This is a genomic window from Symmachiella macrocystis, assembly GCF_007860075.1.
Lineage (GTDB): Bacteria > Planctomycetota > Planctomycetia > Planctomycetales > Planctomycetaceae > Symmachiella > Symmachiella macrocystis.
The window spans coordinates 576,717-692,059 of sequence record NZ_SJPP01000001.1 but is presented as its reverse complement, the minus strand read 5'-3'; the positions used below and the strand labels follow the sequence as shown (position 1 = coordinate 692,059).

Here is a 115,343-nt window from a genome sequence, read left to right as displayed (position 1 = left end):
CGATATTCGGATGCGCCAACTTTCCCACCGCTTGCATTTCCCGCGAAAACCGATCGACGGCGGCGGGGTCCCCCAATCGGTGGTCGGCCAGCACTTTGAGTGCCACTATCCTCTTCAACCGCGAGTGCAGGGCCTTATAAACGGTTCCCATACCCCCTTGGCCGATTTTTTCCAACAAATCATATTCGCGCACAGTGCCTAACACCGTGCAGGAGGCGGGTGACTCGGATTCGGGCAACGACAACCGCATCGCGGCAACCGCTCGTTGTAATTCCGGTTCCTGCTCAAATATTTCCTCACCCAGCGGCTGCCGTAGAGCAAACATCAGGGAATCGGAATCGTCATCCAATCCGTTAACCGTGGTGTCGCAATCGACGCAAGTCTCGATGTGCGAAGAAATTTCATCAATTTCCTGAGCGGAAAGCTTACCGCTGAGGTAGTGCGAGAGTTGTTCGCGGGACGGGCAAGTGGTGAGCTGCATGTCGTCTCCCATCAGTAGGTTACGTCGCCAACCCTTTCCCGGGGGCGAGCGCCTCCCGGGTTCAGGGTCCGTTGAGCCCGCAATTATGATATGACAGGCTCGTTTATAAGTAGTAACGCAGGGGTGTGACAGTTGAGACGGATTTTCTGAGGAATTCTGGTGACCAAGCCCCTTTTCAACGACAATTCGCCTGCCCGTGCTACAATTTTTAAAGCGCCCCGTACGCTGCGCAAGGCGGTTGATGGATCAACTTGTTGATCATTGGAAAAAAAACCGCTCGGGCATCGCGTTGTTTCGATTTTGCAGTAACATGACATCCGGAGCCAGGGGTGGCACAAGCCGGAATTCAGAAACTGACTCAGGATGGACTATGCGGAATTCCTTAAAAAGTCTTGCCGGTGAAGAGTTTGCCAACTTTCTCACCCATGGCGGCGGGCTGTTGTTTGCCCTGGTCGGGGCAGCGGTCTTGGTGCGTGCTGTTGCCGAGAGCCCGAATGAGGCTTTGAAGCTGGGGTGTTACATTTATGCGGCCGCACTGATCGCCGTCTACGCAGCTTCGACGTTGTCGCACACCTTCATCGATCCAGCGCGACGCAGTTTTTTTCGCAGCTTAGACCAAGGTGTGATTTTTCTGTTTATCGCCGGGAACTTCACTCCCTTTGCCATCGCCTATTTGCACGGGTCGATGCTGTGGATTCTGCTGTCGCTGATGTGGATTGGGGCTTCGATCGGGTTTGCCTCCAAAGTATTTTGGACGCACCGCGTGGAATCGACAGCGGTCACGCATTATTTGGCGCTCGGTTGGCTACCGGTGATCGCCATCGACCCGATAATGCGAGCTTTGCCCGCCAGCGGAATCTTCTGGTGTATCGCTGGGGGAGTTTGCTACACGGTCGGAACGGTCGTTTTGTCGTACGACACGAAAGTCCCCTATTTCCACGCATTGTGGCATTTACTGGTGATCGCAGGCAGTTTTTGCCATTTCTTGGTTGTCATGGGCTGCCTAAACCCCACCCCAGCCTGATCACCGCTGTCGTAGTGAGCCATCATTCGCCAATTGATCACAACCTGCGAAGCCCAGAGCCAACGCACTGACAGAAACCGCCGTAAACTGCGTTCACGTTTCTTGCAGCAAAGCCGGCAATGTGCCATAATGCGACCCGCCGGAGTCAACCGGCAAAAATGCACCCCTAGCTCAATTGGATAGAGCATCGGTCTACGAAACCGAAGGTTAGTGGTTCGAATCCACTGGGGTGTACTTCTTCTTTCTTCGCCACGCTGGCGAGGCAATCCGCTGCCGATGCATGCGGCGGCATTGCGCCAACATCGGCCTGCTGCGGATTGACGCGGGGGCAGGGTTCGACGCCGATAGACCTGACGAGCCTCACCGTGGGATTTCACCTAGTGACGGTCATTGGATTGACGGTGGACGATGCGGAAAACGGGTTGGTTTCCAAGGAGTTTATCGCTGCGGTTGTGGATACGGCCGAGCGATTCTATGGATGCTTTGTGGCGATCGATGGGAACGGGAATGTGGAGACGTTTCCGGTGGATGGGCAGCGGTCGGTGGTGAAGGTTTACGCGGATTGAGGCGGGGCGCAAAATCGGTCGATAGATTGCGTGAGTCTGCTTTGGCGAGTTTTGAGGCTGACAGTCAATGAATCCAGGCTCTGGGGCTGCACAAATCCCTCCGGACGCGCCCACCTGAGCATTTTGGATGCGTCGGACGATGAATCCGATGCACTTTCGGGTAGATTGTATTACCGGGCGTGTCACCTCGCAGCACGAAAATGCGGCGGCGACACCATTGTTGGCTTTCGTTGCAACAAGTACTTTTGACTGACTTGGTGGTCTGATGGCGTTTGTTGTCTGCTACTCAAAATCGTTGTCTGACCATGTCAAGAATGGGGCAATCTACCTTGACCAACGATTCTACGAGTTGATATTTCGCTATTGCCGTAGCGAAGGGTCGGGCTTCACTGTTTTGAGGCAGGTTGCTTTGCTGCGGTACAAGAGCCCGACAATACTGCTGTCAACGAAGCAAATCCCATGTTTAGTCGACGAGCTAGAACGTTTGGAACAGGCCAATCACACGCACCCTCAAATACTCGGACTTAAAGATGTCTCTAAGACGGCGATGCAAACTGGCTACGCTCTGTCCGTTAGTGGCGACATGTACCCTGAGCTTGACGGTAGTCTCGTGTAAACTAAAGCTCATTCGATAGGTGACTTTGCGACTCGCCTCATCAGCGTAAGAATCGTGGTGATGGAAGTGTCGCTAGGTTCCGAGGACGCATCAATCGCCCGCAGAAGACCGTCGGCTCCAACTGCGTCGGAGTGAAACAGCGAAGCCACTTCGGACGATGAAGCCGAGGCGTGTTAGCTAGGTCCGTTTTCTCGGTCGTTTTGTTACAGTTAAGTCACGTTAGCGGCCTTCGGTTCATCGCAAGGTCATCCACTCGGCCGGAGCTAGTTTTCTTCGCAAGCACTCTAATAGCAACTTTGTTGTAGAGTCACGCAATTCGTGTGATGTCTACGTCAGACTTGTGTGACTTGGGCGATAGGACGCGATACAATGGCTTTCAGGTGGACTTGTTTTGGGGAGTATTCACTTCTGCGCTTGGAGTATTCAATTATGCGGACTGAAGCGTCAAGAGTCACGCTGATTTGTGTTGGCATCCTCGCCTTCCTGCTGAATCCGGTTCATGCGCAAGAGTCTACTCCCGCGAGCGATTTCAGAAAAACGCGAGAACGCGCTAAAGCAGTCATTGACTCTGTAAGTCCAGCCATCGTGAGATTCGCTTATGGCAATAAGCCAAAGCTGCAATTTGGCTGCGGAGTGATTGTATCAGCAAGCGGCCATGTGGCGGTTAGTGGACCCGTCAAATATGTTATCGATGACGCCTTGCTTGATCTAGAACTGGCCGATGGGCGAAGTGTGAGCGGAAAGGCGTTGGGTTGGTCAGACGAGTTTGGGATCGGGATGCTAAAAATTACCGATCCAGGTGAATGGCCACACGTCAAGCTAAGCAAGCGGGCCGAGGCCGGTGAAGTCTGTGTGGCGTTGGGTTACCCCCGCAATTCCACAGGAACAGAAACGTCTCCAGGCATTGGGTTAGGCATCGTCACGCAGGTACTCGCCGGACAGTGGCTTACCACGTCGGATCGTTCTAAGCTCAATGCTCACCCCATATTCAACCTGAATGGCGAACTTTTGGGATTGCAGAGGAGATCCTCCACGAGTCTCGATTCGGTACATGCTGCAGCAGGGTTGATTAAAGCACACTGGGATGAACTGGCGGCGGGTAGTAACCTTGATCGCGTGCGGCTGTTTTCAAAAGAGCCGGACTCCACAAGATTTCTTCCACGATCCGAGAAAGTAGCTTCAAATGTAATTTCGAAGGCGACGATGGCGTCGGTTCAAATCAGCGACATTGGCCTTGAGAAAAACCGTGTGAGCGGTGTCATCGTGTCACGCGACGGATATGTCATCACTTGCGGGCATCACAGGCGCGTGCCAGGAACGAAAATGACGGTGTCCCTTCAAGATGGCCGTTCAGCGAACGCAATTATTCTTGGCACGAATCTTGTCTCCGATATTGGCGTGCTGAAGATCACGGACGAAGGAACCTGGCCCTATGCAGAAATGGGCCGTTCCGCCGAATTGGGTGAGGGCGAACATTGCGTTGTTATCGGTTACCCGAGGAGTAAACCAGAAGGAGAGCCCTGGGTCTTCGCGACGACAATAGCGAAATCAAATTGGACGCTTCCTAGTCAAGACGAAAGGAATTGTACGTTCTGGACCAAAGGTTCTTCTTTAGGCAAGGGAGGGGTGTCTGGATGTGGAGTATTCGATGCTCAAGGTCGCGTCATAGGAGCGCTGCTTGGAGGATCGGATGGCCGCAGTGCCAGCGGGGCCGACTTATCGCAGTTGCGTCACTCGCGCGTTGAACTATTCCATAAGAACTGGGAAGCCCTTACGTCGAGCATACCAGTTCAAGTTGCGGACCCCAATCGGCTCGCCAAGGTTACCACCACCCTCAAACGTATTGCGGATGAGCTATCTGCCGAAGGTCATCGCTGAGACCCACCCCCGCTCCCTAGCTCTGAATAGTGCACTTTTCCCTCATGGCTCCTGCAGGTAGCGTGCTCACTGCAACTAATCCAGAACCACCAGGGCGTCGGACAATTCGTTAACGTCGTTGTCGTCTCGGGGCAGGACAGTGGAGAGTTTTTCGCCGGTGGTGGCGATGGCGTTGCTGAGGGCGTTGGTGATTGTGCCGGAGCCCAGGTCGGTGGTGAGTTGCTGGCAGATTTCGTCTAGGGCGGATTGGCCTAGTTTGTTGAGGACCGATTCGTCAGCGATGATGGCGGCGCGGTGTTCGAAGAGGGAGACATAGATCAACACGCCGGTGCCGCCGGCTGTGTGGTGTACTCGGCGGTCGTAGAAGACGGACCGGGCTCGTAAAAGTACGTCCTCGGCCATTTGTGCTTTGGGGGTGAAGAGCGCCCGCAGCCAGGGCACGCGCATGGCCAGCACCACGCCGACGAAGAAGCCCGCTACTAGCGAAACAATGTAGACGAAGAGTTGAAATGCGGCGGACGGGCCGCCCCAGCTGTTGGCATCGGTTGAGGGGCTGGGCATGAGCCACCAAGCGGCGCAAAAGGCGAGGACGCCGCACCACAGGCCGACGATATCCTCGGGGCGATCGTAGCGGCCCGAAGACTTGGCAACGACAGGCATGATTTCGGCCGAAGTTTTTGCCTCGGCGGCAACGACCGACTGGGTGATTTGTTGGTGATCTTGTTCGGTGAACTGTGCGTTGGTTTTGGTCATGGCTGGAATCCGTCGCCTCTGGTTTTGTATTCGGTCAAACTGTTGGGGCATCAACAAAAATCGGCTGAGAAATCTACCAAGAGCCGCTGGCGCCACCCCCGCCGGAAAAACCTCCGCCTCCGAACGAGCCTCCGGAGTAACCGCCTCCGCTGCCGGAATTCGAGAGCACGTTGTACAAAATGGCCCCGATTGCTGCGAAGACAAGGCCCCACAATAACCAAGCCCAGCCGCTCGATCCGCGTCGGATCAACGACACGACGGTAAATATGCCCAGGCCGATCACCCCAATGAGAACCGGATAAAACCAAGCGGGTTTGGGAGCGGTCGGCAACTTGAGATCGCGGGCCATTTTTTCCAGCGACTGCACACCGGCGAGGATTCCCGCACTGAAGTTTCCTTGTTTGAAACGGGGGATGATCTGCTCGTCCATGATCTGAAGACACAGGTCATCCTTCTCGCGGCCCCACCCGGCTCCCAATTCAATACGCGCCTTGCGATCGTCTTTCGAGACCAACAAGAGGATGCCCTTGTTCCATTGGTTTTCTCCCAACTTGGCGGGGCCGATTTGCCATTGATCAAACAACAACCGGGCAAAGGTTTCAATCCGCATCCCCCGACCGCCATGGTCGGCCATGGAATTGATTGTGACCACGACAAGCGGAGCCGCCTTGTCGGTCAGAAGTTTGTCCGCCAATTCGCGAATTTGTGCGGCATCGGCCTCGTCGATCAATCCCGCTTTGTCCAGAATGAATTCCCGCTGTCCGGGCGGATCCAGTTGGATCAGATTCTCGTTTTGCTGGTAGGCCAAAAGCACGGAAGTGTTCAGCAGCAGGCAAGCGGCCATGAGACTGCCGATTCGGAAAGGAATATTTCGCGGACGTAGCACGGACTGAGGCTCCTACAAGTCGTTTCAAAACCCTCTGACGCATCTCGCTGGCACTAAAATATAAGTTTCCGGAACAAGCGCAACCGGGTTTTAAAACAGGTTCTAGCTATCAATGTAGATCCCAACGCATTCTCAGGAGATTGTAGTCAGGTCCACTCGATTAGTGAAATGCGTGACGTCCAAGTTTGTTTCCGCTGCATCGACCCACACTTGGCGACGGCATTCTTCCACAACACCCGCCAAGCGGAGCCACATCTTTGCTCGTGCTGGATTTTCAAATTCGACAACATTCGTTGTCAAATCGCGGGCAGATGGAGGGGTGCGTTATCCTGTTTTTTTATATTGCGGAGTGACGTAACACTCTTGACCAATGGTGTTTAGGGTGCTCGGCCCCCGCGTGGGCATAGCAATGGGTTGTAGGCTTGCTAGAAATTGATAGACGGACGGTTTCGCTTGTCTCCAGGATTTGCGCGCCCTAAGATTTTAATGGTCGCAAGCATTTTTGAGAATTCAACCGAGGCATGCCGGTGTCTGCCCGGCTCGTCTTGACCCGATTCTTACGAATTGCGATGATCGTCTCTTGATGAGGTCGTTTCACTGGGAAAATTCTGTGTTGCAACATTTCGCCACAATATTGACGTTGCTCGTTTCGGTTTTGCATGCCGGACTGGGGTGCTGCTGGCACCACGTGCATGCCTGTGAAGCCGGCGCAGTTTCTCACTGCTCGAAATCTCAGGGCGACAAAACCTGCACGTCAAAACGGAGCGACGCTCATTGCTGTCATCACCAGCATGGCGAGGAAGCGGTCGCCCATTTGTCCTCAGAACTTGCTGAACCCGCCCCGCCTGCTGAAGAAGATGGGCATCACCATCAATGCGAGAATGAGGGGTGCGTGTTTGTCGTCGGCTCGCGAACGACGTTTGTCCCCGACTCACAGTCGCGCTGCTCTTTGGATCTCCCGGTCATAATTGCCGAGACGTCGCTCAGTTTAGCGCCCCTCGCATTCCGTGGAACGACCGAGGCTTTTCGGGGCGTGCTGTGGGATTGTGCGCATGCTCCGCAATGGACTCAGACTTGGTTGCTATGAGACTGCGTCTCAAGGCCTAAGTTTGACGTCGTAAGCTGCACGGTCTTTATCGGCAGCCATTCTTCTGATCCGCTCTTTGGTGATTGTTTGCGGATCGCCTTGCGCCGGCACGTCTTGTCGTATCGTTCCTCATGGAGACAGTCATGAAATATCGTCTACCAAAAATCGCGGTCCAATCCGCTGCCGTCGTGGGCGGTCTGGTCGTCATGGGGGTTGCGTGGTATTTCCAATCCACGTGGATTCCTGCTGTGAAACAGTGGGCGGCCTACACCGTGGCTGCGGGAAAGAAGCAAACCGCAGTCAAAACGGATGATGATGCTGATGCGTCTGTCGAAGACGATCATGCGGGGCACGATCACGCGGGACATGACGAGTCCTCGTCGTTGGAACTGTCCAAACAGGCCCAACGCAATGTCGGTTTGACAGCGGACAAGATTCGCAAGGTTCAACTGACCACGTTCACCCGCAAGATCAGTGTACCGGCAATCGTGACCGAACGTCCCGGCCGCACAGAGGTCAAGGTCGTAGCGCCTATGACCGGTGTGATCACCGGCGTCTATGTGGTCGAAGGAGAAGCAATCCCGCAAGGCAAACAGTTGTTCAAGATCCGACTAACACACGAAGATCTGGTGCAAGCGCAAACGTCGTTCTTGCAAGCACTGGGTGAGTTGGATGTCGAAAACCGCGAGATCAAACGGCTCAAACAGATCACCGAAGGCGTGGTCGCCGGCAAGGTGGTGCTGGAACGCGAGTATGCCCGACAAAAATTAGAAGCCGTGTTGAATGCCAACCGTGAAGCATTGATATTGCACGGACTGTCTGAAGCACAGATTGATCAGATTGAAAAAGATCGGCACTTGGTGAGTGAAATCGCCGTCTATGCGCCGCAGGCGAACTTCGATTCCAATGAAGTCCGCACACCCCAACCTCTAGTGCAGCCGGTGTCTTTGATCTCGCTCAAGGACGAGGCGAACACGGTTGATCAAGGTCAATCGCCATTGATTGTTCAGGAATTGAATGTGAGCAAAGGGGGATTTGTGCAGGCGGGGGACACGTTGTGCGTGCTGGTCGACTATCGCGAGCTGTTTATCGAGGGCCGTGCCTTTGAACATGACGCCATCGAATTGGCCGCAGCTGCCGCGAAAGACAAAAAGCTGACGGCAGTCGTCGAAGGCAACGGAAAAAAAATAGAGACGATCGACAATTTGAAAATCTCCTATTTGGACAATCGCGTCGAACCCGATTCGCGGGCGTTTCACTTCTATGTCGGACTGCCTAACCGCGTTGTTCAAGATACAAAATCCAACGATGGCCGCCGTTTTCTTTCCTGGAAATTCAAACCGGGCCAACGGATGCAATTGCAAGTCCCTGTGGAGGAATGGACCGACCGCATTGTCTTGCCGGTGGATGCCGTTGCGCAAGATGGGGCGGAGTATTTTGTCTTCCAGCAAAATGGCGACCATTTCGACCGCCGTCCGGTGCATGTCGAGTATCAGGATCAATACTCGGTGGTCATCGCCAACGACGGCTCGCTGTTTCCCGGTGACGTCGTCGCCTTTGCCGGGGCGCATCAACTGCAGATGGCGCTCAAAAATAAAGCCGGCGGCGGTGTCGACCCGCATGCCGGGCACAATCATTGACCGTGCATGTGATTGCGCCAGTGCGCGAGCCAAGTTATGCCGAACGTGGCCGGATCGTTTTCATTTCTGTTTGAGTACTCTTCATGTTAAATGCCGTCATTCGCTTTGCCCTGCATCAGCGCCTACTGGTGGTTGCGTTTTCGATGTTTTTAATCGGCTACGGCACCTGGCAGGCGCTGAATATCGACATCGACGTCTTCCCGAATCTGAACCGCCCCCGAGTGGTGGTGATGACCGAAGCGCCTGGGATGGCGCCTGAAGAAGTCGAAGCGCTAATCACGATTCCCTTGGAGACCACACTCAATGGAGCCAATGGCGTACAAGCGGTGCGGAGTTCTTCCGGCGTGGGGATCTCGGTGATCTATGTCGAATTCGATTGGGGAACCAACATCTACAACGACCGGCAGATCGTGACGGAGCGACTGCAACTGGTCGCCGACCGTATGCCGGCGGGCGTTCAGCCGCAATTGGCGCCGATCTCCTCAATCATGGGGCAGATCATCATGGTGGGCATGTGGAGCGAAGGGGGCAAGACATCGCCGCTGGAGGTCCGCACACTGGCCGATTGGGTTGTGCGGCAACGACTGCTGACGATTCCCGGCGTCTCGCAGGTATTCACCATGGGAGGCGGACGCAAACAGTTTCAAGTGCTGATCGACCCCAATGCGTTACTGAAATACGGCCTCACGCTGCAGGAGGTTCGCAAAGCGGTCGAGGAAAGTAATGAGAACGCGACCGGCGGTTATCTGGATGAACAAGGCCCCAACGAATTGCTCGTGCGCGCGCTGGGGCGTGTGCAAAAGGTCGAGGATTTGGAGCAACTGGTGGTCACCATGCGCGAGGGCCGCCCCGTGTTGCTGTCCCAAGTCGCGCGGGTGGTTGAAGGCGCTCAGGTGAAACGCGGCGACAGTTCCGCTTTTGTCCGCGAGGAGGACGGATCGTTCTCCGGCGGGCCGGCGGTTATCCTGACCATCAACAAACAACCCAATGCGGACACCCGCCAAGTGACTGATGCCATCATGCAGGCCTTGGCGGAACTAGGAGATACACTCCCCAAGGATATTCGCATTCAACCAGAATTGTATTCGCAAAAATCGTTTATAGATCGATCCATCGACAACGTCGTTGAAGCACTCCGTGATGGCGGGATTCTGGTTGTGATCATCCTGTTTTTGTTTTTGATGAACTTTCGCACAACGTTCATCACATTGACGGCGATTCCGCTATCGGTCGCCATCACGATTCTGGTGTTCGCCGCGTTCGGGCTGTCGATCAATACGATGACGCTCGGCGGTTTAGCGGTCGCCATCGGCGAACTGGTCGACGATGCCATTGTCGATGTCGAGAATATCTTCCGACGGCTCCGTGAAAACCGCCATGCCCAGGAACCCAAGCCTCCGCTACTTATCGTCTTTCAAGCCAGCGTCGAGATCCGCAACTCAATCGTGTTCGGTACGATGATTGTTGTGTTGGTCTTCATTCCGCTCTTTGCGCTGTCGGGAATGGAAGGCCGTTTGTTCGCGCCGCTGGGAGTCGCTTATATTGTTTCGATCCTCTCATCGCTGGCTGTCTCATTAACGTTAACACCGGTGCTTTCGTATTGGTTGCTCTCCAATGCCAAGTTTATGGACCACGAGAAAGATGGGCCGTTGTTGCGCGTCCTCAAGTGGGCCGCCGGCGGCGCTATCAGTATGAGTCTGCGGTTTTCCAAGTTGATGTTGTTGTTGGCCGCTGCGGGTGTGGCCATTGCCGCGCTGCTCCTTTCACAACTGGAACGCGATTTTCTTCCGCCTTTTAACGAAGGGGTTGTGCAACTCAACGTGGTCCTACCACCGGGGACATCGTTGCGAAAATCCAATGACATTGCTGAAACGGTGATGCAACGTTTGACCAAAATCGACGGCGTGGCTGCCTTCTCGCGACGAACCGGTCGTGCTGAACTCGACGAGCATGCCGAAGGGGTCAACATCACTGAGATGATTATCGGTTTCGACGAGGACCTAGAACAGAGTCGCGAGGAGGTCCTCGAAGAAATTCGCGAAGCAATGGCCGATATCCCCGGGATTGTCACAACCGTCGAGCAACCGCTGGCGCACTTAATCTCCCACATGATTTCCGGAGTGAAGGCACAAGTCGGGATCAAGATTTACGGCGACGATTTGAGTGTCCTGCGTACGAAGGCACAAGAATTGGCGGCGGTGATGAAGGGGGTTGACGGCGTCACCGATGCGATGGTCGAACCGCAAGTTGAGATCCCGCAATTGCGGATCGAATTGGATCGCGACAAACTGGAACTCTATGGATTAACTCCCACCTACGTGAATGACTACATCGAAACGGCGATGAATGGCGAAGTCGTTTCGCAAGTTCTGCTTGGGCAACGCACTTTTGACCTGTTGGTCCGCATGGAAGAAGATTACCGCGAAAACCTGCAAGCCCTAAGCCGCCTCACGATCGAACTGCCCAGCGGCGGCACGACTCCGTTGTCCTCCGTAGCAAAAATCTATCGCTCCAGCGGGCCGAACACGATCAACCGCGAACAAGTTCTGCGGCGGATTATTGTGCAGTGCAATGTCAGCGGTCGCGGATTGGTCGACGTGGTCGAGGAAATCAAACAACGCCAGAAAAAAATTGTGGAGTCCTTGCCGCCCGGGTATTTCATCGAATACGGCGGACAATTTGAAAGCCAACAAGCAGCCAGTCGCACCATTGGCATTCTGTTTGGCATCTCGCTGTTGGGCGTGTTCCTGGTGCTCTACACAATGTTCCGCTCGGCGAATTTCTCCATCCAAGTTATGGCCGCACTGCCGATGGCCTTTATCGGCTCGGTCACGGCGTTGGTCGTCACCGGACAAACCTTGACCGTGGCTGCAATGGTCGGCTTCATCTCGTTGGGCGGCATTGCCTCGCGGAACGGCATTTTACTACTCAATCACTATTTGCACTTGGTGCGTTACGAAGGTGAAACTTGGTCCCAAGAGATGATCATTCGCGCCGGAAAAGAACGGCTTGCACCCGTGCTAATGACTGCACTGACATCGGGTATCGGTTTAGTACCGTTGGCGATGTCCGCCGGTGAACCGGGCAAAGAAATTCTCTATCCCGTCGCCACGGTGATCATCGGCGGCTTACTCAGCAGTACGATCTTAGAATTCTTCGTCCGCCCCGCACTCTTCTGGACATTCGGTGTAAAGTCCGGCCAACGGTTGATTGAAGAATCCTCAGCGGAGGCGAGCATCGAACTGGTCGAAGAATCGCAATTTTTTGAGGCTGGCACAACGGGGCCGCCTGAGGCTAATGCGACGGCTCCTTCCCGGCAGCATGGCACTGTCGAGTAGCGACGTTTTCGGGTGCCACTGGCAGAGCCAGTACTGAAATAGGTCGTCCCTAAGGATGAGGACCTAATCTCCTGAGCGTCCTGCGAATACATATTGATGCGGTTTTCCTTCAGAGTAGATCGGAAAGCATACCGCCTCCCAGCACTCGCGAAATGACATAAGTATTTCGTTGTTCTCGGCGAGCTTGACCATTTCGAGTGACGGCTCGATGGTGCCAAACAACGTCATCAATTCCTCATTGCTGAGTGGAATGGCAATGCCAAAGCCCGGTGTATCGGTGACGTGATCGATGTCGAGTATTGAATGCGTGCCAGATTCGGCGGCAATTTCACGGGCTATGTCAATTGATGTGGGAAGCTGCTTCTTGGGAGATGGAATTACGCGCCGGACCGCTGACTCGGCACCGTCTTTTTCAATATTCTCGATGAATTCTTTCATCTCTTTCGTTTCTTTTCCAATGTACCGATCCTGATTTCATCGGTGCCAACGTCCATATGACTTTATCCACAGCCAGTGTGCCATACAACAACTTTTTTTCGATCCAGATTAGAAACAGGCTCCCCAGGTCGAATAATACAAGCTTAATGAAATCAACTTCGAGGAGTTGCCAAATCTCAACAGCAGGTGGCAGGAGACCACAGATCGTTGCGTCGCTTCATTTGGTTCTGGTACGCTGGAATATTGTCTTATTCACATATTCCAGCTGATTCCCTTTTGAAGACGATCGTATTGCCCGACCCAAACCCAATAGGGGGGAGTTGCAATAAGGTCGGAGGTCCAACGCCATGCGCATGTCGCTTCGCATTTTTGCCATTGTTCTAGGAATCTTCGCGATCTCCGCAGATTCACTGTGCGATGCCGCTGACCCTCGAAAGCCGGGACCCTACTCCGTTGGGGTGCGGACAGAAGTTTTTGTGGATGACCAGCGCGAATGCGCTATTACGGGCAAGCCGCGCACCTTGGTGACAGAGATTTGGTACCCGGCGGCCCAGGGATCAGAGAAACAACCGCTCAACAAGTTCAGCGATTTTTGGGGAACACCGGCTGGCGTGGCTGCGGGCAAATTGGTCATTGGACGGTTCGGTGGCCAGTTTGACAAAGTCGAAGAGACATTCAAAAACATCGCACATCGCAACGCAAAAATCGACGCCGGTTCTTTTCCACTGCTCGTTTTTTCGCACGGCAACGGTGGCTTTCGCCATCAAAATACCTATCAGGCAGAGTATCTCGCCTCGCACGGTTATATTGTGGCTGCGGCGGACCACACGGGAAATGCAGCGACAACCATTTTGCCGGACCAGATCGTACCCTATAGCTTGGAGACGCGCAAACCGGAGCGGCGTGACGATCGTCCCCATGATGTCTCATTTCTCATCACCCATTTGAGTGAGCTAAGCACCTCGGGGGATCACTGGTTGCGAGGTCGCATTACCGACGGTCAAATCGGAGCCTTCGGCCATTCGTTTGGCGGCTTTACCGTTTGCCGCGCTGCGGAATTGGATGCACGCATCAAAGCCATTGTTCCCATGACGCTGACAGACGCCTTGCGCGAGATGCCGGAAAATAATGACTGCAAAATTCCGTTGCTCTTAATCTTAGGGAATACCGACCGCACAGTGGGAGAAGGAGGAAACAACCGCAGCATTGCCTATTTCGAAAAAGCGGCTGAGCCGAAATATCTGCTCAACTTTAAGGATGCCGGCCATTATACTTTTACGGAGATGACGCAAATCAATACGAACTGGGGCGATGGCATTGGCATCGAAAAGGGGAAGGATGGCAAACCTGACCTTACGTTTTCCGACGCGCTGGAAGACCAGCGAATTACCAACGAGTATTCCGTCGCATTCTTCGACACGTTTCTCAAAGACTCTGCAGCGGCTAGGAAATTTCTTGACCAGAACCACTACCCCCAAGAGGTGGACTACCGGCGCGAGTAGTCGAGAGTGTCAACGTCGGGCACAAAATTATGGTAGTTGACATACCTAGTCGACCAGTTGCGGGTCGCCCGGTTTCCACGTCTTGTCGTAAAACGGCTCGAGTGGACCGTAGAGGCGGAGAATCGTGTTCCAACCCTTGCCGGGGATGGTTTGAATCCAGTTGTTCTCCTGGCCTTTGGGTGCTTTGGGGCTAAAGTAGATGTCGTAGGAACCGTCGTCGTTTTGCTTCAACCCCTTTTTATTGTTGTCGAGTCCCGGGAACTGCTGATCGGTCTGGAGCATGGCGCGAGTCTGGTTGTCGTAAAGCGTGAAGGACCAAAAGTCCTTGGCCGGGACGTTCTTTGGTAGATTGATTTTGTATGTCTTGCCACCATCGAGACCGTTCCCTTTCTCGTCGAGGTAGGCAATTGCATACTGTGATCCCTTTCCCACATTTTTAATTGCCATGGCTGGAGTGATCCCAGTGGCATAGAAATGCATATAAATGCGTGAATCAAGTAGGCGTTCCCCATCCAAGAGGAAATCATAACGGCCCTGGATGAATGGGTTCGTCCAGACGCGCTCACCCGGGTAAAGGTAGTGGCGTGGGTCAGATGGGCGAGCCGTTAGGGCACGTGCTGTAACGGAGCCAATCTTAGCCGCATCGGTGAGGATTCGCTTCATACGCGCATCGGGCTTGAACTCTTGGCCCTTCTTGATGCCAATGGCAGCTAGAAGTCCACGCGTTTCCGGGTCAAGCCCTTCGAGTGGTTCTGCCTGGATCGTCGCATTGAGTTCTTCCCAGTATCCGTAATCCATGCGGTGGATGGTGTTATCGAACTTGCCGGAGATGTCCACGAAAGTCATCTTCGGCGGATTGTCCTTTTCAGAGAGTGGGTAGATTCGGAAGAGTTTTTTTGTCTGCTCCACTGCAGTGACCTGCCCCCTTTAACCGAAACCAGAGCTTGATATAGGATTTGGGCTTCTGGTTCCAGAAGAAGGAGGCAATCATGCCGAGGAAGCGTCATACGTCAGAACAGATTATTACCAAGCTCCGGGAAGCCCCGGTGCCGGAGACGAAACTGTTCTGTTCGCCGGCTTCCGCTACGCTCCAGCAGGCGAACAGAACAACCCGTGATACAATTGAACACTAAGTCATGTGACTGGTGTCATCCATGGGGGCAGGTCACTGGTGCATGGCAGTAAACCCCAAATTATCTTACTAGTTGCCTACATTGCATCTCAAACTAAAGCGAAAACAGAACCCAGTGCACGCTAAGCACCTTCCTGTCCACATTAAGCGATTGATCATCAAAATGGCCTTTGTCGAACGTTACTTCAGAATCATGGGAATTTGACATTTCCCACAGAGCCTAGTTCTCCGCAACAAACAATTTTGCGGAACTATCAAGTTCGCTGCACAAAGCAGACGCGAATTCTGATTGAATCGGAATCAGACGCGTATTCAAATCGCAGACCGGCGTGCGGGACTTCTAGAACCCATAACCACGATGGCAGCCACTGTTTTTAGGATCTCAAGAAATTTCGAGCGGCCTATCCAGCAAGAGCGACGCAACGAAGCCGTGGGTTTGAAATACCCCCTTGTTGCCCTTGGCGATTCTGCCCATTTAAAAAAATGAAGAGATGATGAGAGACAAACTACGTAATCCATACTGCCAGTGAGCCCTGTTGTCTACGGCCCGAATGCATCGCTCGAATCCAATGGCGTTTACATGCTCAGCCACTGATGTGACTGGGCCTCTCTCTCAATTGTTGAGGGAATCGGTGCTGCGCTGAACTGTTGCCAACCGTCCTCGCCGCAACCCTGTCCAACCGAAATACCACAACGCGCCTTGGCCGGCCGCCATCCATGCAGCTAAAACAGTGGCACTGATCGCCGCGCCCCTGGTCCACCGTAGCGCGTGGACTTGTAGCTCAATGGTCCTTTGTTTTAATTTGGTCAAGCGGTCTTCCAGGCGGCCGAGTCGAGAATCTACCGAGGTGATTGTCGCAATCACACGCAGGGACAGATCGCGGATTTGATGAAGTTGTTCCTCGCCAAGTCCTTCTCCTCCCACATGCTCCTTAATACGCTGCAGCGGCTCGATCGCCTCGGCGACCTCTTTGCGTAGCGACGCCAACTCCTCGAGCGAATCCTCAGCCAAATCGTTTGGGAGCGGAGCCCCGAATGCGATTACCATCTCTAGAAATATCTGCACGAGCTGAACTGACGACTCTGTTAGTTCCAGCCACTGGTCGGCCTGGTGCAGCCCCGCTTCGATCCGCTGGGCCTTCTCGGCCACTCCGAGCTGTGACGCGAGCCGCTCTTGCGCTGCAGATTTTGTCCAACTTGCTAAGGACTTTGTGATTTCCTCGGTCGATATCTTTAAGCCGTTTATCCGCTTTTGTGTTTTTCCAATTCGGGCTTGAGTGACAGTCAGAGAGTCATCGATGCGCACAAGGATCTTGTCAGTAGCGCGCTCGACGCGTGTTTCCAGAATCCAGATGCTAATGACGGCAACCGAGCAAGAAGTAACGCCGAGTAAGCCAAGTATCAGCGCAACCAGAGAGAGGGCACGTTTGCATGTAGTCATGTTTGTTACGTTTCACCTGCGTTTGATAGCCGCTACCACGAGGATTCACTAATTGACACCAGCGGACGACTGCATTGGACGCTGCTCCATCCTCAAACCAGCCTGATTCCTTACGGTCCATTGGCCGACGACGACTGCAATCCGTAAAACCAGTACAACTCGACATGGCTTCGCCGATGGCAATAATGAATCAGGCTAAACTTGATCTAGTAAAAAAGAAAGTAAGAGTGCTTGCCGGTGCCGATCCTATACGGATGTTCGCCACCTCAAGTCGCTGATCGGCAAAGTCACGAAAAAAGTCGAGCTTTGCCCTCTTGGATGAGACTATAATTAAATTCACGACCGAATCTGTTTAAGGATTCTCTTTTTCCGAATAGTGCGTTCGTTTGGGAATATGGGAGGTTTCGCAACTTTCAACTGCAAAGACGCTTTCATGCCACGACTAGGACTGGCCCTCTCGGGCGGCGGATTTCGCGCCACTCTCTACCACTTGGGCGTCATTCGGTACTTGAAGGACACGGGGCAACTCGAACACGTGACCGATATTGCGTCTGTTTCGGGCGGCAGCATTCTGGCTGCGCATCTCACTCTGAATTGGGATCGTTACACCGGCGACGACGAACGTTTCGATGAAGCTGCTGCGGAGATCATCAAATTTGTCCAGTTTGACGTGAGAAATCACGTCGTCCGCCGTCTTCCACTGCAGCACCTGATGCGCTGGCTTGCCAGGATCACGCTATTTGATCGCGATCGGTTCACCCCGAACGCAAGCCTAGAGCGATGCTACCGCAAGCTTCTATACGGCGACCGCTGTCTCTACGAACTTCCCGAGCACCCAAAGCTGCACATCTTGGCGACGAATATCAGCAGCGGTGGCATGTCCGTATTTAACCGGCAGGGACTGTTCATCCAGCGCCGCGGTGCATCGGATACCTCCACCTTTGAGTACGTGCCGGGAGAAATGACCTCGGTTCCGCGTGCCGTCGGCGCTTCGTCGGCGTTCCCCGGCTTATTCCCACCTGTAAAAATGACCTCTACAGATCTGGGCGTTCGCGAAGGCGAATTTACAACAGAGTGGTTCACAGACGGGGGGGTTTACGACAATCTTGGGATTCGCGCATTCTCGTGGCTAAAGCAGCAGGAAGCAGTTTTTGACGAGATCTTAGTAAGCGACGCAGGAAAACCGTTTCAAATCCTAGGCGATGCGACCCTCGGATTTGTTGGACAGTCGGTCCGCGCGACCGACATTCTATGGGACCGCGTCTGGCAACTGGAAAAGCAGAATTTTGGCGAACAACCGGGATTTTTCTTTCTTCCGATCACGAAGTCCGTCACCCCTGCAGAAGATCCCACAGCACTGCCGACCGTCGTCCAGGCAGAGGTGCAGTCGATTCGGACTGATCTGGATCATTTTTCGGACAAAGAGATTAATGTCCTGGTGCAGCATGGCTACGAAGTGGCTCGTCAAGTCTGTCGCGAGAACAACATGGGCGATGCCGAACTTTCACAGGGGGCTCCTTGGGCTCCGATTCCCTCTGCGAACGTGATTACGCAAGTGTCGACAACCGCCCATTCCGATGAACCCTCTGCTGCCACGCAGTTGTCTCGAGATTTACGAAAATCAGGTGCGCGTCGTGTCTGGAGCACGCTCTTCAGTCCTGGCGATTGGACCAGCTATCTCTATGTAATACTCGCCCTGATGTTGCTGGTCTATTTTCCGTGGCAGGCGTATAAAGTCTATCGCCGTTCGCAGATACAGGCGACGGTCATCAAGGCCATCGCGGACGGTGACCCTGACATCCGGCAGATACTCGACTTGGTCGATAAGAACCCGGCGTTGGACTGGCAGGCCGAGACAATTCGAGAAACCGTCGAACCGACGACAACGGATTACACAGGATTGGAAGTGCTGACATACAGTCGGATAGTTGACTTGCGGCATTGGCGCCCGCATGAACCCAAAGCAAACCGCGGACATGTCTATGTCCGCGATCGGTACACACTGAAATTGCTCGATTCCTACGTCGGCGATCGCCATTTAAGGATGGTCCGCCCGCTTCCAACCGATGACATCGAGTTTCGCCAATCAGGATCGCAGATTCCGGCCATCATTACCCGAGTGCAAAAACCGGCTGAAGAATACGGCGCAGAGCGGACATTGTTTGAATTCGAATATGATCTGTCGCGGATTCCGCTGGGGGAACCGGTCACGCTCGAACTCGAAGCATTACTACAAACTCGCGACTTCTCTGCGCGGGCGCCATTCGTATCACGAGCTAAAATAGATTTAATCTCCGTTTGGATGCTCTTTCCAGCCGATCGGCCCTACCGCACTTATAGTCTTGTGCGGTATCCACTCGACCGAAGTAAACCTCCAGAGGTGATGAACTCAAGATATGCGATCGACCATCCTTACGGTTCGTTGATCGGTTGGTCGGTCGTCAATGCCGAACGCAACATGGTCTATGAATGTCGGTGGACTAGCGAGTGACCATGCGGGATTGCTTGACACGACGCCCCAAGTGGCTCGGTCCATCGCGCTATCAATAGGTTCCGAATGTCTTGAATCTTAAGTGACTTCGCGACACCCGTTGGACGATTGGTGCTTCGTGATCCGATCGCATCTTGATTCAGAAATGATCAGAATCGTACACCAACTCCAACATTGGAGAAGAAATTAGCGGCGTCTTGGTTAAGGCCCCAGCCGGTTCGGACGCCAATTTCGAACTCCGGTGATATCAAGTAGTGAATGCCGGGGCTAAAGTATTGTGGGTTTCCCTCATTGGCTCGGTTGTCCGAAAAGATTCCGAAGTACTCGGCATGTACGTCCCAGCGCTCGCAAACCGGCACCTTGAGGACCACCGAGGGAGCCCACTGATTAAAGTGATCACCCTCGTCGTTCGCGGCGACATACCGTAAAGCAGAGTCTAGTGTCCATTGATTCGGCAAGATCCAGCCGAAGACGTAGCCAGCTACAAATTGTGTCGCAGTATTGGGACCGGAAGTGGGGGTGTCGGCATGAATGATCACTGCGGACTCCGGCCACCATTCCTCCTGCTCAGACACCGCCACCTTGAAACCGTAGATCACATTCGTTTCCCTCTCAAATGAACCGATCTCCTCCTCAGCGCCAAGCTCGACGCCGCTGATTTCGCCACCGCCGCCGGCTTCAAAATTCCAACCGAGACGAATTTCGAACCAGTCGCTCAGACCGTAGCGGGTGAGCAGTTCGGGGAAGCTATTCGTATCAGCGGTGGCTCGGTTATCAATAAAAGAGTAGGAGGACTCGATCATGAACCGGTTACGTCCCACTAGCGTCGTCGCGGGAGTGAACGAATCTCGGTCCGTTTCGAGAAGCTCTTCTCCCTCACCGTCACCTTCTGACTGAAATTCTTGTAGATTCTCACGAAACGAGTCTTGAAATGGGTTGGCGAAGTCTTGTGCGAATGCGCACGTGTTACCCAGAAGAACGATTAGCAAGATGAAACACGGAATCAAGACAATCCTATGTCGCACATCCTGTGAGAGGATTTGCATCTGTGGCATAAGGTGATCCGTCCACAAGATCGAAAAATGGTGCGTATCCGTTCTCTTCGGGAATTGTCGGTAAATTCATTAACCGACTTCTCAGCCAAACTTCGACCTTTTCTCCATTCACGTTCCTTCGCTATGCACGGGAAAACCCCGCAACGATCTTTGCTGACTCCCGTTACTTCCTACCGATACCGGAGCGGCAAGTGGCGAGAGCAGTTGGATTGGCCAGCCTCTATGTTATCGCAGATGAGCTGAAACGCAGTTGCATCTCCTTTGAATTGTGGGCACCATGCACGAATGACGAGCTATCCCAGACTTGCATTGGAGTTCCAATTCGATGAATGAAAACCAGGAAAAACCCAATCCGCAAGTGTTGCCCAGCAAACCCCGTTTCCAACGTCTAAAGTCGATTCGTCAGTGGTATGTTAGATGGCGAATCTACTTTGTAGTTGTCATGCACATCCTCGGGGCCTTGAGTTCCATTCAGGCGATCATGTCGACGCGCACGCCGCAGGGCGCGACCGCGTGGGCGATTTCACTCAACACGTGCCCCTACTTGGCAGTGCCCGCGTATTGGGTCTTTGGACGTTCGCAATTCGATGGCTACGACCATTTACGGCACAGTAAAATTGCAGCAGACAGCAAAACGGCACAGAACGCAATTCGTGAATTGAGCGAGAAGGGGATGTTGTTCACCCCAATGACTGAACTGGAACGAAGCCAGCAGCGGCTGTTGGAAAGCATCGCCGAGATGCCCACCACCCGCTACAACGATGCCGACTTGCTGATCAATGGTGAGGCCACATTTGCGGCAATATTTGACCGTATCGCATCCGCTGAGGACTATATCCTGATTGAGTTTTACATCATGCGCTCAGACGAATTGGGCAACAAGCTCAAAGATGCCTTGATTGCGAAGGCAAAGGAGGGGGTCCGTGTGTATGTGCTCTATGACGGACTCGGCAGCAAGGACTTACCAAACAAGTATTTACAGTCACTCAATGATGCGGGAGTCAAAACGGCTGGATTTAAAACGACGAAAGGCTGGGGTAATTTCACCCGGGTCAACTTTCGCAATCATCGGAAGATTGTGCTCGTCGATGGAAAAGAGGCCTTTGTCGGTGGTCACAACGTGGGGGATGAATATGTGGGGAAGCACCCCACACTGACGCCTTGGCGGGATACACACGTCGCTATCCGCGGCCCAGTGGTTCTCGAAGCACAGGTGACATTTGTAGAGGATTGGCGGTACGCCACTGGGGAGACGTTGCAATTGACATGGGTCCCAGAAAGAGCCCCCAAGGGGGATGTCCGTGCTCTCTGCCTGCCGACGGGTCCTGCCGATCCATTCGAGACAGGTACACTGCTCCTGCTCGACTTAATCAACACTGCCCGAGATCGGATTTGGATCGCCAGCCCTTATTTCGTCCCCGACACACAGTTTGTTTCCGCCCTCCAACTCGCTGCGCTGCGTGGAGTCGACGTGCGAGTGCTTTTTCCCGAGAACAACGATGACTGGCTCGTCGATTTGACTAGTTATTCGTACTTGGATGAATTGGGAAAAGTTGGCGTAAAATTCTATCGCTACGAACCGGGATTCATGCACCAGAAGGTCTTGCTTATTGATGAGGGACTTTCCGCCATCGGGACGGCCAATTTTGATAATCGTTCAATGCGATTGAACTTCGAAGTTACGATCCTACTTCACGATACTGATGTTGCTTCAAAAGTTCAGGCGATGCTCGAGGCTGACTTGAAGAAGAGCCGCCAGGTTGCTGCCAAAGAGTTCACACAGAGTTCGGCGCCGTTTCGCTTTTTGGTGAAAACCGCACGATTACTGGCTCCCGTACAATAACTGAATTGCCTGCAAAGGCAGGCTGGTGAAGATTGGAAGAGAATCACTTTCTGCAGTTTCAGCGTTCGGATGGCTGGACCAGATAAGCAAAAGCAACCGATTGCATCCGGAGTGATAACGGCTCAGAGTTCACCGCCGAGCAAGTCCGCAGGTGGTTCAAGCAGGCGAAGGGAATACAACACGATCAGGCCTCACAGTTCTCTTGGCTATCGAGCCCCGGTGCCGGTGCCGAAGCTGTTCTGTTCGATGGCTTCCGCTACGCTCCAGGATTTGAACAGAGCAGTCATTGATACAATTGAACACTCAGTCAAGTGACTGGCGTCATCTATGGGGGAGGTGCAACGAACGTACGGCACGACAGCTATTTCATATAAAGCGGTGCATGAAAAACCGCCGGTCGCAGGCCTCGTTGGGAAGGATTAATGCCCTCCCCAACTTCGCCGCCACCAGCGGTTTCCCCCAAATACTTCCACTCTCTAGCGGTGGTACTCGTTCTTTACCGTGTCGTACCATGACGCATCCCTGATACTCTCCTCAGCTTGCCAAAACTTGATGCCGAAAATCCCAGGTTTCAGATTGTGGTGTTGTACGATGTGGTCGTAGCCCCCACCGCTGTACAACGTGTCTGTGGTATCGTCGTTGCCGCCGTCGATCCAATCATTTCCGGCACCACCGGACAAGTAGTCCGTGCCGCTTTGACCGTAGAGCTTGTCGTGGTCGTTGTTGCCGAACAGGTGATCGTCGCCGCTCCCTCCATACAAGGCATCGTTACCACGTCCCCCCCCCAGGCGGTCGTTGTCCCTACCGCCGTTCATCACGTCATGGTCGTCGCCGCCAGACAGATAGTCGCGGCCGGCCTGCCCGGTCATGATATCGTTGCCGTCTAGCCCGTAGAGCCGGTCATTTCCGCTGCCGCCATCGATCCGGTCGTGGCCATCGCGGCCCACCAACCTGTCACGTCCATCCATGCCCCACAGCGAATCGTTGCCGCCCCCGCCATACAGCGTGTCGTTTCCAGTCTCGCCATATGCTGCCATGACGATGTCTGTGCGATTGACGACGTAGTCATTGCCGGCCCCAGCGAATACTTTGATTTCGTCGACCTTATCCAAATCGTAATCCTTGCGTTTTTTCAACTTCCATTTGCCATCCTTTTGCTGGTAGATCTTGACTTCAACTTCGTCGTGATCGTGGTACTGGATGTAGATCTTCTCGGATTTTTCCGAGCCTTCGACTTCCAGCACGCCGTCGTCTAAGTCGATGTCGACACCGGCGGTCATTACGCGGCGATCTTCCAGGTTCTCGAATTGCATCGTTCGTGTCTTGTGATTGTTCATCGGTCTGCTCCTTGTGTTTTCTTGTTTCAGTGTTTTGGTTGTTTGAATCTTCCGTTCCTGCCTTCAGATCACTTTTCCCCAGGGGCCGCGGCCAAATGCGGGGGAATTCTTCCGAAAAAGGCTCAAAATATTGAGTTGTCGCAGTAAGTCCTTGCGGTGCTGTAACTTGTTGCTGATAATCGGGTGGCATGGCCCGGTACTTCGCCCGATGTGAGAGCAATCCCGTGGATAATGGACAGACTCCTCATTCCGATTTGGTCGAGAATCTGGTATTTCGCTTCGAAACGGCTTGGCAGGGGGGCGAGCCACCGGGGATCAACGATTTTCTGCCGGAAACGGCTGACGACCGGTGGGGCGTCCTGGTGGAATTGGTCCATGTCGACTTGGAGTTCCGACTCAAGTCGGACAATGACATACGAGTCGAGCGCTATTTCGATCAATTCCCCGAATGGGCCGATCATGCGGACGACGCTGTCGATCTGATTGCGGCCGAATACGATCTCCGCGCCCGCAACGATTCGCCGCCCAGTCTTGACGAATACCGCGGGCGGTTTCCCAGGCTTTGGGACCGGCTGTTGGATCGGCTCACGGCGACATATTGCGCAGCTGGTGAGACGTTACGGGGCTCACATTCGCAGTCAGGCAACGACGGGGACCAAACACAAATTTACGGTGCTGCCGGTAACCCAGAAGATGCCCCGTCAGGGAATCGCGGTGGATTTCGATATCGCATTATTAGCAACCATGCTAGCGGTGGACTGGGAGATGTGTTTCTCGCGCACGACGGAGAGGTCTCGCGCGAGGTGGCGCTGAAGCAACTCAAGTCGCAATTCGCGGACGACCCCGATAGTCAGGCGCGGTTTCTCCGCGAGGCGGAGATTACCGGCGGGTTGGAACATCCGGGCATCGTGCCGGTTTACGGGATGGGGGCGTATGGGGACGGGCGGCCATATTATGCGATGCGGTTCGTACGGGGCGGCAGTTTCAAAGCGGCGATCGAGCAGTACCAAGAGATCGCCGGCGTGCGAGAATTGGACAGTCTACGCACGTTGAAGCTTCGAAAGTTGCTGGCGCGATTCATCGAAGTGTGTCACGCCATCGACTATGCCCACAGCCGAGGCGTCGTGCATCGCGATATCAAGCCGGCGAACATCATGCTTGGTAAATACGGCGAGACGTTGGTGGTGGATTGGGGATTGGCGAAACCGATCGGCCGTGTGGAGACCAGTAGTTCAACTGATGAGGTCACGCTGCGCCCGCAATCGGGCAGCGGTTCGTCGGCGACACAAATGGGCAGCGCCGTGGGAACACCGGCGTACATGAGTCCCGAACAAGCGGCCGGGCAGGTCGACAGTCTGGGGCCGGCGACGGACATATTTAGTTTGGGCGCCACACTTTATCATCTGCTGACTGGCCAATCGCCACAGACATCTCTGGATTTACCTGTCGTGTTAAGCCGTGCCACCCGCGGCGAATTCCGGGTACCGCATGAAGTTTGCGATGACGTTCCCGCGGGGTTGGAGGCGATCTGTCTTAAAGCGATGGCGTTGCGACCTGAAGACCGCTACCGAACGGCCGGTGCAATCGCGGCCGATATCGAAAATTGGCTGGCTGACGAGCCGGTCGCCGCACATCGAGAACCGTGGAAGGACCGCGCGCGGCGGTGGATGCGGCGGCATCGCACGATTGTTTCGTCGGGGGTAGTCGCCGGCGTGCTATTGATCACCACTACAATTGCGGGGCTATTCGCATGGGACCAGGCTCGTCAAGAGGCTCGTTTCCGGAGCGACCGGGTACAATCTGCCGTCCTCACAGCCGACGAATCGGCCATCGCCGAATTGCGCGGCGATCGTTTTTCGGCGGCCGTCGCGATTTTGGACACCGCACTTGATCAACTCAAGTCCCAGCCACAACTGACGGATCTTCGCTCGCGCATTGAGCACCGCCGAGAACACGTTCAACGACTCGTGGATTTTTATAGGCTCGCCGCACAAGCTGAAGAACTGGCCGTTTTCGAAAACGATGCCACGGCCACCATCGCATCGCAAAGCGCATTGGACGCGTTGAAGATCTTCGACCATGCCGATTGGTGGGCGCACCTGCCCGACGAGGAACTTTCGGCTCAGCAGGCCGATCGCTTGTGCCAGACAATCTATGACCAGCTGTTATTGCTGGCGCTGCTTAAGGGCAAGTCGATCCTTTTGAATATTCTGTCACCGGCCTCGGTTGAGGAGAGCCGCCAGTTGTTGGATATCGCAGAGTTGGCGGAACGTTTTCGACGTGCAGAGTCGATTACCGCGTTGCAGGCCTGTGCGAATTTGCGGTTGGGGAGGGGGTTGGTTTTTCCCGACGTAATGAGTCTGAGACCGGAATCTGCTGCTGATAACAATGCGGTCGGGATCATGACATGGAGTATGTCGCAAAATCCCGTCATGCGCAACTTGGTCCTTGCCGGGCGGAGTTTCGATGGGGACTTGATGGAGGTTGCGCGAGGATTTCTTGTTCGGGCGGCCGCATTGGATCCCGACCGTTTTTTGACGATGTTCACGCTGGGATTTGTATGTCGGCAACTTGGGGATTACGCTGCCGCTCAGCAGGCCTTCAATCAATGCATCGTGTTGCGTCCCGATGACTGTCTCGCGTATTGCATCCGTGCCGAAACGTACTTGGCCGAAGCCGCAGATACCGGGGACCAACAGCACAAAACCACATTGTGGCATGCGGCACTGGTCGATGCTGAGAAAGCCCGCGATCTCGCCCCAATGACCCATTATGTGCATTGGTACCGTGGACTCGTTCTTCGTGATATGGAACAGACGCCCGAGGCCGTTGCCGCATTCATCGAGGCGGTACGACTCGGCAAACCGGCCGTTCGAGACCTCAGCCGCGTGCTCAACAAGAATCGTGAATCAGTCCAAGAAGCGCGGGCCTATGCTAACCAGTTGTTGGATGTAGAGCCGGATAATGCCGACTATCGGATGTTGCTGGCGACGGCCGAGTGGTCATTGGGAAATGATTCTGCCGCGGCGGATGCGGCCGAAAGCGTGCTGACGAAGCAACCCAATCGTGCAGCGGCGCTGGCGATCCGGGGGGCTGCCGCAATGCACTCGGGTAATCGAAAAGCTGCGATTTCGGATTTTCGTGCTGCACTGGACATTGATCCTACGAATTATGAAGCGGCGATGGGACTGGGCCGCAGCCTCGCATCCTCTAAAGAATACTCGGCCGCGCTCGCGGCATTTGACCGCGGGAATTCGATCGCAAAAACGGACTGGCAACTCGCCGAAGCCGAACTGGGCCGATGTGAAGTGTTCACGCGAATGACGCGGTTCTCTGATGCGGCGCACGCTCTGCGAGCTGCCCTGGCCAGTGACGCGAGTTGCGATCTCGAGAAAGTCGCTCAACTCGCTGCCGAATACAAGGCGACTGCCGTCACGGAAATCATCGACAGTCGACGCGCTTCGAAATTCGGCGAAAAAACAACTCGGCGGCGTTTTCCGGTGCTGCCTTTTTTAAACGGTGGATTTGAGCTGGGACTGTCTGCATATTGGGGACAAGCCGAAGCAGGGAAACCGATTTGGTGGAATCGAGGCGGATGTCGATCCGTCGCTGAAGTTTCACGTGACGACCGGCACAGCGGTGAATTGTCGTTGCGCATTCACCACACATCACCGGCCGCCGAAGGTGTGATTGCTGAGACAAGTCAAATTGTGCCCGCCACGCCGGATGCCCGTTACCGAATCTCATTGTGGGCAAAGGCTGATGGTTTGGCAGTCAATGGGGCATACGTGGTCGTCGGTTCGGCAATCAACGTCCCGCACGTCGCTCTCCCTGCGGGTACATACGGCTGGCAACAAGTCACCGGCGAATTCACTGCCAATGGTGACCAGGTTCGGTTGCGGATTGTCTCCCGCGATGTGGGCGACGTGTGGTTGGATGACATTCGCGTTGAATTGGCGGAAGAATAGACGCGGCCGGCGAATGGTTTGTGGGCGTTCCCGAAAGGCGCGAGTTGTGCTCAGACATACGACTTCGAAAAGTGCATTTCGACGCATCCTATCACAGTCGTCGAAGCGCTATGCGTCTGTTCGGGTCGCTTCGGTCAGGCGTTCTTGGATTTGTTTGAGAATACGCCGGATGCTACGTTCGGCGCGACCGGTTTGTTCGGCGATTTCGATGCTGTTGTAGCCCTGCAGCCGCAACTCAACAATCGGGCGGTCTTGCGGCTTGAGCGTTTTCAGGAAGGCTTCCGTTTCGTCTACGAGAATCGCAGCCTCCTCGGGTCCCGGTTCGCCGCTGCCGGGGATGTGGTCCAACGGATCGGCATCTGCACGGACCGATTGGTCTTTGGACATGTCCCGTTTGCCTGCGCCGTGGAATTTGGCGCTACGGCGGACTTTGTTGAGCGTCATTGTGACTAACAGCTGCCACAAATCCCGCCCGGCACCGAGGTCAAACTCGCCTTGTTGCACGCGGACGAACAGGCTGCGGTAGACCGACTGCAGGATGTCCTCGGGATCAACTCGCCGCGCCAGACCGCTTCCCATTTGCTTGCGGGCGACTGCTACCAAACCGGCCGTATGATCTTGGACAATTTTCACTGCCGCTGCTTCGTCACCGGTCCGTAATTGATCCAACAGAATGCGAAATGTTTGTTCTTGGGGCATCGGATCTCCCGGATTGATTGGTGTGATGTGAAAACTACTGATGTATATCGTGTAGCGCCCTCACGTCCCAAAATTACGTATCGTGCTGACCCTTGGTGGCAATATCTGCGGTGAGTCCAAAATCGCCGAGAATCGTGTAAAGACAGGGGATCACCAACAAGACCAATACCGTGGATGCCAACAAGCCAAAAGCGATGCTGGCTGCCAGTGGGATCAACACCTGCGCCTGCAGGCTGCGCTCGAATAGCAGCGGAAGCAAGCCGGCGATCGTTGTCAGAGACGTGATCACAATTGCCCGAAAGCGTTGCCGGCTCGCCTGTCCCGCCGCCATGACGATGTCGGCGCCTTCTTCGCGGCGCATTTTCAAAAACAGTACCAGCAGAATCGAATCGTTGACGACGATCCCCGCTAAGGAAATGAATCCTACGCCGCTGGGCATACTCAGATCGATGCCCATTAGCCAATGTCCCCAGATCACTCCGATCAACGCAAACGGGATCGCCGTCATCACGATCAGCGGTTCGGTGTAACTACGAAACTGAAAACTCAACAATACAAACACGCCAATCACACCGATGACCATGGCCCCCATCATCGATTCCTGAGTCGTGGCCGATTGTTCGACCTCGCCGGCAAATGAAACGTCGATTTCCGGAAATTCTGCGTGGAATTCCGGCAAATAGTCTCGCTCGATTTCATTGAATAATTGTGCCGTGTTGATCCGACGTTGATCGACGTCCCCCAGCAGGGTCACTGTGCGGCGACCGTCGACCCGAGCAATGCGCGACCAACCGCGGGTGCGGTCAGCAATTGCAATTGAGCCGAGCGGCACCAGTTTGCCGCCGGGGACGGCGAAATGGAAATACTCCAGGTCGGCGACGCTGTCTTGGTCGTCGGGCCGCAGCCGCACATCGACTTCGTAGGCCTCACGACCGATTTGGATTTCATCGGCCGTCATTCCATAAAACCCAGCCCGCACCTGCCGGGCCACAGTGGCGGCGTCGAGGCCCAATCCGGCCGTTCCCTCGCGGAGGTGAATGCGGATTTCCGGTTTGCCGCGGCGGAGATCGTCGGTGAGGTTCAATACACCGTCAAAACGCGCTAGCCAAGCGCGAAAGTGCGTCGCCGCCACTTCCAGTTGTTCAAGGTCGTCCCCTTGTAAACGAATTTCAATGGCGCGGCCTTGGGGGCCGATGACCGGTTCCGTAAAGTTCATCATATCAACGTCGGTTGGCGGCACGATTTTGTCCCGCCAGGAATCGACAATCTCATCGATGCGCCCGTCACGAATCTCAGCATCGAGAAGATTGACCGAAACTGTGGCGACGTGCGGGCCGGTCTCGAAGGCGTCGGTATTCTTGTTGAATTGTACGTTGACCGACTTGATCAGGTTTTGTTCGTCCGGTTGCCGTGATTTAAATTCGCGGTTAACTTCGACCAGTGCGTCGGTAAATTGTTGAACAACCTCTTCGGTCCGTTTAAGCGGGGTGCCTTGGGACATCATCAGCCGCGCGTCGATGACGTCCCCGTCAAGGTCCGGAAACGCTTGGAATTTGACGTTCCCTCCAGCAAACATTGCCAGCGTGCCGATCAACATGGCAATCACACAACCGACCCATAGATATCGCCACCGCAACAGGATGTCGACGGCGCGGCCGAGAATGTGTTCGCGGCAGTAGTCAATCATGCCATCGATGAATCGGCGTACCGCGTTCGCTTTTTTGTCATGCTCGTCCGTCAGCGAATGCGCTAAGTGCGATGGTAAGATCAGGAAAGCTTCCACCAAACTGACCGCCAATACGAGAATCAAAATGATCGGCATCACTCGCAGAACTTTGCCGATATTACCGCCAATCGTCGCCAACGGTCCTAGGACGCAAACCGTGGTGATAAAAGAGGAAAACACGCCTGCCTTGACTTCATTCACGCCGTCGATTGCAGCCTGGATTGCCGGTTTCCCGCGGGCGGCATGTGTGGCAATATTCTCGGCGATCACGATGCCGTCGTCCATCAGCAATCCCAAAGCCATGAGGATGCCGATCATCGTGATCATGTTGATCGTCAATCCAATTTGCTCGGCGAACCACAGCGCGCCCAGAAACGAAACGGGCAAGCTCATGACTACCCAAAACGATAGCCGCACATTAAAAAATAGCCACATGGCCAGAAAAACCAGCAGTCCTCCTTGCCAGGCATTTTTAAGAATCAAATTCAGTCGGCTGTTGACGAGCGTCGACATGTCCTGAGTGATATCGATCGTTATCTGTGGATGCCGGGCTCGCTCATCCTCGACAATTGACTTAACAACATTGGCCGCACGGATCGTGTCCTCAGTTTTTGTCTTCTCGACGACTAAAATCCCCGCGCGTCGGCCGTCGGCGATCACCTTGTCCTCTTCGAGCTCAAAGGTGTCGGTGACAGTGCCCAGATCCCCCAACCGGATTTCGCCGCCGCCGTGGCCGCCGACAATCACCAGCGTTTCCAAGTCTTCGGGTGAGCGGCGCTCCTCGACGAAACGGACCAGAATCTCATGTTCACCGGTTTCAATAGCGCCGGCTGGCAAGTCGACATTTTGCCGGCTCACGAAATCGGCCACGTCGGCAACACTGAGGTCGTATTGCATGAGGGCGCTGGCAGAAAGTTCGATCCGCAGTTGGTTGTCCGAAAACCCGCGGATATTGACGGTAGACACCTGAGGATCTCGCTGTAGCCGCTCCTTAAGGTCCTCACAGTACGCTTTCAGATCGCGCGGTGACATGGGGCCGCTGACGATCAGCGACAAAACCAATTCCGTCGTCCCGAGCTGTTTAATCACCGGGTCTTCGACGTCGTCGGGAAAATCATCGATGGCGGCGATTTCGGTTTCGATGTCGTCTTTAAACACGACAAAGTCGCCGGAATCATCCATCTCGATTGTAATGATGGCGATATTCTCTCGCGCATCGGAACGGATTTCCTTGACGTATTTGATGCCGTCCAGCGCGTCTTCCACTCGGCGACTGACAACGTCCTCGACTTCCTGGGCCGTCGCGCCAGGGTAGGGGACTCGAATCTCCACTTCCGGGACTGTGAAATCGGGGAATGTTTCTCGGCGCAAAGTCCCCGCGGTCATGATGCCGATCACCACGAAAACCAGCATCAATAAATTGGCCGCGGTGGGGTGCGTGGCGAAGAAGCGTATCATTTAAGGCTCCCTTCGCCGGTCGCCTGCGCCTTGATTACGTTCAGCAAAGCGTCGTCTTCGACCGGATCGACCAACATCCCCAAAATGGCGGGGGTCGGATCGGAGACGACGACAACTTCCCCGGCGTGCAACCCGGTACTAACGCAAACGAAATCGCTCTGAAGAAAATCGACGACGACGGCCCTTTTCTCCAAGCGGCGCTCATCATTGACGATATACACCGCACCATCATGCATGGCGCTGCGCGGAATCACGATTTTTCCGGCGCGAGGTTTCGCCCACAACTCAATTTCACAAAACATGCCTTTGACCAACGGTGGGCGTTTGCCGGGAATCACATTCTTATACGGATCGTCGACTGCCACCACGACGGCAATGCTGCGCGTGGTGGGATCGAGTTGTTCGCGGATGCCGGTGACGCGAGCGTCCCAGTGCACAGTCAGGTCTCCGGCACGTATGCGCACAGTCGCCTGGATGCCCAGCAAATTGGCGAGTTCATCCAAGTCGATGCTCAAGGGCGCGATGGGCGCCGCGTCAGCGCCCATCAACTTGCGGGCTTGATCCATGGGAACCTGCGCATCGACTTCCGTGATCGCCGTGCTATAAGCCTCGAAGAGGACTTCGCCGCGAGCGAGAAACTGCCCCGCTTGAATGTCAACGTCCGCCAAGCGGCAGCTGAAGGGTGCTTTGATAACGCATTTTGTGACGTCAATCTCGGCCTGCTTCAGACTCGACTGTTTAACGGTCAACTCCGCATTGAGGGCCTGCAACTTAGAGGGGAGTACGTTCAGAAGATTGCGCTGTGACTGCACGTTTTGCCGTTGCGCTAAAACCTCGCGTTCCTTGGCATCTACGTCGGCAGGGGATATGGCGTTTGTTTGCGAAAGTTGGCGAAGCCGGCGCAACTCCTGCTCTGCCAGCGCCAATGCGGCATCCTCGATTGTCAGCGATGCTCGGTAATTGGCTTCGTTAGTCTCCAATTCCGACTGTTGCGCCTTGACGCGGTCGATGTCCGCTTTGAGTTGGGCTGCTACCAACTCCAGTTCGTATGGGTCAATCTTAAGCAGCGTTAGCCCCTTGGCAATAATGCTCCCTGCTTTCAGGTGGGGATCTGTTTCGATGACACGTCCCTGCACCTCGGCGACGGCCTTCCAGGTGCGGCCCGGTTCGGCCGTGCCATAGCCCCACACACGGGGTACCACGTCGACTTGCGGGGCCGGAATCACCCGCAGCGTCCGCGAGACCTCGGTGACCGGATTGTGCTTGAGCTGCGTCCGTCCTGCAACCATATAGATTGCGACGCCCACACCAAGGATTAGAGGCGGAAGGATGAGCCATTGGCGGAGCGGTCGTGCAGATGCAGGTTGATCAGTCATGGTCAGTTCCTTGTCGTCCGGCGCCTTGGAGATTTGATTGTTCACTCATCTGCTTGTCGTGGCGCAGGCCCGATTACGGTCGATTGTAAACAGAGGAACCACGCGAAATCAGCAAGTTTTCCGAAAACCTTCGGGATTGTACGATCAATGCTTACGTCTAGGGATTACGTTCGACTGCCGACGTCCTATCATAAAAGAACGGCCGGCGGATCCCCAATGCGGTTCGCCCGGCCGTGTTTCGTATGCCCTACCTCATATCACAGATCTCGATTTTAGGCTCTCGGTGATCGAGAAACCTCCGACTCGTATCATTTGGCATTCCTCCAATAGGTGATCTTGCCGTTGGGTGGGCTTTGAGACGGGGATTTGGGGTATCCCCAATGATTCCCACCACCCCGGTGATGTCCGCCACCCCAGTGATGCCCGCCGCCGCGGTGATGCCCACCGCCCCAGTGATGCCCACCGCCCCGGTGATGCCCGCCGCCCCGGTGATGCCCGCCGCCCCGGTGATGCCCGCCGCCCCGGTGATGCCCGCCACCCCAGTGATGTCCGCCACCCCGGTGATGTCCGCCACCCCGGTGATGTCCGCCACCCCGGTGATGCCCACCGCCGCGATGATTCCCACCGCCTCGGTGATTTCCGCCGCCGCGGTGATTTCCGCCGTTGCGGTGTCCGCCGCCGCGGTGATTCCCTCTCTGGCCCGCCTCTACCATTGCCGGACCGGCTGCCAAAGCAAGCACTGCAGTAACCATTACGATTTTTGAAATCTTAGTAAACGTCGCCATCGCTAATTCTCCATTCGATTTGTTGTTTTGGTGATTGTTTTACATTCCTTGGTTATTGAGAGATCACCTTTGTCGATGGTCGGCGGCCAATAAACTTAAAAAAATGGAAAAGAGCGACCACGCCGCAACGTAACAGCGGCAGATATGCGTTCAACGCAACTTCTATCAGTACCTCAAGCTGATTCCAGCTCATCCAGATCGTGTAGGCCTCTTTGAGGCAAACCCGCTTCATAACCATGCTCCTTGTGCCAATTTTATGAACTGCTGAATCGGCAATGTGTTACGAGTTCGGTGTACTTTTCGGTCGGTTGAAAAGGGAAGCAATGGTTTGCTGAATTTCTGTGGAGCAGCGGTGATTCAGGCATTGACTTGTCGCCCGATAAAAATGTGATCGCACTCGATCAGATTGTTCGCCGCGAAAGACTCGGCGGCTCGAACGATACGTACTTCGAACTTCTCAAAAAGACAACAAAGAGACCTGCAAAAAGCATTTTGTCTTTTGGGGCGGCGAAGCGCTGCGACACCGATTTCAGCGAGGTGCAAAAACAAAGCTATCTCTCGATCCGACGACAGGTTATCCCCCGCGCTCGCAGAAACATGATGTCTCGACTGTTTCACCCGCTCTTGTTGCTCATTACCAATTCCACAGAACACCGGCTGGCACAGCACGTCCAATATCTCTCCGTGGAACTGACCCATCCTCCGTGCCCGGCTTCCCAATGAGATTCACACCACCAAGGAGGAACGCGCTGCGTGAGTTTTAGATAACCCGCATTCGCGTCAACGACGATATCGGTGCGACTCGCCGCTGAAAAGTGGTCGAATTGTATTGCGACTTGATCATTCATTGGACCATGCCCTTTTCTATCGCAAACTCGAACCGATAGTTGAGATCACTAGCCAGTAATCCGCCGTGCCAATAGAAGTCAAGAATCAGAAGAATGGGCAGACTTCCCCACGAGATGTTTGATTCGTCAACGATTTCATTCTCCGGCTGGTTTAAGCTGACGGGCGTGTACGCAACGTTCAGGCGGCTTCCGGTATGCCATATAATGGACGATCAGCAGCCGGACTTCGGTCGACTGGGGGGCCTTGAGGGAAATACCGGTCTGGCGGCATTCGACACAACCAGCGGCAATCTAAAGAAAATGACCAGTTCGTACGTGATATTGATCCAGCAATGTCGCCAAGACAGATAGGGGTTTAGCATCATCTCTTGCCGTGGGGAAAACCAATATGGTCAAAGACTCTTCAGAAACCCCCAGGAACATTTCCCGATTTAAGGCGTTTTTCGCTGGGATTGGCGATTGTTTGCCAGGAGTGCTCGTCCCCGTTCCAATCATGTATATTTCTCTCTTCGTCATGGAAACGCTTGGTGTCAATACCGGTCAAATGACGGGAGTGTTCTCCATTCTTCCATTGCTATTCGCTTGGTGGATTGTGCCACTATGCGGCATTGGATATGCCGTGTTTCGCATCAACCACCAACGCCGAGTGGCCTGGGGCACGTTCTTGTTCGGTTTCTTGTATGGCGGTTTGATTCCGTGCTGGATTCTTCTGAACCAAGTGTTTGCTTGGTCCTTTTGAACTGGGCTGAAACAATCCACATCGTGCTTTCGAAAATGCCATGCTCAGGTGAAACGGTAAAGATCGGAAAATGTCGCAATTGAAACATCGTCACTGGGCTGTGAAAGGATTCCGCTGGATTGTAACCGGCTTAGATCTTGTGTGCGGGATATGCCTCACTTCGCTCGGCGTCGCTGTGATGTTCGGAACATCACTTTTTGTCTTGATCGGTATTAACACGGGGGGAGACGCCTTCCGCTCGATTCCAGACGGAGCAGTTGGAGTTCTCGTTATCGGCTACGGCCTATGGTTGTGTTTTTCAGGTATTCGGTTGGTGACAGAGCACCCTCCTATCCGCTGGGAAGCAGGAAAGCGAAGGCATTGGATCGCTGCCATAGCAACCGGTCTGATGATCGCTTTGATGTGGTTGGCACTGATGGCCGATTTAGCAATGTATGATATCGATGGATTTGGTCATTCAGTGCACGTTATCGTCTACACGGGCTTTCTCGCCTGTGCGATTCCGTTCTTGCTTGTCGCATCAGCCGTCATGTCACGGCTTGATCGAAATTGCCAATCAGACAATCCGCACAAATCGTGAAATCCGGAAGGAGTTGCTATTCACATCATCAATTGGAGGCGAGCAGGCATCGCTGTGTTTAAGGGGCATGTGTCTGGGCGGTCTTATTCGGCTTTTCTCTAGCTCAGATCTGGCAGTTGAATGCTAGGTGACTCGCATTGAATTCGGAAAGAAAATTGCCATTGGAACGCATGATGGGTAGCAGTTCTCCTCAAATCTTCAAAATCCGATCAAAGGAATCATTGTCAAAGAGGGTGAACCGAACGTCATTCAATAAATTATCGCCACCACAACGCAATAAATGTGGATGCAATGACACCTACGCATGAGCACAATCCAAGTCGCTGGCCGGATGTGTTGTTGAAGACTCTCGGCCTGCTCGTCGTGGGGATCGTTGGCGGTGTCGTAAATGTGTTTCTGGTCATTGGATCGATACTGCTCTTTATCAGTGTTTTTGACCCGACAGGAGGAGGTGGCGGTGGTCCAATGACGGGAATCACGGCAACACTTCACATGTTGGGATGGAGCTTCTCAATCGGTGCGGTGTTAGCCATTGCCGCAGTTGTTGTCATACGCCGAAGAAGGAGACGGCGGAAGATAGACATTAATGAGTCATGAGGGCGTAGGTTTTAGTCGACGACAGATTGGCTGAGGAGCTGAAGCCATCGAGCAAACAGGCAGAAGGTTAGGGGCAGGTTGTTCATCGCATCCTTCACTCACGACTAAGGAATTCGCAAATGCCACTGTGTCGAACCTGCGGAACAGAAATTGAAAACAATACGAAGAAGTGCCCGCATTGCGGGGCATCGCCATTTGCCTCTCCTGAGAAAGGGCTTTCACTCATCAAACGGCTGGTGCTGGTCTTGCCTATTGCTTGTTGGTTGGGAGGCAGCGTGGCCGATAGTCTTAGATTCATTGACCACACTAATATCGGAAGGCAGTTGCGGCAAACATTCCCAATAGACCCCGGAGTACTTTTCTACGGATTACCGTGGATTGGCAGCACGATTGGATTGTCTTTCGTGTTGGCTTATGTTTTGAAAACATCATCGAAAGATGGCGAAGTGCCGTTTGGCTGGAAACTTATCCTAGGGGCCTCTTTTGTGATATTTGCGGGCGTTGTCTTTCTTTATGCACGGGTGTTTCTTGTGTGGGCGAATATGCGGTAAAGGATACTCGACCTAGCAGGCGAGGTTAATCACGAACAAGCCGCCAAGAGCGACCAACAGGACCGTGGAATCCGATATTCTCCAAACTTGGACTTTGAATTGTTCAAAACGCATTGCTCGCCTGACAAACACCAAAAAAACACAGAGGGGAACGCCATGTCCACGCCATTACTTCGCTTGTCGCCCTGTCTTCTGGTGCTGCTGATTGTTGGGTGTAAAGGTGAGATTGATGAGTCTAAGATCATCTCCAGTCATATCAGCAGCGAAGAGCTGTTCGCTCGTTTTCAAGACCGTTTTCCTGATGCGAAGACAACGGTTACAGAGATCAATGTTCCGATGTCATTTCCCAGTCGATATTGCTACTTGGGGGCCCAGGCGGAACTAGCAAGTGGTCATCGCCTCTGGATTCAACAACAAGTCGAAATCAAACGCAGCGGCGATGACTTGGAGGGAAGCTCTTTTGATCCTGATTTTCGCATCGTTTCCGGTGATGAAAAACGTGCGGAACTCAACGAAGCACAATTCGAACGAATTATGGAAGGCGACGACGTTGAGGCGGTTCTTGCAGATGCAGGAATCGACTTTGATCTTGGCGACATCCCTGATACTCAGTTCGGTATTTCACGAAAACCCTACCACCTTGAAGGCAATGTGTATCTATGGAGACGGTTCGGAGATGAGTTTTATTTGACAGTCGGTGGGAGATTCCTCCTGATGCCCGATAATAAGACCGTCGAGTGGGTTGAAGGTGTGGAACCGACAATCTGGCTTTCAGACGGTCCATCAGATACGTCTTGGTCTATTAAACTGACGGAAGAAGAGTTGACGGCAATTGTGGGTTCGAGGGATCATGTGAAGGCTGTTGAAATCATCAGGCGGAAGAGGAGCCGACCAGACACGAGAGTGAAACCGAAGGGCGAATGATGAGTCATAAGCGGGCTTCCTGTTCAAAGCTGGCGTTAAATGCTCTCGGCCTGCTAATTGTGGGGATCGTTGGCGGTGTGGCAATGGTGTGTTTGGTAGTAGGATCGATTTTTCTCTACGGCGTGATATTCGACCCACAAGGCGCTGTTGGCCATGGCGATCCGATGGCCGGAGTTGGGTTTCTCTATCAGCTTTTGACGTGGTGCTCCTTGAGCGGTGCGGTGCTAGCAATTGCCGCCGTCGTTGTCGTTAGTCGGATAAGGCATCAGCGGAATCGCTGATGGGAAAAGCATGGTGAGCGTCAGAATTGGCATGGTCGTCCGTAAGGACGCTTATTCCAGCGATCAAAGGCTGTTGTTTTAGTCCGGCGGCAAACCCACGATTCAAATACAATTCGATCGTTATCTGGCGAATGGCTCGTCGCTATGGTGTGACACAAAACACCGATGAACCGTCCGAAGTTCACCGACTTGAATGAGGATGAATTGTCTGCAATCCTGAGTGCTGAAGATCAAGTTGAAATTGCTCGATCAATATGGCAAACAAGTAAACAATGCCCTGACATTACAATGGCAACGGAGTGGCCAAGGCGAATTCGGGATTCGCACAGTCGCGCGCGACTCAGTTCACGTCCGCTGTATTCTCGACAAGTGTCGGTCAAGCAATAACGGAGAAGCTAAACCTGCCCATCACCGCCGATTAACGAGATTGGCCTAGACGATCTGCGAATCGATCATCTGTAGCCTATTTCTTCAGTCAGTACTGGCCAAGACTTTTGGATTGTACTTTCTTTGCGGGTTCAACTTACGTCCGTCATTATTTTTGAACCGCGTGAGCCTATAGATTCTCTGGCATGGCTGGTTTCGAACTTGTTGAAATGACGGCCATCGACATCTTGAGCAAGATGGTCAGCACCATCAAACCGAGTGCCCAAATGCCTGCACTGATTTTCCATTCCGCGAGACTGGGAGTATATTCAACAATCTCATGAAGCGTGCTGGGAATAAAGCCGGGGACGATTAGCCCCATCCCCTTTTCGATCCATGCTCCGATGAAGGCAAGTACACAGGCAACAATCAATACTGTCGAGTATCGCATAACCAGCGGCGACAGAAACAATCCTGCGGACACGACGTTGAAGGCCATTGCCGTCCAAATCCACGGCACGAGCGCGTTGTGGCCATGCAGACCGAGAAAAAGATATCGTGCCGAAGCGGTATGTCCGCCTCCTGTGTAAAACTCAGTGAAGACTTCCGATACGACCATCAGCAGATTCACAACAACGGTGACTCGGATAATGTTGATGAGCAACCGTCTCGGTCCATCATCAATCTTCTCACCCGTCACGCGTTGGATGATGGCAAACAAGATTAGAATAAAAGCTGGGCCGGCAACAAATGCGCTCGCCAAAAATCGAGGTGCGAGCAATGCTGTGTTCCAGAATGGCCGTCCGCCTAGCCCGCAGTACAGAAATGCAGTGACAGTGTGAATTGAAATGGCCCAAAACACGGAAGCCCACACAAACGGGACATACCACCAATTGTTTGGCTGACGGTCAAGGAATCTCATGTAGAGTAAGTAGCCACAGATATGGAGATTCAATAACAGGTAGCCGTTCAGCACAATGACATCCCAAGTCAGCATTGACATTGGCCAATTAAAACGCCCGATTCCGGGAATCAGATGCCAGAATCGTTCAGGACGACCAAGGTCAGCCACAACAAATAAGAGGCACATCACGATGGCTGCGATGGCAAGCATCTCGCCAATAATCACGACATCGTGCATCTTCTTGTCGTGATATAAATACGCCGGGATGACCATCATAACGCCGCCTGCCGCGACTCCGACCATGAATGTGAAATTGGCGATATAGAGTCCCCAACTGACATGATCGGTCATGTTCGTAACGATCATGCCATTGGCAACCTGAACAGCCCATGCGTTGGCCCCGACAAGAGCGATCGCCGTCAGAACGAACATCCAGAGGTAGAACAGCAGTCCACCGTTTGTAGCTTGGCCCAGTCCCCACCAGAGAAACTTAGGGTAGCTACGAATCGGGTGAGCGGCGGCGCCGGACAATTTAGGAGCGATGGCGGAGGACATGTTTAAGAATCAAAAAAGTAAAAAAAACTAGGTTGAGTTCCGAGATCTTCTTTCAAAACAAACACCCGCTTGTTCTTGAGAACCCAATTGATATCTGAGTCCGGGTCGTTCAAATCACCGAACATTCGCGCACCTGTTGGACAAGCTTCAAGACATGCAGGCAATCGACCTTCGCGCGTTCGGTGCAGGCAGAAGTGGCATTTTTCCATCGTCCCCTGCGGTCGGATCCGGTTTGACAGATACCCTTGATCCGGGTTGACCTCATCAGAGGGTATCTCTGGCTCTTCCCAATTGAATCGTCGAGCATGATACGGGCAAGCAGCTTCGCAGTAACGGCAGCCGATACACCAGTTGTAATCGACCACAACGATGCCGTCATCCTCTTTCCAAGTTGCTTCAACGGGACAGACAGTCACACAAGGTGGGTTATCACATTGCTGGCACTGCACAGGCATGTAATACTTATCATCTTGTGGCACGGTATGGTCGTAAGTCGTGTTGCCTTCTTCCATGTCCATCGAACCTTTGGACATTTCTAGCACACGAATATAGGACTGATCGACGCCTCGATGGTGATTGTTTTCTTTGTTGCAAGCTTCCATGCATGCCCCATTGCCGTTGCACTTGCTGAGATTGATTGCGTAGCCATAGCGAACTCCGGGAATCGGCTTCGGGTCGGAAATCGTGACGCTCGCGCCGTGCAACTCTTTTGTTTCTGCCTCGAGTCGCTCAAAAACTTTTCTCTTATCCTCGTCCGTTAGTTCCTTGTAATGTTGTTGAAGAAACTCATCCGTCGAGACATTTTCAGGAATACTCCAGAGGGGCGAAATCGCTTTCCCAAATGCGGCCAAACCGAGCGCGGCGCCGGCAGCTTTTAATGCGGTACGACGCGTCGGTGGCTGGTTCAGTATCGGCAGAAGTGCCTCGTAGAAGTCCCCCGTTTGTTGCTCTGGGGAAGGTTGGTCGTCGACACTCAATGGTTTGTCCTCGGCTGATCGAGAAAGCGATCGCGCGGTTTGAAAGTGGGCCGCATCTTTGGAAACTGCGGCGCATGGGGATCGTGGCAATCGATGCAGTTGTTCTTGAATTGCGGTCCACGTGTCAAATCCCAGTGGCCCGACATCCCACCGTGGGCCCCATGCTGGTAGGCAGTCATCTGCGGTCCGTGACATTGGGCACAAAGCGTCATTACGTCAGTGAACTCAACTCGGCGACCGTCCGCCAATTTCAACGTGTCATAGTCTCGATCATTGTGACACGATAGGCAACTAACCGCGCCGTGCGAGAACGCCATCCCACCATGGAATTCATCCAGATCTTTGCCATTCCTATTTAGAGGGTTTGGCGGACGAGTGCTGTGGCAGGTGGAGCAGGCCGCCATGACTGGTTTTCCATGCAAATCGATCAAGCCAGTCTCAACACGAGGTGGTCCGACTGGTTTTCTGATTGAAACGGGAAACTTTGTTTTCGAGCGACTTGCATCATCAATGCGCGAAGCGGATTCGTGATCAGGTTCTGTGCCAAGCTCCGTGGCCGAATCGGCCCCAGCCTCTGCGTTACCAGTGTTGAGAAACGTCGCTGTGACCCCAAACCCTGCAATCACGATGCACAGAAGACCAAACACAAAGACAACTCGCCGCAACAAATGTTTACTTTGACCGGCAGTTTTAGTGCTAGATTGTTGTGGGGCAAGTCGCACTGTCGTGGACACTTTCGTGGAATCGGGTCTGAATTTCTTGTCTGAGTGAATGCCTCATCGACAAGTCGAATCGCTTCGTTCAGAAATTAACACAAAGGAGACAACTACTCAGGCCCAGCGATAACTCATTGATTTCGGGGAGTGTGTCGACAGCCGGCAACACATGAAGTGCTTTCAGTTCCTCTCTGTGGGCAATCACAATCAATAACCGCCTCCTGGACCACGCCGTGACACGATAAGCACCGTATAATCAAGTTGATTCAAGACCTTCAGCAGTTCTGCCGGAGACACAAGCGTCTCTTGGGATAGATCTGCTTGGTTGACGTATCGATTCGCCTGCAGCACCTAATAGGTTAAGGCTCTAAGTGCATTCTTGGCTGTTGACGAAAACAGAGTAACAAATGTAGACTTCTGTGTCTAGAATAGTGGTCTGCCCACCGAAAACTGCCTTCTCGTCCGAGATTGTAGACGACTCCCCGAAATGACGAAGGCCAATCATGATCGCCGGTATTGTCGCCTCGCTGGAAGAACACGATGGACAACTGCCACATATCATCGCAGGCATCGCCAAAATACCAAATGTGGAAATTGGCGATTTTACTGGTGACGCGCATCGGATTCCGATGACGATCGATTCACCGTGTCCGAATACACTCGAAGAAACAACGCGACTTATTCAAGATTGCCCTGGAGTGGCGTTTGTTGATATCGTTTTTGTCCATTTTGAAGACAAGCCAGAACGTGTCGCCACAGTCACATCGGAAAGAAACGAACTATGAACAGTGACAGGCCACAGACAAACGAATCTCTCCAGCGGCGGCAATTCATCAAAGTATCCGCGATGGCTGCAGCAACTGCCGTTGCCGGCGGCACGAATTACTCACTTCCCATCCTTGCAGAGGAACCGAAATCGGGAATTCAGTGGAACAAAGCCCCGTGCCGATTTTGTGGGACCGGCTGTCATGTCCAAGTTGGCGTCCAGGATAGCAAAGTCGTCGCCGTGGCCGGTGACAGGAACGCCGATGTCAACAAAGGTTTACTCTGCGTTAAAGGTTATCATGTCGGTTCTGCGCTCTATGGGAAAGATCGTCTGACCAAGCCACTGTTGCGAGTCGGCGATGACTATCAAGAGATTTCCTGGAACAAAGCGATCGAGACAATTGCTGATCGAATCGAAGCAGCTCCAGAACGGTTCGCATTCTATGGTTCCGGACAGTGGACTATTCCAGAAGGCTACGCCGCTCAGAAATTTATGAAAGGTGGACTGGCCAATAATCATATCGACCCCAATGCGCGTCTCTGTATGGCGTCAGCTGTCACCGGATTTCTAGCTACGTACGGGGTCGACGAACCGGCTGGTTGTTATGACGACCTCGACGTCTGCGATGTCCTAATCATGTGGGGAAACAATCCTGCGGAAATGCACCCTGTACTATTCTCTCGTGTCACGGATCGACGTAGCCGAGGCGAAAATGTCCAGCTAATTGATATAGGGACACGACGCACTCGCACAACCGATGCCTGTCAGCACTATCTGGAGATGAAAGGCCACGGCGACTTGGCCATTGCCAACGGCATTGCTCACCTTCTGATCAAGAATGGAACGTACGACCGCAAGTTCATTGACTCCTTCTGCAACTTCAAAGCGCCCGACGACGAGAACCCCAATCTGCACGGCAAAGCAATTTCGTTTGACGACTACAGGTCGTTTCTCGAGCCGTACACCCCTGAGCATGTCGAACAGCTATCAGGTGTCCCTGCTGAAAAAATTCGTATGTTGGGCGATCTGTTCGGGAATCCTGAACTCAAGATCACATCGCTGTGGTGCATGGGGATGAATCAGCATACCCGCGGAACCGCTATCAACTCGATGGTGCATGGCGTCCATCTCTTGAGCGGTCACTTCGGCACTCCGGGAAACGCACCCACCAGCCTTACCGGTCAACCATCAGCATGTGGAACCGTGCGAGAAGTCGGCACGCTGTCGCATGCCCTACCCGGAGGGAGAGTTGTTACCAATGAAGAGCATCGCAAACAGACGGAAGATTTATGGAACATCCCAGCAGGCCGCGTCCAGTCGACTCCCGGATATCATACCGTCAAAATGTGGGAGAGTTTTTGCACACCAACCGATCAAGGCGGCGATATCAGCACGATCTGGGTCCAGGTAACCAACCCCGGCCAAACGCTTCCAAACCTCAATAAATTGTTCAATCCCAAGGGGAATAACAAAACCAACCTCAAAGATAAATTTTTGATTGTTAGCGACGTCTATCCAACCGCGACGACACGGCTAGCGGACTTGATTCTGCCGTCCGCGATGTGGGTCGAGAAAAACGGTGTTGTCGGGAATTCCGAACGCCGCACCCAGCAATGGTTCAAAATGGTCGATCCCCCTGGGGATGCTCGCGATGACTGCTGGCAGACGATTGCCGTCGCTCATGAGTTATTTGATCGCGGCAACGAAGGCATGCAGGATCGCGATGATCGCTTCCTATTTGAAGTCAAAAATAACGACGATAAGCCAGTCCCCATCTGGGATTGGGAGCACTACTATGACGTGAACGTTGACAAACATCTATTCGACGAATACCGGCAGTTCAGTCGACTGAAACACAAGGATCTTGCACCATACGATGAGTATGTCAAAGCTCACGGTCTCCGCTGGCCTGTCGTTGAACAAAATGGTGAATGGCACGAGACACGCTGGCGATTTTCTGAAGGCTACGACCCCTATGTGAAATCGGGTGAAGAGATTCAGTTCTACCACTCCTCGACCCACGATGACCGCGCCCAGATATGGTTTCATCCCTGGATCGCCCCTGCGGAAGTTCCCGATAATGAATATCCGCTGATGCTATGCACAGGACGCGTTTTGGAACATTGGCATACGGGATCGATGACACGTCGCATTCCGGAACTGAGCAGCGCCATGCCGGGAGGATATCTGGAGATCAGTGCGGAAGACGCTGACGTTTATGGAATTCGCAATGGTGATAAAGTACAAGTCGAGTCGCGTCGCGGCTCGATAGTGATTCCTGCGTGGATTGATGGGCGCGGGCAACCGCCACGCGGGACAGTCTTTATTCCCTTCTTCGATGAAACGCTGCTGGTCAACGACCTGACACTCGATGCGATTGACCCGTTTTCAAAACAGCCGGATTACAAGAAGTCTGCCGTGCGGATCAAAAAGGTGTCATGATGAACGTTGATCCAAAGTCCAACACGGTCATGCTCATTGCTCTTGTGGTGATTTCCTTGGCTGTCGCCGGTTACTTCACCGGACTTCAATCTCCAATGAACGCACCAGAAACCCCACCACCATTACGCGTTAACGACGGTAGCATCGAATCACTTTCCACGGCCGAACCGGGAGTGATACCCGCAACGCATTACGCAGAAATGGCGCAAGCAACTTTCAAACGACGAAGCCAGACGTTACTCTCCGGCCTCAAGTCATCGGTTGATCCTGCGGAGAAGATCACAATTAAACCGGAAGACAAACTCGTTGCACTTCGGCAACGTGATGCGAATCGCGCATTTAATGGTGCACCACCGACGATTCCGCATTCGATAGACCAGATTTCAGACGCTTCCTGTGTGGCCTGTCATAGCGTCGGCGCAAAAACGCAATCGCTACGAATCCCATCCATGTCCCATCAGCTTTTAAGCAACTGCACGCAGTGCCATGTCGAAAGCAGTTCTCGACATGCAAACCCGATCCACTTTCGCGAGAATCGCTTTGATGGTGTAAAAGCTCCCCAACAAGGACCCCGCTCCTTCCCGGGTGCTCCGCCACAAATCCCGCACACAACCTGGATGCGTTCCAACTGCAAGAGTTGTCATGGCTACGTGGGATTGCAGGGAATTCGCACAACACATCCCTGGAGAAACAACTGCCTGCAGTGTCATGCTCCATCAGCAGATTCGGATCAAACATTTCTGGTCACGAAGCCACAATTCCTCCAAGGCCCGAATATCGAAGACAAAGGCCCACATGGCAAACGATAACAAGATGTCGCGCCGAGACTGGTTTCGGTTGCGACCTTACCGCGCGGATCCGGAAAAAATTGACGAGCGCGACGAACACTCAATGGGTGACCAATCGCACAACCTGCAGCCCGTTCCACAGCCGGTCAACCATGACGGCATGGACCTGTCCGAACTGCCTCCGATGCGCGAAGCTTTCTTGTCTGAAGAACAGGTGCGGCAGCTGTTCAATGACATCGAAGTCCTTGCTTCTGACATTCTACTTATGCAGCGCGCGCCAGGTTCACAGCGTGCTTCGGCTTCACGGGCAACGATCGCAGAACAACTTCGCAAGGCATTAGAATCGCTCCTTTCAGGAACGATTCCTCGCATACAAATCCGATATCACTGGCAGCAAATGAATTGGATCGACACTCTAGAGCGCGGAGAAGACAGCACCCGTCTCATTCGCATCGCCCATCTTCCAACTGTAAGTTGAGGACGTGCAAGAATTTCTTCCGCACTTTCGGATTTGGCGACACCACAACTTCGATCCGCACGTTTGAGCTGGACGCTGTGACTCCGCTCCCAAGGTCACACCGCCCCGCGTTTGAACATGGCAGTGATGGGTTAAGTGGAGCGGTCGGGACGCGGTTTGAACTTTTTCAAAGAGACCTGCAAAAATCATTTTGTCTCTTAGGGTACCGAAGCGTTGTCCAGGCACCTTTAGCTGAGTCCCAAAACAATGCTCTCTCTCGATCCAACTACACGTTATCGCCCGCGAAACCGGCGCCGGCCACATCCGAATTTTCGGCGAACTGCGACGCTAGGACATCAAGCGGATCTGTCGGCAAACGGTCCGCAACATTCTCAAGGAAGAGAGCATCGAACCGTCGCGCCAGCGTTTCCGTAGGACCCGGGATCAATTCATCGCGATGCATGCCGTGACGCTCTGGGCTTTTGAATTTTCTAATGCGAAGGTGCTGACCCGACGTGGCTTCTCAAATATTTCGTGCTCGTCTTTATCCACCTGGAAACGTGCGGAATCTATTGCATGTCCGCGACACGAAGTTCATCGCCGAATTCGACAGCGCCTTTATATCGGAATGCGTCAAACCACTCCGCCTACTCATTCAAAGTCCCAAATTGAATTCCAGACGTGAGCGGGTCATGCAAAGTTTAAATTTTGAATGCTTGCTCCACATCCAAATATTCGGTGAGAAGCACCTCAGCGATCTCGTCCGAGGGTAAGTCCGCTATTACAACGAAAACCGGGCGCACGATTCGAGAGACTCCCTGCCGCCCTCCTGCTCCGACGCGCCCTGTCGATAACAAGTTCTCGCATTGTGTTGAGATTGATCGTCTTTTGTGAATGTTCGCGGTCAGTTCTGGTCGGCGATTCTTGGGTGTTGTCCCTGTCAGGGTTCAACATATGTTCGCTCACTCTTCTTGAACCGCGCGGGTCAAGGCATTCTACGCGCCTCATTAGACGCCTGGAGTTGGCGGTCACGAAGCAATGCGGCACTGTTTCCGATGACAAACAATTCACCAATATTTTGTAAGACTGCTCCAGCGATCGGTGAAATCACTCCGGTGGAAGCGAGCGCCAGCATGACGACTGTCAGCCCCACACCGACGATCACATTGCGGTGAATTGTCCGTCGCGTGCGTCGGGCAAGGTCGATGGCATAAGTCAAACGATCGAGTCGCTCGGTCATCAACACAACGTCGGCGCTTCGCAAGGCGATTTCCGCACCAGAAGCTCCCATCGCCACGCCAATGTCACTGCCAGCCAAAGCGGGAGCATCATTGACACCGTCACCGACCACCATCACCTGATAGCCAGCCTGACGTTCGGCTTGGACGATTTCACGCTTGTGTCCCGGCAAAACTTCTGCAACGACATGATCCAGCCCAACATCGGCAGCGATTTTCTCGGCAACCGCTAGTCGGTCTCCCGTCAGCAGCGTCGTTCGCATGACCCCCATCTGCCGCAGGTCCTCAATGACCTGCTTGGCATCCTCACGGGCTTGGTCCGCAAGAAGAATGGCACCTAAGCACCGAGTTTGTGATTCATTGCGAGTGGCGACCCAAACGATCGGCCCCGCATGCTCGGGTTCATCAGGCAAATCGAATCCCGATTCACCAATCCACGCACGACGTCCCAGCAGGAGTTGTCCCTGCTCGGTATCAACAATGACCCCTCGACCGGGCATCTCTTGAGCCTTGATCTGGTTGGACATCGCGGGCACATCTTTGGCTTGAGCAAAAGTGATTATTGCTCTCGAAACGGGGTGCTGTGATACGTTTGCACACGTCGCGGCAGCCTCGAGCAATTCCGATTCAGTCGAGTCGTGGGTAGCGACCGAAAGCACTTTCAACTGACCGAGCGTGACCGTCCCGGTCTTGTCGAAGATCACCGCATCGACTTCCGTCAGAGTCTCAAGGAACTTTGCGTTCTTGATCAAAATTCCTTTCCGCGTCGCTGCTGCCAGGGCGGCGACCATGGCGGCTGGGCCTGCGAGGATAAAAGGACCGGGGCAGCCGACCACAAGGACGGCGATTGCACGAGAGACATCCCGGCTGAGGAAAAGACTAATTCCCGCAATCAGCAAAACGCCGAGCACAAAATATTTGGCATAATCCTCAATTAAGCGGAGAACCTCGGTCTTGGATTGTTCCGCTTCATGGAGAAGTTCAAGAATTTTTCCCAGGGTCGAGTTATCCCCCGCACTGCTGACTGTTACTTGTAAGAGACCGTTATGATTCACGGTTCCGGCGAACAGTTTCGCTCCAGGCCCCACGTCTTGCGGAGTGGATTCACCGGTTATGGTCGATTGGTCAATGGCCGAATAGCCCTCGGCGACCTCTCCGTCGGCAGGAATTGTTTCCCCAGGACGAATGACGATGAGATCGCCGGGCAACAAATCTTCTGTGTCGACTTCGTGCTCGACTCCCTGGCCATCAACACGACGGGCTTTTCTGGCCTGCAATGATTTCAAACCTTCGATGGCTGCCTGGGCACCAAGCACGCTCCGTTCTTCTAAAAAGAAAGCCACGCTGAGGATGATCGGAATGATTGCGGCGGTCACAAAGTCGCCAATTGCGAGTGCGGCAAGCGAAGCGATCGCGACCAGCTGAGCGCTGTAGGCGTCTGTCGAGCCGGTGAGCAAACCCTGGGCTGCCTCCCTAAGAATTGGCAGCAGCACGAGTATCGCGGCGGCGGCTTTTAAGCATTCAGAAATTGGCCTTTGTTCAATGGGAAACAGAGAATCGACGGCAGTTGCCGACGCGAGTAAGACGCCAGCTGCCATTGCGGTTCCGATGCGAAGACCGAGGCGAATTCGTTCGCCACGTGTCATCCCTGCATCAAGATCCTCTTGAATTCGTCGGGCAACCGGAGTGGAAACGGTGCTCATGGCTGAACCTCCAACGCGCCAGAGTCACCGCCGGTGGGCTGGGTTGGCTCGGTCTGTGTTCCGGGTGTTTTTTCGCCGCGACTGCCAGAAGTGAGCACGAGCCGGGTTCCGGAATCGACGAATTGGAACTGCCCGCCATCCCTCATCAGGCCTTCGATCGTCTCCAGGTGTAGCCGGTTCCAAACCAGTCCCGGATTACGAACATATTCCCCGTGCACTCGATTAAACAATTCGACTTCTTCCTCTGCTCGAGTCCGCTGGTCCGTCGCCCGGCGTGTGGCCTGTTGGATCAGCGAATTGCTTTCGGCTTCTGCTGCCGGAACGATGCGAGCCGCGTAGCCTTCCGCATCGCGTTTTTTCGTTTCAATCGCAATCCGTTCGCTTTGCACTGCTTGAAAAGCGTCGGCCACCTCGGCGGGCGGTTGAATCTCTCGAAACTCAACCGCCGTCAGTTCGACTCCCAGGTTCATGGAATCAATGAGCGCCTGCGCATCGACAAGCACGACGTGCGCCAGCTTTTCCGGTCCAAGCTCTGTCTGACGCTGCAACCGCAAGACATCATCAACCTTCCATTGAGCAATCAATTCGGCGGCGGCTCCGATGACAGCATCGCGGAGAATTCGCTCTGGCTCACGATTGGAAAACGTGTAGGCAATCGGATCGCTAATTCGATACTTCAGTGTGATGTCGGCTTCGACGATGTTTTGGTTTCCGGAAAGGGCGTACCCAGGTAAACCTTGTCCTGTCATCGCGCCTGGATTGTTCAGTTCGCTGCGGAGTGCGTTGATTACAATTTCACGCTCCTGTTTGACCGGCACCCGAATCACTTCGTCTATCGGATACGGCAAAGCGAGTAACAATCCCGACTGCTGTACTTGATCAACCGGTGATGATCCGGTCAGGCGGCCACATCGCAGCACCAGCCCCACTTCGCCCGGCCCGATAGTTGTGATTCCCGAACACCAGAACAGGGCGAAGAGTCCAAGTGCCAGCCAGCCGATCATTTTCGATCCGGCACGAACCCCCTCAGCCATCGAGAAACGGTCCTCACGCCGCGGTCGTAGGGGCACGTGCGGCGGAACGAAGCCATCATCGCTCGCATCATCGTCAGTCATTCTCGGAGGTCGCTCACTCATCGCCGGCTCCACGTCGAGGGCCGCGTGAGCTGTTCGAGTCGTCTAAATCGGAAACGCGACCGGTCTTGCGTGTGGTTTTCTTGGCCGCCGGTCGCTTCCGGCCGGTTGGTCTGGGCGTCTCGGGAGGATCGGTCAGTAAGTCAAAGAAGCCCTGGTTCGTGCGGAGCACAACGGTCGCGTCTTGGCTGAGTGTTTTCTTGAGCGCCTCAAGCGAGCGCCAGTAGCGGTAAAACTCCGGATCGGTGCGATGCGCTTTGGCATAAATTTCGGCGGCCGCGCGTTCGGCTTCGCCGCGTATTTGACCGGCAATCAGCCGACCTTCGCGCAGAGTCTCTTCACTCTTGACTGCCGCGTCGTCGCGGATCCGTCGTGATTCTTTGTCACCCACGGCGCGGAGTTGCTTGGCCTCGGCGACACGCTCAGCTCGCATCTGTGCCAACACAGCGGCGACGTTGGCTTGCTCGTATGCAATCCGCTTGAATCCAACCTGTTCGATGTCGATGCCGAATTTCTCCGCAGCAATACCCTGCACTTCCCCGACAATCGCAGATTCAATCTCGGGAGTTTGAATCTGCTCCGGGGCGGTCGAGACAAGTGCCGAAAGATCATAGCGACCCATGAGCGTATTCTTGGCCGCTGTAACCATCCCGTCCAGCTTGGCGGATGCCGCTGTTTCATCGCCGACCGACTGCAGAAACAACTGAGGATCAGCGATACGCCAGACCACATACGTCAGCAACACGACATTGCGCCGGTCACGAGTCAGCGTGGCTGTATAGGGCGTGTTGAAGACTCGCTTTCGCATGTCGAATTTCCGCGTGTCTTCGATCGGCCAGGGAAGTTTGAAGTAGGGGCCAGGCTCCGTGATGGACCGCACAGGCTCGCCGAAACGCGTCACCACGACAGCAGTCCCTTCCCGCACCTGCAAATAACAGGCATAGCCGATTAGAATCGTCACCAAAATCAGTGCAAATCCTAAATTGAAAAGGACGGCTAACATGCGACTTGGAGGCTTGCTGCTCGCATCGGAATGTTGTTTGTCGTTCACTGATTCTATTTCTGTTCAGGGAGTCGGTGGTTTTGTGGATTCGATCAATACGGGGTTGATCGAACGGGAACGCTCATCAAGAATGACATCGGGAAGTTCCGAGTCCACAATAAACAAGCGTCGCCCAAACAGCACTTGCTCAATTGCTTCAAACCAGATTCGGAGTCGATACGTGTCAGGTGTTGCGGTGAACGCTTCGCCAACTGCGATAAATTCTGCGGACTCCTGTCCGGCAAGCGAGACCCGTTTGGCCGCTTCGATTTTGGCAGCGGCGAGACGTCCATTGCTTTCCTGTTCCGCTTCGAGGATCTGCTTGGCCGCTTCGCCCTTGGCCTCGGTAATGGCGCGGTTGCTGTCCAGCCCCGCATTGATGACGTCCAGGTAGCTGCTCGCGACTTCGACCGGTGGATGGAGATTGATTAAAGCGACATCGATCACGTCCAAGCCCAATCGCTCAGTTACCGAGTATTCGCTCAGTTTCTCACGGACCTCCTCGGCAAATTGATCCCTCCCACGAGACAGCAAATCTGCCAGTGTCGCAACGCGCGTTTGTTCCATGAGGACGCGATACGCCAGCGACTCCAATGCCACTTCAGGGTTTGCCGAGTAGAGGGCATAATCAAGAAATCCCTTGGTATTCTCGGCAATCTTGAAATACACAATCGCGTTCACTGCAACCAACTCAGTTTCTGATCCCAGCACGAGCGAAAACTCTTGCGCATGAGGTTGGGTCCACAGTAGCGTCCGTCCCGAATCTTCCGAGACGACGGCCTCGGCTTCTTTTTCTTCGAATCCAATCTGCATCGTCTGCACAATGCCCGCCGGGTATCTGCGTATGACTCCAAACGGCCACGGCAGCTTGGTGTGCAGGCCCGGTTGCAGTCGTACCGGCTGTGGTCTGCCGAAGCGTTCTTCCAGTCCGGCCTGTTGGGGTTCGATGACGACAAAACAGGTCGAAAGCCAAACGACCAACAGGCAGCCCGCCGCAATCGGGAACACCGACCGCCGAAAAAACCGGATTGTCCAAGACGAACGCAGGCTCAGTCCGAAACGCGCTTCGGCAATATCGAACAGTTTCCCCACCGGGTTGGTACTCGAAAGAAATATCTCGAGCAGAATTGAATTAACCGGGGAGGTAAACGTCTCATGCGCTTTGATCGGTCGAAACCAACCGGCGAACACGTAGATCAATTGCTCACTTGCGACGGCGATCACCCATAGACTCAATCCCCACGCAAACCAGCCTTCGATTGGTGGATAGACGGTGGCCGCCATCAGGGTTCCGCCGGTCAGCAACGCGGCGAGACGTGACTCAGAAAGTGCCGCTCGAACCGCCAAAAGTTCCGGCAGCCTCGGCGAGCCTTGCTGTGTTGTCGGATGGACATGCAGTTTTAAGGCGCGCGCGAAAACCGTCCATAAGCTCGCTGCCAGCACGGCAATGATCGCACCACCAATGACCTGCTGTTGCGACCGAGGCAGGGAAACTTCTACGAGTTGTCCGATCATCGAGAGTCCGGCCAACACGAGAATCGCCACCAGAGGCGCGGCGACGTACAGGTAATGTATCGCTGCGGCTTCGCGATTCAATGCCACGGCATCTTCGTCGCGGGAGGCGCCTAATCTGCGGCGAATTTTCGCGGCGTCCATCGCTGCCCAAACGGCCACACCACACAGGCACAGTTGGAGAGCAGCGGCACGAAACAGACTTGACTCGATCTTCAATGCGTAGAAGAAAGAAGCTCCGGCCGCAAACAACACGCACCAAAATACTTTTTGCAGCATGGAGACGTCTGAAGGTTCGCTCGATTCGGTATCCAATTCCCGATGCGGGACCTGATTCAACCGAGGTTCCGGTTCGCCCGGAAGCTGATTGGTCATGGCAATGTCCCCTTAAAGCTGTCTTCTGTTTCGGTAAGCAGTCGCGAAAGATCGGGAAACTTCTTTCGCGCCGAAACCATATCGCCATCCCTTAGAAAGACTCCCATGTTGTGCAGTGCCATTCGTAAATCGCGAGTCGCCTGCCTTTGCGACCGGGTTGGAAAAGACAAGTATACAGCTGAACTGATCGGCAATTTCGCTGCCATGGAATCCCAGGCATTGATTAGCTCTATCGCCAAGCTGGCCTTCCTACCACGAATCGCAAGATTTGCATCCATCTCAATCGCCTGCATCTCTTTCAAGCATTCGCTCGGACTGGGAAGGAAGATATAAGTTGCAAAACAGAAGAAAACTGCCATGCCGCAAACTGCCATGGCTCCGAGTTGAGACGCAGGAACGGCTTTCGACATTCGCCCGGCGCCCGCTCGGATTACCGCCTCAGGGTCGTCATCACGGTAGCCGACCTTTGCCATTCGAATGAACACTCCAGCCGGGGTGAGTAACAAAAGCGATACAGTCCCTAACAGAATCAATGGATCATTGAACGTAATGGATTCCGTGATCGCCCCTCCGAGTTGTGCGAATGTCAATTTCGTAGGCCTCGTCAGACCATCCAGAGCGTCTGTCTCATCGACGCTTCCATTTGGTGTGTGAATAAGGACACTTGATGTGTACGCAGCTGCATACACGACCAGAAATATAGCCACTGCCAAGGCCATCATGCGTCGCAAGCCATACCACCGGTTTAACAAGAGAACCATCCCGGCACTGACGCTCACTCCAAAGACATAGATGACCAATCCCGTTGGAATGGATTGGTTGATCCTGTCAATGGCCGAAAACTGTATGATCCCGCGCGCCGGTCCCACATATTGAGGAAGCGTTAACAGAGAAGCGATGAAAGGGCCCCCGCGGTTAGCTGGATCGCAGACATCACGGAAGGTTCCATTAGGAATCAGAGAGGCCACCAATCCCGAAACCACGATGACAATCATCAAGTCCAGTGCGGTCCAACTCGTCACGATCCGCCCCGCCGCAATCAATAGGTTTCGTAATCGAGTCGCGCCAGTCAGGCCTGCGGGCAAGTCCGCGGCGGCGATTCGGCTGCTGATGGCGAAACGAGAACTGACGTCGCCCAGGGTGATCGCCAGAATACCGGATGAGACAGCGATCAATACAACCTGTGCCGCGCTCAGCACAGCCAGTCCATATAACACAGAGATCGGGTTAAGCAGAGGAGCGACGAGTGCGATAATGATCAGCTTGCTGTTCGGAAGCCCCAACCGACGCAATTCCCGTAAGACAGGCAGGACTCCGATCGAGCAGACAGGCAGGGTCATGGCAACCAACACCGTCCGCAGCACACCCTGATAGCCCTCGCCACGAAAAATGACCTTCATGCGCTCCGGTGTCGCCAGCGTCCGCAACCAGGCCGCTACTACGACACCCCCGAGAATGGTTGGCGACGCTTCAAGAATCGTTCGGGCAGCAGTGACGAGAAACGTCACAATCAAGGCTTCGAAAGTCGGAAATTGGACCAACATGCAGTTTTTGGCAGAGCAAGCTGCGCGCCAGGGTGGTTTCTTGCAGACATCTCAGTCTTCCCATTCTACCACATATGCATACGAATTGCTATTCCATGTCTAATACAAATAAATAGAGAGTGCATTTTCTGTTTTTCGATTGGCGCGATATTTGTAATAGGAGAGACTGGGAATTTATCCGGGGTTCTTTCACTTGAGAGAAACAGGCGAGGTGCCGTCATGGACGACCAGAAGACAACGGGACGTTTCCGTGTTCGTAGGAACGATGGCCAAGAGCCAACAAGACAAAATGGCGGCACGTTCGTCGATCAGTCGCGCGCCGACTCGCCACCCGAGAACAACACCACAGTACTCGAAGAATCATCCGCCGCGAACGCCGTGAGCCTATTGCCTGAAATCCGTCCGAATCGAAATCATTTTCGTCGCCAATTACGCTCACTGCCGACAACAGTTCTTCCACCTGTTTGTCTCGCGAACCTCTTTTGGTGTTCGACTACCGTTCCTCATTAGTTTTTGGACCGCGCGCCCCTCAAAGTCCGTGCCCAACCCATTGCTGTTGCCGTTGCCGAACTGCCAAGCGGTTGGCCAACAGCAGTACGACATAACCGACGGCTATGGCAGCCCATCCGCTTGCGAGCATCCTATCGCTGGGCCACCAATTGGACGGATGCTGGGTGGTCCATCTCCACAAGCAAAGTTGGAGAACAAACGCCGCTAGTAACAAGGGGCTTAGTTGTGGCAGTGGCCAATGTTGCCATCGAGCGAACAAAGTGGCACCGAACATTAACAACAGCGTACAGAGAGTGACCGCGACGACTGCCTGCCAGCCGAGTGAAATTCCAACAACAGACAGGCAACCTGCGAATTGGGCTCGCGAAGAAGAGTATTCATCCTCCTCCGCGGTCGAATAAATTCCCCATGCCGTCAGCCAGCCCAAAGCCATTCCAACGAGACAGCCCGTCAAGCAAGTGACGCCCGCCTGTAGCGACGCGTTTTGGAACAAACTCGAGGCGAAGGAGAGACTAAGAGTCGGCAACAAGTGCTGCCAGATCATCGGCGGAAGAATCAGTGCAGATGCAATACAGCATTTAACGCGTGTCGATAGTCGCTGACGGTCGATGTCGATGAGTGCGTACACCAACAGAATGCAGAAAGCGAAACAATGATACAGATACAACCCAATCAAATCCCATTTCGGATAGAAAATGATCCACAAGGGGCCATGATAGATGTTTGGATGTCGAACGGGGATATTCGCACCCCCCGAAATGAGCTCGACAAAGTACATCACCAGGAAGAACGCGGCGGAAATTGACTCGACGATTGGGTACCGCATTGAAATCAACGATTGACATGCGCGGCAGCGTCCGCCTAGGCGAAGCCAGCCGATGATCGGTACATTGTCGCGACTTTCGATCTTAACCCCACATTTCGGGCAATGAGAACTTTTGAATACAACCGACTCCCTGCGCGGCAACCGATATGCGACGACATTGAGGAAGCTCCCAATCGTCGCGCCGAAAACACAAAAAACCAGCGCGCAGAAAACTTCGAAACCGCGAAACCGCACTTGTTGTCCGAGCGTCATGTCTTCGAGAATGCGACCGGATTTCGGGGGATAAATTTGATCGATAATCCAGTCTCCGACCGGCATCGCGACGACATAGAGAACAATCCCAGCCCCGAGCCCCCAAACCGCCAGTCGCAGCCAGTTCTGCCTTCTCAGGCGACTCGCCACATGAATCCAAGACAATGATTGCGCGCTTTCGACCACGTCGATGGCAAAGATCAATGCAAGCATCACAAGCAAGGCGATTGGCGCGAAAACGATCGGTTCGGCAAGCGGTTCGACCACGTGGACATCTCGCACAGCTAAAACGGCAAATGCACTTGCTGCAGTGATTAGCGGAGCAAACCACTGGCCGGAAAATAGGCCAGCAGCGCGGCAGATGATCCACACGCTGACCAATGGTGCGATCGTGCCCACCGGGGATTGCCAGTCCCACGTGGCCCAAACGGCCGCTACAAAGCTCGCAGAGACCATCAATACCATTGCCAGGTATTGGCCCAGCAGGTAGCGATGCAAGAGACATCGATGCCTATCGAGGCACGAGGTTGTGCGATAGTTTTCGTTGATCGTCACTGTCTTGTCTCCGCGATGTCGCCGCTGTGCCAGAATCTACGGTAGAAAGCCGTCCGCCGAGTGCGTCGAGATTGATACGGAATGAATCCATGTCGGCTTTGTCTCCAAGATTTCCTTTACGCATAAACTGCTTAGATAAGTATGTTCGGAGTACATATGCAAATATAGCTGACATGCATAACGTATGCAATACGGGGCCGCGCAAATTGCGGCTGGAGTTCCGGACCGTGGAACGCACTTCACCGAATGCAGCGGACGCGGGTGATCTCGAAGGATTTATCCGCGACGGAGCGAGCGTAGAAGTCCGCAATTCGGTACCGCGATCATGGGGGCGTTGCTGATTCGGTCTTCGCTGAAATCAAGGATTCCGAGTGTCCTGCAATCTGCAGCGAAAGCTCGCGCCAGGCTGAGGCGAATTGCTCGGCGGGAAAAAACTTTCGCTTGTCGTCTTGCCATTCTGACAGTGTGGCTTGGCGGTACTCCAAGCCCAGGCAACGGATCACGTTGACCTCATAACTGCGAATCCAATCGATCAGATCGAGTGTCAGTTTGGCACAGAGGCTGAGATCATCGCCAGTAGGTGTCCAGAGCGCTGGCAAGTCCGAGGTCGACCAAGGGGGGGAAACCAAGGGAAACTGAGACGTGAAACGGGGCGTGAATTCGTATCGCGGCAGAAAGACGCCTCCCCGCGCACGATCACCGAAGAAAACACCAAATCCGCGCAGGACTACAGACTGTCCGCCACTAAGCTCAAGCTGATAGACGCTTGAGCAGTCTTTCCGTTTCTTCGGCGGTCTGATGCGTTTGAAGCCCAATTCCAGCAACCAGTTCCCTTCCGCTCTCAGAATATCCTGCCCCCAGCACCAGCACTGTTGGCTAAGCAGATCTGCTGCGTGGGTGCGGAGTTGCCGCGGAATTTCACTGGAACTCGTATTTAGAAAGTGCGGGAGCCTCGATGTATTCTGCCCCAGCGCGAGGTTGTTGTTCGGGAAATCCGTTCGCGCAACATTTGAGGAGAGTCCTTGATTTTGTTTGGCAATCACAGTACCCACGGCCCTCCCCAAGCAAGCACCAATGCGAAAATGACGGCAAAACTTGCTTGGCGTAATAAGAGCAGACCAGCGCGTCGCCAGTTGGTTTCTCTGGCGATGGTCAACGCGGTCACAAGACAGGGAAGTAAAACGCCCGCGAGATAGACAGCTGTGAGAGTCTGGGCGGAAGTCAACGGCATGGCCAATCCTTGGTCGCCGGCAAACAAAAAGATTCCGTCCTTGCGAATTGAGGCCAGGACAACCGGGAGTGAAGCATCAGCAGGCAAGTTAAAAACGGCCATCACCGGGCCAATACAACTGGACAGCGCGTCCAGGACCCCAATATTCACAAAGAGTGAGGCGATCACACAAATTAGCGCGAACACCGGCAAAGCCTGCAGGAAAAACTGTTGTATCGTTGCCCGCGCTTCTCGCCATAAGGCTGCCACAGTCGGGAATTGCATGAACGGACGACTGGGTGTCATTAAAACGTTCAACGAGTTGCGCGCTTGGGCACCGGAGGTACAACGCAGATAAATCAAGGTTGTCGCTAATAAGTACCCCAGGAAAATGCTGCAGAGCAGGAGGGAACTTGTTCCGTTTTGCTGCGCCGCCGCCCCGAGAACGGCGATGGTTGCGGGAAGTTGATAACTGCAGGCAGCCCCAAACGCGATTGCGGAAATCGCCGCACCACGCGAACAACCGGAACACGAACGCGTACTAATGACGGCCGGCACATTGCAGCCGAAGCCCATCATAACTCGCACAACATCCCGTCCGCTCAGGCCAAAGGGGCGAACCAGAGGATGGATGGCGACATTCATCCGTTCAATCAATCCGCTCGATTTATACAGTGCGAGAATCAAGGAAAACATGAGAACTGTCGGCAAGGCCCAGACCAATAAAAAAGGCCCCATGTTCAGCAAGCCATAGCCAACGTTTGCGTGCTCTGCAATCAGCACCTGTCGCACCCATGCGGGAGCGTTCGTGTTGATAGACGCGTTCAGCGGCTCCATCCATCCTTCAACCACGGGATGAAGCCAATCCGCAAATCGGTTCGCAACAAAGATCGTTGCCAATGCCGGCAAGAACAGCAGAGCCATCGCGAGGATCGGTCCCACCCCAGGAGACTCCATCCATCCAGGCTTAGGCTCGATGCGCCAACCCGCGCGCGACGCCAGTGCGCTCTTTGTAAACAGCCGCGGACTGCACAACTCCTGTTTGAGTCTCTCACAGTTTTTCAACTTCAATTCGCGCGCATCGACGGTCACAAAGGCGACCCCCGCATCGCGCGACAACCGCTCTATGGCTTCCATCGCGGCTTCGCCCAACTGGACTTTGTCCCAGAACGTTACGACGACTATGCCCTGCTTGCCTTGGACCAGCGGTAACATCTCCAGCAATTCGTCATCAAGGTGTGTCGCCCGAACGACAAGCATGACCAGGTCGTTTTGTCCAAGCTCTGCCAGTGCCCGGCACGTGGTATCCGTGTCTGATTTGCGAAGAATGCCCGGGGTGTCAATGTATTCCACTCCATCGGACTGGTAACGTTGGACCGACACAGTGGACCCGCGAAAATTCGACTCACCCGCCAAGCAACCGGTCATTGACGATATCAGCTGCGATTTGCCGACGCTTTCACTCCCGATCACGACGACAGATTTGACTGGCGGTTTTGATACGACTTCTAACATACGCATTCTTCTCCGCAGCACGATAAATCATCTAGATACATGCCCCACTTGCGATAGTTTTCGAGTTCTTCTGCCGGTAATCCCAACTGCGTGGCAATCGCCTTGGCCACCACAGCAAAACGTTGGCGGTACTTGTAGATGTAGCAAAACACGTGATGATCATGTCGCACCGCGGGTCCACACAAAAAGAGTCCGGGTGTGACTGTCGACTCGTCTTGTTCACTCAACAGCGGATATCCATCCTCGCGCTTTTCAAACAAATCCGACACGAGGCGCAAACTTCCCTCAAAGCCAATCGCCAGCAAGGGGGCGGAGCGAGACTCAAATAATAGCCCCCCCGCAGCATGGACCTGGTATTTGTCGCCGTCTCGCAAGACTTTGCTGACTGGGCAGTGCGGAATGAGTTCCGTTTGCGCTTCGAACCACTCTGCCTGCATTCGCTCAAGCGAAAAGGTGGAAAGGGCAACGCTCGGTTCCGAGGTTTCATCTTCCCAGGGACACCCGGCGTCGATCAGTCGAACGCGTTTGTCATAACAGGACAAATGATACGCGGCGTCGACTCCAGACTCGTAGCCTCCGATGACGATAAAGTCATCTCCGTCTAGATCTTCGTAGCTCGGGATCGTCGCTGTGTGCCTACACAGTTCTGCTCCGGGAAAAGGTTTCGCTTGAGGATATTGAAATTCGCCCGCGGCCCAGATTACAAGTTTCGAACGCAGCGTATGCTCGGCTGTTTCAACCAGAAAGCAATCGTCGAAACGCTTTACCTGCAGCACCTCCGCGTCTTTGCAAACAGGGAGTTCGAAAACCGCAGCGACCGAGCACAAATGCGCTGCGAACTCTTTTCCTGTCGGATGTTCCACTCCCAAACTGTAGGCCGGCGATACGCCGATCGCGACCGAGTTCAAGTCTAACATCCCGATCGAATTTGTAGGAAATGACGGGGTGATGAATTGGGTCTCTTCCGGCCAGCGTTCAAACGAAGCGCCGACTTGGTAGCGATCAAGGATCAGAAAGTTATCGATACCGGCATGCTTTAAGGCCACCCCGACTCCGACCCCAGCCGCACCGGCTCCAATGACAAGTACATCAAACAAATGCACGTCTTCTTCCGTCATTGCTCAACCTCCCCAATCAACTCTCCTTCATCGTCCTCCATTGGCTCCAACTCAATGGCAGGAAATGGATCCTCGAACTGCGCCCAAACGTCCGGTCCTGAATTGAACTCCTGGTCATCCAGAAGACAGCGATCAAGGGTTTCGCGAATTCGCGCTTCATTCATTTCGTTGCCGATAAAAACAAGCTCCTGGTGGCAGTCGCCGTAAGTCCCCACGAAATTTCGTCGAATCGCTTCGATTTCCTCGGGTTCCTCGGGCCATTCGTCATCGGGCGCAGTAAACCACCAGTAGCCCACCGGGTCCAAACGAATCGAGCATCCAGCCTGCGACCAGCTGTAAGCCCAATCGTACCTAGAAGCGATCCATGCCATTCCCTTGCTGCGGAGCACTCCATCGAACATTCCAAACTCTGAACCGGCACTCAGCGCATCCGAGAGACGCTGAGCATGGAACGGACGTTGCGATTGATAGACAAAACTGGCAATCCCATACTCTTCCGTCTCGGTCTCTTCCTGGCCTCGAGGAACGCTCAGCCATCCCGGAGCGGCCTCAGCGTCCGCGATCGAAAACAAACCGGTTCCTAAGATCTCAGTCAATTCAACCCGCGCTTCGCTCGTGACAAGTATTTTCGCCGACGGATTGAGCCGGCCGATCAATCTGCTGAGTTGCTCCTGAGCGTAAGGTGATACCAAGTCGCTTTTGTTGATCACAATCACATTGGCAAATTCAATTTGATCGACGAGCAAGTCAACGATGTTCCGTTGGTCGTTTTCGTCAAGGCCGATACGTCGAGCGGCGAGATCATCCCACGAGCCAAAATCGTCCATGAAACTGCCAGCGTCGACCACGGTCACCATTGTGTCGAGATCCGCAACCTGCGACAGGCTATGCCCCTCTTCATCTTCGAAAGTAAACGTCTCTGCCACGGGCATCGGCTCGCTGATCCCCGTCGATTCGATCAGCAGATAATCAAAGCGATTCTCCCGGGCCAAGCGAGACACCTCGATCAACAAGTCCTCGCGCAACGTGCAGCAGATGCAGCCATTGGTCATTTCCACAAGTCGCTCATCGGTTCGCGACAGGTTGGCCCCCCCGTCGCGAACCAGAGTCGCGTCAATATTGACTTCGCTCATGTCATTGACGATCACGGCGACTTTAATGCCGTCGCGGTTTGCCAGGATGTGGTTGAGCAAAGTCGTCTTTCCAGCACCAAGGAACCCGCTCAACACGGTGACCGGGAGACGTGGAAGGGATGCTGTGTTTGGTATTTCTGTCATGATTCGTTGAATTCAAAGAGTGATTTGCGTGTGTGCGATGAGCCAATATCGAAATCTGAAATTGAGTGACGCGCTGCTTAACCGACGTCTGTCGTTACCAGTGAAGACCCGGCCAAGTTTAAACGCTCGGCATGGACCTCCAGCAGGGCAGCCCTGTGGTGTCATTTAAGTGCATTTGCATACGTTGTGCAATAGAGCCGCGAAAGTGTTTGAGAACTGCCGATGCAAATACAAGCCAACGCCACAAAACCGCACCCACCATTTCACGTCTTTCGAACCCGTCCTTAACCCTTTGCCGTGATAAGGCCTGTCGAGCTTCAGAGAAAAAAATAGGTCGGGGGCCGTACGCGACAAGGATCGGCCGATGTGGCAGCGCCCGCCAACCGCAGCATTAACGTCTGGGCGAAATCCGCGCTCTTCACCACGGACCAAACAGCGACTGCTTCATACGGTTCTCGCGTGAACCCGATTTTGTGGAAATACCTGCCATACAGCGCTGGAGGTCCGTCGCCAAACGAGTTAACTGACTGCCCTAATCCCGGCGGAGATGTTGGCCGCCGGACTGGCATGACACCCGATTCACGAAGGGACACAGATATGACCACGAAGCGAACGACCAAGAAGACTACGAAGCGGAAACCGGTAGCAGGGAAAAAGGCCGCAACGAAACCGGCCACGAAAGAGCCTGCAGCCAAACGGGCCGACCAGTGGCCTAGCCCTCACGATGCGGGTAAAATTGTAGGCGACGTTCAGCCGCGTGAAGAAACCTTACGCATGTTCGGTTTCTACTTGCGTCTTATAAGTTTCTCACCCAAACTACAGGTGGACAATTTGCCTCGGTAATCAAGCAGGGGATCATCGTGAGTCGCTGGGTAAACTTAGCCATACTGGTTATCTTCCTACTCACCGTTTCTGCAGGCGTGTTCTACTATTTCACATCGCCAAGTATGGGGTATCCCAAAAGTACGGCCGGTATTATCGCTGGCTTATTGGGCCTCGTCGGCCTTGCTCTCTTGCCTTCGGTGTTCAGGAAGAACTCGTCGGAGTCAGTCGCCGGAGAGGCACTACCCGCGAAGACAGGGTGGGGGGTATTCATTGGGTTTCTGATCGTCATGGCAGCCGTTATCGCGTACTCAATGCTGCGAGAGCAGTAGATCGAGGTTACGTGCCGAACACCCGTCGCGTTTCAGATTTGATAGTGCCCTTGCTCGGATCAAGAGGCTGTAAACCCTTCTACCCAATCAGATCGAGCGGATTACGCAAACCCAATCAAATCCCCCGGCCTCCCTTCATCGTCGATGGCTACATGCAGACACGCGATGGTAGTAAATAGACTCGCATGACCCACCTCCGCGCGGACTTCGGCCAACGTGCGATTACCTGACAGCAGATAGCTGATGAACGTATGCCAGCCTCATAAAGACTAGGTTCCCCATATTCTCTTCAGGATAGGTTACCCGCAAATCCAGGCCTGTTTGGTTATGTTAACCATCATGCCGATCATTGACATCAACGACCAAACGAATGCCATTATGTTCCGTTCCCCTTTGAAGTGAGGGGACGGTTGGCCACCGCCCCGTTGCCCGTAAGGAGGTAGCCTGGAAGTTCCAACAGCCGCCCCTCAGGATCCGCTTGGTCCCCGCGGCAGGCCCGATCGGATCGATCAGCGGCGATTCGGAATCAGTCGGATAGGGACCGTACCAATCGCTGCACCATTCCATGACGTTTCCTGCCATGTCCAGAATCCCAAAGGGGCTGACATCCCCGGGCGTCGCCCCCACCGCCTCCGGTTTCCCTCCCTTGCCGAAGATGCGACCGTAAACTGCTCGGCCTGGGTTGGGCTCTTCATCACCCCATGGGTAGCGTCTTCCGTCGTTGCCACGTGCCGCGAATTCCCACTCCGCTTCGCTCGGCAAACGTCCGCCGGCCCAACGACAATATGCCGCCGCTTCTTCCCAGGTCACACCCACGACCGGTTGGTCCGCATGATCATAGAGTGCTTTGCTGTCATACTCCGATGGCGTCCCGTTTGTTTCTTTCAGGAACTGTCGAAACTGCGCGTTGCTGACTGAGGTACGTCCCATCCAAAACGGCGAAACCTGCACGCGATGTGGTGGTCGCTCAACGGAAAACTCATCACTTCCCATGATGAATTCACCACCGGGAATGTGGATCAGCGTCGTGCGATCTTTGCTGTTTATCCGTGTGGGGCGCGATGTCATTTCAGCTCTATGATTTCTGTAAAACGTTTTCGATGACCGCCCCTTCACAAAGGCGATGCGGGCGGCCCGCGCTATCATGAATCATGGCACCAGGGTCGACACCACAACAATGCATGATCGTGGCATACAGATCCCAGGGGCCGATCGGGTCAGTTGCTGGATAGGCACCCGTCCGATTCGACGATCCATAGAGGTATCCCCGTTTGATGCCACCTCCGGCAATTAATAGCGAGCAACAGCCTCCCCAGTGGTCGCGGCCGGCATCATGATTGATTCTTGGTGTGCGACCAAATTCCCCCGAGGCCACGACCAATGTTTCGTCGAGCAGGCCACGCTCTTCCAGGTCGATCAGCAATGCCGAAATGCAACCATCCAGCTTCGGGAGCAGATGGCCTTTACAGATGTTGAAATTGTCGTGGTGCGTATCCAGACCGCCATCACCGCGATTGCGATAATTCACCTGCACAACAGGTACGCCTGCCTCCACTAAACGACGAGATAACAATACATTCTGACCAAAAGGATGATCCCCATAAGCGGCCCGCGTAGCCGGCGACTCCGCTTCGATATTAAAGGCTGCCCGCGTACGGGCGCTCGTTAATATATCAAACGCTCGTTCCTGGTAGGTCGCGAAGCTGCTCGCGCCCGGTCGTTGTTTCGAGGCATTTTCGCGTGTACTTAAACTGTCAAGCAGTCCCTGACGGCGATCAAGTCTCTGCAGTGGAATGTCGTCCAGTAGTGTGAATTCGGGCACTTTGAAATCCGGCTCGTTGGCGTCCTGTTTGAGGACATAAGGTGCCCAACTTTGTCCCAGGAAGCCGCCGGTTTGGCCGATGTGTGTCGAGATCAACCCTCCGGTGAGCACGAAGCTGGGAACCGGTTTTTGTATTGGCCTCAAGTAGCTAATCGCGGAACCATAGCTGGGGAAATCAGTCGGAGCGGGTCTCGCATTGGCCGTATTGGGCTGCGGATAAGGACGACCGGTCATCAACGCATAGTAAGCCGACTCGTGACCGTTGTCTGGATGTGTCATGGAACGGATGACAGTATACATGTGCGCCAGCTTAGCCAGCTTGGGCATGTATTCACAAATCCGAAAACCGGGCTGCGTTGTGGCGATTGATTGAAACTCTCCACGAAAATCCGCCGGAGCGTCTTCCTGGATGTCGTAGGTCTCCTGATGCGGAGGTCCGCCAAAGAGCGATAGAAAAATCAAGCGCTTCGCAGTGCCTCGCGACGAGGATTCTTCAGCAGCTGCGTTGGCAGCCATACCGGTCAAAGACAGCGCGCCAATTCCCCCGAGCGTGAGCACCTCACGCCGCGACACTCGGTCGTGAAACCCTGCCCAGGAATCAACAAACTCTAGCATCCAGCAACCTCGTTGTTCGTGAGTCTTACTTTACAGTCATTCGACTATGACACGAAAAGTTTTCGGCACATAAACATCATAGCCGCTGCGTCAATTCCGTGCGAGAGCGGAAGCATTTCATGGTGGGCCAAATCAGCGTACCGGGCTCATTACCAGTCTTCCTGTCCGTTAGGCGACTTCGGCTGCTCTCAATCGCCCGCTATCAATATTGCTCCATATGTAGACTATCCAGGCTAATGTTGTTGGTCATGACTATTCTCCCTGAAGCTATAGAGGAAATAATCTAGGGGAGACATCGAATAATGCGATGCAAAGCATGACTCCCGTATAAGCGAGCCAGTTGAAGTCATCGTCCGATACGAAATCGTTTGCCAGCGGTCGGTCCTTTGCGCGGAGTTTCGTCTGCGTGGCTGTTTTATTGTTGGCCGAGAAGGAATAGAGCCCGGCAGCGATGGCGTTATTGGAGCGAGGCTCAACGTTCACGTTGTAGGGCGGGTCGGTATTCACCAGTTGAATGGGAGCGCCATTCAGCAAGCGGTCCTCGTCGGCGGCATCGGCGCTGTCGCCGCACAGCAATCGGTGCTCGCCCAGGACCCACAGATCGCCCGGTTGTGTGGTGGCCCACGCGGGTCGATTTGAGTTCGACGGCGTGCGTTTAATAGAGCGAGCAGGATTCGAACCTGTGACCTCGGGGTGATGAGTTTCAGGAATTGTCAGGCTGTTCTCGCTTCATCGAATTCGGTCTGTACTATCGAATAGGCTTCGATTCGAAAAATGCGATTTTCCTGTATTCGAAACTGAAAGCCGGATTATTGGCCCTTCACTCCAACTCCCCCAACTCCGCCCGCAACCGCCGTAGGACGCGTGACTTTGCCTGACGGACGGCTTGGGGGGTGCTGCCTAATTCTTTTGCGGCTTGGGGGGCGCTACAGCCTTCTAGGGCGGTCAGGCGGAAAGCGTTCCAGGTGCTTTCTTGGAATTCGTTGCGGATCATTTCTAAAGCGCGGTGGATGAGGCGATTGACCGGCGGTGAGGTTGGGCTGCCTTCTTCGGTGTCGGGTTCGCGGTCAGGGACTTCGATCAGTTGCGCATGCGCGGCTGTACCGCCGGCGGCTTGGGGTTTGCCGTGTTGATTGCGGGCGAAGTCGCGGATTTTGTTGCGGGTGATCGTCCACAGCCAACCGCGAAAGGTGTCGCCGTCGCGATAGTCGTGGAAACTTTCGATCGCTATCGAAACGGCACGAAACACGTCCTGCACCACGTCGGCGGAATCTTCAGCTGCCAGGCCAGTGCGGCGGCACCAATGATAGACCAGCGGGCCGTACAATTCCGACAGCCGTGCCCACGCCGTCGGTTCTTGACGTCGTATGCGCGAGATCAGACTGGACGACGTTGAGTGTGCGTCATTCGCCGGGGTCCGTGTCGACATGTTTCAAGTGCGCCTTTGTAGTCGATATGTGTCCGATGAGACAAAGCCCAGGCCGCGACAAGTCAGCGGGCAGGCGGGGTGCTGGGGGTTCCATGGTCGCGATTGATGGCTTCGATATCGAGAGACAATTCGTTGGGGTCAGTGAATAGCCGGAAGGGAATCTTCCCTAACTCTTTGGTTACTTTTTGAAAACGGGTGTCGCTAAGTTGGTCGTTGGTTACGTTCCGGATAAAAATCCCGACGACCTGCTCGGGATGCGATTGGGCTGTGGCACTATAAATCTCTGGATCCTTCTCGCCCGAATCACCGATCAGCAAAAAACGACGCTGGGGATAAGCGGCCAGGATTTGTTCGATCGCGTTGAGTTTGGCCTCCTGGGGAGAGCGGAGCATGTCCGCTGCCGTGCTGGGATTCTTGAGACGAAAATGTTTCAGCGCGAACGAGCCTCGCGGTAATTTCTCGGCATCAAAAAACTCCAGCAAGGGGAGATAGAGTTGCCAAGGGCTGCCGGAGACATAGTGAAATGTGATCCCCTTGCGGGCGCAGGTCTGGTACAACTCCGGCATGCCGGGTGCAGCTTGGAATTTGAATAGAAATGTGTTTTCCAAAACGGCTTCCGCATCGGTGACTTCGCTGTGTTTGATGTTGTCGTCGATGTCGGAGATGATCGACAACCCCGTCTGCGGGACACGATAGGCGCGGCCCACAAATCTCCGCCGGTCAGATGTTTGCAAGACGGCTTCAAACGGCAAAAACGTAGTTTGACCCCGACGAACGAGTAGGTTTTGGATGTCGGCATCGCGCAGGCGGATGGTGTCTTGGAAATGTCCGTTTGCCTTGGACTTGCCGATGTTCACCACGCGATTACCGATCCGAATCGAGATGTCCTGTCCCCGTTCATTGTCAACAAGAAAGTGGTCCAAGATGCGGATCAGGTTCAGTGATTTGCTCGCATCTTCGTCCGAATCCGCCAAGCGGCCGATTGCCACCGCCATCGCGCTGCGCCTCAACGGATTAACGGTCGGCTCGTAAATCACGCCATGAATGGGGATGACCCAGGTCGCGCCATCTTTGTCGAGATGGGCTGCGGTTTCGAAAAAGACGATGACCTCGTCTCGATCGATGTCCGAAGTCTTTGCCGCCTCCTTCAAACGGCGGGCCTGTGCAGCGGTCGGTTCCGGCAGTTTTTGCCCCCAGCCGGTGCTGATCGCAATTTGGGCAATGAGCAAAACCGCTGCGGCAACCGCCACGATGCGGTGCGGTAATCGCACGCAAAGAGGTTTCATAAGTGAGGTCGACCATCGATTTCGGCAACGTTTGATTTGCATGCGAAGATCATCCAGCAATGCGTAGCGTCCGTGGTGCGTCTTGACGTGACAGCCCAAGTCGCCCGTATCGTCTCTTGTGGCGGGGTTGCAATCCTCATTCTTCGGCACTGCGGCGCGAATCGCAAGGCCGGTTGGGAGCATCGACTAAAAAATTACGTTCCCTCGTCTCCGCGCGGCTGGATTCTGCACGTTCCGCTTGTTGCGCGGCTTAGGCTTCTACTCGCAGACGGAAAAGATACAATGTCGAAGCACATTCACCGTCTTGAACGAACGGATTCACGGTTTCAGCATTGAAGGTAACCTCTGCCATGTCGCATACGATTGTCATTTTTGGAGCTTCGGGGGACCTGACCACTCGCAAGTTGATTCCCGCGCTGTATCGCCTGTGGGTCAAGCGACGCCTGCCGGTCGACACGAAGGTCTTGGGGGTCTCGCGTACGGAGTTTAGTCACGACGCCTGGCGCAAATCGCTGGCCGAATCGACAGCCGAGTTTGCGGGGAAGGACTTTGACGAGCAGGAATGGCAGTCGTTTGCTAAATCTGTGTTTTACATGCAGGGCGATATCGGCAAATCCGAAGACTTCCAGCGATTGTCAGACGTGCTGGATGAGATTGAGCAGGACAGCAACGGCACGCGCGTGTTCTACCTCTCCACAACGCCGCGACTTTACGCCACAGCTGTCGCCAACTTGGGCGCCGCCGGGCTTGCCGATGAGAGCAACGGTCCGCGGCGGATTGTGATCGAAAAACCATTTGGCTACGACGCGGCCACGGCCCGGCAACTCAATGACGATTTACATCAAGTGTTTGCCGAAAATCAGGTCTACCGTATCGATCACTACCTGGGTAAGGAAACGGTCCAAAACCTGTTCGTGTTGCGCTTCGCCAATAGTATCTTTGAGCCGGTCTGGAACCGGCAATATGTCGACCACGTGCAGATTACCGTCGCCGAGGAATTGGCAGTCGGACATCGCGGGGATTACTACGACACGTCGGGCGTCTTGCGCGACATGTTTCAAAATCATCTGCTGCAACTGATGATGATTACGGCGATGGAAGCTCCGGCGCGGATGAACGCGGATCTGATTCGCGACGAAAAGGCCAAGGTGTTGCAATCGGTGCGGCCGATTACGGCCGAGATGGTTAAGCAAGACACAATCCGCGGCCAGTACGAAGGCTATCGTCAGGAAAAAGGGGTCGCCGCGGATAGTCAGACAGCAACGTTCGCCGCACTGAAACTGCACGTCGACAATTGGCGGTGGAGCAATGTCCCCTTTTATCTCCGCAGCGGTAAAGCCCTGTCGTGTCGCACGACGCAGATCGTCATTCAATTTCGAGAACCGCCGCAGTCACTGTTTTCCGACCAAAGCAGCCAGTCTCCCGGAGCGAATCGGCTCGTCATTCAAGTCCAGCCGGCCGAAGGCATTCAACTGCATTTCCATACCAAGGTCCCCGATGCGGGTATGAAATTGCGGATGACTGATCTGGATTTCAGTTTCCAACGCGAATTCGCATTCGCGCTACCCGACGCCTATCAACGCCTGCTGCTGGATGTGCTCAACGGCGACGCGAGTCTCTTTGCCCGTAGCGACGAGGTGGAACTCTCCTGGGACATTATTGATCCGGTGATCGAGGCTTGGAAAAACCAAGCAGAGCCGAACCTGGATATCTATCCCCCGGCGCTCTGGGGTCCGGAGGAATCAATGCAGTGGATGGCGGACCAAGGCCGCGAGTGGTTCGACGTCTGTCCGCTGATCACGTAGCGCGGGCGTGGTCTAGGCGCACACCGAACGCGATGGCTCGTCAATCCTCGGAGACCGAGTGCGCCCTGATTTCGCAGCCGGGTAGCGCCTCGCGCAGAGCGGCTAAGTCAGCGGCACGTGCCTCGCCGACTCTTAACATTTTCAATGCCGGCATACGCTTGATTGCTGACAAGCCGCGTTCGGAGACTATGAGCGATTGCGCACGGACATAGGCTAATCTCTTAAATTCAGCCAATACTTCTGCGACATCATCGTCGATGACGAAATCGCGTTGCAGGGAATTCGCTTTAGGAAACTTATCGGCCACCCTCCGCACATCCGCTGCGTTCAGCGCTCGACCCGGAGTGGATTTCATCTTGCTACGGAAAATGACTGAGTGGAACCGGATGTCTGTGACGATATACTCGCTCGCGGCCCAACCCTCGTCATCATTTTTGTCGAGATCGATCCAATCAATCACCCATTCTTCAATCGAGGTCGAATACTCGAACCGCCGCGACGGGACTGCGATTTGATCTGCATTCGCTACCGGAGGCGCAGCGGCATAGTCCGACAAGACTTTCTCTTCGACATTATTGGAAATCCACGGCACGCTTCCATCAGCCATCAACAGAAAGGCGCCGTCTCCTGAAGGTCGCCCGTAGCTGTCCGGTCCGTCATTGAGCCGCATTCCCAACGGCCGCCAATTGAACGGGTAGGCCCACGGCTGATAGTTGCCGGCTGCTTCTCCCGCCATCCAGGTGTGCGTCACACCAGCGGTCATGTCGTCGAACTTCACGCTGCTGTTGCGGTGCAGCAAGTTCGGATTGCCCATGTAACACAACAATCCATAACCGTCTTTGGTGGCTATCTCGTCAATATCGGGGATTTGATAGTCGGGTTCTGTGTGGCAGTAGGTGTACCGGTTGAGGTCATGATCCCACGGGAGGTCATAGTCTATGAATTGATAATATGGAGTAGCGCGAAAGTAAATCACAATGGGCGACGACCAACCATGCAGCGCCACGCCATCCTCTCGAACGATCGCTCCGGGCGGCAGGCATTGGTAAACGTCGTAATAATTATGAAACGCCAATCCGATTTGCTTGAGGTTATTTCGGGAATAGGTCTTGCGCGCCTCAGTCCGCGCCCGCAGCATTGCCGGGACGAGCAGCGCGAGTAAGAGGCAAACCACGGCAACCGGAATCACCACCGCCGCCCAGCGTCGCCAGGGAAGACCGCGTAGGTTCATTCGTCTTGACCGTTCGTTTAGGGTGCAGTTTATGGTCCTCTCCGCCGCTCAGCGTGGGGACATTCGTGCCGTGGGCTGAGTGGAAAATCATTATACCAAACTCTCGCCGGGTGCCACGTTTGGATATGCCAGCGATCGCCCCCGGCATGTTTCGCTTGCAGCGGCCCCTAAATCACACCACAATGAATCGCACCCCATTTCCACTACTAAACAGGGAGCGACCATGATGTCATTTCGCCTTGTCTGCCTGCTGCTTGTCACGTTCATCACTGCCGCCCCGTTGGCCGCTCAGGAGAAATCGGCTGCTAAGAAGAAGCGGGCGAAGCGGAAACCTAATCCGGCGCTGCAGGCGATCCAAGACGATCCGAAACTGCCGCGAGTGTTGTTGATCGGCGACTCGATTTCGATCGGTTACACGCTGCCGACGCGGGAACTGCTGGCGGGGAAGGCGAACGTGCATCGCATTTTGACCAACGGGGGCCCGACAACGCGCGGGGTGGCACAGATCGACCGTTGGTTGGTCGAGAAACCGTGGGATGTGATTCATTTCAATTGGGGCCTGCACGATTTGAAATACCTGGGGCCCAACGGAAAAAACCTAGCCGACCCCGCCGCCGCCGACAGCCATCAACAAGTCCCGCTGCAGGAGTACGAAAAGAACCTCCGTAAATTAGTGGCGCGGCTCAAGGAGACGGGGGCGACATTGATTTGGTGTTCCACAACACCGGTGCCCGCAGGTGCGGGAGGACGGGTTGTGGGGGATGCGGTGCAGTACAATGCGGTCGCCGCGAAAATCATGCAGGAAAACGACATCGCCATCGACGACCTCTACACGTTCGCTAAGCCACGGCTCAAAGAGATCCAACTACCGGCCAACGTACATTTCAGCAAACCGGGGTCCAAGGCATTGGCGGAACAAGTGGCGGGAACGATCAACGACGCGTTGAAGCAGCGTGGTGGTGAACGCTGAGGGGATGGTCCGGTCGCCCTGTGAATTGAGTACGTCCGCTCGCAAATTGACGAAATCAGTTGGCGCCGTTAGCATGGTGGCGGTTGATGGTCACAGCGGTGTGGGCGTCCCAGGTTTTCGGTGCCTTATTTCGTCCCTGCCCATGATTCTATCCGGCAATGAAATCAAACGGGAATTGGGCAACAACATCGTCATCGAGCCGTTTGACGACCAACTGCTCAATCCCAATAGCTATAACCTTTGCCTCCATGACGAATTGATCGTGTATGAGGAGATCGTGCTGGATATGAAGCGGCCGAATCGCTTTCGCCGCTTCACGATCCCCGCCGAGGGTTTCGTGCTCAACCCCCACCAGCTCTATTTGGGGCGGACGATGGAGCGGACCGAGACGCACAATTTTGTGCCGATGCTCGAAGGGCGTTCCTCGATTGGGCGGATGGGGCTGTTTGTGCACATCACCGCTGGATTCGGAGACGCCGGTTTCCGTGGGTTTTGGACGCTGGAGATGTTCGCCGTCCAGCCCATTCGCATTTATCCGGGCGTGCCGATCTGCCAGATTTTTTACCATCAGCTCCACGGCGACGTCACGGAATACAACAGCGAAAAATACCAGAACAACACGGATATTCAGCCGAGCATGTTGTTTAAGGAATGGGAAAAAAAGACCGACCCGCAAAAACGGTTGGCCTTCGGCCAGGAAGTGGCAGAATAATCGCCGCTGGCGACGTCAATGGTTTTGCCAGCGGCGCGTCGATGGACCCGCGGATTGGTGGTTGTTGCCAAACGCCTGACTGTCAGGTTTGCCTTCCGCTCAGGCGGCGAATCTGAGATAGTTGATGTAACGCCGGGACGGGACCGGAGTCGAATCGTATCTAGATGAGGACCTTGGGGAATGGCTGTGTTTGCGATCCGTCGAGTTTTGAATCAATTGCCGCGCTGCGTGGCGGCCTTGTTGCTACTGGGGCTGATGACTGTTGGCTCAGTTCAGGCCCAAGAGCAGGTCACGCTGGTCGAAGTCTTGGAAAAACATCGTCAGGCAACGTTCATTGATGTAGGCAAGTATGTCGAGACGCATCCCGAGGCAGACGATCTTGAGAACGCTTATTTTCACCTGTTCCGCGAGGGCTTGATGCACGACATGGAAGTGCAAGCTGCTCCGTATGCGGAGTCTTATCTCAAGCGCAAAGACCAAAACCCGGCAATGTCAAATTTGGCACAACGGGTCCGGTGTATGAGTTTTGCGACCGAGGGAGAATTTGAAGAGGCATTCGCCGTTTTCGAGTCGCTACTCTCCCAGGCAAGTCCGCAATCGGCCGATGCGATGCTCAGCGTTGGGTTTGTTTTGGCCAGCAAAGCACGGTTTGCTGACAAGATTGGGATTTCGCGGGACATTTACGAGCAGTTGTCCGCAAAATTTCCCTTCAATCAAAAAGTCACCAGAATGGTGCAGACAGGATTGATCAAGCACGACCTGCTGGACAAGCCCGCCCCCGAAATCGGCGTACGGGACATGGACGGCAAGCTGATTGAATGGGAGCAGTACAAAGGCAAGGTGGTGTTGGTCGATTTTTGGGCCACGTGGTGCGGACCTTGCATCGAGGAAATGCCGAACCTGAAAAAAACCTATGCCGACCTGCATGACAAAGGCTTTGAAATCATCGGCATCAATCGGGATGAGGACTCGGACCAAGTGAAGGCGTTTTTGAAATCGGCCGGGATGAAATGGCCGCAAATTTTGGACAAGGTTGACGAGTTCGATTTGGATAAAAAATTCGATGCGGTGATGCTCCCCTCGACATATCTGGTCGACCGCAACGGCATTCTGGTTCAATTCGACATGCGGGGAGCTGAGATTCGTACGCAAGTGGAACAGTTGCTGAAGAAAAAATAACGGCCCTTCCAGCCGGACGTTCGCATCAATGCATTTGTCACAGGACGTGGCGATGGAAAAAATTGCTTCCAAGAGGCGTGTCGAAACTCCGACATGTGACGAGCGACGCGTCATGACCAGCGACGGAATTGAATTGCAAGTCCGTCGCTATGCGCCCTCCCTGACGCCTGCGCGGCGCACGCTGCTGATTGTCCATGGGATTTGTGAACATGGGGGACGGTATGAGCATGTGGCCACAGCTGCGGCCCAGCAAGGCTGGGAGACGATTATTCCCGATCTGCGTGGACATGGGCGCTCCAGCGGACCGCGGGCGCACGTCAGCCGGTTCACCGATTATGTCGAAGATATAGAAACCGTGCGGCGCGAGTTCGAAACCGATCCACAAAAAACTGCCATGCTGGGGCATAGTATGGGGGGCTTGGTGGCGATTCGCTATGCGCAGCGTCATTCCGATCAGCTCTCGGCATTAGCGTTGAGTGCGCCGTTCCTGCGACCGGGAAAGCCGCCGCATCCCATCACCACGGCGTTCGGGCGCGTGATGTCGTTCATCGCTCCCCGTACACGTTTTGCGACCCGGATTGAACCGCACGAGGTTTGCCGGGACCCGCAGATGCTTAGGCGGCGGGCTGAGGACCAATTGATGCAAACCTCGGTCACGGCGGGTTGGTTCTTTGAAGCCCGGTTCGCGATCGGCAAGGCTTGGAAGAGGGCAGGGCGGATGCAGGTGCCGTTGTTGGTCATGCAAGGGGCAATGGACTGCGTCGTCGACCCACTCTCAAGCGAACAATGGGCCGAGTCCTCGGGCAGTACTGACAAGACGTTCGAATTGTTTCCCGACCACATGCATGAACTGCTCAACGAACCGGACCGCGACGAGACGATCGATTCGTTGTTAGCGTGGTTGGATGCCCGTGTGGCCTAAACGACCCCCAATCGCGAATCCGCTGGTGAGGTTTGACAGCATTGGGGGCGGCGAATTAAGGTGAACAGCCGCGCAAACGCTGTTTCTCCCCCTCCTTAATATTTGACGAAGCCAAGTACCCTCATGAGCAAGCAGGATGATCTCAATCGCGTTCTTGATTCGGCGATCGTCGCCATCATTCGGGCGCCGTCGGGCGAATTATTGGTCGATGTGGCGTTGACTCTGTATGAAGCGGGCATCGACGTGATCGAAGTCACCTTTACCGTGCCGGGGGTGTTGGACATCATCTCGCAGGTTCATCGTGAATTGGGAGACCGGATCCTATTAGGCGCCGGGACCGTGCTCGACCCCGAAACCGCGCGGGCGGCCTTTTTGGCCGGCGCACAGTTCCTGGTGACCCCCTGCGTGAACACCGACGTGATCCGCATGGCGAATCGCTACGATAAATTGGTGATGAGCGGCGCATTTACTCCCACGGAAGTCCTGACCGCCTGGGAAGCCGGAGCGGATATTGTCAAAGTCTTTCCCGCCGATATCGGCGGCCCAAGTTACCTCAAATCGTTGCACGGTCCCTTGCCGCAGATCAAGCTGCTCCCCACGGGCGGCGTGAATTTGGAAACGCTGCCTGCCTTTTTGAATGCGGGCGCGTGTGCGGTCGGATTGGGGAGTTCGTTGGTGGAGAAACAAGCGGTTGTCGACGGAGATTTGGGCCGGATTCGCGATCTGGCGAGCCAGTATGTCGCGCTGGTCAAATCGACTCGCAACAGCTAATGACGACGCATCGAGGGCTTGTCCGGTCTTTCGCTGCGCTCTAAGGAGTGGCCCACGGTGAACGGTTCCAGTGTAGCCAGAAATCCCCTAAGTCATTGATCATTTGTGAAAACTGCTCGAAATCGGTCGGTTTCACGAGATAGCTGTTCGCGCCTAATTCATAGGCGCGTGTCACATCAGTGGTGGCATTGCTCGTAGACAGAATAATGACGGGCAAGCGGCGTAGTCGATCGGTTTCTCTGATGGATTTCAGAACATTTAGGCCGTCGATTTTGGGTAGATTCAAATCTAACAAGACAGCGTCGGGAAGCGGGTAGTCTGGCGCATTTCTGAATTCGCAGCGGTGAAGCAAGTAGTCCAGCGTCGCTTCGCCATCCGTCACGTGCTCGACGGTGTTGGTGAGACGATGATCCGCAAAGATTCTCATCACCAATTTGGCATGGGCCGTATTGTCATCGGCGAGCAGAATTCGCAATGGCCTGCTGTTCATCGGCGAATTTCTCCGGTTTTGTGGCGCGAACTTACACCCTTCACCTCCCTATTGTGCCGTGTTGACTTGGCTAAGGCAATGAAAAAACAAATGAACAACCGCTTTGCTCTCCTTTTGATTCCACCCAGATGTCCCCTCCGTGCACGTCGATAATGCGTTTCACAATCGCCAGGCCGATGCCAGACCCTGCGTCGTTGGCATCGAGTTGCTCAAAAATTTTGAAAACTCTGTCATGAAATTTGGGGTCGATACCTGTTCCGTTATTCCGTACAAAGCAAACGGTCCCTTTTGCATCATTCCGCACGCCGATTTCGATGCACGGATCGGAGGGTGAACAATACTGGATCGCATTGTCGATTAAATTCTGTATCACTTCCAGTAATCGCAGTCGGTCGCCGAAGACGGTTGGAAACTCGGGCGCAACCGTCATGTGCACCCCTTTTTGCGCAATGCCGCCTGCCGATGTCCGCAATGCTTGGGCCACAATTTCTCCAAAGTCGACATTCTCCGACGGATTCGCAATTCGTCCCACACGGGAGAGTTCCAACAAACCGTCCAACAGTTGTGCCATCTTGTCTGCGGCATCGCTGATTTCGCTGCAGTCATCTTCTACGGCGGAAATGTTCCCCGCTGTGAGGTCTTTTTGCAGCAATCCCAAAAAGCCTTTGATCGTGACTAAGGGGCTTTTGAGGTCATGAGACACAGTATACGTAAAGCGTTCTAACTCGGTGTTTTTAGACTCCAGTTCTTGAATCAACGCCTCGCGATCAATTTCCGCCTCCTTACGTGCGGTGATGTCATTTGTGATCGACAAGATGAGCGGGTTCGGGGCGTTCGTTTCTAGAAGGACGGCCTTCGATTCCATATGCCGTCGCGTTCCGTGCAATGCCACTATTTCGAATTCGAAGGTCCCTTTTTCACCATGCCATACGCGGTCAACGAATTTACGATAAGCATCGCGATACTCCTCGGTGATCAAATCGTAAACGCACATACCTCGAATATCGTCAGTTGATTCGGCTTCGATCAAGGCTAATCCAGCGGCATTCATTTCCAACAGGATCCCTTCCCGCGTATGCAGTTTGACGCAGGCGGGTGTCATATCAATGATGGCACGCAAATGCTGTTCGCTGGCATACAGTGCCTGTTCAGTCCGTTTGCGATCTGTGATATCCTGGACAAGCGCTGAAAAGTAATCCACCGTACCATCAGCACTTCGGGTACAGTTCACGGCGACAGAGACGTGAATGACTTCGCCGTTTTTGACGATATACCGTTTTTCCCTTGAGTATCCGTCGATTTCCCCCGCCAGCACGCGCTCGAATTGGGCAATGTCGATATCCACATCATCGGGATGCGAAAGATCGACCCATGACAACTGCTCAAGTTCCTCGGGCGTATAGCCCAGGATTTCATACAGTCGATCGTTGACGTCGACCCAGCATTTGTCGGGAGTTGAAATCGCCATTCCAATGACGCCCAGATCAAAGAATTGACGAATCCGCTGTTCGCTGCTGCGCAGCGCGACCTTCGCCTGGTTGCGTTCCAGTTCAGCGGAAATATGCCCGGCGATAATTTTTAGTGTCGATTGTGCCGTCAGTGTCTCTGCTAGCGGACGACGAAATAAAAGCGACACCAATCCTTGCGGCTGGCCACGCGAGTCAAAAATCGTGGTGCCCACGTAGGCCTCCACGTCCATCGTTGACAACATCTCGTCCTTGGGGAATTGTTGCTGGACCCCGCTGGAAAAGACACAGGTCTGCTGCGAGATAACCTGCTCACAAGGGGTGCCTTTCACATCGTAATCGAAATTATCAATGATTTTTCCATCGGTATATACTGCGTTCGTCCGCATGCCCTCAGGACTTTCGCGATTCAACGAGCCAATAAACGCAAAGTCGGCGTCCAGCGACTCAGCCAAATGCGTTACCAAAGATTGAAATAATTCCTCACCCGTCAACGAGACGAACCGCTTGGCCGCATTCACTAACGCCGCCTCGGCCTGCTTTCGAGCGTCGATGTCCTGAATGGATCCTGCCATCCGTAACGCGCAGCCTTCGTCATTCCAAATCGCCTGGCCCCGTGCGTGAAACCAGCGATATTTTCCCGAGTGCGTGCGTAAACGATATTCGACGTCGTAGGGAACGCGGTTTTTCAAGTGGCGTTTGATGGCTTCGTTGTTTTGCTTTGCGTCGTCGGGATGGATGTGATTGTCGAAAGTGTTGGTATCAGGGTCGACCTCCACATCCTTGAAACCCATTAGTTCAATAAACCGATCCGAGTAAAATAACTCGCCCGTTCCAAAATTTAAGTCCCAAATTCCATCGGTCGAGCCTGCCACAGCTAGCGAAAACCGCGTTTTCGCAGCGGCGAGTTCTTCTGCGGTCTGTGTGCGGGAGAGCGTATTGGCAATGATGTTGCCCAGTAGCTGCAGACGTCGTATGACATACGGTTGCCACTGCTCCGGAGCGCCCGATCTGTGGCATTCCAATGCGCCGCGCGGTACTCCATTGACCTGTACGGGGACCAACAGTCGCTGGAATGGTGGCGCGGATTCGTCGTCGGCGGGCGAACCGTTCAATTCGATAATGTTATCCAAAAGTAGCTGCGAAAGCAGTTCGGGTGTGAATTCCAATTCACGAGGGGGAATGTCATTTTCACAACCCGAGCGGCAATAAACATGAGTTGCGCACAATCGATCCTCATTGGCCGATAATGTGAACAGAGAGAGTCTGTCGATGCCCAATGGAGCGGCGACTTGTCGCAATATATCGGAGATCGTACCGTCCACATCGTCTGCCGCTGAATTGACAATCGCGGCCGACATGTCGGAAATCAGAATTTCAAATTCCAGACGTTCTTCGAGCGAGCGAATAGCGTCATCCGCAGTGGCTGTCGCCTGAGCGGAAAGTGGATCACTCGATGCGGAGGGGGCTGTTGCCGGTTTGCCAACTGGCCTCGATGACTTCATGGGAATCCACTAATTTTAATTCAAAGTGACAAGAATCGAGTGTTTGGCACAGAAGAAGTCAGGGTAACGCAATCGCAAACGATTAACTATATCAGCCGACCTGGATCAGCAAACCTGGCATTCTCCACCCGACGCGTTATTTTGATAGACTGGTCGCAGGAAAGCAAACCGAGACAACATTAAGGACATCGACCTTGGACTGGCAATTAGAATCCTTGTATGCGGTCCGTGCAGTCGTGGCGGCGGTCCTGGGCGGCTTTATTGGCTGGGAACGCGGGTGGCACGGGCGTGAAGCGGGCATGCGGACCTATGCCTCTGTCGCACTTGGCTCGTGCGTATTTGCCCTCATCTCATCGCACATCCCCGGAGCCGAACCGTCGCGACTAGCGGCCAACATCGTCACCGGCGTCGGCTTTTTGGGAGCCGGCATCATCCTCCGCGAACGCGGCCGCACCGTGGGTCTGACCACCGCAGCCACAATCTGGGCCACCGCCGCCGCGGCACCGCCGTCGGTTTTGGTATGTACCTGCTGGCCACGCTTACTTCGTTGATCGTGTTCGGAATCCTGGCGTTGCATCATCTGCCGGGCTGGAGGAGAATTTCTGGCCAACAAGACCACCCCGCTGAAACGCCCAACGAAAACAAACCCACCGACGCTCCTGAGTAAGAGCGAGAATTCGCGATGTCCGCTTCAAAGCCGAAGAGTCGACTGCCACGCACGGGCACGTTGGTGCTGATTGCGGTGGTGTTGCTGATAGGCGGTGGCGTGCTATCGGTGTGGGAGTCGTATCATCGCAATCAAACGGCGATCGCTGCAATTAAGGATTTAGAAGGCACAGTCGAGTCACAATATGTTTACCCCGCTTGGATTCCAGAGGCACCGGAGTCAAAGCATTGGGCAGCGTTCGAGAGAGTCACCTCAGTGGATTTAACCATCACGCCCATCAGTGATGCAGGCCTTGGACAACTGCAGGGACTCGCCGAGCTTGAATACCTATCGCTGGACTACAACGAAATTGGGGATGCTGGAATGGAGCACCTCTATGGGCTGACCAACCTGGAATACCTATCACTGGATGGTACCCAAGTCAGTGACATGGGGATTGAACATTTTGAAGGTTTTACCCAGTTAAAAACGCTGTGGCTCAAAAATACCCAGGTCACAAAAACAGGCGTAGAAAAACTCCAGATAGCTCTACCCAATTGCGCAATATTTTGGATACCGCCAGCGGAATAGCGCCCTCAAAGTCACTGCATCCCTAACGCCATCACAAATACTCCCAGAATCACCATCCACACCACTCCCAGTGCGTGCCAGAAGTACGTACAGAGGGTGATTCCTAGATAGTATTCGTGGTCGTAACGTCCCGCGAAGGTTCGTACGGCGATGTAGCAGACAAACAGCATTGCCACGCAAAAGTGCATTGCGTGCAGGCCGGCGAATACGATGAGGAAGGCGTTGGCATCGGCTTGGGCGGTTGACGGGGTTTGGTTTTGGATCAGGCAGTACAACGCATAACTTTGCACGCCGCAAAAGAGCGTCCCGGCCAGCATGGCTTGGCACAAATGGCGGCGGCAGAGGCGTTGGCGTTCACGGCGGATTGCGAGCAAGGCGCGTTGCATCGCCGTACTCCCACAGGCCAGTAATGCCGTGCTGGCAAACAGCGCGACGGGAAACACGACACGTCCCGGATGGGGCGTCGCGCCGACAACGTGGATCAGCATCCAAGCCAACACCCCGGCCGTCCCCGCCACACTCGTCACTGTGGCAGCGAAGCGCAATAGAAACCGGGCATCGGTGCGGTGAGTCGCAGGTCTGTCGGAGAGAGCGGGCATATCGAGGGGGTCACGAGTATTGTTTCCTTGCCGCAGCGGATGCGATTTGCGCACGACGGGGTTATTATAGATTGTTGGTGCCTCAAGGCGAAGTTTCCTTGCTCCCTTCGCACATTGGTATCGCGTTCTGGTTCCCAAACTCCGTTTGGGAACCAGTAAAACAGATATTGTGCATTTTTGTGGTTGTGAATCGTTCGTCCTACATAGAAAGGTGCGTCGCGACGCACCCTACTTTTTTGATCTGTGTTTGATCCGTGTTAATCTGTGTTAATCTGTGGCTAGTTTATAGTACGAGTGTAGGGCGGCTCGGCCTTACTCTCCGGGGGATAAATTTCATGGTGGATTGTTTCGTGCGGCTGCGATTGTTTGTGGGGTTGTTGGTTTGTCTTTCGGCAACGCATGTCATGGCGGCAGAGGCTGCGCCCGCGCGGCCGAATTTTGTGTTTATCATGGCTGATGACCTGGGGTATGCCGGGCTGAGCTGTTATGGGCAAAAAAAATACAGCACGCCGCGGATTGATCAAATGGCGCGGGAGGGGATGCGGTTTACGCAGGTGTACGCCGGCTGCACTGTCTGTGCTTCTTCACGCAGTGTGTTGATGACCGGGCTGCACACCGGACATACGCCGGTTCGCGGAAACACCGGCGGCATTGCCTTAGCTGATTCCGACGTCACCGTAGCAGAAGTCCTCAAGGGAGTCGGGTATCGCACTGCTTGTATTGGCAAGTGGGGACTCGGCGAACATGGCACGTCCGGGATTCCCAACAAGCAAGGTTTCGACCGGTTCTTCGGCTATCTGCATCAGATCCATGCTCACTTTTATTATCCCAAGTTCTTGTGGGACCAGGATGAGAAGTTTGTCTTAGAGGGGAACGACGGCTTCAGCGGGCAGTATACGCACGATGTCATCGTCGATCGCTCGATGCAGTTTCTCCGCGAACAAGCAGAGCAAGATGATCCATTCTTCTTGTATCTCCCACTCACAATTCCCCACTACGAACTGTTGGTGCCCGAGGATTCTCTGCAGGAGTTTCGCGGCAAGTATCCGGAAACACCGTATACCGGTCGTCGGAAGAAAGTTGGCTTCCCAGACGACTATGCCGCCCAGTCGCACCCCAAAGCAGCGACAGCGGCGATGGTCACGCGCATGGACCGCGACGTAGGACGAATTCTGGATCTGTTGAAAGAATTGAAATTGGATGAGAACACGTTGGTGTTTTTCACCAGCGACAACGGTGCCACCGGAGGCCCTTCGGATCCTGACTTCTTTCAGGCCTGCGGACCGCTCCGGGGGTATAAACGCGATTTGTACGAAGGGGGAATTCGTGTGCCGATGATCGCGAGCTGGCCGGGGCATATCAAAGCCGGTAGCGTGAACGATCACGTGTGGTATTTCGCCGATGTGCTGCCAACATTATCCGAGCTTGCGAAAACCGATGCGCCGCAAAAAAACGATGGTCTGTCGGTGGTGCCGGCGCTGTTGGGTGAAAAAGCGGCGGGTCGCGCGCAGGCGGAACATGACTATTTGTATTGGGAGCATCCCAACAACCACGAGCGGTTGTTACAGGCCGTACGCATGGGAGATTGGAAAGCGATCCGCCTGGATGCCGGTCTGCCGTTGGAGCTGTACGACTTGCAAACCGATGTCGGCGAGAAAACGAATGTGGCGGCCGACCACCCAAGTGTCGTGCAACAGATGGAGCAGATCATTAAATCCGCACACGAGGAACCACGTCCACAAATCGAGCCGAAGCCCCCCGCAGGGCGGCAATATCAATAGTCCGCACCGCTTACACCCAGTTGCGAATACTGCAGTAGAGCGGCGACGCAGATCGAGAAATCACCTCGTTTGCCCGATTGCTACGAAGCAATCGGTTTTGTTGACTGTTGGTGCAAAATGAATTTCTGGGCTTGTTTACTTCGTCATCCTGCGCCTAAAATTCAGGCACGTGTATACCCACGTGACGGTTATCAAGCGTGATGTAACCGACGTGGTTTTGTGGGTGCACAGATTCGGCGACACGCAGCCACATAGACGAACGCGGCGCGTTGGCCGATACGTGACCCCACAAAATGGTCGAGAACGAGGTGCAAACGCCGAGGGCGTGATTGTGTTTGCCATGCAAAAGCAAATCAAATGCAGCACACCAACGGGTATTGAGCTTGGTTCTCACTGAGTCTTCCTTTTTTGTGAAAGGTGTTGGGGATGGCGTACGTCGAAGCAGGCGATATCCAAGAAATCCTCGACTCGCTCAAAATTCGAGCAGCCGAACTTGCACGTCGCACCCATGTGAGTCGGTCTTACCTCAGCCATTTGCTGAGTGGTCGCAAGTCGAACCCAAGCAAACTTTGGGCATTGCAAGTTCTTCAGTTATGCCGCGAGGAGCAACTCCAAGGCATCGCTGAACGAATTCAGCAACGGGTCGAACCAGCTAAATCCGACAACTGATGGATTCTTGAAACGAGTTTCCATAACGTGCGCGGGGCGGGTCGCGTTTTGCAGCAATAACGCGCGAGGTGCGTGTTTGCCACCGGTGTTGACTTGCATTAGCAACTGCGGTCAGCCTCGGCGAAATTTACTGGGGCTATTTCAGCGGATGCAGTCCGCACAACTTTCGATTGGCGTTCACGCCACTCCACGCCCGCGGTTCGCGCTTCAAGAATTTTGTCAATTGCGAGCCGGTACAGCCCAGTTTCTCCGAGGCTGCCTTGAGATCGAACTCACAGCTTTCGATCCAATCCAGCGCCTCAGCCAACATCGTAGGAAAGTCCTCATGTGCTGGATTGATGCTAATGCGGCCTCCCACAATCCGGGATGTCCACACTCGATTGAGTTCGCCGTCGGTGGTTTTTTTCATGCGCACCGCGAGCGCCAAATTGATCCGCAGCCGAAACAGGGCAACGGTCTGGTTCTCGGCTTGGCTGCGTCGCTCGGAGGCTTCGCCGTGAGTCCCGGTCGGCCGATGCAACAGGATGATCGCCGTTTCGACCTTGTTACGATGCTGTCCTCCCGGCCCGCTGCCGCGGGTACGCGTGACTTCGCATCGAGGCAGTAACTCCGCAACAGGCAAAGCCGCGGGATGGATCGCACTCTCCATGATGAACTCGCAACCCTTCTATGGGGCGGTCACATCGGCGCGAACCGATTCAACCAGAAAGCCGGCTTCGTCGACATCATCGGCTGTCGAAGCCAAGCGGAGGTAGCTCACCGCACCGCTCTGGGAATTGACGAGTGGGAGTTCCGTCGTTGACGTTCCATCGATCTTCACCTGGCAGATGCGATCGTCGAGATTCCAGGACAGTTGTATGGTATGCCAATCCTGATCCGCGATCTCTCCTTCGGCCGACAGCGGCAGCACGAATGCCGCGAGTTTGTCCGTGACCGGATCTCCCGGGGGAATGAAACGATCAGCCAAGGCAATACGCCCTCCCTGGAATCCGGGCTGATGCTTCAATCGCAATGTTAACTGTCCAGTACGCCCGGCGGGGAAATTCCAAACGGCCTCGTCCGCAGGTTTTTCATCCGGCCGTCTTACGTGTAATACCTGTTTGCCGGACTGGGTGGGATGCTCGATCAGCACCGGGCCAGCGGTGCGGTCGCGCCAATAGCGCGCTGCTGGTCCAAAGGGTTTGAACGTGCACCAACCCTCCAGTCCACCAGAAAAATCATCCGCCGCGGTTGATGCTGTTATCCAATCCGGATCGATGCGCATCAAAGTAATCCGTCCGCCCCCTTGTCCGGTTGCCAGGACAATGTCCCCCTCGGGCGTTTCCGCGGAATAGGGATACGCCGTGCCGCGGTCCCCTTGTTTGGGGGGCGATTCATTTCTGAGAGGGTCCCGGACGACTTCGCGAAAACCTTGCCAGGTTTTGCCCTCATCTTCCGAGATGGCCACGTGGAGCGCATCACGCGAAGTATAGATCGGAGCCCCGTCGACGCGTGATGGATTCTCGCAATTGTTCCAAAACACCACGATGCGCCCATCGCTCAGTCGCAGCAGACTGGCCGGCGAATTGGATGCGATGAATGGCGAGGCTTGCGCCGGTGTCCAGTCGGCGCCGTCAGGCGAAAACGATTCATACATCGAACCGGTTTGACTGCGCATCAACATCCACGCGCGGCCATCTTTGAGCGGCAACATACAAGGCTCACAGGCACCGTAGTTGCTGCCGATGTAATTCGCCGCACAGGGAGCCGTCAATTCGGCCGGCGACTGCGTCCAAGTTTTTCCACCGTCGTCCGTATAAGTGGTCGTCACAATATGACTCCCGGTCGGCGGCGTTGATTTTCTTCCGGGAACCCAATACTGATGTGGGAGCACGATCCGCCCGCTGGGCAATTGCGTGATGCCATTCAGCGAGCCGACATAACCGGCAAAAATTCGCTGCGGCTCACTCCACTCGGTGCGCTCCTTTGAGGTGCGGCAGTGCCAAATGTCGATGAAATAATCGACCGTCGGTTTTCTGCCGTCCCCGCGGCGGACGGTGAGAATGGCATGCAGTTCCCCATCACGATCAACGAGCGTGACCGGAATCCCCGAACTAGGTTTGGTGAACGGAAATTCCGCGTGCGGCTGACTCCATGTTTCGCCGCCATCGGTCGAACGAATCGAAACACACTGCTTGCCCCGCTGTAAATACAAAATTTCCAATGACCCATCCGGCAGGCTGAGAATATTCTTGCTCGGGGGAGACGCATCCAACAATTGCGGCGGTGTTGGAGGCGAATCGGCATGAGCAACCGCTGTGATCATGGCCACAGCGGCAATCATGGCCACAGCGGCAATCATGGTCGCTATAAGTCGGGAGTGAACATAAGACGAACGGGACATGAATCGTGCTCCGCAATCTGCGATTGAAAATGACAATGGACGCGTCGCATGGATTGTAAGCAATTCCCATGCGGTTTTCTTGGTCCAACGGGAATTCGGTCGCAACTGCGCCAGTGGCACCCTAAATTGGGCACTGCATCGCAGAACACAGCATCTGCATGGTTACAGGTCGGCTCAAGAGAGGTGGCAGTCCGCTTTTTCATGCCGCTGACTGGATGCGTGCCGGAGGGCGTGATATATCAGAGTGCCCCGCAGCAATCTGGGGGCTGAGAGAATGTTTGTCCATTTTTGTTGCTTGAAAGCCGTGTTATGTCGTTTCCTGCCGTTGAAGAACAAATGGCCGTGATTGGCCGTGGTGTCGAGAAAATCGTCCCCGAAGAGGAACTCGCAGCCAAACTCGAAAAGAGTCGCAAGACAAACACGCCGCTGCGGATCAAATATGGCATCGATCCCACGGGAATTGACGTGCATTTGGGGCACACGGTCCCGCTCAGAAAAATGCGGCAGTTTCAAGAACTCGGTCATCAAGCGGTAATCATTATCGGCAATTACACCGCTTTAGTGGGCGATCCCAGCGGCCGCGACGAAACCCGCGCCCGGCTGACGCAAGACCAAGTCGAAGCCAATGCCAAGGATTACCTCGAACAGGTCGGCAAGGTTGTTGATTTGTCGCAGGCGGAAGTTGTTCGCAACGGCGATTGGTTTGCGAAGATGAATTTCTCCGACGTGTTGGACCTGTGCGGCAAGGTGACCATTGCGCAGTTGCTCACGCGCGACGATTTCAGCAAGCGCTATAAGTCCGAGCAGCCGATCTTTTTGCACGAATGCCTGTATCCGGTGATGCAGGCCTGGGATTCGGTCGAAATTCGCGCCGACATTGAACTGGGCGGCACCGAACAGCTTTATAGTTTCATGTTGGCTCGGGATCTGCAAAAGGATGCGAATCTCGCGCCGCAGGTGAGTGTGATGTCACCGATTCTGGTCGGCACCGATGGCGTCCGGCGGATGGGCAAGAGCCTAGGCAACTACATCGGCATCTCCGAACCCGCCTACGAGATGATGAAAAAATTCATGCAGTTGCCCGACACGTGCATGCAAATGTTCTACGAATTGCTCACAGAAATCCCACTTGATGAAATCAACACGCTTCTCGCCGGACATCCCAAGGAAGCGAAATTAACGTTGGGCAAAACGGTGATCGCCCAGTACCACGGTGCTGCCGCGGGGGATGAAGCGGCCGAGCGCTGGGAACGCGAGATCAGTCAAGGCGCTTTGAATGAGGACATTCCCACCGCCCCCATTGCCGCCACTGACTTGCAGGAGGGGCAACTGCCGGCGGCGCGGTTGTTGGTCACCGCCGGTCTGTGTAAGTCCACCAGCGACGCGCGGCGGTCGATCCAACAGGGAGGAGCCTACGTCGGTGAGGAAAAGCAGCGTCTGGACGACCCCAACGCATTGATCACTGTCGCCGACGGAATGTTACTGCGTGTCGGCAAAAAACGAATCTGCCGAGTGAAAATCGACGGCTGACTCGACAGAATACCCTTGATTTTTTTCCTCGTTCCCAATCCCCGTTTGGGAACGAGGACTGTTTTTAACATACTCACCCCGATGTTGTCGGGGAGTTTTTTCACAGCGAGGTTTTTCCATGCCGACTCCTGATGACAATAAACTCTTGCTCGCTAAACATACCCGCCGGGAATTCCGCGAACGCATGCAAGCGGGGGAATTGAAAGTTTGCATCATACCCGTTGCGGCGACGGAGCAACATTTGGAGCATCTGGCGATGGAGCATGATTATCGGAGCGTGATGCACGTCGCCACCGAAGTCGCCCGGCGGACGCAGCCCTATACGCTCGTCGCCCCGTCGATGAATATCGGCATCAGCGAACACCATATGCGGCACATTGGCACGATGACCGCCATGCCGGGGAGTTGGTTGGGTGTGCTGTTCGATACGATTCGCAGCATGCATCACGCTGGTTTTGAAAACATTCTGGTGCTCAATGGCCACGGCGGAAACGTCGCCCCCTGCAACGGCATCTGGGGCCAATTTCAACAACGACTCGAAATCAATTTGCAGTTTCATCCCTACTGGGATTTTCTTCCCAAAGAGGTTGCGGAAGCGAATTTGAAAACCAAAAGCTGGCCCGGCCACGCGCAGGAATTCGAAACCGCCTTTGCGCTGCACGCCTTCCCAGAAAACGTGCGGCATGATGCGATGCAAGACCAAGAGGACAAAGAACCGCTCGAAGCCACGGCCGAAGCGGGAGCGGCGATGATTGAAGCGATTGTCGCAAACATCGCCACGCACGTGCAGGGCATGGCTGATGGGACGAATGTTTGGGATATCCCCGAATTCCATCCGTAGGCGACAGGACTTTGGGGTGTCATCCCACGGCATTGCTAGCCGCGGGAATGGCAGGGGCGTTCACCATTGAATATCCACGTGGGATAATCGCTCGCTCAGCGTGGTGATCCCTGTCTCGGTCACGCGCGTGCCGTCTAAATAAAAGAGCACCAATTTTGGCAAGCCCCGTAGCGACGGCAGCCCGGCATCACTGACTGCTGTGTTGGATAGCCAGAGCACCTGCAAATGGGGCATGTCGGACAGGTGAATTAGCCCCGCATCGGTGACGTTTGTGTCGGCCAGCCCCAGCATTTCAAGGCTGGGATATTCGCGCAAATTGGCCAGCCAGACGTCGTCGACTGCCGAGTTGCCCAAATGGATCTCTCGTGGCGTATCGAAACAGTACGTCAATTCACGCGGCAACCAACTTCGTAACCATGTCGGCCCGCCCGGCTCCATCACCACCGATCCGCCATAGCCTTCGACCTCGTTGATGAGTGACCGTTGGACGTAATAATGGTGCGCAAAGGGCAGAGCGGCCGCCGCCAACAGCAGCGCGATGGCAATGGCGGAGAAATAAAACGTTCGCGGGGGGTGTTTGAGGATTGGCATCATTCATTGCATCTGGAGGGACGGAACTGCGCCAGGCTACGATAATATCCGCCTGTGGGGAAACCGTGACGGCTTTTTCGACGCTCGCAAAAAACGGGATGATCCACAAATTCTGCGTTGCGATTTCGCTCGTCACGCTATAATCGGGACTCATTACGACTCTCACAGCCACAGTCAGCAAAAAAACGACTTGCGGATGGAACCGAGCGATGATTGATTCACGACGAACAGGCCTGCACCGCGTCTATTGCGCCGGGCCGCTGTTCAATCAAGCGGAGCGGGACGAAATGACCGCTATCGCCGATTGTCTGTGTGACTTCGGTTGCGAAGTCTATCTGCCGCACCGCGACGGGATGGAATTTCGATTCATTCATGCGGAATTGATCGACCGGGGTTGGGCAGCGCCGCAGGCCGCTCAGTTTCTGCACGCCGCCATCTTCGCGCTGGATGTCTATCAGTTGGTCGAAGAATGCGACTGCATGGTCTGGAACCTTAACGGCCGCACACCCGATGAAGGGGCCGTTTCCGAAGCAGCGATGGCTTGGACGTTGGGCAAGCCGCTCATCGCCTATAAAGAAGACGTCCGCACCTTGATCGCCGGTCGCGACAACCCGCTGCTGGTCGGCATGGTCGATTTTCAAACCGTCGACACGATTGCCCAAATCCCCAGCGGCTTGTCACGGGCCATCCAAGACGCCGAATCCAAACCGCTATCGCTGGAACACATCTCCAAGCCCATGCAACGCGCCGTCGGCCAAGGAAGCTTGCTGTGGTCGGCGATGCAGGAGGCCTCCGCGCAGGGGAACGACAGTGTGTTGGCGGATATTGTGTCGGAGTTGTTCGCGCCCGATGCCGTTTAGTCGTCTGTCCACATCAAGTCAGACAAATCAACGTGGTAGAGTCCTGGTTTCCGAATTGGCCCCAATCGCTCCAAAGAAATTCTGAGAGCATCCCAGGAGTCCCTGTCGATCCGTTGTTTCGCATGTTCGCAATCTTCAGGATCATCAACAAGACAGTCGACGACCATTGGGTGAAAGTCGCTCCACTGACCTAGCTTCCAGCTTTCAGGAGTCGCGAGATAAGTTGATGTCGCGGCGAATTTGGACCCGTTTTTGACCGGCGTTGAAGTAATGAGATGTAGGCCTTCGGAAATAACTTTAATGACCGGAACCGGATGCCTTCCATCGGCCGTGAGGTTAGAAAATACTGCCACATAGCTCCGGTCCGCATCGATGACGATCGCTGGAACCAAGCAACCTCCCCAAAAGAACTCCACGACCTGCGCCCAGCGGTACGCTTTATTGCCGATATAGGGGACTTTGTGCGCGAATCGTGGAAGGAACGAGCACCCCCAATAAATACTTCGATCGATGAAATCTCTTCCGATATAATTCGCAAACCGACTGCGCGAGATCGTCAGTTCTCCAGGGGTCGACGCTCCAACGATTTCTCTCACGACTCCCATAGAAAACTCCCTTCGTCAAGAATTTGAATATTCCAGATTGGTTGCTCGATTGTTCAAGGAGTATCCTAGCGACTATTTTTAGTGAATTCAAAAATCGAGTACCATCCGCAGGTCGATGATCAGCTTCGGTCGACGGCGTACGGCGTGTTGATTAGTCTGTAGTCCGAAAACGATGTAGATGCCGTCGGTTTGGAAATTGAGAATTGAACGCAGTTAAGATGATGACCCCACCATGAAACACCCCCTCCTAGAAATCCCCGAACTTGTTGGCCTCGATGCCGGCTCTGGGTTGATACGGATTCCTACTGAGCAGGACGTGCCGATCACGCGGCGGGTTAAGGCGATTATCGATACCGCTGAGTTTCGTCGGCTGGCGACGATCACTCAGTTGGGGCTGGTCAATCGTGTCTATCCCGGGGCGATGCATACACGATTCGAACATGCCTTGGGAGTGTTCCACAACGCGCTGCGGTACCTATGGCAGTTGGGCCGCGATGAACGGTTTTGTGCGCTGGTCGATTCGCACTCCGCCGAGGTATTGATGGTAGCGGCGCTGCTGCACGATTTGGGGCATTGGCCGTTTTGTCATCCCATCGAAGACATGCTGCTCTCCGATCTGCCGCCGCACGAGGACTTCGCCGCTGAGTTTCTTGCCGAGGGGAGCGAACTGTCGACGGTGCTGCGCGAGGTGTGGAATATTGATCCAGAGGAAGTGTTGGACGTATTGGTCGCCCGTACCGATTCGCCCCGCTTGCGGTTATTACGGTCGATTCTCTCCGGGCCGATCGACATCGACAAGATGGATTACCTGGAGCGGGACAGCCTGCATGTGGGCGTGCCGTATGGCCGCAACTTCGACAAAAGCCGTTTGATTCAATCGCTGCTGTTGAACGAGGCGGGCGATGGTTTAGCGATCAGTTTTAAGGGCAAAGCAGCCGCCGAGTTGATGGTGTTTGCCCGTTACATCATGTTCTCGGAGGTGTATTGGCACCACACGGTTCGCTCGGCGACATCGATGTTTGCCCGCGCGTTTTATGATTTGCATCGCGATTTGGATTTGAAACAGATCTTTCGCAAAAGCGAAGCCGACACAATTCATTTGCTGCAGGATAAGGCGGCTGGCTTGCCGTGTGAGAAATTGTTGGATGGGATTTTCGGTCCGCAACGAAGAATCTATAAACGCGTGGCTGAATTCAGCTTGTACCAATCGCCAGAACTGTACGAACAACTTGCGCGGCGACCGTTTGATTTTCTGGTGCGATGTACGGAGCATTTGGCGGCGATCCTCAACGAAACTGCCGGACTGTCAGTGTCGGCGACCGACATGATCATCGATGCCCCGCCCCCGCACCGCGAGGTCGAATTCAATATCGAGATCTATTTTCCCAAAGAAGATGTCTACCGTCCGTTGAGCCAAGTCTCACCGGTGGTGGCCTCGTTGGCCAAAACGCAATTCGACGACTACGTCAAACGCGTACGCCTGTTCGCCGACCGGGAGGTCGCCATCAAGCTCGCCGATATCCCCGCACTTCCAGATCATCTACAAACAGCCCTCGATCGCTCTACCCAAAAGTAGGCTACGTCGCGACGCACCTTTCTTGCATAGGACAAACGAACTTCCTCAAAAAAGACCTCACGCAAAGGCGCAAAAGCCGCCAAGAAACAGAAGCACACGCACTCGCTAATCCTGGTGCCTGCGCGCAGGCCGAAGGTCATTTGCGACTCAGCAGGCCTGAATCGGACTTGTTTTCCGCCGTTGAGCGGTTGAGAATAGAGGCTGGTTGAGCGTCGAGGCCGGTTGTTGTATTCGAGTGTCCTCGGATTTTCCCGGGGCCGCATTGTCCGTAAAGGAGTCTTCGTGGAGACATTGCAGTTCAGCTCCGTCGATGGTTACGGGAGGCGCGCGCAACGTTTGAACCTTCGCCGGTTTCTGAGCGCATTGTGCGTGGGATTGTTGTGGGGGTGTGGAGGGGGCGACGAAGCGATTCCGCCACCCGCTGCTGAGGAAAAACAGTCGCTCACCGGCGGAGTGGTGAAACCGCGGCCGAAAGTGGCCAAGAAGTCCAACTCCAAGCGCCGTTCGAATTCCAAGCCGACGCGTCGTCGGAAAAAACCACCGGGGATTCCCATCACGCCGATGCCGGAAGAAGAGTTCGCCAGTGACGGGAATGCGGATGAATTTGAAATTGCCGACGAACCGTTTGCCGTGGGCGAGTCCTTCAGCATCAACGTGCAAGAACAGCCGCTCTCCTCAACACAGTATGCCCCCGCCAACACCGGGTCGACTCATCGCACGAGTCGCGGATCGGGGGTGCGCCTTCCCAAAGGATTTGCGGCGGTTCCAGGGACGGAGGTCAGCGAGGAGGGTTGGCCGCAGCGGATCGTCAGTTTGCAGGACCAGGCGGAAATGGTTTTGATCCCAGCGGGAATGTTCACGCGTGGAGTGGACGGGGGGCCGCAAGATGCCGGGCCGCAGCATCAGGTGCAACTGGATTCGTATTACATCGACCTGCATGAAGTGACGTTCGCCCAATACCGTCGTTACCGCCGTGACCTGAGCGCAAATAATCAGCGGTTGCCCAAGGGGTTGGATTCGGACGCCGACGGGGCATTGCCCGCCACCGGTGTGCGTTGGGGTGAAGCGGGCCAATATGCACGTTGGGCCGGCAAGGAGTTGCCAACCGAAGCGGAGTGGGAAAAAGCAGCGCGCGGCAGTGTGCCTTATGCCTATCCTTGGGGCGATGGCAAGCCAATCTGGCATCGGCCCCGCGAGCTGACGCAAATCGACCCGATCCAATCGTTCCGCGGAGACCGTAGCCCATTTGGTGTCATGGACTTGGCAGGCAATGCGCGCGAGTGGTGCCAAGACTGGTATTCCGCCCAGAGTTATCAAATGGCCCTCGACCAGTCCAACGCCGCCACGTTGCTCAATCCGCAGGGACCGCGAGCCGCCGTCGGTTCCAAGGACCGCACAGTGCGCGTGGTCCGCGGCAGTGAGGAGGGTTGGGAGATCTGGCGGAGAAGTGGTATCCCCATGGGAACCCGTTCGCCCACAATCGGTTTCCGCTGCGTTTGGCGACTGGGCCAGGGCGAAAGTGTGCGGGAGGACAAAGAGGAGCCGGCGCAGCAGCAGAGGAAGAGGAAAAAGGGCGGATTTTGATATTTCCGGCGGGTTTCACTCACTGGTACCGTTGGCCGTAGTTTGGTATTTTAGGGCCTTGCTGTGAGCTGATTTCGCAAAACAACGGTGTGCATGCTGCTGCCGTTGGCAGGATTTTGGCCCCGTTTTTTGAGTTTTGGTGATTTTTACGCTCCGCCCACTGTCCTAGTCGCTGCGTTCCCATTGTGGGGGCGACCTGCCTGTGGCAATCGCGGACCCTGTGACAATCGCGGACAAGGACCAGAGATGACGACAGTTGCCGCCTACAGACGCCCCCCGATTTCCGGCGTGAATACCGACGCTGAAACGCCGGTCATGACGGTTTATCCTTCGATCGCCTGCACAGGATTGGGCCGGCTGCACGGGAAACTGTACGAATCGATGCCGGTGAAGCTGTTCGGCGTGAAATTATCGCATTGGCTCTTTCCGCTTCCGTCGGCACCAGGCGCGATTATGCTTTACTTTTACCTGAAGCTATTCGGCGCCCGTTACACCGTCACCAATCGCTCGGTTCAAGTCTGGAAGTCGTTGGGCAATCGAATGCTCAAACAGGTGTCACTCAACGAAATTGACGACATCGCCATCGCCCAGGACGCGGGCCAAGTTTTTTACCGAGCGGCGGACCTGCAGTTGTTGAACGCCGCAGGCGAGGTGATTATGCGGTTGGAGGGAATTCCTTATCCCGAAACCTTCCGCAATCTGATCCTGGAAACACGCGACGCCCGACGACAAACCGACGCCTCACAAGCAGTAATCGCCGCCCGCCATAGCTAAGCCGAAACCTTGAGCGCTTGCTAACTACGAGTGCAAAGTGACCGCTACGAATTCGGGTGCCACTGGCAGATTCAGTGACATTCTACGCCTAAATTGAACGATGACTGCGCACCAGGATTAACGCCGCGCATCGCTCACCTGCTCGTTGAGCGATGCGTCTGTCGCTCGCGTTACTTTTCCAATTGCTCCTGCAGCCACTTTGTGCCGTGAGCGATTGCTTCGCTCAGCTTTTCGGGATGTTTGGCACCGGCCTGCGCGAAGTCGGGGCGTCCACCGCCGCCTCCTCCGGCAATCTTGGCTGCGGTCTTCACCCAGTCGGACGCATTCAAGCCTTGCTGAACGAGGTCCTTGCTCAGCCCGGCGATCAAGATCACCTTGTCGCCGGTAATGGAGCCGATGAGGACGGCTGATGAACCGGCTGAGCGGCGGATTTGATCGATCTGAGCTCGAATCATATCGACGTCCCAATCCCGAGCTTCGTGCCCGACGATTTTGACATCCCCCACGGAGATCGCGTTTTCCAACATTGTATCGACGGCTGAGGCGGCGGATTGGCTCGTCTGTTTCGACAAGTCCCGTTTCAACCGTTTCAATTCTTCCTGCAACGCAATCACTCGTTGCGGCAGGTCGTCAGGTTGCGGGGTTTTGAGCAGTTGCGCCAATTCCTTGAGCAGAGCTTCGTCGTGCCGGATTTTTTCCAGCGCCCGCTCACCAGTCAGCGCGGTGATCCGCCGCACTCCTTTTTGAGTCCCTTCCTCGGAGATGATCTTGCACAGGCCGACTTGGCCGGTATTGACCAGATGCGTGCCTCCACACAACTCCTTGCTGAAATCTCCCATGCTGACCATGCGGACGCGGTCGGGATATTTTTCGCCAAACAAGGCCATGGCCCCCAGCTTTTTGGCCTCCTTGAGCTCCATGAGTTCCGCGGAAACCGTTGCGCCTTCGGCGATTCGAGAATTGATTTCATCTTCGATTTGCGAAATCTGCTCCGAAGTCACCGGGCGGGGTTGGCTGAAGTCGAACCGCAATGTGTCACGGTCGACTTTCGAGCCGCGCTGTAGGGCATGTTCGCCGACGTATTTGTGCAGTGCGTGATGCAACAGGTGCGTGGCGGAATGAGCGCGGCGAATTCCGGAACGACGCTCCGTATCGATTTCGGCTGAGACTTCCATGCCAAGTTGCAACGTCCCGGACTTTAAGTGCCCGATGTGCACCATATAGTCGCCCTCGCGTTGCGTGTCGGCGACGTCAAACTGCAGACCGTTAGCAGTGAGCGTGCCGGTATCGCCGACTTGTCCGCCCGCTTCGCCATAAAACGGCGTGCAGTCCAAAACCACGCCGACCGGATCATCGTGTCCGACTTCCTCCAATGCATCGATCAACCGGCCTTCGGCGATGATGCCGACAACCTTGCCGGTCGAAGCCGTCTCGTCATAACCAACAAAATCGGTCCCCGCCTGCGTTTCGCGAATTGCGTCCAACGGGCCGGCGGCCATCACTTTATCGGCGAAGGCGCCGCGGCCACTGTCCTGCAGATGCCGTTGCATGCGGGCATTAAACCGTTGGCGATCGACCGAAAGATTATGTTTGGCGGCGACCGCCTCGGTCAATTCAATCAAAAATCCATCGGTTTGGTGCAGATCAAAGACATCGTCGCCCGAAAGAACCGACTTGCCGTCGCCGCGGGCTTTCTCGATATAGCTGTCGAGCTTGTGCAGTCCTTTTTCCACGGTGCCGAGAAACTGTTCTTCCTCGTCGCGAATAGCCTCTGCAATTTTTTCCGTCTCTTTTCCCAACTCGGGGTAGGGGACCTGCATCGCTTCAGCCACGTTGGGGACCAGCGTGTGCAAAAACGGGTCATGCTGGCCGATCAGGAAACCTTCCATCACCGCACGGCGCAATAGTTGCCGGATGACGTAACGTTCGCGATCGCGATCAGGCAAGACGCCTTCGGAAATGGCGAATGTTACAGCGCGGACGTGATCGGCGATTCGCCGGACGGCGCGTCCGTGCGGAGAATCATAAGCATACTTCACACCCACAGCAGCGGCGGATGCTTCGCACAATGGCCGGAGTGTGTCGATTTCAAAATTGCTTTCGTGGCCTTGTAGGACGGCGGCGGTTCGCTCCAGTCCCATGCCGGTGTCGATATTCTTTTTCGGCAACGGCCGTAAGTTGTCCGGGGGATCGCCCACGCGGTTGAACTGCGTGAAGACCAGATTCCAGATCTCGACATTGCCATTGCTGCCGGGAGGGTGATAAAAAATCTCGCTGCAGGGTCCGCAGACACCGTCGGGACCTTCACTCGGTGCGCCGGCCGGCCAGAAATTTTCGTGTTCGTTGTCGCGGGTAATGCGATCAGCTTTCAGTCCAATTTTGTCGTGCCAAATGCCGTAGGCTTCTTCGTCTTCTTGAAAGACCGTGACGGTCAAGCGTTGGGGATCAAGCCCCAACCATTTTTTGTCGGTGAGGAATTCCCAGGCCCAATGGATCGCGTCGTTCTTGAAGTAATCGCCGAAGGAAAAATTTCCCAACATCTCAAAAAACGTGTGGTGATAGGCGGTGTTGCCCACGTTTTCGATATCACCGGTCCGCAGGCATTTTTGACATGTCGTTGCCCGTGTGAAATCGAGTTTGCCGATCCCGAGGAATTGGTCCTTGAATTGATTCATCCCGGCCGGCGTAAACAGCACCGTTGGGTCGCCGCGGGGCACGAGGACATCGCTGGGCCGTCGGACGCAGCCTTTGGTTTCAAAAAACTCAAGATATTTTTCGCGGAGTTCGTCGGTTTTCATTGTGGTGTTGTATATCGCAGAAAAATGGGAGTGTATTCAGTTCGGATATCGTGGCGACGGACGGGCGTCGTGTGCCTCAACCGTCCCAGCATTTGGCGGATGCCCTGCGAAGGGTTTTTCCAGGGAAATCACGCGTTTGGTGGTCGCTGAAGGCCGTAGTTAATGCACCAAACCATAGCGTAAGAGACAGCCGTTGATCAATGGGGTTCGATCACGATTTGCTGCGACTCTTTGTCGCGGAGTCGCAAGAGGCGGACCGCTGCGGGGTGTCTGGCGACGAGTCGATGGAATTCTTGAGGAGTCTGCACGTCATCGTCGTCGATTTTGGTGATAAAATCCCCCCGTTTGAATTGTGCCCGCTCGGCAGGCGAATCCCGGACAACTTCCGTGACCAGCACGCCACGGGGGATAGTTTGCGTGGGTCCAGGGAAAAATTGGCTTCTGCCGGAGGAGAAATCGACCACTAGCCCCCGCCAAGCCCCGCCGTAACGATCGATCGGGGCAATGATTTCATCCACGTTTTTGGCGGGCCATTTCCCCAAGACTACGTTTTTGTATTCCGCGTTCCGACTATTGCGGTAGATTTGCAAACGGACGTTGGTTCCCGGTGCCCGTTGGCCGATTTCTCGCATCAGGTCAATTCGGTTGCGGATTTGTTTGCCATCGATTTCGGTAATGAAGTCGTTCTCCATCAGCCCGCTGTCGCTGGCCGGCAGATTTGGCAACACACTAGAAATTCGCGCACCTTTCAGTTTGGAATTTCTCAAATAGTCCCGTTGCTCGGGCGACTTAAAGCTCACGCCCAGAAATCCATACTCCACCTCCTGCCCTTTGAGCAACGTTTCAATCACCCTTTGAGTCGTATCGTCCACGGGAATCGCATATCCAGCTGATTTTTCGTAGCCAGCCAGAGCGGCCAATGACGTCGTGATGCCGATCAATTCACCGTTGATATTCAGAAGTGCGCCACCGCTCATGCCGAGATTCAATTTGGCATCGATCTGCAGTAGGCGGCCGAAGTGGTACAAACGTTCGTTGCCCACTCCCTGCGGGTCTGGAACTGTGCCGTCGGGATTGGCGACCTCGGAGTTGGCGCGACGGCTGATGTTGCTGATGATTCCCCAACTGACGCTGGCCGATCCACCGTCGTTTGCGACGGCTAACGGATTGCCCAATGCCAAGACGAATTGCCCTTTTTTGAAGGTGTGCGACTTGGCGATTTTGATCGGCTGTAGGCCGAGGGCTTCGATCGTGATGATGGCCAAGTCGCTGCGCGGATCGGCCGCCCAAATTTGGGCCTGCATGCCCCGCTGTTTTCCCTGAAAACGAACTGACAACACAGTGACCACGGGAGAGTCCGGAGTCGAGGTCTCAGCCCCTTTGACGACGTGGTAATTGGTCAAAATCGCCGTACGTCGCGCGCCATTGACTGTGATTTCGCCCAGCACGACACCCGAACCGAAATCGTTAGGGATATAGTCGGGATGGTTCATGTCGACGCTTTTGTCGTTCTGAAACCGCCCACGCTGAATTCGATCGAATTGCCGTTGGTTTGCTCGACGTATATTCTCAATCTTCTCCCTCGCTATGGAGACGACGGATTCTTCCGATACCTCCACAGCCTTGACGAGGGATTGTTCCAGAGCGCGCAGCAACACCGACGAATCGACATCCTGGGCCGTGGCAGTCGGCGAGAATAGACAGAGGCTCGCGATCAATGTTATCGCGATCACGGACGCGGTATTGACCACTCGACGCCCGCGCGACGAGAGACGGCCTCTCGGTGTGTGAGGCCGCACGGGGGAATTGTGCAGGTCATGTTCCATGGCATACGTCTCCAACGACTCTCCGCTGAGGAATCCCGAAGCGAGCTCGGAACCGTTTGTCGGTTCCGAGACCTACCTCAATGGTATCGGCGAACGGGCAGCGGCCCAAGTCCAACCGGTCCTGGGGGAATCATTTCACGGTATTGCGGTGGAGACAAGTGGTAGAGTCGTCGCTTTTACCGGGAATCTACGTGGAAAGGGGGTGGTAGCGCGAATTGCAGACCGGCCCCACACGGCCAACAGTACTATTCTTCCGCGCCGGTCTCCTCGGTCCCTTCCGCTGAACCGTCCAGCACGGATTGTGGCGGGAATCCACGATGTATGAGGACTTTGTCGCGCAGTTCGACTGTCAATTCGGGGTTTTCCTTGAAGAACTGCCGCGCGCGATCGCGGCCTTGCCCCAATTTTACGTCGCCGTAGCTGTACCAAGTCCCACTGCGGGCAATCAGCCGGTCTTCCAAAGCCAAGTCGACAAGATCCCCTTCGGCACAGATACCACACTCGGTGAGCATGTCGAATTCCGCGATCCGGAACGGTGGAGCGACCTTGTTTTTAACGATCTTGGCACGCATACGGATGCCGGTGACGGTGTCCCCATCTTTGAGCGTACTGATGCGACGGACATCAACCCGGCAAGAACTGTAGAATTTCAGCGCCCGTCCGCCGGGTGTGGTTTCCGGACTTCCGAACATTACGCCAATTTTTTCGCGGATTTGATTGATGAAGATGACGCAGGTCTTGGATTTGGCAATCGCACCGGTCAACTTGCGCATTGCCTGACTCATCATGCGGGCCTGCAGGCCGACGTGCCGATCACCGATTTCGCCATCCAGCTCCGCCTTGGGCACCAAAGCTGCCACCGAGTCGACAACAATCACGTCGACGGCGTTGGACTTAATCAGCATTTCGGCGATTTGTAACGCCTCTTCACCGTATGACGGTTGACTGACCAACAGATCCTCTAAGTCGACCCCCAATCGCTTGGCCCACGAGGGATCCAGCGCGTGCTCCGCATCGATAAACGCAGCGATCCCGCCCCGCTTTTGGGCACTAGCGATCACATGCAGGGCCAAGGTTGTTTTTCCGCTGGATTCCGGCCCGAACAGTTCAATAATGCGGCCACGTGGGAATCCCCGGCCTCCCAAGGCAAGGTCCAAGGACAAAGCTCCGGTCGGAATGCCGGCAATTCGCGTCGCCGCACTATCCGACAGCTTCATGATCGAGCCTTTGCCAAACTGCTTCTCAATTTGGGAAAGGGCATTATCAAGGATTTTGGGATCGCCGTGGCTATTGCCGTTGCCGTTTCGTGAAGCCGCCTTTTTCGCCGCTGCTTTGGTCGCCATGTCGATCGTCCTTCTACTTTCGGGGAACGCGTAGTCGCATCCGTGAGGCCTGTTTCGCACTCCTGTGCGTTAATTGACCAATACTGAACAAACAGACACTATATCGAGCGCCCGCCTAGATTGGCAAGAGTAAAATTGGAAAAAATTCAGAATGGGGAGAAGGCTTGAGGCTTGAGGGGACAGGCTTGAGGACTTTTGCGGGAACAAGGGAACGGTTCGGACGTATTTCTGTCGCCTTATGTCTATTCTCTTGGGATCCCCTTCTGTTCCAGTAGCATCGTGAGGTACGACCTTCGTTCCGGGGCGCTCAAGCCCAACTGTGCTGCTAATTTCAAGATGGTCTCTTTGGCGTCGCCCAGCGCAGCTTCTTCGGCCAATGTTTCCACTTCCATAAAGGTGCCCAGGGCTTCGATGTGGTCGACACAGATTTCGCAATCTCGGTCCTGCCAGGTGAGAGCATAGGTCTCCCGCGTTTTGACCACAGAGTGCACGGGGGTAAATCCGAGGATCTCCAAAAGTTCCCGCAGACTCTGCCCCGCCGCTGCACCGGTTTGGAAGGGGAGTTCGATTTCGCGTCGCATCTTGGTTTCTTGATCGATGATCGGCCCTTTGTAGGTGATGCGATTTTCATCCCCCACCTGACGAATTCGCAAGGCTTCATTCGACTCGGCAAAGGAGCGTTGCGGATGGGCGAAGTACGTATCCCGCTGCTCGATGCTGCGCTGCTTGACGGCGCCCAGTTCCAGCAATTTCGACAACGGCCCCTGCGGATCGGCCACGGGGAATTTCAATTCGACTTCGTAACTCATCGTAGCACTCGCCCCAATTATTTCTCGCACTCAATTTCAACGCCGCTGATATCAGTGACTGATGAAATCAGTCACCGGGCAATCAGCCTGCCGCGCTCATCCTATCGCCCATTGCGGCGGGCGGACAAGCGTAGGGCTTAGATAGGCTTGAGGCTTGCGGGGACAGGCTTGAGGGGGTTGATGATTGGATGCGGCGCTGCTCGAATCTTTCGGTCGCTGTGCGGATGATATTTCAATCCGTGTCTCGCATGGTACAATCGCGGGCAGACATTAAGGAGCGTTCACGATGGCTGAGATACCTCACGCAAAGAATCGTTTTCCACGGACCGGTACGCTGCTGATCGTGGCTGTGATTGTGATTGTCGTCGGCGGATTTCTGATCGTCTGGTGGCCGCACTTTCAAAATCAACGGGCGATTGCCGCGATTGAAGATCTGGGGGGAAAGACGCAAACCGAGACCGAGCGGCCCGGCTGGATTCCGGATAAAATCGGCGACGATAAACTCAAACCGTACGAGCGCGTCTGGGAAGTCAATCTCAACGCCACTACGGTTCAAGATGGCGACTTAGCGCCACTACGAGGCTTGACCAACGTCCGCGACCTTTCGCTTGACGGGGCGGTCGTGAGTGACAAAGGATTGGAAGAACTCCAGGATCTCGCCAATGCGGAGTTTCTGACGCTCGACAATGCGTACATCAGCAACAACGGTTTAAGACATTTGCGAGGGCTGAAGAAACTCAAATACCTCCGCTTGGACAACACAAGAACCGACGACACCGGCCTCGAGCATCTGCGTAATCTGACCACTCTCCGCGAACTGTCGCTCGAAAACACCCAGATCACCGATGCGGGCTTGGTACACCTCCAAGCTTTGCCACACCTGAAGTATCTCTCACTCACAAACACCAGGATCAGCGACGCGGGATTAAAGCACCTGCACGGTCTAACGAGTTTGTCGTATCTGTCATTGGCCAAAACGGACGTTACCCATGAGGGGGTCATGGAAATACAAAACACGCTGCCGAATTGTTATGTGCATTGGAAGAAATTGATCGAGTATCCGAAGCGAAAGTCAGCGACAGTCCCTTAGTCGCCGTGCCCCAGTTCCTGTAGTGCACGCGCTAACGCAGCGGCGGAGGCGTAACGATCGGCTGGTAATTTTTGTAGGCAGCGCAAACAGATCGCGCGCAGGGCGGCGTCGACTGCGATGGGAAATCGGTCACTCAATTCATGCGGTTGGGTAACGTCGCGACGGCTAACTCATTATTTCTACGGCGCAGTGACTTCCGTCCCCAGTCGAGAGCCATGGCAATTCACCGTAACGGTTGCGTCCGATCTGAGATGTTGTCCATAATCGTTGTTGACCAGACGTCCAAGTCCACACATGGCCAAATATGCGAACAGATGGTTGGCATTTAGGTGCTGAAGTGCAATTACGAGGCAACGCTCCCTCATTTCACCCTACTTTACAACCCTTTCGTCGAGGCCGCTTTCGAATGGCAAAATCCTCCAAGAAACCGCAGCCAGTTCTGCCAAAAGACGCGCTCACACGAGTTTCGGTTGGGCATTCGTTCGCCGAGTATGACACCTTGCTCGAAAATAAATGGGCTTTTGTAAACACTCCTGCAATGGCACAGGCTGTGGAGTCCACCGGAGAAAAGTGTCTTTTCGTTGGGCGTCGAGGTACGGGAAAAACGGCGATAACTCGATTTGTAGAGTCAAACAAGCGCGCGACGATTATCCACCCGCAAACGTTGTCGTCAGCTAATCTTCCGGACGGTATTGATAAGTTTAAGGACACGCGACAGCGCCCATTCACGTCCATCGTACACGCATTTAAGCGAACACTCTTGCTTGAGTTTCTCGCCGCTTGGATTCGAAATGGCGATGTCAACGAGTATGAATTCGTAGGGGACGTAAAACGTGAGTCGCGTTTATTACAGGAGGAAGACTTCGACTTTAAGTTGGTCGCAATTCTTGAAGAGTATGAACACGCGTCGAAATCTGAAAAGGAATGGTTGAAGTATTTGAGGCGAGTGAAAGCGCTTGCGTTAGGGATGGGCAATCTCTCGGAGGGCATAGCAAAACACCGGATTCTAATAGACAGAGTTGACGAGGACTGGGATGGATCGGATAAAGCAATCGTGATGTTGATGGCGCTTATGCATGCCGCAGTGCAACTAAATATTGAAGTCTCGTTCGCTCGCACAATGGTGTTCTGCCGAGAGAATATTTTCGAGAGAGTTCGGGAGATAGACAACGAGTTTGCTCGATTGGAAACATGGATTGTTTCACTCGACTGGACTCGTGAGCTCCTTTTGCAATTGGTTGAGCGCCGCCTGCTTGTGCCGTTCAACACGAGAACGCCTCTAGGCGGTCCAACATGGGACCATTTTTTTGAATTAGAGAACGGTGTCTCTTCGTACGAGTGGGTGTTTGAGCAATGCCAACATCGTCCACGTGATGTACTCATGTATGTCGACTACGCAATTGACGGAGCAAGGGCACGCAGGCACAACCAAGTTCAGATCGAGGATCTTCACGAGGCAAAAAAGAAATTTTCTGACAGTCGACTAAAAGACCTTGGCGACGAATATTCTGAGAACTTCCACCAGATTCAGCTCGTTCTCGCCCGTTTCTTTGGGTTGACTACATGTTACACAATTGCGGCTATCCGGGATATCATAGCTGCCCTAATTGCAGACGAGCAGATAAAAACTGCTTGTGGAAAATGGATTTATGCAAACTCTGCGCCGGAGTCTTTCATTGGACTATTATTTGACATCGGTTTCATCGGCATACGAAATCCTAGTGCGAACATCGTCTACCGCTCGCACGGTGCACGCGCAAAGGCATTGCCGAAAATTGATGATCATACGCAAATTGAGATACACCCAACGTTCCACGATGCTCTTCAACTCCGAGACAGCGTGCTAACCGAACTGAAAGATGCAACATTGCGAGAGGTGGGGATCTTACTAGATATACCAGGTTCGATTGACCTTGTGGAATACCAAGACAAACTGGATTCGCTCGCTGAGGAGCTAAGTACCCTTCCCAAAGGTGAAAAGCATGCGACGGAATACGAGGATGTTGTCGGTCAGGTAATTAAATATAGTTTATTTCATGTTCTTACGAATCTTGAGCCGCAAAGCCCCGGAAAAAAGGGAAGGGTACGACGAGACTGGATTGCCGCAAATGTCGCCCATGCTGGTTTCTGGAATATGGTGAGAAACCGGTACGGTGCAACACAGGTGGTTTTTGAATGTAAAAATTATGAAACATTGGATTCGAGCGATTTTCAACAAATGGGATATTACTTATCGAGGCCGATCGGTGGTTTTGGTGTGATAGCATTTCGTGGTGAGATTAAGAATCACTACTACGAACATATCCAAAGAATTGCGAATCAGCAGAATGGAAACGCTATCGTAGTGTTACTTGGTGATCGCGACCTTCGTGTATTTATTCGACAGGCACGAAATGGAGGGGTCAAGGATGGTCATATTCAAGACATTTATGACAAAACAGTAAGAAAGATATCGTAACCCAAATTTGCCTTTTGTTGTCACTCAATTCAAATGACGTTGGTACGTAACCCGAGTGATCGTGCCTGGCATTGAAACACACTTTGCTAGGCGAAGCACGAACCTGAATAACATGGCCCTAATTGAAACCAAGTATTCTCGACCAAACCACCCGACCATGACCACCCCCCCCTGGCAAATCGACGGCTACCAACACATTTGGATGCCCTACACGCAAATGCAGACCGCGCCGCTGCCGGTGCCGGTGGTGGGGACCGACGGGGTGTCGCTGATTCTTGCCGATGGGCGGCGGGTGATTGATGGGTTGGCTTCTTGGTGGTCGGCGTGTCATGGGTATCGGCATCCGCATATTGAAGCGGCGGTCGAGCGGCAGTTGAAGGCGATGCCGCATGTGATGTTTGGCGGGATCAATCACGAACCGGCGCTGCGATTGGCCCAGCGGTTGGCGGCGCTGTTGCCGGGGGATTTGAATCGTGTGTTCTTTAGCGAATCGGGTTCGGTCTCGGTCGAGGTCGCTATGAAAATGGCGGCGCAGTATTGGCTGAACCGGGGTGTGCGCGGGCGGACGAAGTTTGTCAGTTTTTTGCATGCCTATCACGGCGACACGATCACAGCGATGTCGGTCTGCGATCCGGTGAACGGCATGCACGCGCACTTTCGTGGGTTTCTGCCAGAGCAATTCAACACCGACTTGCCGCTGGATGAGGAATCGACAACAGCGCTCGATCGGTTGTTGGGCGAGCATCGCGACGAAATCGCTGCCGTGATGCTCGAGCCGATCGTCCAAGGGGCAGGGGGGATGCGATTCCATCCGCCCGAAACCGTCGCCACGATTCGCCAGTTGTGCGATGCGCATGATGTGTTGTTGATCGCCGACGAAATCGCGACGGGTTTCGCGCGGACGGGGACGATGTTTGCGTGCGAGCAGGCCGACGTCGTGCCGGATATCATGTGTGTGTCCAAGGCGCTCACCGGTGGCACAATGCCGATGGCGGCGACGGCGGCGACGGACCGTGTGTTCGAAGCGTTTCTCTCCGATGATCCGGCGCATGCACTGATGCATGGTCCGACATTCATGGCGAATCCGTTAGCGTGTGCGGCGGCGCATGCGTCGTTGGATTTGTTTGAGCGCGAGCCGCGTCTTGAGCAAGCGCGGGTGATTGAAACAGCGATCGCTGAACAATTGGCCGACTGTCGAGAGTTGCCGGGCGTGGTTGATGTCCGCGCGAAGGGCGCGATTGGGGTGATTCAGGTTGACCAGCTGCGGCACGTCGGTTGGCTGCGCGAGCGATTTTTGGAAGAGGGCGTTTGGATCCGCCCGTTCGGCGATGCGATTTATATCACACCGTCGCTGGTGATATCACCGGAGGATTTAAGCACGTTGTGTGCGGCGATGGTGGCAGTTGTTACGCAGTGGTCGGAGCTTGGGGAGTGACGGTGGTGAGGGTTGGGGGAGACCTTCGGTCTGGGCTTGTGCGGGGTCGGGAGACCCGCGCACAACAAGTGTTAAATGTGCGTGAGCTTGTCCCCACAAAGCCAATCCATTAATGCAAAATTGTCTGTCTCAACGTCTCCCACCTCGGACGTATAAACTGCGAATTTTCCAGACACTTTTTTAGCGTGCAGTTTTTGTATGTTTACCTGATTCCAGCTTGCATATATCCCCGATCTGAGCCATGCATAACTCTCCTTAAACAATGAATCCGACTCAGCCATAATCTCCTCTTCAGGAAGATCTTGGTCCCAAATAGCATAAGAGATTGCGTTAAGCTCAGGTATCATGACCGATATTACAAACTTTGTGCAATCATATGGGTCGTCGTCAGGACTCCCGGGCTTCACACCAATCCATGCTGGACACCGATTGCACATCCAAATTGCCCGGTCGATTGCAGGATCGTCGATTCTGGCATAAAAGCGTCGCCACATTTTGGCGATGACAGAAGTCGCTCGCTTAGATGGATATTTTAGGTCGATCTTTAGAGTTTCATATCGTTTATTCATAATCAGTCAATATACCCGAAGAGGTCAATAAAAAAGTCGGTGCCAGGATTGTCATGAATAAGTGTACCAAGGCGTCTGGGAAAGACCATTTTGAATTTAGCGGTGAATTCGCCGACACCTAACAGATCGCCCGCATCGGTCGTCTCTCAACATGATTGAAATGCCATGTCATTCCCTGAACCCCAATTGAAGCAAGCGCGCCGGCATCTGCGTCGGTCCGATCCGGTGATGCGTTCGTTGATCGATGCGGTTGGGCCGCCGGTGTTGAAGTTGCGGCCGCAGCGGTTTCAGATGCTGGTGCGTTCGATCATTGCGCAGCAGATTTCGACCATGGCGGCGCGGAGTATTCGTCGGCGGTTTGATCAACTTGTCGGTCCGGGGACCACCACAGCGGAAAAGGTGGCGCGGCTTTCGCCCGCTGAAATGCGGACGGCGGGGATTTCGCCGCAGAAGGCGATGTACTTGCACGATTTGGCGGCCAAGGTGTTGGACGGTACCGTGCGACTGCGGACCGTGGGGCGGATGAGCGATGACGAGGTGATTGCCGAATTGGTACAGGTCAAGGGAATTGGCGTCTGGACGTCGCAGATGTTTTTGATGTTCTGCCTGGGCCGGCCGGATGTCTTTCCGCACGGCGATCTAGGAATTCGCAATGCAATGAAAAGCCTGTACCGTCTGGAAGATTTACCCGACCGCACGACCAGCGAAGAACTCTCCGCCCCCTGGCGACCGCATGCGACGATTGCCAGCTGGTACTTGTGGCGGAGTCACGACCTCAAGACAGGCGCAGCGGACGGGCCGGATATTTTTCCCTGCTAGTCGTAGTGCACAGACTAACGATAGCTGTCAGGCTCAGGCTGGCTGGGGACGAGCATTCGCTCGCCCCCCAGTTCGTTTGAGATTCTTGCACTTACAAGTAGTTTCAAAACCATTTCAAACAGTAAATATTTTTGGGATGCGACTTAAATGCTTGAAAAACGCCTTTACCATCGAGCCTTGGGATTATCCGAAATCTTTTTTCAGTGAACACTGAGTAGTGGTTTTGCAACTAGTTTTAGAATGATGTGAACTAAAAATCATGCCGCCATTTCGTCGACTGGCGGGTTGAGAAAACAGGCTCTCCCGATTATCGTTGAAATTATCATTTCCGAGCTAGGGGGCTACCAATCCTCAGAGCGCTCGCGATTAACGCATCCACACCAGACTTGTCGGAGCTGATTGATGATCATTCCAGAATCACCTGTTTTTCGCATTCTACTCCTCATTATTCTCGTCACCATGGGTGGCTGTAATAAGAATTCAGCGGAACCAGAAGAGGGCGACTTGGAAGTTGACGCTGTTGGTGAGCCGGCCAACAACCATGAAGATCAAGGCATAGAACTCGTCACCTTGGATCTCTCAGAAACCGGTGTTCCAGCGTTGATTGATGTGCCAAAGGGGACCAAAATGGATTGGATTATGGACCCAAATGGCCTAGGAGACACGAGCGGCAAATCCCGAGAAATCAATTTCTACAATGGCTCCTTTTTTATACTCACGATGCGGAATACGATGCCGCTGTTGGATACAATCGAGAATATTCGCGAATATGCTCAGAATAAGTACACTGACATCGTTAGTACCGTGGAGGTCATCGACGACCAGGTTGTGATTTATCATTCACAAGAAGGAACCCCCGCCCCCCAAGATGCTGTTTATGAACTCATTGCTGTTGTCTCCATCGGTGACAAAGACTTTCTTTTCAATAATTCAGAAGACGAAAAATGTACGCGCGAGCAGATTGAATTAATGAGTCAATGCGTTCTCTCTCTGAGACCGGTGGATGAATCCACGGAATAGAGGTGGTGCTTCTCGTTCTAGAATCAGTTGCAAAATCGCTAACTGTTCACTACCGGAACCAGTTTTGAACCGGAAACAGTTTTGAAACTGGTTGTAGTAAACTGGGGGGGGACTTCGCCCGTCCCCAGCCCCCCCTGACGTCTCTGACCAATGCAGGACATTTCGAGTTGGGTAACCTACGAATACTTTGCATTCTCGAAAAATCTGGGGAATAAAACGGCTTGTCGGTGGATCTTATAAAGCGTGGATGACATCCGGCCCCTTCTGGGCCGACGGCCCCAATGCCTCAAAGGGATCATCATGCGCCGACACCTTTCCTTGCTCACGTTGACCGGTTGGTTGGTACTCCCCTTTTTAATGGGAGGCTGCAGCGAGCAAGTGCGGGAAGACCGCACGATCACGTTTTCCGACAACGGAAAGGCGGCCGGTTTCCAACATGGAGCTGAGGGGGTGTTTGTCACCAACTCGCAAACCGGTGCGTTGGAGAAAGTCTTCCAGCCAGACGAATACACGCTCGCAACCAGTACGCCGCTGTGGGCGCCCGACAATAAGCGGATGTTGTTCACGACAGCCGTCGCGCGGCAAATCGACCCCGACGCGCCGCCTCCCGGTCCGGCCGCAGCCATTCCCTGGGACATCGCGCCTGAAGGTCGCGCGTTTCTAAAACAGCCGATCCGATACACCTGTTGGTTGCGCACGGAAACTGCCGATGCGGACACCTCAAAACCGGTGGCCTTGTTCGAGGCCGATTGCCTGCACACGGGATACGTGGCCGCAAACTTGGCGGTCCGTTGGCATCCCGGCGGGCAGAAGGTGTTGTACGTCAAACAGGTCGATGAACATCATCACGGAGTCTATGAATTCGACATCGATTCCCGCGCGTCGCGGCGCGTCTTTCCGCATGCAGCTTCCGCGGTCATTTTTGATTATTCGCCTGATGGGAAATATCTTGTCTGTCTGGCGGCGGCGAATAAAGAACCGCCATCGCGGCATGGGATGTGGATCAGTGAAACCGACGGCGCGAATTGGTGGCGCGTGCCGCAGACTGCTATTGGCCGGGGGCAAAATGGGTTGGTCTCGATTGAAAAGCTCCGCGCCGCTCGCCCAGCTTGGTCCCGGCAAGCAGCGCACTTCGCGTTTATCACCGCATCGACGCCGGCCGAAAACCAAACGGAGTATGTGCTGTATGTCGGCAACGCCGAGTCGCGTGAGGTGCGTCCCCTTCTGACCGACTCCAAACAACTGGCACAATTGCATTGGGCGCCCGATGGCAAGCGAATGGGAATCGTGGCTGGTGAGCAATCGCCCTTGTTGCAGTTCGTCGCGTTGGACGGCACGCGATCCATACCGATCAACGTTCGCCCGGTGCGAAAATTTGCCGGGTGGAACGCAACGGGGGATCAATTGGCCTATGTTGCTCCAGAAGCATTCTCACGCACGCTGGGTGACAGTTATTGGGCGATGGCATTTTTCCCGCAGCCGTTGGCGCGCGACGTAATCTATGTTGCTCCCGGGAATGGAAGCGCAATAGGCGATGCGGTCTTTTCCGGCATGCGGGTCACGTTTCCGCATTGGTCGCCGACCGAAGAGAAACTTTCGGTGTGGTTCACGTACACACCAACCTATCGCTCATTGCTCACGGAGTTTCTCAGGTGGGGGCTACAGCAGGGCGATCCGGCGGCGATTTTTGATGTCGAAACGGGTGACATCGAGTGGATGACGGTCAATGCTGCTGAGAAAGCACAGGTGGGACATTACCATCTGTTGCAGAAAGATTATGATGCGGCGCTGGAATGGTATGAACAAGCGGCGGCGGAACTTCCTCCTGAAATTCCTCCCGAATCGGAGTCGATGTTTCAGCCATTTGTTGGACAACAGAATTTTGCGTTCTTTCATTACTACTGTCTCGATAAATTGGGCCGCACCGAGGAGGCGGCAGCGAAGTTGGCTGAGTTCGAACGCACGTTTTTCCCGCCCCCTGCGGAAATCCCTGAAACAGCAACGCCCGAAGAGCAGCAATTGGTGGCGGATCAGAATCAGTGGTTGGACACACAGACGTCGATGCCGCGTTTGCTACGCAATTTGTACATCGCCGAAGTCTTCTTGAGTCTAGAGGCCGCTGCTGAGGCCGAAACGTTTTTCCGCGCCGCCCTGGAAACCGCACCTCACAAAAATGCCGGGCTGGCCGATGCGATTGTGCTGTCGCAAATCTTGTTGGTGCGTCAAAAGACGGCGGAGTATGCTGACTTTGCCACAAACACCTTAGCTCCGTTGGTCAAACAGACGTTCCATTTTGAACAGTATGGACCTGCGGCCGAAGACCGTGCTCTGATGCTACTGCCGGAGCATCTCGCGGTGACATCGCTGGTGCCGATGTTCTCCACAGAGTTTGTCGCAGGACTGACCGCTGAACAGTTGAGCGCGCTCGTCCCCCAATGGGAAGCGCTTCGCGAACAGTCTGATCACGATACGGCGAAATTGGGGTGCAACTTATTTCTGCATGCGGCCTATCAACGATTGGACCGCCCCGCGGAACAGATGCGTATCGAACAGGAGCTTGCGAAGAATCCCCAACGGGACCAATTGCTCCCTGCGGGCGGGGTTCAAGAACTCGTGCGCGAGTTCCGTGAAGGGATCGCCAGACAAACCCCGTAGGTTGAGTCGGGCTGCCGGAAACTTGCCTTTAGTCGTGGGCGCGGGTGATTGACGGGTTGGTCCGGGTGGTTTAGATTGAGCTATCAGAATCACTTTATACCTTTCTCGATGACTTCACGGTGACGCTATGCTGGCCAAACGGATTATTCCCTGTCTCGACGTGCATGGTGGACGTGTGGTCAAAGGGACCAACTTTGTCAATCTGCGCGATGCGGGCGATCCTGTTGCGGTGGCGGCGCGGTATGAAGAAGAAGGGGCCGATGAGTTGGTGTTTTTGGATATCACCGCCAGCCATGAGGAACGCGATATTCTGGTCGACATCGTGCAGCGGACGGCGGAGGTGATTTTCATGCCGTTGACGGTAGGCGGTGGGATTCGCAATTTGGATGACATTCGCACGCTGCTCAATGCGGGGTGTGATAAAGTTTCGATCAATTCCATGGCGGTCAAAGATCCGGAATTCATTCGTCAAGCAGCTCGGCGATTCGGCAGCCAGTGCATTGTGGTGAACATTGATCCCAAGCGAGTCGATCGGGAGGGTGAGGAGTTTTGGGAAGTGTTCATCAACGGCGGACGTGTACCGACCGGCTTGCAGGCGGTCGAATGGACACGTGAAGTCGAGGCGCTTGGGGCGGGGGAAATCGTGTTGACGTCGATGGATGCCGACGGAACCAAAGATGGCTACGACTTGCCGATCACCCGCGCCGTGGCTGAAGCGGTGAAGATTCCGATTGTTGCCAGCGGCGGAGCGGGTTGTCCTGAACATCTTTATCGAGCGGTGACCGACGGGAAAGCGGATGCAGCTTTGGCGGCCAGTATCTTTCATTATGGGGAATATTCGATTCCGGAAACCAAGGCCTATTTGGCCGAACGTGGTGTTATTGTGCGGCCCAATCCGGTTTTGCCGGGTTAGAATCGTGTCATGAGCCGCGCGGGGAAGGATGCGCGTCGGCGAGAAATCGTGCTCCTTGCGAATTGGCGCTAGCGAATCGCCGCTTGTGCACGTTAGAATAAGAAGACCCAGTGTGCTCCGCCTGTTTCGCGGGCGTAAGTGCGGCGGGTATTGTGTCTTGAGTGATTTCGCAGTTGATTCGGAGCAAAGTTGATGGCGACCGCTACTGAAGCTACCACAGACTCGTCAGATCCGGAAATGCCTTCAGTCACCGGTCCCGCCGGCGATTTAGAGGTCAATAAGCTTTTTCGTCAGTTGATCAAATTTGAGGGGTCGGACTTGCACCTCAAGGTGGGCAAGCCGCCGATCTTGCGGATCAAGGGAACGCTCCGCGAATTGCAGATGGACATTCTGACGAAAGAAAAAATGGAGCAACTCTGCTTCGCCATGATGGACGATCGGGCAAAGCGGATTTTCGACGTCGATGGCGGTGCGGACTTTGCCCATATCGTGGAATACGAAGGTGAAGACTGGCGTTTTCGTGTGAACCTGTTTATCCAAATGGGTCATGTAGGCATGGTCTCTCGGAAAGTCGAGCGGTTCATTCCCAACTTTGAGGGCTTGAACCTGCCCCCAATTATGGAATCGCTGTGTCAATTCGACCAAGGCATGGTGCTGCTGGCTGGTGTGACGGGTAGTGGTAAAAGTACGACGATCGCCTCGATGTTGGACTGGATCAACGAGCGGAAACGCAAACACATTTTGACGATCGAAGACCCGATCGAATTTGTGTATACGGAAAATAAAAGTTTGATCAATCAGCGCGAAGTGGGGATCGACGTTAAGGACTTCGAGATCGCCATGAAACATGCCGTCCGGCAAGACCCGGACATCATGCTGGTGGGCGAAATGCGGGACAAGGAAACATTCTCGACCGCCATGCACGCGGCCGAAACCGGACACTTGGTCTTTGGAACCATCCACGCCTCGACCGCTCCCAGTACCATCGGTCGGATTTTGGACCTGTTTCCACAAGACATGCACACGGCATTGCGTAGTAGTATGGGGTTCAACCTCAACGCGATCGTCGCTCAGAAGTTGTTGCCGACAATTCGCGACAATCCCAAGCGGGTCCCGATTGTGGAAATCATGACCATGAATCCCACGATCCGCAAATTGGTGATCGAAGAGATGGACGAAAAGCTGCCCGATGCCATCATCATCGGCCGCCAAGAAGGCATGCAGACCTTCAACGACAGTTTGAAATATTTCATCGACCATGAATTCATCAGCCGTGCCACCGCCTTTGAAGTCTCGCCCAACGTGGAACAATTGAAGATGATCCTCAAAGGCATCGAAGTCAAATCGCGGGGGATTTTGTAAGATTCGTCACTTCACGGTGGGCGGTCCACGGTCGCCTCTCATATCTATGCGCAGGATTCGTCGCCAACCTATCGCGGGAGCCATCGTGTTCAAATCTCTTTTCGTTAGCTGTCTCATCTGCTTGGGGATGTGGGCCAGCCTCCCTGCGGTTGCCCAGGCTGAGCCTGCCGATTCGGTCATTGCGACGCTCCCCATAGCACCCGTCGTTGCCCAGTCGCCCACACCGACCAAATTGACCGGACCCGCTTCCTATCCGGTTGTTCCTGGCCGACGGTTTTATCGTGGCAATAATCCCATTCGCCCGGAGGTCGGGGGATACCTCAACCTGTTGCGGCTGATTCCGATTGTGGGACTCTTGATTCTCTGGGTCTGGTCGACCTATTGGATCGACCAAGACAGCCGCGGATTGAAACTGGATGCCGCGCAGTGGAATGCAATCGCGCTATTATCCGGCGTGGCGGCCTTTTTATTGGTCTTAGTGCTACCACATTTTGGTATCGGTTTTTTGGCGATGTCGCTGTTGTATGCGGTTCCGTTGGGGTTATACATCCGCGAACGCAACGACCGTGTTCCGGAAAACTCAAAAGTGATGACGCCCCGCCACATTGAAAAGGTGGTACGCCGGCAATTGGGGCGGCTCGGCATCGACATGGGCAGCCGCAACACCCGCGAAGAATCGATCGGCCCGCCGATTGAATTCATAGGCAAATCGGTGTCCGGGTTGGGGGGAGACGAAGGTCGTTCGCGGCAGGTCGAAAACTCCAAAGGTTATTTGGCTGCCAAAGAGTTGGTCTACGACGCCATCTTGCGCCGCTCGACCGATATTCACCTGGAACCGATGAAAGATCAGGTCGCTACTCGGTATCGCGTCGATGGGGTCATGTATCCCGCTGAACCGTTCGATCGCGCGGTGGGCGATGCCGTGATCAACATCTTCAAGGTGTTGGGGGCCATGGATATCACAGAACGCCGTCGCCCGCAAGATGGTAGTTTTTCCGCCGATTTGGAAGGCCGGCAAATCGACTTTCGTGTGGCAACGCAAGGCACGCAAGCCGGCGAAAAACTCAGTTTGCGGATTCTCGATCAAGCCAACTCCGTCAGTCAACTGGCTCATCTGGGACTGCGCAAACAGGTCCAAAAAAAACTCGCGAATATCATTCATCAACCACACGGATTGCTGCTGAGTTGCGGTCCCACTGGAGCAGGGAAGTCGACCACACTGTTCGCCGCCCTGAACGAGATCGATTCCTATCAGCGAAACATCATCACCGTCGAGGACCCGGTGGAATACCGCTTGGAAAACGTCTCACAGATTGAGATTAACAGTAAATCGGGACAAAACTTCGCGACGTCCTTGCGGAGCATCCTCAGGCAAGACCCCGACGTACTGATGGTGGGGGAAATCCGCGATGGCGAAACGGCGAAAATCGCCTGCCAAGCAGCCAATACCGGGCACATGGTTTTTTCCACCATTCATGCCAACGATACCTTCACCGCGTTGTTCCGTCTGCTGGATTTGGGGGTAGAGCCGTTCGTCGTCTCCACATCAATCACAGCCATCCTGGGCCAACGTCTCGTACGGAAGTTATGCCCTGACTGCAAGGAAGCCTATAAGCCCAGTTCAGAATTGCTCAAAAAAGCAAACCTGGCCCCTGATAAAATCGAAGCCTTTTATCGCCCCCCCACAAATCCGCAATACGAATGTCCTTCGTGCAACGGCTTAGGATTCCGTGGCCGGATTGGGGTGTTCGAATTGTTGGTGATCACTGATCGCATCCGAGACATGATTCGCGAAAATCCTTCGATGTCCGCCATCAAAGCCGAAGCGCGCAAAGAGGGGATACTCTACATGCAGGAAGAAGGATTGCGGCTGGTGGTGCATGGTGCAACATCGATGCAAGAATTGTTGCGCGTCATCAAATAGTTATTACATCCACGCGTAGCTGTCGTCGCTCGCGGCGGGCTGCGTTACTATCGCCCCAACAGGCTGACCAATCGTCATGGAATTGTTGTTCAACGGACTACTGTTATTGGTCTT

86 protein-coding genes, 1 tRNA gene and 1 pseudogene (2 of these 88 cut by a window edge) are annotated in these 115,343 nt (G+C 54.4%); 44 read left to right on the top strand and 44 right to left on the bottom strand.

Annotated elements, in window-relative coordinates:
• A protein-coding gene (locus CA54_RS02690) for a HEAT repeat domain-containing protein (RefSeq protein ID WP_197532158.1) crosses the window boundary here: on the bottom strand, positions 1 to 481 show its start. 5,576 nt of this gene lie to the left of the window's left edge; only the first 481 of its 6,057 coding nucleotides appear in the window; its start codon is at positions 479 to 481; its stop codon lies off the left edge, out of view.
• 370 nt (positions 482 to 851) lie between these two features.
• Here CA54_RS02690 and trhA point away from each other — a divergent pair, with 370 nt between their 5' ends.
• The 4 genes from trhA to CA54_RS02670 all read left to right on the top strand — a co-directional run bounded on the left by trhA (position 852) and on the right by CA54_RS02670 (position 4,565).
• Positions 852 to 1,505: a PAQR family membrane homeostasis protein TrhA gene (gene trhA / locus CA54_RS02685; protein WP_197532157.1), complete on the top strand. Its 654-nt coding sequence runs from the start codon at positions 852 to 854 to the stop codon at positions 1,503 to 1,505.
• Between the two features lie 160 nt (positions 1,506 to 1,665).
• Positions 1,666 to 1,739, top strand: a tRNA-Arg gene (locus CA54_RS02680).
• 131 nt (positions 1,740 to 1,870) lie between these two features.
• Positions 1,871 to 2,071: a hypothetical protein gene (locus CA54_RS02675; protein ID WP_146369320.1), complete on the top strand. Its 201-nt coding sequence runs from the start codon at positions 1,871 to 1,873 to the stop codon at positions 2,069 to 2,071.
• 1,045 nt (positions 2,072 to 3,116) lie between these two features.
• On the top strand, positions 3,117 to 4,565 hold the full coding sequence (locus CA54_RS02670; RefSeq protein WP_197532156.1) for a serine protease: 1,449 nt from the start codon (positions 3,117 to 3,119) through the stop codon (positions 4,563 to 4,565).
• A 75-nt stretch (positions 4,566 to 4,640) separates the two neighbouring features.
• Here CA54_RS02670 and CA54_RS02665 read toward each other — a convergent pair whose 3' ends face one another.
• A complete protein-coding gene (locus tag CA54_RS02665; RefSeq protein ID WP_146369318.1) occupies positions 4,641 to 5,318 on the bottom strand; it encodes a TPM domain-containing protein in 678 nt (225 codons plus the stop codon).
• A gap of 73 nt (positions 5,319 to 5,391) precedes the next feature.
• Positions 5,392 to 6,204, bottom strand: a complete 813-nt coding sequence (locus CA54_RS02660; protein WP_146369317.1) for a TPM domain-containing protein — start codon at positions 6,202 to 6,204, stop codon at positions 5,392 to 5,394.
• Positions 6,205 to 7,434: 1,230 nt separating this feature from the next.
• On the opposite strand from CA54_RS02660, the gene CA54_RS02655 reads away from it, so the two are divergent.
• Positions 7,435 to 8,931, top strand: coding sequence for an efflux RND transporter periplasmic adaptor subunit (locus CA54_RS02655; protein WP_146369316.1), 1,497 nt, complete (start codon positions 7,435 to 7,437; stop codon positions 8,929 to 8,931).
• An 83-nt stretch (positions 8,932 to 9,014) separates the two neighbouring features.
• On the top strand, positions 9,015 to 12,269 hold the full coding sequence (locus CA54_RS02650) for an efflux RND transporter permease subunit (protein WP_146369315.1): 3,255 nt from the start codon (positions 9,015 to 9,017) through the stop codon (positions 12,267 to 12,269).
• 63 nt (positions 12,270 to 12,332) lie between these two features.
• Here the strand turns inward: CA54_RS02650 and CA54_RS02645 are convergent, their stop codons facing one another.
• Positions 12,333 to 12,707, bottom strand: a complete 375-nt coding sequence (locus CA54_RS02645; protein WP_146369314.1) for a hypothetical protein — start codon at positions 12,705 to 12,707, stop codon at positions 12,333 to 12,335.
• A 347-nt stretch (positions 12,708 to 13,054) separates the two neighbouring features.
• Between CA54_RS02645 and CA54_RS02640 the strand changes: the two genes are divergently transcribed.
• Positions 13,055 to 14,209 carry an alpha/beta hydrolase family protein gene (locus tag CA54_RS02640; RefSeq protein ID WP_146369313.1) on the top strand — a complete coding sequence of 385 codons (1,155 nt, stop codon included), beginning with the start codon at positions 13,055 to 13,057 and terminating at the stop codon, positions 14,207 to 14,209.
• A gap of 45 nt (positions 14,210 to 14,254) precedes the next feature.
• Here the strand turns inward: CA54_RS02640 and CA54_RS02635 are convergent, their stop codons facing one another.
• Positions 14,255 to 15,055: a DUF1214 domain-containing protein gene (locus CA54_RS02635; RefSeq protein ID WP_146369312.1), complete on the bottom strand. Its 801-nt coding sequence runs from the start codon at positions 15,053 to 15,055 to the stop codon at positions 14,255 to 14,257.
• Between the two features lie 899 nt (positions 15,056 to 15,954).
• Complete coding sequence (locus tag CA54_RS02630) at positions 15,955 to 16,782, bottom strand: hypothetical protein (RefSeq protein ID WP_146369311.1); 828 nt, start codon at positions 16,780 to 16,782, stop codon at positions 15,955 to 15,957.
• Between the two features lie 433 nt (positions 16,783 to 17,215).
• Between CA54_RS02630 and CA54_RS02625 the strand changes: the two genes are divergently transcribed.
• Entirely contained in the window at positions 17,216 to 19,273 is a 2,058-nt protein-coding gene (locus CA54_RS02625; protein ID WP_197532155.1) for a patatin-like phospholipase family protein, read from the top strand.
• 149 nt (positions 19,274 to 19,422) lie between these two features.
• Here CA54_RS02625 and CA54_RS02620 read toward each other — a convergent pair whose 3' ends face one another.
• Positions 19,423 to 20,328 carry a transporter gene (locus CA54_RS02620; protein WP_146369309.1) on the bottom strand — a complete coding sequence of 302 codons (906 nt, stop codon included), beginning with the start codon at positions 20,326 to 20,328 and terminating at the stop codon, positions 19,423 to 19,425.
• A gap of 325 nt (positions 20,329 to 20,653) precedes the next feature.
• Between CA54_RS02620 and cls the strand changes: the two genes are divergently transcribed.
• Positions 20,654 to 22,171, top strand: a complete 1,518-nt coding sequence (gene cls / locus CA54_RS02615) for a cardiolipin synthase (RefSeq protein ID WP_146369308.1) — start codon at positions 20,654 to 20,656, stop codon at positions 22,169 to 22,171.
• A gap of 476 nt (positions 22,172 to 22,647) precedes the next feature.
• Here the strand turns inward: cls and CA54_RS02610 are convergent, their stop codons facing one another.
• The gene (locus CA54_RS02610) at positions 22,648 to 23,508 is read right to left on the bottom strand and encodes a calcium-binding protein (RefSeq protein WP_146369307.1); all 861 of its coding nucleotides are present in this window, start codon (positions 23,506 to 23,508) and stop codon (positions 22,648 to 22,650) included.
• Between the two features lie 224 nt (positions 23,509 to 23,732).
• Here CA54_RS02610 and CA54_RS02605 point away from each other — a divergent pair, with 224 nt between their 5' ends.
• Positions 23,733 to 27,476, top strand: coding sequence for a serine/threonine-protein kinase (locus CA54_RS02605; RefSeq protein WP_197532154.1), 3,744 nt, complete (start codon positions 23,733 to 23,735; stop codon positions 27,474 to 27,476).
• 108 nt (positions 27,477 to 27,584) lie between these two features.
• Here CA54_RS02605 and CA54_RS02600 read toward each other — a convergent pair whose 3' ends face one another.
• From CA54_RS02600 to CA54_RS02590, 3 genes are all read right to left on the bottom strand, one after another.
• Entirely contained in the window at positions 27,585 to 28,175 is a 591-nt protein-coding gene (locus tag CA54_RS02600; protein WP_146369305.1) for a sigma-70 family RNA polymerase sigma factor, read from the bottom strand.
• Between the two features lie 73 nt (positions 28,176 to 28,248).
• The gene (locus CA54_RS02595; protein WP_146369304.1) at positions 28,249 to 31,359 is read right to left on the bottom strand and encodes an efflux RND transporter permease subunit; all 3,111 of its coding nucleotides are present in this window, start codon (positions 31,357 to 31,359) and stop codon (positions 28,249 to 28,251) included.
• Positions 31,356 to 32,735, bottom strand: a complete 1,380-nt coding sequence (locus CA54_RS02590; protein WP_146369303.1) for an efflux RND transporter periplasmic adaptor subunit — start codon at positions 32,733 to 32,735, stop codon at positions 31,356 to 31,358. Before CA54_RS02590 ends, CA54_RS02595 begins: the two co-directional genes overlap by 4 nt.
• 380 nt (positions 32,736 to 33,115) lie before the next feature.
• On the opposite strand from CA54_RS02590, the gene CA54_RS29725 reads away from it, so the two are divergent.
• Positions 33,116 to 33,499 carry a hypothetical protein gene (locus CA54_RS29725; RefSeq protein ID WP_231962941.1) on the top strand — a complete coding sequence of 128 codons (384 nt, stop codon included), beginning with the start codon at positions 33,116 to 33,118 and terminating at the stop codon, positions 33,497 to 33,499.
• Positions 33,500 to 33,572: 73 nt separating this feature from the next.
• Here CA54_RS29725 and CA54_RS02580 read toward each other — a convergent pair whose 3' ends face one another.
• Together CA54_RS02580 and CA54_RS02575 are read right to left on the bottom strand one after the other, a co-directional pair.
• On the bottom strand, positions 33,573 to 33,752 hold the full coding sequence (locus CA54_RS02580; protein WP_146369302.1) for a hypothetical protein: 180 nt from the start codon (positions 33,750 to 33,752) through the stop codon (positions 33,573 to 33,575).
• Between the two features lie 125 nt (positions 33,753 to 33,877).
• Complete coding sequence (locus CA54_RS02575) at positions 33,878 to 34,219, bottom strand: hypothetical protein (RefSeq protein WP_146369301.1); 342 nt, start codon at positions 34,217 to 34,219, stop codon at positions 33,878 to 33,880.
• 958 nt (positions 34,220 to 35,177) lie between these two features.
• Between CA54_RS02575 and CA54_RS02570 the strand changes: the two genes are divergently transcribed.
• The 3 genes from CA54_RS02570 (at position 35,178) to CA54_RS02560 (ending at position 37,759) form a co-directional block, all read left to right on the top strand.
• A complete protein-coding gene (locus tag CA54_RS02570; RefSeq protein ID WP_146369300.1) occupies positions 35,178 to 35,687 on the top strand; it encodes a hypothetical protein in 510 nt (169 codons plus the stop codon).
• 716 nt (positions 35,688 to 36,403) lie between these two features.
• Entirely contained in the window at positions 36,404 to 36,835 is a 432-nt protein-coding gene (locus tag CA54_RS02565) for a zinc ribbon domain-containing protein (RefSeq protein WP_146369299.1), read from the top strand.
• Positions 36,836 to 36,991: 156 nt separating this feature from the next.
• On the top strand, positions 36,992 to 37,759 hold the full coding sequence (locus CA54_RS02560) for a hypothetical protein (RefSeq protein WP_146369298.1): 768 nt from the start codon (positions 36,992 to 36,994) through the stop codon (positions 37,757 to 37,759).
• 837 nt (positions 37,760 to 38,596) lie between these two features.
• Here CA54_RS02560 and dsrP read toward each other — a convergent pair.
• Positions 38,597 to 39,865 carry a sulfate reduction electron transfer complex DsrMKJOP subunit DsrP gene (gene dsrP, locus CA54_RS02555; protein WP_146369297.1) on the bottom strand — a complete coding sequence of 423 codons (1,269 nt, stop codon included), beginning with the start codon at positions 39,863 to 39,865 and terminating at the stop codon, positions 38,597 to 38,599.
• A 2-nt stretch (positions 39,866 to 39,867) separates the two neighbouring features.
• Complete coding sequence (locus CA54_RS02550) at positions 39,868 to 40,782, bottom strand: 4Fe-4S dicluster domain-containing protein (RefSeq protein WP_146372253.1); 915 nt, start codon at positions 40,780 to 40,782, stop codon at positions 39,868 to 39,870.
• 1,279 nt (positions 40,783 to 42,061) lie between these two features.
• On the opposite strand from CA54_RS02550, the gene CA54_RS02535 reads away from it, so the two are divergent.
• From CA54_RS02535 to CA54_RS02520, 4 genes and pseudogenes are all read left to right on the top strand, one after another.
• Entirely contained in the window at positions 42,062 to 42,343 is a 282-nt protein-coding gene (locus tag CA54_RS02535; protein WP_146369295.1) for a chaperone NapD, read from the top strand.
• A 62-nt stretch (positions 42,344 to 42,405) separates the two neighbouring features.
• A complete protein-coding gene (locus CA54_RS02530; RefSeq protein ID WP_146369294.1) occupies positions 42,406 to 44,766 on the top strand; it encodes a molybdopterin-dependent oxidoreductase in 2,361 nt (786 codons plus the stop codon).
• A pseudogene (locus CA54_RS30140) lies at positions 44,763 to 45,212 on the top strand (nitrate reductase cytochrome c-type subunit); the annotation flags it as partial. The gene CA54_RS02530 and the pseudogene CA54_RS30140, both read left to right, overlap by 4 nt.
• 196 nt (positions 45,213 to 45,408) lie before the next feature.
• Complete coding sequence (locus CA54_RS02520) at positions 45,409 to 46,032, top strand: hypothetical protein (protein WP_231962940.1); 624 nt, start codon at positions 45,409 to 45,411, stop codon at positions 46,030 to 46,032.
• A 265-nt stretch (positions 46,033 to 46,297) separates the two neighbouring features.
• On the opposite strand, the gene CA54_RS29095 is transcribed toward CA54_RS02520, so the two are convergent.
• The 16 genes from CA54_RS29095 to CA54_RS02445 all read right to left on the bottom strand — a co-directional run bounded on the left by CA54_RS29095 (position 46,298) and on the right by CA54_RS02445 (position 68,112).
• Positions 46,298 to 46,474, bottom strand: a complete 177-nt coding sequence (locus CA54_RS29095; RefSeq protein ID WP_197532149.1) for a hypothetical protein — start codon at positions 46,472 to 46,474, stop codon at positions 46,298 to 46,300.
• A 522-nt stretch (positions 46,475 to 46,996) separates the two neighbouring features.
• Positions 46,997 to 48,952 (bottom strand): heavy metal translocating P-type ATPase, encoded by a 1,956-nt coding sequence (locus CA54_RS02515; protein WP_146369291.1) that lies wholly within the window; start codon positions 48,950 to 48,952, stop codon positions 46,997 to 46,999.
• Entirely contained in the window at positions 48,949 to 50,088 is a 1,140-nt protein-coding gene (hflK, locus tag CA54_RS02510) for a protease modulator HflK (protein WP_146369290.1), read from the bottom strand. The genes CA54_RS02515 and hflK (CA54_RS02510) overlap by 4 nt, the downstream gene beginning before the upstream one ends.
• Complete coding sequence (gene hflC / locus CA54_RS02505) at positions 50,081 to 51,136, bottom strand: protease modulator HflC (protein ID WP_146369289.1); 1,056 nt, start codon at positions 51,134 to 51,136, stop codon at positions 50,081 to 50,083. The genes hflK (CA54_RS02510) and hflC overlap by 8 nt, the downstream gene beginning before the upstream one ends.
• Positions 51,137 to 51,151: 15 nt before the next feature.
• Complete coding sequence (gene hflK, locus CA54_RS02500) at positions 51,152 to 53,014, bottom strand: protease modulator HflK (protein ID WP_146369288.1); 1,863 nt, start codon at positions 53,012 to 53,014, stop codon at positions 51,152 to 51,154.
• A complete protein-coding gene (locus tag CA54_RS02495) occupies positions 53,011 to 54,522 on the bottom strand; it encodes a permease (RefSeq protein WP_197532148.1) in 1,512 nt (503 codons plus the stop codon). The genes hflK (CA54_RS02500) and CA54_RS02495 overlap by 4 nt, the downstream gene beginning before the upstream one ends.
• Before the next feature lie 565 nt (positions 54,523 to 55,087).
• On the bottom strand, positions 55,088 to 56,644 hold the full coding sequence (locus CA54_RS02490) for an A24 family peptidase (RefSeq protein ID WP_197532147.1): 1,557 nt from the start codon (positions 56,642 to 56,644) through the stop codon (positions 55,088 to 55,090).
• Between the two features lie 380 nt (positions 56,645 to 57,024).
• Positions 57,025 to 57,753 (bottom strand): hypothetical protein, encoded by a 729-nt coding sequence (locus CA54_RS02485; protein WP_197532146.1) that lies wholly within the window; start codon positions 57,751 to 57,753, stop codon positions 57,025 to 57,027.
• Positions 57,741 to 59,426: a nucleoside recognition domain-containing protein gene (locus CA54_RS02480; RefSeq protein ID WP_197532145.1), complete on the bottom strand. Its 1,686-nt coding sequence runs from the start codon at positions 59,424 to 59,426 to the stop codon at positions 57,741 to 57,743. Before CA54_RS02480 ends, CA54_RS02485 begins: the two co-directional genes overlap by 13 nt.
• On the bottom strand, positions 59,420 to 60,544 hold the full coding sequence (locus tag CA54_RS02475) for an NAD(P)/FAD-dependent oxidoreductase (protein ID WP_146369285.1): 1,125 nt from the start codon (positions 60,542 to 60,544) through the stop codon (positions 59,420 to 59,422). Before CA54_RS02475 ends, CA54_RS02480 begins: the two co-directional genes overlap by 7 nt.
• Positions 60,541 to 61,821, bottom strand: a complete 1,281-nt coding sequence (locus CA54_RS02470) for a GTP-binding protein (protein WP_146369284.1) — start codon at positions 61,819 to 61,821, stop codon at positions 60,541 to 60,543. The genes CA54_RS02475 and CA54_RS02470 overlap by 4 nt, the downstream gene beginning before the upstream one ends.
• Positions 61,822 to 63,305: 1,484 nt before the next feature.
• Complete coding sequence (locus tag CA54_RS02465) at positions 63,306 to 64,043, bottom strand: formylglycine-generating enzyme family protein (protein ID WP_197532144.1); 738 nt, start codon at positions 64,041 to 64,043, stop codon at positions 63,306 to 63,308.
• A 7-nt stretch (positions 64,044 to 64,050) separates the two neighbouring features.
• Positions 64,051 to 65,412, bottom strand: a complete 1,362-nt coding sequence (locus CA54_RS02460) for a DUF1501 domain-containing protein (RefSeq protein ID WP_146369282.1) — start codon at positions 65,410 to 65,412, stop codon at positions 64,051 to 64,053.
• Positions 65,413 to 65,679: 267 nt separating this feature from the next.
• Positions 65,680 to 65,988 carry a hypothetical protein gene (locus CA54_RS02455; RefSeq protein ID WP_197532143.1) on the bottom strand — a complete coding sequence of 103 codons (309 nt, stop codon included), beginning with the start codon at positions 65,986 to 65,988 and terminating at the stop codon, positions 65,680 to 65,682.
• Between the two features lie 244 nt (positions 65,989 to 66,232).
• The gene (locus tag CA54_RS02450) at positions 66,233 to 66,841 is read right to left on the bottom strand and encodes an RNA polymerase sigma factor (protein WP_146369281.1); all 609 of its coding nucleotides are present in this window, start codon (positions 66,839 to 66,841) and stop codon (positions 66,233 to 66,235) included.
• 62 nt (positions 66,842 to 66,903) lie between these two features.
• Entirely contained in the window at positions 66,904 to 68,112 is a 1,209-nt protein-coding gene (locus CA54_RS02445) for a phosphatidate phosphatase App1 family protein (protein ID WP_197532142.1), read from the bottom strand.
• Between the two features lie 365 nt (positions 68,113 to 68,477).
• Here CA54_RS02445 and zwf point away from each other — a divergent pair, with 365 nt between their 5' ends.
• Positions 68,478 to 69,932, top strand: a complete 1,455-nt coding sequence (gene zwf / locus CA54_RS02440) for a glucose-6-phosphate dehydrogenase (RefSeq protein WP_146369279.1) — start codon at positions 68,478 to 68,480, stop codon at positions 69,930 to 69,932.
• 40 nt (positions 69,933 to 69,972) lie between these two features.
• Here the strand turns inward: zwf and CA54_RS02435 are convergent, their stop codons facing one another.
• Positions 69,973 to 71,163 (bottom strand): DUF1559 family PulG-like putative transporter, encoded by a 1,191-nt coding sequence (locus tag CA54_RS02435; RefSeq protein WP_146369278.1) that lies wholly within the window; start codon positions 71,161 to 71,163, stop codon positions 69,973 to 69,975.
• Positions 71,164 to 71,386: 223 nt separating this feature from the next.
• On the opposite strand from CA54_RS02435, the gene CA54_RS02430 reads away from it, so the two are divergent.
• The 5 genes from CA54_RS02430 (at position 71,387) to CA54_RS02410 (ending at position 75,717) form a co-directional block, all read left to right on the top strand.
• Positions 71,387 to 72,133: an SGNH/GDSL hydrolase family protein gene (locus CA54_RS02430; RefSeq protein WP_146369277.1), complete on the top strand. Its 747-nt coding sequence runs from the start codon at positions 71,387 to 71,389 to the stop codon at positions 72,131 to 72,133.
• A gap of 142 nt (positions 72,134 to 72,275) precedes the next feature.
• On the top strand, positions 72,276 to 72,845 hold the full coding sequence (gene dcd / locus CA54_RS02425; RefSeq protein WP_146369276.1) for a dCTP deaminase: 570 nt from the start codon (positions 72,276 to 72,278) through the stop codon (positions 72,843 to 72,845).
• Positions 72,846 to 73,025: 180 nt separating this feature from the next.
• The gene (locus tag CA54_RS02420) at positions 73,026 to 74,024 is read left to right on the top strand and encodes a TlpA family protein disulfide reductase (protein WP_146369275.1); all 999 of its coding nucleotides are present in this window, start codon (positions 73,026 to 73,028) and stop codon (positions 74,022 to 74,024) included.
• 112 nt (positions 74,025 to 74,136) lie between these two features.
• Positions 74,137 to 74,946 (top strand): alpha/beta hydrolase, encoded by an 810-nt coding sequence (locus CA54_RS02415; RefSeq protein ID WP_197532141.1) that lies wholly within the window; start codon positions 74,137 to 74,139, stop codon positions 74,944 to 74,946.
• Between the two features lie 123 nt (positions 74,947 to 75,069).
• Positions 75,070 to 75,717: a bifunctional 4-hydroxy-2-oxoglutarate aldolase/2-dehydro-3-deoxy-phosphogluconate aldolase gene (locus CA54_RS02410; protein ID WP_146369273.1), complete on the top strand. Its 648-nt coding sequence runs from the start codon at positions 75,070 to 75,072 to the stop codon at positions 75,715 to 75,717.
• 40 nt (positions 75,718 to 75,757) lie between these two features.
• Here the strand turns inward: CA54_RS02410 and CA54_RS02405 are convergent, their stop codons facing one another.
• A complete protein-coding gene (locus tag CA54_RS02405) occupies positions 75,758 to 76,207 on the bottom strand; it encodes a response regulator (RefSeq protein ID WP_146369272.1) in 450 nt (149 codons plus the stop codon).
• A 70-nt stretch (positions 76,208 to 76,277) separates the two neighbouring features.
• Positions 76,278 to 79,178, bottom strand: coding sequence for a PAS domain S-box protein (locus CA54_RS02400; protein ID WP_146369271.1), 2,901 nt, complete (start codon positions 79,176 to 79,178; stop codon positions 76,278 to 76,280).
• Positions 79,179 to 79,372: 194 nt separating this feature from the next.
• Between CA54_RS02400 and CA54_RS02395 the strand changes: the two genes are divergently transcribed.
• Together CA54_RS02395 and CA54_RS02390 are read left to right on the top strand one after the other, a co-directional pair.
• Positions 79,373 to 79,729, top strand: a complete 357-nt coding sequence (locus CA54_RS02395; protein ID WP_197532140.1) for an MgtC/SapB family protein — start codon at positions 79,373 to 79,375, stop codon at positions 79,727 to 79,729.
• 131 nt (positions 79,730 to 79,860) lie between these two features.
• Positions 79,861 to 80,415, top strand: a complete 555-nt coding sequence (locus tag CA54_RS02390; protein ID WP_146369270.1) for a hypothetical protein — start codon at positions 79,861 to 79,863, stop codon at positions 80,413 to 80,415.
• An 11-nt stretch (positions 80,416 to 80,426) separates the two neighbouring features.
• Here CA54_RS02390 and CA54_RS02385 read toward each other — a convergent pair whose 3' ends face one another.
• The gene (locus CA54_RS02385; protein WP_146369269.1) at positions 80,427 to 81,014 is read right to left on the bottom strand and encodes a cytochrome c oxidase subunit 3; all 588 of its coding nucleotides are present in this window, start codon (positions 81,012 to 81,014) and stop codon (positions 80,427 to 80,429) included.
• A 335-nt stretch (positions 81,015 to 81,349) separates the two neighbouring features.
• Here CA54_RS02385 and CA54_RS02380 point away from each other — a divergent pair, with 335 nt between their 5' ends.
• A complete protein-coding gene (locus CA54_RS02380) occupies positions 81,350 to 82,795 on the top strand; it encodes an arylsulfatase (protein WP_146369268.1) in 1,446 nt (481 codons plus the stop codon).
• 426 nt (positions 82,796 to 83,221) lie between these two features.
• Complete coding sequence (locus CA54_RS02375) at positions 83,222 to 83,464, top strand: helix-turn-helix domain-containing protein (protein ID WP_146369267.1); 243 nt, start codon at positions 83,222 to 83,224, stop codon at positions 83,462 to 83,464.
• A gap of 136 nt (positions 83,465 to 83,600) precedes the next feature.
• On the opposite strand, the gene CA54_RS02370 is transcribed toward CA54_RS02375, so the two are convergent.
• Together CA54_RS02370 and CA54_RS02365 are read right to left on the bottom strand one after the other, a co-directional pair.
• Positions 83,601 to 84,113, bottom strand: a complete 513-nt coding sequence (locus tag CA54_RS02370) for a peptide chain release factor family protein (protein WP_146369266.1) — start codon at positions 84,111 to 84,113, stop codon at positions 83,601 to 83,603.
• 18 nt (positions 84,114 to 84,131) lie between these two features.
• Positions 84,132 to 85,847, bottom strand: a complete 1,716-nt coding sequence (locus CA54_RS02365) for a sialidase family protein (RefSeq protein ID WP_146369265.1) — start codon at positions 85,845 to 85,847, stop codon at positions 84,132 to 84,134.
• 309 nt (positions 85,848 to 86,156) lie between these two features.
• Between CA54_RS02365 and tyrS the strand changes: the two genes are divergently transcribed.
• Together tyrS and CA54_RS02355 are read left to right on the top strand one after the other, a co-directional pair.
• A complete protein-coding gene (tyrS, locus tag CA54_RS02360) occupies positions 86,157 to 87,377 on the top strand; it encodes a tyrosine--tRNA ligase (RefSeq protein WP_146369264.1) in 1,221 nt (406 codons plus the stop codon).
• A 118-nt stretch (positions 87,378 to 87,495) separates the two neighbouring features.
• Complete coding sequence (locus CA54_RS02355; protein ID WP_146369263.1) at positions 87,496 to 88,218, top strand: creatininase family protein; 723 nt, start codon at positions 87,496 to 87,498, stop codon at positions 88,216 to 88,218.
• A 60-nt stretch (positions 88,219 to 88,278) separates the two neighbouring features.
• On the opposite strand, the gene CA54_RS02350 is transcribed toward CA54_RS02355, so the two are convergent.
• Entirely contained in the window at positions 88,279 to 88,812 is a 534-nt protein-coding gene (locus CA54_RS02350) for a hypothetical protein (RefSeq protein ID WP_146369262.1), read from the bottom strand.
• 206 nt (positions 88,813 to 89,018) lie between these two features.
• Here CA54_RS02350 and CA54_RS02345 point away from each other — a divergent pair, with 206 nt between their 5' ends.
• On the top strand, positions 89,019 to 89,669 hold the full coding sequence (locus CA54_RS02345) for a nucleoside 2-deoxyribosyltransferase (protein WP_146369261.1): 651 nt from the start codon (positions 89,019 to 89,021) through the stop codon (positions 89,667 to 89,669).
• On the opposite strand, the gene CA54_RS02340 is transcribed toward CA54_RS02345, so the two are convergent.
• Positions 89,666 to 90,274, bottom strand: coding sequence for a DUF3239 domain-containing protein (locus tag CA54_RS02340; RefSeq protein WP_146369260.1), 609 nt, complete (start codon positions 90,272 to 90,274; stop codon positions 89,666 to 89,668). The two genes, CA54_RS02345 and CA54_RS02340, sit on opposite strands and share 4 nt — an antisense overlap.
• Positions 90,275 to 90,506: 232 nt before the next feature.
• Between CA54_RS02340 and CA54_RS02335 the strand changes: the two genes are divergently transcribed.
• The 3 genes from CA54_RS02335 (at position 90,507) to CA54_RS02325 (ending at position 94,208) form a co-directional block, all read left to right on the top strand.
• Entirely contained in the window at positions 90,507 to 91,850 is a 1,344-nt protein-coding gene (locus CA54_RS02335) for an HD domain-containing protein (RefSeq protein ID WP_146369259.1), read from the top strand.
• Between the two features lie 282 nt (positions 91,851 to 92,132).
• Entirely contained in the window at positions 92,133 to 93,434 is a 1,302-nt protein-coding gene (locus tag CA54_RS02330; protein WP_146369258.1) for a formylglycine-generating enzyme family protein, read from the top strand.
• 246 nt (positions 93,435 to 93,680) lie between these two features.
• Positions 93,681 to 94,208, top strand: coding sequence for a PH domain-containing protein (locus CA54_RS02325; protein ID WP_197532139.1), 528 nt, complete (start codon positions 93,681 to 93,683; stop codon positions 94,206 to 94,208).
• A gap of 170 nt (positions 94,209 to 94,378) precedes the next feature.
• Here CA54_RS02325 and alaS read toward each other — a convergent pair whose 3' ends face one another.
• The 4 genes from alaS to cyaB all read right to left on the bottom strand — a co-directional run bounded on the left by alaS (position 94,379) and on the right by cyaB (position 100,984).
• Positions 94,379 to 97,006 carry an alanine--tRNA ligase gene (alaS, locus tag CA54_RS02320; RefSeq protein ID WP_146369256.1) on the bottom strand — a complete coding sequence of 876 codons (2,628 nt, stop codon included), beginning with the start codon at positions 97,004 to 97,006 and terminating at the stop codon, positions 94,379 to 94,381.
• A 197-nt stretch (positions 97,007 to 97,203) separates the two neighbouring features.
• A complete protein-coding gene (locus CA54_RS02315; protein WP_146369255.1) occupies positions 97,204 to 98,832 on the bottom strand; it encodes a PDZ domain-containing protein in 1,629 nt (542 codons plus the stop codon).
• A 245-nt stretch (positions 98,833 to 99,077) separates the two neighbouring features.
• Positions 99,078 to 100,175 (bottom strand): recombinase RecA, encoded by a 1,098-nt coding sequence (gene recA, locus CA54_RS02310; protein WP_146369254.1) that lies wholly within the window; start codon positions 100,173 to 100,175, stop codon positions 99,078 to 99,080.
• 242 nt (positions 100,176 to 100,417) lie between these two features.
• Entirely contained in the window at positions 100,418 to 100,984 is a 567-nt protein-coding gene (gene cyaB / locus CA54_RS02305; protein ID WP_146369253.1) for a class IV adenylate cyclase, read from the bottom strand.
• Positions 100,985 to 101,270: 286 nt separating this feature from the next.
• Between cyaB and CA54_RS02300 the strand changes: the two genes are divergently transcribed.
• The 3 genes from CA54_RS02300 (at position 101,271) to CA54_RS02290 (ending at position 105,967) form a co-directional block, all read left to right on the top strand.
• On the top strand, positions 101,271 to 102,074 hold the full coding sequence (locus CA54_RS02300; RefSeq protein ID WP_146369252.1) for a leucine-rich repeat domain-containing protein: 804 nt from the start codon (positions 101,271 to 101,273) through the stop codon (positions 102,072 to 102,074).
• Between the two features lie 406 nt (positions 102,075 to 102,480).
• A complete protein-coding gene (locus CA54_RS02295) occupies positions 102,481 to 104,532 on the top strand; it encodes a P-loop ATPase, Sll1717 family (RefSeq protein WP_146369251.1) in 2,052 nt (683 codons plus the stop codon).
• Positions 104,533 to 104,689: 157 nt separating this feature from the next.
• The gene (locus CA54_RS02290; protein ID WP_146372249.1) at positions 104,690 to 105,967 is read left to right on the top strand and encodes an adenosylmethionine--8-amino-7-oxononanoate transaminase; all 1,278 of its coding nucleotides are present in this window, start codon (positions 104,690 to 104,692) and stop codon (positions 105,965 to 105,967) included.
• Positions 105,968 to 106,038: 71 nt separating this feature from the next.
• Here the strand turns inward: CA54_RS02290 and CA54_RS02285 are convergent, their stop codons facing one another.
• Positions 106,039 to 106,536 carry a hypothetical protein gene (locus tag CA54_RS02285; protein ID WP_146369250.1) on the bottom strand — a complete coding sequence of 166 codons (498 nt, stop codon included), beginning with the start codon at positions 106,534 to 106,536 and terminating at the stop codon, positions 106,039 to 106,041.
• A 165-nt stretch (positions 106,537 to 106,701) separates the two neighbouring features.
• Here CA54_RS02285 and CA54_RS02280 point away from each other — a divergent pair, with 165 nt between their 5' ends.
• The 7 genes from CA54_RS02280 to CA54_RS02250 all read left to right on the top strand — a co-directional run.
• Positions 106,702 to 107,355 (top strand): DNA-3-methyladenine glycosylase family protein, encoded by a 654-nt coding sequence (locus CA54_RS02280; RefSeq protein ID WP_146369249.1) that lies wholly within the window; start codon positions 106,702 to 106,704, stop codon positions 107,353 to 107,355.
• Positions 107,356 to 107,757: 402 nt separating this feature from the next.
• Positions 107,758 to 108,375, top strand: a complete 618-nt coding sequence (locus tag CA54_RS02275; RefSeq protein ID WP_146369248.1) for a hypothetical protein — start codon at positions 107,758 to 107,760, stop codon at positions 108,373 to 108,375.
• A 300-nt stretch (positions 108,376 to 108,675) separates the two neighbouring features.
• Positions 108,676 to 111,030, top strand: coding sequence for a TolB family protein (locus CA54_RS02270; RefSeq protein WP_146369247.1), 2,355 nt, complete (start codon positions 108,676 to 108,678; stop codon positions 111,028 to 111,030).
• A 127-nt stretch (positions 111,031 to 111,157) separates the two neighbouring features.
• Complete coding sequence (hisF, locus tag CA54_RS02265) at positions 111,158 to 111,943, top strand: imidazole glycerol phosphate synthase subunit HisF (protein ID WP_146369246.1); 786 nt, start codon at positions 111,158 to 111,160, stop codon at positions 111,941 to 111,943.
• Positions 111,944 to 112,180: 237 nt separating this feature from the next.
• On the top strand, positions 112,181 to 113,305 hold the full coding sequence (locus CA54_RS02260) for a type IV pilus twitching motility protein PilT (RefSeq protein ID WP_146372248.1): 1,125 nt from the start codon (positions 112,181 to 112,183) through the stop codon (positions 113,303 to 113,305).
• A gap of 85 nt (positions 113,306 to 113,390) precedes the next feature.
• A complete protein-coding gene (locus CA54_RS02255) occupies positions 113,391 to 115,229 on the top strand; it encodes a GspE/PulE family protein (RefSeq protein WP_231962938.1) in 1,839 nt (612 codons plus the stop codon).
• Positions 115,230 to 115,305: 76 nt separating this feature from the next.
• Positions 115,306 to 115,343, top strand: the 5' portion of a protein-coding gene (locus CA54_RS02250; RefSeq protein WP_197532137.1) for a CvpA family protein. 676 nt of this gene lie beyond the right edge of the window; 38 of the gene's 714 nt are visible here — the first part of the coding sequence; the start codon lies at positions 115,306 to 115,308; its stop codon lies beyond the right edge, outside the window.

Coding starts and splice junctions, on each gene's coding strand:
- trhA (WP_197532157.1), top strand. CDS start 852: ATGCGGAATTCCTTAAAAAGTCTTGCCGGTGAAGAGTTTGCCAACTTT.
- CA54_RS02670 (WP_197532156.1), top strand. CDS start 3,117: ATGCGGACTGAAGCGTCAAGAGTCACGCTGATTTGTGTTGGCATCCTC.
- CA54_RS02665 (WP_146369318.1), bottom strand. CDS start 5,318: ATGACCAAAACCAACGCACAGTTCACCGAACAAGATCACCAACAAATC.
- CA54_RS02655 (WP_146369316.1), top strand. CDS start 7,435: ATGAAATATCGTCTACCAAAAATCGCGGTCCAATCCGCTGCCGTCGTG.
- CA54_RS02650 (WP_146369315.1), top strand. CDS start 9,015: ATGTTAAATGCCGTCATTCGCTTTGCCCTGCATCAGCGCCTACTGGTG.
- CA54_RS02645 (WP_146369314.1), bottom strand. CDS start 12,707: ATGAAAGAATTCATCGAGAATATTGAAAAAGACGGTGCCGAGTCAGCG.
- CA54_RS02640 (WP_146369313.1), top strand. CDS start 13,055: ATGCGCATGTCGCTTCGCATTTTTGCCATTGTTCTAGGAATCTTCGCG.
- CA54_RS02635 (WP_146369312.1), bottom strand. CDS start 15,055: ATGACTTTCGTGGACATCTCCGGCAAGTTCGATAACACCATCCACCGC.
- CA54_RS02630 (WP_146369311.1), bottom strand. CDS start 16,782: ATGACTACATGCAAACGTGCCCTCTCTCTGGTTGCGCTGATACTTGGC.
- CA54_RS02625 (WP_197532155.1), top strand. CDS start 17,216: ATGCCACGACTAGGACTGGCCCTCTCGGGCGGCGGATTTCGCGCCACT.
- CA54_RS02620 (WP_146369309.1), bottom strand. CDS start 20,328: ATGCCACAGATGCAAATCCTCTCACAGGATGTGCGACATAGGATTGTC.
- cls (WP_146369308.1), top strand. CDS start 20,654: ATGAATGAAAACCAGGAAAAACCCAATCCGCAAGTGTTGCCCAGCAAA.
- CA54_RS02610 (WP_146369307.1), bottom strand. CDS start 23,508: ATGAACAATCACAAGACACGAACGATGCAATTCGAGAACCTGGAAGAT.
- CA54_RS02600 (WP_146369305.1), bottom strand. CDS start 28,175: ATGCCCCAAGAACAAACATTTCGCATTCTGTTGGATCAATTACGGACC.
- CA54_RS02595 (WP_146369304.1), bottom strand. CDS start 31,359: ATGATACGCTTCTTCGCCACGCACCCCACCGCGGCCAATTTATTGATG.
- CA54_RS02590 (WP_146369303.1), bottom strand. CDS start 32,735: ATGACTGATCAACCTGCATCTGCACGACCGCTCCGCCAATGGCTCATC.
- CA54_RS29725 (WP_231962941.1), top strand. CDS start 33,116: ATGATTCCCACCACCCCGGTGATGTCCGCCACCCCAGTGATGCCCGCC.
- CA54_RS02580 (WP_146369302.1), bottom strand. CDS start 33,752: ATGAAGCGGGTTTGCCTCAAAGAGGCCTACACGATCTGGATGAGCTGG.
- CA54_RS02575 (WP_146369301.1), bottom strand. CDS start 34,219: ATGGGTCAGTTCCACGGAGAGATATTGGACGTGCTGTGCCAGCCGGTG.
- CA54_RS02570 (WP_146369300.1), top strand. CDS start 35,178: ATGTCGCAATTGAAACATCGTCACTGGGCTGTGAAAGGATTCCGCTGG.
- CA54_RS02565 (WP_146369299.1), top strand. CDS start 36,404: ATGCCACTGTGTCGAACCTGCGGAACAGAAATTGAAAACAATACGAAG.
- CA54_RS02560 (WP_146369298.1), top strand. CDS start 36,992: ATGTCCACGCCATTACTTCGCTTGTCGCCCTGTCTTCTGGTGCTGCTG.
- dsrP (WP_146369297.1), bottom strand. CDS start 39,865: ATGTCCTCCGCCATCGCTCCTAAATTGTCCGGCGCCGCCGCTCACCCG.
- CA54_RS02535 (WP_146369295.1), top strand. CDS start 42,062: ATGATCGCCGGTATTGTCGCCTCGCTGGAAGAACACGATGGACAACTG.
- CA54_RS02530 (WP_146369294.1), top strand. CDS start 42,406: ATGGCTGCAGCAACTGCCGTTGCCGGCGGCACGAATTACTCACTTCCC.
- CA54_RS02520 (WP_231962940.1), top strand. CDS start 45,409: ATGGCTACGTGGGATTGCAGGGAATTCGCACAACACATCCCTGGAGAA.
- CA54_RS29095 (WP_197532149.1), bottom strand. CDS start 46,474: ATGCATCGCGATGAATTGATCCCGGGTCCTACGGAAACGCTGGCGCGA.
- CA54_RS02515 (WP_146369291.1), bottom strand. CDS start 48,952: ATGAGCACCGTTTCCACTCCGGTTGCCCGACGAATTCAAGAGGATCTT.
- hflK (WP_146369290.1), bottom strand. CDS start 50,088: ATGAGTGAGCGACCTCCGAGAATGACTGACGATGATGCGAGCGATGAT.
- hflK (WP_146369288.1), bottom strand. CDS start 53,014: ATGACCAATCAGCTTCCGGGCGAACCGGAACCTCGGTTGAATCAGGTC.
- CA54_RS02480 (WP_197532145.1), bottom strand. CDS start 59,426: ATGTTAGAAGTCGTATCAAAACCGCCAGTCAAATCTGTCGTCGTGATC.
- CA54_RS02475 (WP_146369285.1), bottom strand. CDS start 60,544: ATGACGGAAGAAGACGTGCATTTGTTTGATGTACTTGTCATTGGAGCC.
- CA54_RS02470 (WP_146369284.1), bottom strand. CDS start 61,821: ATGACAGAAATACCAAACACAGCATCCCTTCCACGTCTCCCGGTCACC.
- CA54_RS02465 (WP_197532144.1), bottom strand. CDS start 64,043: ATGACATCGCGCCCCACACGGATAAACAGCAAAGATCGCACGACGCTG.
- CA54_RS02460 (WP_146369282.1), bottom strand. CDS start 65,412: ATGCTAGAGTTTGTTGATTCCTGGGCAGGGTTTCACGACCGAGTGTCG.
- CA54_RS02450 (WP_146369281.1), bottom strand. CDS start 66,841: ATGTCGACACGGACCCCGGCGAATGACGCACACTCAACGTCGTCCAGT.
- zwf (WP_146369279.1), top strand. CDS start 68,478: ATGTCGCATACGATTGTCATTTTTGGAGCTTCGGGGGACCTGACCACT.
- CA54_RS02435 (WP_146369278.1), bottom strand. CDS start 71,163: ATGAACCTACGCGGTCTTCCCTGGCGACGCTGGGCGGCGGTGGTGATT.
- CA54_RS02430 (WP_146369277.1), top strand. CDS start 71,387: ATGATGTCATTTCGCCTTGTCTGCCTGCTGCTTGTCACGTTCATCACT.
- dcd (WP_146369276.1), top strand. CDS start 72,276: ATGATTCTATCCGGCAATGAAATCAAACGGGAATTGGGCAACAACATC.
- CA54_RS02420 (WP_146369275.1), top strand. CDS start 73,026: ATGGCTGTGTTTGCGATCCGTCGAGTTTTGAATCAATTGCCGCGCTGC.
- CA54_RS02415 (WP_197532141.1), top strand. CDS start 74,137: ATGACCAGCGACGGAATTGAATTGCAAGTCCGTCGCTATGCGCCCTCC.
- CA54_RS02410 (WP_146369273.1), top strand. CDS start 75,070: ATGAGCAAGCAGGATGATCTCAATCGCGTTCTTGATTCGGCGATCGTC.
- CA54_RS02405 (WP_146369272.1), bottom strand. CDS start 76,207: ATGAACAGCAGGCCATTGCGAATTCTGCTCGCCGATGACAATACGGCC.
- CA54_RS02400 (WP_146369271.1), bottom strand. CDS start 79,178: ATGAAGTCATCGAGGCCAGTTGGCAAACCGGCAACAGCCCCCTCCGCA.
- CA54_RS02390 (WP_146369270.1), top strand. CDS start 79,861: ATGTCCGCTTCAAAGCCGAAGAGTCGACTGCCACGCACGGGCACGTTG.
- CA54_RS02385 (WP_146369269.1), bottom strand. CDS start 81,014: ATGCCCGCTCTCTCCGACAGACCTGCGACTCACCGCACCGATGCCCGG.
- CA54_RS02380 (WP_146369268.1), top strand. CDS start 81,350: ATGGTGGATTGTTTCGTGCGGCTGCGATTGTTTGTGGGGTTGTTGGTT.
- CA54_RS02375 (WP_146369267.1), top strand. CDS start 83,222: ATGGCGTACGTCGAAGCAGGCGATATCCAAGAAATCCTCGACTCGCTC.
- CA54_RS02370 (WP_146369266.1), bottom strand. CDS start 84,113: ATGGAGAGTGCGATCCATCCCGCGGCTTTGCCTGTTGCGGAGTTACTG.
- CA54_RS02365 (WP_146369265.1), bottom strand. CDS start 85,847: ATGTCCCGTTCGTCTTATGTTCACTCCCGACTTATAGCGACCATGATT.
- tyrS (WP_146369264.1), top strand. CDS start 86,157: ATGTCGTTTCCTGCCGTTGAAGAACAAATGGCCGTGATTGGCCGTGGT.
- CA54_RS02355 (WP_146369263.1), top strand. CDS start 87,496: ATGCCGACTCCTGATGACAATAAACTCTTGCTCGCTAAACATACCCGC.
- CA54_RS02350 (WP_146369262.1), bottom strand. CDS start 88,812: ATGATGCCAATCCTCAAACACCCCCCGCGAACGTTTTATTTCTCCGCC.
- CA54_RS02345 (WP_146369261.1), top strand. CDS start 89,019: ATGATTGATTCACGACGAACAGGCCTGCACCGCGTCTATTGCGCCGGG.
- CA54_RS02340 (WP_146369260.1), bottom strand. CDS start 90,274: ATGGGAGTCGTGAGAGAAATCGTTGGAGCGTCGACCCCTGGAGAACTG.
- CA54_RS02335 (WP_146369259.1), top strand. CDS start 90,507: ATGAAACACCCCCTCCTAGAAATCCCCGAACTTGTTGGCCTCGATGCC.
- CA54_RS02325 (WP_197532139.1), top strand. CDS start 93,681: ATGACGACAGTTGCCGCCTACAGACGCCCCCCGATTTCCGGCGTGAAT.
- alaS (WP_146369256.1), bottom strand. CDS start 97,006: ATGAAAACCGACGAACTCCGCGAAAAATATCTTGAGTTTTTTGAAACC.
- CA54_RS02315 (WP_146369255.1), bottom strand. CDS start 98,832: ATGGAACATGACCTGCACAATTCCCCCGTGCGGCCTCACACACCGAGA.
- recA (WP_146369254.1), bottom strand. CDS start 100,175: ATGGCGACCAAAGCAGCGGCGAAAAAGGCGGCTTCACGAAACGGCAAC.
- cyaB (WP_146369253.1), bottom strand. CDS start 100,984: ATGAGTTACGAAGTCGAATTGAAATTCCCCGTGGCCGATCCGCAGGGG.
- CA54_RS02300 (WP_146369252.1), top strand. CDS start 101,271: ATGGCTGAGATACCTCACGCAAAGAATCGTTTTCCACGGACCGGTACG.
- CA54_RS02295 (WP_146369251.1), top strand. CDS start 102,481: ATGGCAAAATCCTCCAAGAAACCGCAGCCAGTTCTGCCAAAAGACGCG.
- CA54_RS02290 (WP_146372249.1), top strand. CDS start 104,690: ATGACCACCCCCCCCTGGCAAATCGACGGCTACCAACACATTTGGATG.
- CA54_RS02285 (WP_146369250.1), bottom strand. CDS start 106,536: ATGAATAAACGATATGAAACTCTAAAGATCGACCTAAAATATCCATCT.
- CA54_RS02280 (WP_146369249.1), top strand. CDS start 106,702: ATGTCATTCCCTGAACCCCAATTGAAGCAAGCGCGCCGGCATCTGCGT.
- CA54_RS02275 (WP_146369248.1), top strand. CDS start 107,758: ATGATCATTCCAGAATCACCTGTTTTTCGCATTCTACTCCTCATTATT.
- CA54_RS02270 (WP_146369247.1), top strand. CDS start 108,676: ATGCGCCGACACCTTTCCTTGCTCACGTTGACCGGTTGGTTGGTACTC.
- hisF (WP_146369246.1), top strand. CDS start 111,158: ATGCTGGCCAAACGGATTATTCCCTGTCTCGACGTGCATGGTGGACGT.
- CA54_RS02260 (WP_146372248.1), top strand. CDS start 112,181: ATGCCTTCAGTCACCGGTCCCGCCGGCGATTTAGAGGTCAATAAGCTT.